Source organism: Pseudoalteromonas sp. '520P1 No. 423', assembly GCF_001269985.1.
In the GTDB taxonomy this organism is placed as follows: Bacteria; Pseudomonadota; Gammaproteobacteria; order Enterobacterales; family Alteromonadaceae; genus Pseudoalteromonas.
This window is the reverse complement of the sequence record NZ_BBZB01000001.1, coordinates 115344-230686: the sequence shown is the minus strand read 5'-3', so window position 1 is coordinate 230686 and position 115343 is coordinate 115344. Positions and strand designations below refer to the sequence as shown.

General features: G+C 36.8%; 115 protein-coding genes, 3 rRNA genes, 1 other RNA gene and 2 pseudogenes (2 of these 121 cut by a window edge). 79 read left to right on the top strand and 42 right to left on the bottom strand.

Going from position 1 to position 115343, the window contains the following annotated elements; all coding sequences use genetic code 11:
• On the bottom strand, positions 1-98 hold the 5' end (the start) of the coding sequence (locus tag PSA_RS01070; protein WP_231665203.1) for a penicillin-binding protein activator. Its footprint begins 1744 nt before the window's first position; the window shows 98 of its 1842 coding nt (coding positions 1-98); its start codon is at positions 96-98; its stop codon lies off the left edge, out of view.
• A gap of 83 nt (positions 99-181) precedes the next feature.
• On the opposite strand from PSA_RS01070, the gene rsmI reads away from it, so the two are divergent.
• From rsmI to PSA_RS26990, 3 genes are all read left to right on the top strand, one after another.
• Positions 182-1033: a 16S rRNA (cytidine(1402)-2'-O)-methyltransferase gene (gene rsmI / locus PSA_RS01065; protein ID WP_042153241.1), complete on the top strand. Its 852-nt coding sequence runs from the start codon at positions 182-184 to the stop codon at positions 1031-1033.
• A gap of 101 nt (positions 1034-1134) precedes the next feature.
• Positions 1135-1550: RNase P RNA component class A (gene rnpB / locus PSA_RS01060), an RNA gene on the top strand.
• A 152-nt stretch (positions 1551-1702) separates the two neighbouring features.
• Complete coding sequence (locus tag PSA_RS26990; RefSeq protein WP_371257843.1) at positions 1703-1879, top strand: DUF6538 domain-containing protein; 177 nt, start codon at positions 1703-1705, stop codon at positions 1877-1879.
• Between the two features lie 107 nt (positions 1880-1986).
• Here PSA_RS26990 and PSA_RS01055 read toward each other — a convergent pair.
• Together PSA_RS01055 and PSA_RS01045 are read right to left on the bottom strand one after the other, a co-directional pair.
• A protein-coding gene (locus PSA_RS01055) for an IS3 family transposase (protein ID WP_157575711.1) occupies positions 1987-3149 on the bottom strand; the annotation gives its coding sequence in 2 pieces (ribosomal slippage) (positions 1987-2894 and positions 2894-3149; 1164 coding nt in all).
• Between the two features lie 75 nt (positions 3150-3224).
• The gene (locus PSA_RS01045) at positions 3225-4250 is read right to left on the bottom strand and encodes a Fic family protein (RefSeq protein WP_042153438.1); all 1026 of its coding nucleotides are present in this window, start codon (positions 4248-4250) and stop codon (positions 3225-3227) included.
• Between the two features lie 469 nt (positions 4251-4719).
• Here PSA_RS01045 and PSA_RS01040 point away from each other — a divergent pair, with 469 nt between their 5' ends.
• A complete protein-coding gene (locus PSA_RS01040) occupies positions 4720-5514 on the top strand; it encodes a hypothetical protein (protein ID WP_052380289.1) in 795 nt (264 codons plus the stop codon).
• Between the two features lie 52 nt (positions 5515-5566).
• Here PSA_RS01040 and PSA_RS01035 read toward each other — a convergent pair whose 3' ends face one another.
• Both PSA_RS01035 and PSA_RS01030 read right to left on the bottom strand, forming a co-directional pair.
• Positions 5567-6226, bottom strand: coding sequence for a TorF family putative porin (locus tag PSA_RS01035; protein WP_042153442.1), 660 nt, complete (start codon positions 6224-6226; stop codon positions 5567-5569).
• A gap of 235 nt (positions 6227-6461) precedes the next feature.
• Positions 6462-7628 carry a hypothetical protein gene (locus tag PSA_RS01030; protein ID WP_042153445.1) on the bottom strand — a complete coding sequence of 389 codons (1167 nt, stop codon included), beginning with the start codon at positions 7626-7628 and terminating at the stop codon, positions 6462-6464.
• A gap of 345 nt (positions 7629-7973) precedes the next feature.
• On the opposite strand from PSA_RS01030, the gene PSA_RS01025 reads away from it, so the two are divergent.
• The 31 genes and pseudogenes from PSA_RS01025 to tldD all read left to right on the top strand — a co-directional run bounded on the left by PSA_RS01025 (position 7974) and on the right by tldD (position 38651).
• On the top strand, positions 7974-8186 hold the full coding sequence (locus tag PSA_RS01025; RefSeq protein WP_052380290.1) for a GntR family transcriptional regulator: 213 nt from the start codon (positions 7974-7976) through the stop codon (positions 8184-8186).
• 671 nt (positions 8187-8857) lie between these two features.
• Positions 8858-9178 carry a hypothetical protein gene (locus PSA_RS01020; RefSeq protein ID WP_042153447.1) on the top strand — a complete coding sequence of 107 codons (321 nt, stop codon included), beginning with the start codon at positions 8858-8860 and terminating at the stop codon, positions 9176-9178.
• A gap of 53 nt (positions 9179-9231) precedes the next feature.
• Complete coding sequence (locus PSA_RS01015) at positions 9232-11163, top strand: AsmA family protein (RefSeq protein WP_042153450.1); 1932 nt, start codon at positions 9232-9234, stop codon at positions 11161-11163.
• Positions 11164-11420: 257 nt separating this feature from the next.
• Positions 11421-11789, top strand: a complete 369-nt coding sequence (gene rplN / locus PSA_RS01010; protein WP_042153454.1) for a 50S ribosomal protein L14 — start codon at positions 11421-11423, stop codon at positions 11787-11789.
• 9 nt (positions 11790-11798) lie between these two features.
• Positions 11799-12113 (top strand): 50S ribosomal protein L24, encoded by a 315-nt coding sequence (gene rplX, locus PSA_RS01005; protein WP_042153457.1) that lies wholly within the window; start codon positions 11799-11801, stop codon positions 12111-12113.
• A gap of 20 nt (positions 12114-12133) precedes the next feature.
• Positions 12134-12673 (top strand): 50S ribosomal protein L5, encoded by a 540-nt coding sequence (gene rplE, locus PSA_RS01000; protein ID WP_042153461.1) that lies wholly within the window; start codon positions 12134-12136, stop codon positions 12671-12673.
• 10 nt (positions 12674-12683) lie between these two features.
• Positions 12684-12989 (top strand): 30S ribosomal protein S14, encoded by a 306-nt coding sequence (gene rpsN / locus PSA_RS00995; protein WP_042153464.1) that lies wholly within the window; start codon positions 12684-12686, stop codon positions 12987-12989.
• Between the two features lie 21 nt (positions 12990-13010).
• On the top strand, positions 13011-13403 hold the full coding sequence (rpsH, locus tag PSA_RS00990) for a 30S ribosomal protein S8 (protein WP_042153466.1): 393 nt from the start codon (positions 13011-13013) through the stop codon (positions 13401-13403).
• 12 nt (positions 13404-13415) lie between these two features.
• Positions 13416-13949 carry a 50S ribosomal protein L6 gene (gene rplF / locus PSA_RS00985; protein WP_042153470.1) on the top strand — a complete coding sequence of 178 codons (534 nt, stop codon included), beginning with the start codon at positions 13416-13418 and terminating at the stop codon, positions 13947-13949.
• A 9-nt stretch (positions 13950-13958) separates the two neighbouring features.
• Positions 13959-14309 carry a 50S ribosomal protein L18 gene (gene rplR / locus PSA_RS00980; RefSeq protein ID WP_042153473.1) on the top strand — a complete coding sequence of 117 codons (351 nt, stop codon included), beginning with the start codon at positions 13959-13961 and terminating at the stop codon, positions 14307-14309.
• Positions 14310-14318: 9 nt separating this feature from the next.
• A complete protein-coding gene (gene rpsE / locus PSA_RS00975) occupies positions 14319-14819 on the top strand; it encodes a 30S ribosomal protein S5 (RefSeq protein ID WP_042153477.1) in 501 nt (166 codons plus the stop codon).
• A 4-nt stretch (positions 14820-14823) separates the two neighbouring features.
• Positions 14824-15006 carry a 50S ribosomal protein L30 gene (gene rpmD / locus PSA_RS00970; protein ID WP_016710201.1) on the top strand — a complete coding sequence of 61 codons (183 nt, stop codon included), beginning with the start codon at positions 14824-14826 and terminating at the stop codon, positions 15004-15006.
• A 3-nt stretch (positions 15007-15009) separates the two neighbouring features.
• Positions 15010-15444, top strand: coding sequence for a 50S ribosomal protein L15 (gene rplO, locus PSA_RS00965; RefSeq protein WP_042153483.1), 435 nt, complete (start codon positions 15010-15012; stop codon positions 15442-15444).
• Between the two features lie 15 nt (positions 15445-15459).
• A complete protein-coding gene (secY, locus tag PSA_RS00960) occupies positions 15460-16788 on the top strand; it encodes a preprotein translocase subunit SecY (protein WP_042153486.1) in 1329 nt (442 codons plus the stop codon).
• A 29-nt stretch (positions 16789-16817) separates the two neighbouring features.
• Positions 16818-16931 carry a 50S ribosomal protein L36 gene (gene rpmJ / locus PSA_RS00955; RefSeq protein ID WP_059364690.1) on the top strand — a complete coding sequence of 38 codons (114 nt, stop codon included), beginning with the start codon at positions 16818-16820 and terminating at the stop codon, positions 16929-16931.
• Between the two features lie 128 nt (positions 16932-17059).
• Positions 17060-17416 carry a 30S ribosomal protein S13 gene (gene rpsM, locus PSA_RS00950; protein WP_059364687.1) on the top strand — a complete coding sequence of 119 codons (357 nt, stop codon included), beginning with the start codon at positions 17060-17062 and terminating at the stop codon, positions 17414-17416.
• 13 nt (positions 17417-17429) lie between these two features.
• Entirely contained in the window at positions 17430-17816 is a 387-nt protein-coding gene (gene rpsK / locus PSA_RS00945) for a 30S ribosomal protein S11 (protein ID WP_059364684.1), read from the top strand.
• Between the two features lie 21 nt (positions 17817-17837).
• Positions 17838-18458 (top strand): 30S ribosomal protein S4, encoded by a 621-nt coding sequence (gene rpsD, locus PSA_RS00940; RefSeq protein ID WP_059364677.1) that lies wholly within the window; start codon positions 17838-17840, stop codon positions 18456-18458.
• A 25-nt stretch (positions 18459-18483) separates the two neighbouring features.
• Entirely contained in the window at positions 18484-19470 is a 987-nt protein-coding gene (gene rpoA, locus PSA_RS00935) for a DNA-directed RNA polymerase subunit alpha (protein WP_059364674.1), read from the top strand.
• Between the two features lie 39 nt (positions 19471-19509).
• Positions 19510-19908, top strand: a complete 399-nt coding sequence (gene rplQ / locus PSA_RS00930; protein WP_059364670.1) for a 50S ribosomal protein L17 — start codon at positions 19510-19512, stop codon at positions 19906-19908.
• An 850-nt stretch (positions 19909-20758) separates the two neighbouring features.
• Positions 20759-22301: ribosomal RNA gene (locus PSA_RS00925) — 16S ribosomal RNA — on the top strand.
• Positions 22302-22641: 340 nt separating this feature from the next.
• Positions 22642-25530, top strand: a 23S ribosomal RNA gene (locus tag PSA_RS00920).
• A gap of 214 nt (positions 25531-25744) precedes the next feature.
• A 5S ribosomal RNA gene (rrf, locus tag PSA_RS00915) occupies positions 25745-25859 on the top strand.
• Together the 16S, 23S and 5S rRNA genes form the textbook arrangement of a ribosomal RNA operon.
• An 832-nt stretch (positions 25860-26691) precedes the next feature.
• Positions 26692-28667: pseudogene (locus PSA_RS26125) on the top strand (SUMF1/EgtB/PvdO family nonheme iron enzyme).
• Between the two features lie 186 nt (positions 28668-28853).
• On the top strand, positions 28854-29897 hold the full coding sequence (locus tag PSA_RS00905; RefSeq protein WP_042146848.1) for a rod shape-determining protein: 1044 nt from the start codon (positions 28854-28856) through the stop codon (positions 29895-29897).
• A complete protein-coding gene (gene mreC / locus PSA_RS00900; protein WP_042146846.1) occupies positions 29897-30742 on the top strand; it encodes a rod shape-determining protein MreC in 846 nt (281 codons plus the stop codon). The genes PSA_RS00905 and mreC overlap by 1 nt, the downstream gene beginning before the upstream one ends.
• Positions 30732-31211, top strand: a complete 480-nt coding sequence (gene mreD, locus PSA_RS00895) for a rod shape-determining protein MreD (protein WP_082305593.1) — start codon at positions 30732-30734, stop codon at positions 31209-31211. The genes mreC and mreD overlap by 11 nt, the downstream gene beginning before the upstream one ends.
• Positions 31211-31783 carry a nucleoside triphosphate pyrophosphatase gene (locus PSA_RS00890; protein WP_042146844.1) on the top strand — a complete coding sequence of 191 codons (573 nt, stop codon included), beginning with the start codon at positions 31211-31213 and terminating at the stop codon, positions 31781-31783. The genes mreD and PSA_RS00890 overlap by 1 nt, the downstream gene beginning before the upstream one ends.
• The gene (rng, locus tag PSA_RS00885; protein WP_042146842.1) at positions 31780-33252 is read left to right on the top strand and encodes a ribonuclease G; all 1473 of its coding nucleotides are present in this window, start codon (positions 31780-31782) and stop codon (positions 33250-33252) included. The genes PSA_RS00890 and rng overlap by 4 nt, the downstream gene beginning before the upstream one ends.
• On the top strand, positions 33252-37130 hold the full coding sequence (locus PSA_RS00880; RefSeq protein WP_052380051.1) for a YhdP family protein: 3879 nt from the start codon (positions 33252-33254) through the stop codon (positions 37128-37130). Before rng ends, PSA_RS00880 begins: the two co-directional genes overlap by 1 nt.
• A 78-nt stretch (positions 37131-37208) precedes the next feature.
• Positions 37209-38651, top strand: a complete 1443-nt coding sequence (gene tldD, locus PSA_RS00875; RefSeq protein WP_042146840.1) for a metalloprotease TldD — start codon at positions 37209-37211, stop codon at positions 38649-38651.
• 66 nt (positions 38652-38717) lie between these two features.
• On the opposite strand, the gene PSA_RS00870 is transcribed toward tldD, so the two are convergent.
• Positions 38718-41579 carry an Ig-like domain-containing protein gene (locus PSA_RS00870; RefSeq protein ID WP_052380050.1) on the bottom strand — a complete coding sequence of 954 codons (2862 nt, stop codon included), beginning with the start codon at positions 41577-41579 and terminating at the stop codon, positions 38718-38720.
• Between the two features lie 22 nt (positions 41580-41601).
• Entirely contained in the window at positions 41602-42129 is a 528-nt protein-coding gene (gene yjgA / locus PSA_RS00865) for a ribosome biogenesis factor YjgA (RefSeq protein WP_042146839.1), read from the bottom strand.
• A gap of 172 nt (positions 42130-42301) precedes the next feature.
• On the opposite strand from yjgA, the gene pmbA reads away from it, so the two are divergent.
• Entirely contained in the window at positions 42302-43654 is a 1353-nt protein-coding gene (gene pmbA, locus PSA_RS00860) for a metalloprotease PmbA (protein WP_042146837.1), read from the top strand.
• 114 nt (positions 43655-43768) lie between these two features.
• Here pmbA and mgtE read toward each other — a convergent pair whose 3' ends face one another.
• The 12 genes from mgtE to PSA_RS00800 all read right to left on the bottom strand — a co-directional run bounded on the left by mgtE (position 43769) and on the right by PSA_RS00800 (position 53069).
• Entirely contained in the window at positions 43769-45127 is a 1359-nt protein-coding gene (gene mgtE / locus PSA_RS00855; RefSeq protein WP_042146835.1) for a magnesium transporter, read from the bottom strand.
• A 12-nt stretch (positions 45128-45139) separates the two neighbouring features.
• Positions 45140-45412 (bottom strand): HPr family phosphocarrier protein, encoded by a 273-nt coding sequence (locus PSA_RS00850; RefSeq protein WP_042146834.1) that lies wholly within the window; start codon positions 45410-45412, stop codon positions 45140-45142.
• Positions 45412-46266 carry an RNase adapter RapZ gene (rapZ, locus tag PSA_RS00845; protein WP_042146832.1) on the bottom strand — a complete coding sequence of 285 codons (855 nt, stop codon included), beginning with the start codon at positions 46264-46266 and terminating at the stop codon, positions 45412-45414. The genes PSA_RS00850 and rapZ overlap by 1 nt, the downstream gene beginning before the upstream one ends.
• A 70-nt stretch (positions 46267-46336) precedes the next feature.
• On the bottom strand, positions 46337-46780 hold the full coding sequence (ptsN, locus tag PSA_RS00840; protein ID WP_042146830.1) for a PTS IIA-like nitrogen regulatory protein PtsN: 444 nt from the start codon (positions 46778-46780) through the stop codon (positions 46337-46339).
• A 2-nt stretch (positions 46781-46782) separates the two neighbouring features.
• Positions 46783-47070, bottom strand: coding sequence for a ribosome hibernation promoting factor (gene hpf / locus PSA_RS00835; RefSeq protein WP_042146828.1), 288 nt, complete (start codon positions 47068-47070; stop codon positions 46783-46785).
• A 26-nt stretch (positions 47071-47096) separates the two neighbouring features.
• Complete coding sequence (locus PSA_RS00830; RefSeq protein WP_042146826.1) at positions 47097-48578, bottom strand: RNA polymerase factor sigma-54; 1482 nt, start codon at positions 48576-48578, stop codon at positions 47097-47099.
• Between the two features lie 89 nt (positions 48579-48667).
• The gene (gene lptB, locus PSA_RS00825; protein ID WP_042146824.1) at positions 48668-49393 is read right to left on the bottom strand and encodes an LPS export ABC transporter ATP-binding protein; all 726 of its coding nucleotides are present in this window, start codon (positions 49391-49393) and stop codon (positions 48668-48670) included.
• Complete coding sequence (lptA, locus tag PSA_RS00820; RefSeq protein ID WP_042146822.1) at positions 49393-49929, bottom strand: lipopolysaccharide transport periplasmic protein LptA; 537 nt, start codon at positions 49927-49929, stop codon at positions 49393-49395. Before lptA ends, lptB begins: the two co-directional genes overlap by 1 nt.
• Entirely contained in the window at positions 49919-50497 is a 579-nt protein-coding gene (gene lptC, locus PSA_RS00815; RefSeq protein WP_042146820.1) for an LPS export ABC transporter periplasmic protein LptC, read from the bottom strand. The genes lptA and lptC overlap by 11 nt, the downstream gene beginning before the upstream one ends.
• The gene (gene kdsC, locus PSA_RS00810) at positions 50494-51072 is read right to left on the bottom strand and encodes a 3-deoxy-manno-octulosonate-8-phosphatase KdsC (protein ID WP_042146818.1); all 579 of its coding nucleotides are present in this window, start codon (positions 51070-51072) and stop codon (positions 50494-50496) included. Before kdsC ends, lptC begins: the two co-directional genes overlap by 4 nt.
• Positions 51072-52043, bottom strand: a complete 972-nt coding sequence (locus PSA_RS00805; protein WP_052380049.1) for a KpsF/GutQ family sugar-phosphate isomerase — start codon at positions 52041-52043, stop codon at positions 51072-51074. The genes kdsC and PSA_RS00805 overlap by 1 nt, the downstream gene beginning before the upstream one ends.
• A gap of 42 nt (positions 52044-52085) precedes the next feature.
• Positions 52086-53069 (bottom strand): calcium/sodium antiporter, encoded by a 984-nt coding sequence (locus PSA_RS00800; RefSeq protein WP_371257758.1) that lies wholly within the window; start codon positions 53067-53069, stop codon positions 52086-52088.
• A 228-nt stretch (positions 53070-53297) separates the two neighbouring features.
• Between PSA_RS00800 and PSA_RS00795 the strand changes: the two genes are divergently transcribed.
• From PSA_RS00795 to murA, 7 genes are read left to right on the top strand one after another with little or no spacing between them, the layout of a single operon-like run.
• Complete coding sequence (locus PSA_RS00795; protein ID WP_082305592.1) at positions 53298-54116, top strand: ATP-binding cassette domain-containing protein; 819 nt, start codon at positions 53298-53300, stop codon at positions 54114-54116.
• Positions 54113-54892 (top strand): lipid asymmetry maintenance ABC transporter permease subunit MlaE, encoded by a 780-nt coding sequence (mlaE, locus tag PSA_RS00790; protein WP_042146814.1) that lies wholly within the window; start codon positions 54113-54115, stop codon positions 54890-54892. The genes PSA_RS00795 and mlaE overlap by 4 nt, the downstream gene beginning before the upstream one ends.
• Positions 54893-54929: 37 nt before the next feature.
• Complete coding sequence (gene mlaD, locus PSA_RS00785) at positions 54930-55442, top strand: outer membrane lipid asymmetry maintenance protein MlaD (RefSeq protein WP_042146813.1); 513 nt, start codon at positions 54930-54932, stop codon at positions 55440-55442.
• Between the two features lie 2 nt (positions 55443-55444).
• A complete protein-coding gene (locus tag PSA_RS00780) occupies positions 55445-56116 on the top strand; it encodes a phospholipid-binding protein MlaC (RefSeq protein ID WP_042146811.1) in 672 nt (223 codons plus the stop codon).
• A 5-nt stretch (positions 56117-56121) separates the two neighbouring features.
• Positions 56122-56415: a lipid asymmetry maintenance protein MlaB gene (locus PSA_RS00775; RefSeq protein WP_042146809.1), complete on the top strand. Its 294-nt coding sequence runs from the start codon at positions 56122-56124 to the stop codon at positions 56413-56415.
• A gap of 7 nt (positions 56416-56422) precedes the next feature.
• Positions 56423-56680: a BolA family protein gene (locus tag PSA_RS00770; RefSeq protein ID WP_042146867.1), complete on the top strand. Its 258-nt coding sequence runs from the start codon at positions 56423-56425 to the stop codon at positions 56678-56680.
• Between the two features lie 10 nt (positions 56681-56690).
• On the top strand, positions 56691-57947 hold the full coding sequence (murA, locus tag PSA_RS00765) for a UDP-N-acetylglucosamine 1-carboxyvinyltransferase (RefSeq protein WP_042146808.1): 1257 nt from the start codon (positions 56691-56693) through the stop codon (positions 57945-57947).
• A gap of 85 nt (positions 57948-58032) precedes the next feature.
• On the opposite strand, the gene PSA_RS00760 is transcribed toward murA, so the two are convergent.
• The 3 genes from PSA_RS00760 to PSA_RS00750 form a co-directional block, all read right to left on the bottom strand.
• The gene (locus PSA_RS00760; protein WP_042146805.1) at positions 58033-59127 is read right to left on the bottom strand and encodes a trypsin-like peptidase domain-containing protein; all 1095 of its coding nucleotides are present in this window, start codon (positions 59125-59127) and stop codon (positions 58033-58035) included.
• A 117-nt stretch (positions 59128-59244) separates the two neighbouring features.
• Positions 59245-60603 carry a DegQ family serine endoprotease gene (locus PSA_RS00755; protein WP_042146804.1) on the bottom strand — a complete coding sequence of 453 codons (1359 nt, stop codon included), beginning with the start codon at positions 60601-60603 and terminating at the stop codon, positions 59245-59247.
• A 146-nt stretch (positions 60604-60749) separates the two neighbouring features.
• Positions 60750-61202, bottom strand: coding sequence for a YhcB family protein (locus tag PSA_RS00750; protein ID WP_042146802.1), 453 nt, complete (start codon positions 61200-61202; stop codon positions 60750-60752).
• A 128-nt stretch (positions 61203-61330) separates the two neighbouring features.
• On the opposite strand from PSA_RS00750, the gene zapE reads away from it, so the two are divergent.
• The 13 genes from zapE to PSA_RS00685 all read left to right on the top strand — a co-directional run bounded on the left by zapE (position 61331) and on the right by PSA_RS00685 (position 68593).
• On the top strand, positions 61331-62422 hold the full coding sequence (zapE, locus tag PSA_RS00745) for a cell division protein ZapE (protein WP_042146800.1): 1092 nt from the start codon (positions 61331-61333) through the stop codon (positions 62420-62422).
• Positions 62423-62725: 303 nt separating this feature from the next.
• Positions 62726-63037: a 30S ribosomal protein S10 gene (gene rpsJ / locus PSA_RS00740; RefSeq protein ID WP_042146798.1), complete on the top strand. Its 312-nt coding sequence runs from the start codon at positions 62726-62728 to the stop codon at positions 63035-63037.
• A gap of 27 nt (positions 63038-63064) precedes the next feature.
• Positions 63065-63700 carry a 50S ribosomal protein L3 gene (rplC, locus tag PSA_RS00735; protein ID WP_042146796.1) on the top strand — a complete coding sequence of 212 codons (636 nt, stop codon included), beginning with the start codon at positions 63065-63067 and terminating at the stop codon, positions 63698-63700.
• Positions 63701-63717: 17 nt separating this feature from the next.
• Positions 63718-64323: a 50S ribosomal protein L4 gene (gene rplD / locus PSA_RS00730; RefSeq protein WP_042146794.1), complete on the top strand. Its 606-nt coding sequence runs from the start codon at positions 63718-63720 to the stop codon at positions 64321-64323.
• Entirely contained in the window at positions 64320-64622 is a 303-nt protein-coding gene (gene rplW, locus PSA_RS00725; protein WP_042146792.1) for a 50S ribosomal protein L23, read from the top strand. Before rplD ends, rplW begins: the two co-directional genes overlap by 4 nt.
• A 16-nt stretch (positions 64623-64638) precedes the next feature.
• Entirely contained in the window at positions 64639-65463 is an 825-nt protein-coding gene (rplB, locus tag PSA_RS00720) for a 50S ribosomal protein L2 (protein WP_042146790.1), read from the top strand.
• A 15-nt stretch (positions 65464-65478) separates the two neighbouring features.
• Entirely contained in the window at positions 65479-65757 is a 279-nt protein-coding gene (gene rpsS / locus PSA_RS00715) for a 30S ribosomal protein S19 (protein ID WP_010367084.1), read from the top strand.
• Positions 65758-65768: 11 nt separating this feature from the next.
• Positions 65769-66101: a 50S ribosomal protein L22 gene (gene rplV, locus PSA_RS00710; protein WP_042146786.1), complete on the top strand. Its 333-nt coding sequence runs from the start codon at positions 65769-65771 to the stop codon at positions 66099-66101.
• An 11-nt stretch (positions 66102-66112) separates the two neighbouring features.
• Entirely contained in the window at positions 66113-66814 is a 702-nt protein-coding gene (gene rpsC, locus PSA_RS00705; RefSeq protein WP_042146785.1) for a 30S ribosomal protein S3, read from the top strand.
• Positions 66815-66826: 12 nt separating this feature from the next.
• A complete protein-coding gene (gene rplP / locus PSA_RS00700; RefSeq protein ID WP_042146783.1) occupies positions 66827-67240 on the top strand; it encodes a 50S ribosomal protein L16 in 414 nt (137 codons plus the stop codon).
• Complete coding sequence (gene rpmC / locus PSA_RS00695) at positions 67240-67431, top strand: 50S ribosomal protein L29 (RefSeq protein ID WP_042146781.1); 192 nt, start codon at positions 67240-67242, stop codon at positions 67429-67431. Before rplP ends, rpmC begins: the two co-directional genes overlap by 1 nt.
• Positions 67431-67679 (top strand): 30S ribosomal protein S17, encoded by a 249-nt coding sequence (rpsQ, locus tag PSA_RS00690; protein ID WP_042146779.1) that lies wholly within the window; start codon positions 67431-67433, stop codon positions 67677-67679. The genes rpmC and rpsQ overlap by 1 nt, the downstream gene beginning before the upstream one ends.
• 233 nt (positions 67680-67912) lie before the next feature.
• Positions 67913-68593, top strand: coding sequence for a hypothetical protein (locus PSA_RS00685; RefSeq protein WP_042146777.1), 681 nt, complete (start codon positions 67913-67915; stop codon positions 68591-68593).
• Here PSA_RS00685 and PSA_RS00680 read toward each other — a convergent pair.
• Positions 68590-69063 (bottom strand): RNA-binding S4 domain-containing protein, encoded by a 474-nt coding sequence (locus PSA_RS00680; protein WP_042146775.1) that lies wholly within the window; start codon positions 69061-69063, stop codon positions 68590-68592. The two genes, PSA_RS00685 and PSA_RS00680, sit on opposite strands and share 4 nt — an antisense overlap.
• 135 nt (positions 69064-69198) lie before the next feature.
• Between PSA_RS00680 and PSA_RS00675 the strand changes: the two genes are divergently transcribed.
• On the top strand, positions 69199-69885 hold the full coding sequence (locus PSA_RS00675) for a hypothetical protein (RefSeq protein WP_042146773.1): 687 nt from the start codon (positions 69199-69201) through the stop codon (positions 69883-69885).
• A gap of 47 nt (positions 69886-69932) precedes the next feature.
• Here PSA_RS00675 and cysQ read toward each other — a convergent pair whose 3' ends face one another.
• The 8 genes and pseudogenes from cysQ to PSA_RS00635 form a co-directional block, all read right to left on the bottom strand.
• Positions 69933-70703 (bottom strand): 3'(2'),5'-bisphosphate nucleotidase CysQ, encoded by a 771-nt coding sequence (cysQ, locus tag PSA_RS00670; protein WP_042146772.1) that lies wholly within the window; start codon positions 70701-70703, stop codon positions 69933-69935.
• The gene (gene cysC / locus PSA_RS00665; protein ID WP_042146770.1) at positions 70700-71302 is read right to left on the bottom strand and encodes an adenylyl-sulfate kinase; all 603 of its coding nucleotides are present in this window, start codon (positions 71300-71302) and stop codon (positions 70700-70702) included. The genes cysQ and cysC overlap by 4 nt, the downstream gene beginning before the upstream one ends.
• A gap of 34 nt (positions 71303-71336) precedes the next feature.
• Positions 71337-73064 (bottom strand): SLC13 family permease, encoded by a 1728-nt coding sequence (locus PSA_RS00660; RefSeq protein ID WP_042146767.1) that lies wholly within the window; start codon positions 73062-73064, stop codon positions 71337-71339.
• Between the two features lie 287 nt (positions 73065-73351).
• Positions 73352-74782 (bottom strand): sulfate adenylyltransferase subunit CysN, encoded by a 1431-nt coding sequence (gene cysN / locus PSA_RS00655; protein WP_042146766.1) that lies wholly within the window; start codon positions 74780-74782, stop codon positions 73352-73354.
• Entirely contained in the window at positions 74783-75682 is a 900-nt protein-coding gene (gene cysD, locus PSA_RS00650; protein ID WP_042146764.1) for a sulfate adenylyltransferase subunit CysD, read from the bottom strand.
• A 45-nt stretch (positions 75683-75727) separates the two neighbouring features.
• Positions 75728-76528: pseudogene (gene cobA / locus PSA_RS00645) on the bottom strand (uroporphyrinogen-III C-methyltransferase); the annotation flags it as partial.
• A 253-nt stretch (positions 76529-76781) separates the two neighbouring features.
• The gene (locus PSA_RS00640) at positions 76782-76982 is read right to left on the bottom strand and encodes a hypothetical protein (protein ID WP_042146760.1); all 201 of its coding nucleotides are present in this window, start codon (positions 76980-76982) and stop codon (positions 76782-76784) included.
• A gap of 11 nt (positions 76983-76993) precedes the next feature.
• A complete protein-coding gene (locus tag PSA_RS00635; RefSeq protein ID WP_042146758.1) occupies positions 76994-77350 on the bottom strand; it encodes a hypothetical protein in 357 nt (118 codons plus the stop codon).
• A gap of 137 nt (positions 77351-77487) precedes the next feature.
• On the opposite strand from PSA_RS00635, the gene ccoG reads away from it, so the two are divergent.
• The 14 genes from ccoG (at position 77488) to PSA_RS00570 (ending at position 95102) form a co-directional block, all read left to right on the top strand.
• Positions 77488-78912, top strand: coding sequence for a cytochrome c oxidase accessory protein CcoG (ccoG, locus tag PSA_RS00630; protein WP_042146756.1), 1425 nt, complete (start codon positions 77488-77490; stop codon positions 78910-78912).
• A gap of 138 nt (positions 78913-79050) precedes the next feature.
• Entirely contained in the window at positions 79051-80031 is a 981-nt protein-coding gene (locus tag PSA_RS00625; protein ID WP_042146865.1) for a serine/threonine protein kinase, read from the top strand.
• A gap of 14 nt (positions 80032-80045) precedes the next feature.
• Complete coding sequence (locus PSA_RS00620) at positions 80046-80669, top strand: thiol:disulfide interchange protein DsbA/DsbL (protein ID WP_042146755.1); 624 nt, start codon at positions 80046-80048, stop codon at positions 80667-80669.
• Between the two features lie 30 nt (positions 80670-80699).
• Positions 80700-81341: a thiol:disulfide interchange protein DsbA/DsbL gene (locus PSA_RS00615; protein WP_042146753.1), complete on the top strand. Its 642-nt coding sequence runs from the start codon at positions 80700-80702 to the stop codon at positions 81339-81341.
• A gap of 73 nt (positions 81342-81414) precedes the next feature.
• Positions 81415-81876 (top strand): DUF523 domain-containing protein, encoded by a 462-nt coding sequence (locus PSA_RS00610; protein ID WP_042146751.1) that lies wholly within the window; start codon positions 81415-81417, stop codon positions 81874-81876.
• Positions 81877-82006: 130 nt separating this feature from the next.
• Positions 82007-82156 carry a hypothetical protein gene (locus PSA_RS25015; RefSeq protein ID WP_157575709.1) on the top strand — a complete coding sequence of 50 codons (150 nt, stop codon included), beginning with the start codon at positions 82007-82009 and terminating at the stop codon, positions 82154-82156.
• A gap of 27 nt (positions 82157-82183) precedes the next feature.
• A complete protein-coding gene (locus tag PSA_RS00605) occupies positions 82184-82483 on the top strand; it encodes a hypothetical protein (protein ID WP_042146749.1) in 300 nt (99 codons plus the stop codon).
• Between the two features lie 117 nt (positions 82484-82600).
• Positions 82601-83983, top strand: coding sequence for a sigma-54 dependent transcriptional regulator (locus PSA_RS00600; protein WP_042146747.1), 1383 nt, complete (start codon positions 82601-82603; stop codon positions 83981-83983).
• Positions 83964-85241, top strand: coding sequence for a PAS domain-containing sensor histidine kinase (locus tag PSA_RS00595; protein WP_042146745.1), 1278 nt, complete (start codon positions 83964-83966; stop codon positions 85239-85241). Before PSA_RS00600 ends, PSA_RS00595 begins: the two co-directional genes overlap by 20 nt.
• A 166-nt stretch (positions 85242-85407) precedes the next feature.
• Positions 85408-86667 (top strand): efflux RND transporter periplasmic adaptor subunit, encoded by a 1260-nt coding sequence (locus tag PSA_RS00590; RefSeq protein WP_042146743.1) that lies wholly within the window; start codon positions 85408-85410, stop codon positions 86665-86667.
• A gap of 67 nt (positions 86668-86734) precedes the next feature.
• Entirely contained in the window at positions 86735-87457 is a 723-nt protein-coding gene (locus PSA_RS00585; protein WP_042146741.1) for an ABC transporter ATP-binding protein, read from the top strand.
• Entirely contained in the window at positions 87454-89886 is a 2433-nt protein-coding gene (locus PSA_RS00580) for an ABC transporter permease (RefSeq protein ID WP_042146739.1), read from the top strand. The genes PSA_RS00585 and PSA_RS00580 overlap by 4 nt, the downstream gene beginning before the upstream one ends.
• 292 nt (positions 89887-90178) lie before the next feature.
• A complete protein-coding gene (locus tag PSA_RS00575; RefSeq protein WP_042146737.1) occupies positions 90179-92605 on the top strand; it encodes an ABC transporter permease in 2427 nt (808 codons plus the stop codon).
• A 70-nt stretch (positions 92606-92675) separates the two neighbouring features.
• Entirely contained in the window at positions 92676-95102 is a 2427-nt protein-coding gene (locus PSA_RS00570) for an ABC transporter permease (protein WP_042146735.1), read from the top strand.
• A 71-nt stretch (positions 95103-95173) separates the two neighbouring features.
• Here PSA_RS00570 and PSA_RS00565 read toward each other — a convergent pair whose 3' ends face one another.
• From PSA_RS00565 to PSA_RS00550, 4 genes are all read right to left on the bottom strand, one after another.
• On the bottom strand, positions 95174-95353 hold the full coding sequence (locus PSA_RS00565; RefSeq protein ID WP_042146733.1) for a hypothetical protein: 180 nt from the start codon (positions 95351-95353) through the stop codon (positions 95174-95176).
• A gap of 211 nt (positions 95354-95564) precedes the next feature.
• Complete coding sequence (locus PSA_RS00560; protein WP_042146863.1) at positions 95565-96134, bottom strand: prepilin-type N-terminal cleavage/methylation domain-containing protein; 570 nt, start codon at positions 96132-96134, stop codon at positions 95565-95567.
• Positions 96135-96269: 135 nt separating this feature from the next.
• A complete protein-coding gene (locus PSA_RS00555; RefSeq protein WP_042146731.1) occupies positions 96270-96887 on the bottom strand; it encodes an FMN-binding negative transcriptional regulator in 618 nt (205 codons plus the stop codon).
• A 27-nt stretch (positions 96888-96914) separates the two neighbouring features.
• Positions 96915-97517, bottom strand: coding sequence for a GNAT family N-acetyltransferase (locus PSA_RS00550; protein WP_042146729.1), 603 nt, complete (start codon positions 97515-97517; stop codon positions 96915-96917).
• 167 nt (positions 97518-97684) lie between these two features.
• On the opposite strand from PSA_RS00550, the gene PSA_RS00545 reads away from it, so the two are divergent.
• The 5 genes from PSA_RS00545 to PSA_RS00525 all read left to right on the top strand — a co-directional run bounded on the left by PSA_RS00545 (position 97685) and on the right by PSA_RS00525 (position 101788).
• Positions 97685-99169 carry a PLP-dependent aminotransferase family protein gene (locus tag PSA_RS00545; protein ID WP_042146728.1) on the top strand — a complete coding sequence of 495 codons (1485 nt, stop codon included), beginning with the start codon at positions 97685-97687 and terminating at the stop codon, positions 99167-99169.
• A gap of 96 nt (positions 99170-99265) precedes the next feature.
• Positions 99266-99568: a hemerythrin domain-containing protein gene (locus tag PSA_RS00540; RefSeq protein WP_231665202.1), complete on the top strand. Its 303-nt coding sequence runs from the start codon at positions 99266-99268 to the stop codon at positions 99566-99568.
• A gap of 429 nt (positions 99569-99997) precedes the next feature.
• Positions 99998-100261: a hypothetical protein gene (locus PSA_RS00535; protein ID WP_042146726.1), complete on the top strand. Its 264-nt coding sequence runs from the start codon at positions 99998-100000 to the stop codon at positions 100259-100261.
• A 77-nt stretch (positions 100262-100338) separates the two neighbouring features.
• Entirely contained in the window at positions 100339-101352 is a 1014-nt protein-coding gene (locus PSA_RS00530; RefSeq protein WP_082305779.1) for a site-2 protease family protein, read from the top strand.
• A 208-nt stretch (positions 101353-101560) separates the two neighbouring features.
• On the top strand, positions 101561-101788 hold the full coding sequence (locus PSA_RS00525) for a hypothetical protein (RefSeq protein ID WP_042146724.1): 228 nt from the start codon (positions 101561-101563) through the stop codon (positions 101786-101788).
• A gap of 15 nt (positions 101789-101803) precedes the next feature.
• Here PSA_RS00525 and PSA_RS00520 read toward each other — a convergent pair whose 3' ends face one another.
• Entirely contained in the window at positions 101804-102733 is a 930-nt protein-coding gene (locus PSA_RS00520; RefSeq protein WP_042146721.1) for an AEC family transporter, read from the bottom strand.
• A 256-nt stretch (positions 102734-102989) separates the two neighbouring features.
• Between PSA_RS00520 and PSA_RS00515 the strand changes: the two genes are divergently transcribed.
• Together PSA_RS00515 and PSA_RS00510 are read left to right on the top strand one after the other, a co-directional pair.
• Positions 102990-105848 (top strand): TonB-dependent receptor domain-containing protein, encoded by a 2859-nt coding sequence (locus PSA_RS00515; protein WP_042146720.1) that lies wholly within the window; start codon positions 102990-102992, stop codon positions 105846-105848.
• Between the two features lie 158 nt (positions 105849-106006).
• The gene (locus PSA_RS00510) at positions 106007-106417 is read left to right on the top strand and encodes a YacL family protein (protein WP_042146718.1); all 411 of its coding nucleotides are present in this window, start codon (positions 106007-106009) and stop codon (positions 106415-106417) included.
• A 53-nt stretch (positions 106418-106470) separates the two neighbouring features.
• Here PSA_RS00510 and PSA_RS00505 read toward each other — a convergent pair whose 3' ends face one another.
• The 6 genes from PSA_RS00505 to glnA form a co-directional block, all read right to left on the bottom strand.
• Positions 106471-106749, bottom strand: coding sequence for a hypothetical protein (locus tag PSA_RS00505; RefSeq protein ID WP_042146715.1), 279 nt, complete (start codon positions 106747-106749; stop codon positions 106471-106473).
• A 28-nt stretch (positions 106750-106777) separates the two neighbouring features.
• The gene (locus PSA_RS00500; protein ID WP_042146713.1) at positions 106778-107785 is read right to left on the bottom strand and encodes a lipopolysaccharide assembly protein LapB; all 1008 of its coding nucleotides are present in this window, start codon (positions 107783-107785) and stop codon (positions 106778-106780) included.
• Positions 107786-108269: 484 nt separating this feature from the next.
• Positions 108270-109655 carry a nitrogen regulation protein NR(I) gene (gene glnG, locus PSA_RS00495; protein WP_042146710.1) on the bottom strand — a complete coding sequence of 462 codons (1386 nt, stop codon included), beginning with the start codon at positions 109653-109655 and terminating at the stop codon, positions 108270-108272.
• 61 nt (positions 109656-109716) lie between these two features.
• A complete protein-coding gene (gene glnL / locus PSA_RS00490; RefSeq protein ID WP_127924147.1) occupies positions 109717-110826 on the bottom strand; it encodes a nitrogen regulation protein NR(II) in 1110 nt (369 codons plus the stop codon).
• Between the two features lie 246 nt (positions 110827-111072).
• Positions 111073-111615 carry a DUF4124 domain-containing protein gene (locus PSA_RS00485; protein ID WP_127924146.1) on the bottom strand — a complete coding sequence of 181 codons (543 nt, stop codon included), beginning with the start codon at positions 111613-111615 and terminating at the stop codon, positions 111073-111075.
• A gap of 198 nt (positions 111616-111813) precedes the next feature.
• Complete coding sequence (gene glnA / locus PSA_RS00480) at positions 111814-113220, bottom strand: glutamate--ammonia ligase (protein ID WP_042146709.1); 1407 nt, start codon at positions 113218-113220, stop codon at positions 111814-111816.
• 468 nt (positions 113221-113688) lie between these two features.
• On the opposite strand from glnA, the gene typA reads away from it, so the two are divergent.
• Positions 113689-115343, top strand: the 5' portion of a protein-coding gene (gene typA / locus PSA_RS00475; protein ID WP_042146707.1) for a translational GTPase TypA. The gene runs 169 nt beyond the window's last position; 1655 of the gene's 1824 nt are visible here — the first part of the coding sequence; its start codon is at positions 113689-113691; the stop codon falls past the right edge of the window.

The following is a 115343-nucleotide window of genomic DNA, read 5'->3' as shown; positions in this document are numbered from 1 at the left end:
ACTTTAGGTTGTACTTTTTTTTGCTGGTTTATCTCAGGCTTTTTAAGGATCTGCGTTTTCTCTGTTGTACTACAGGCTGATAACAGGGAAAATAACAATATTAAACTATAGTGTGTAAGCCGCACGGCAATATCTCAAAAAAGGTAATACACTATATTACTGACAGATGCAGGATACCTCAATGTTAAATGAGCACAATTCGAGTAAAATAGGCACACTTTATGTTGTGGCAACGCCAATTGGCAATTTAGATGATATAAGTCAGCGCGCATTAAAGGTGTTATCAAGCGTTGATTTGATTGCTGCTGAAGATACTAGGCATACAGGAAAGCTACTGAGTCACTTTGCTATTAAATCAAAAACAGTCGCTGTTCATGATCATAATGAAAAACAAAAGTCTCAACAGATAGTAAATTGGCTTAATGAAGGTTTAGATATCGCTTTAGTGTCAGATGCTGGTACACCATTAATCAGTGATCCGGGTTATGCTGTTGTTAATTTATGCCGAGAGCAAGGTGCAAATGTGACGCCAGTACCTGGTGCATGTGCTGCTATTGCTGCTTTAAGCTGTTCGGGTCTAGCAACGGATAAATTTCAATTTTTAGGGTTTACACCTGCTAAAAGCAAAGCGAGACAAGATTTTTATTTAAATGCGGTAGAGTCGGGTATAACCAGTATTTTTTATGAAAGCACCCATAGAATTTTAGCGAGTTTAGATGATGCAGCACAATGCCTCGGTAGTGAACAGAAGATAGTGCTCGCCAAAGAGCTGACAAAAACATATGAAACATTTTTTAGTGGTTCAATCTCAGAGCTAATTGCGTTCCTAAACGAGGATCGTGCTCGTCAAAAGGGCGAGTTTGTTTTAATGCTTCCTGGAAAGGTTGTAGATAAGCAAGAGTTTGGCCCTGAAGTAATGCGTATGTTAGAGCTAATTAAAGCTGAAATGCCATTGAAAAAAGCGTGTGGTGTTGTTGCTGCTTATTTTGACTTAAAGAAAAACGCACTTTATAAGGCTGCTTTAGAGCAATAAGAAAGTGAATAAGTTATTTATTTGCACTTATTGTGCTGTTTTCATCAAAAAATACCGGAATAAATTCCCTCTTGGAATATAAATCAGTATAATCCGGCTCCTGAGTTGGCCAGATGATCGCTGCTTTATCGTTGTATGTTTTGTTTAGGCAAAAGGTATACGGATAAAGGGGAGGAAAGTCCGGGCTCCACAGGGCAGGGTGCCAGCTAACGGCTGGGAGGCGCAAGCCTACGACAAGTGCAGCAGAGAGAAGACCGCCGATGGCTCTTATTTTATTTATAAAGTAAGTAGAACAGGTAAGGCTGAAAGGGTGCGGTAAGAGCGCACCGGACCACTGGTAACAGTTGGTTGCAGGGTAAACTCCACCCGGAGCAAGACCAAATAGGGTTCCTTATGGCGTGGCCCACGTTGGAACCGGGTAGGTTGCTTGAGCCTTAAAGCGATTTAAGGCCTAGACGAATGATTATCCTTTTCTTCGGAAAAGAACAGAACCCGGCTTATACGGCTAGCTCACCTAATTTAGAAACTGCTTGACTTTTGTATAAAGGTCAAGCAGTTAACTAAATTATATCTACAACAATTGATTACGACAATGAAATGGTACAAAAGATGGTACAAAAATTGTCAAAAGGAATGCAGCACTTAACGAGAATTAACTTTCGTTAATATATACGGCAATCAATCAAAGGTTTCAAATATCTCTACAAAAGAAAATCTACTTTTTATTTCCGTTTTAAACTTCCTCAAAATCTAACTTCATCAGAATTACGCTTCTGTTTACGTACTCAAAATCTAACTATAGCCGTTATAATTTGGGATCAGCTCCAACCATTTGTTAAGCAATAAAAACACCTTGTAAGTATCAGTGAAACATTGGAAAATCATCAAATTCAACAGTACTTTGAAAGGATTAAGTCATACTGTTAACGCTTCAGCTGACAAAACTGTAGTGGTCAACTAATTCCGGACATTAAATTAAGGTTTTCTTCTGGTTTAGCAGGAGAAAACCCGTTGTTATAACTATGTGGCCTGCGCCAGTTATAGTATTTCATTAAATAAGAACTGATATCCTGCTCTGCTTCTTTAATTGAATGATAGCCATTGGTTGGTACCCATTCTGATTTTAAACTTCTAAACACACGTTCCATCGGTGCATTGTCCCAACAGTTGCCGCGGCGACTCATACTCTGAGTTATTCTATAACGCCATAATCGTTGACGGAATTTTATGCTTCCATATTGGCTACCTTGATCAGAATGGAACATCAGCCCTGTAGGTTTTCCACGCTGTTGATAGGCTCTGTCTAATGCTGATACTACAAGGTCAGCATCAGGCTTGTTCGATAATGACCAACCAACAACTCGTCTTGAATATAAGTCGAGTACTACCGCAAGATATACCCAACAATTACCGGCCCAAATATAAGTGATATCACCGCACCAAACATGATTTGGCTGCGAAACATTAAATTCTCGATCCAATAGATTTGGAATGTCAGGTCGTTCAACGGTTGCCTTTTTATAAGCATGCGAACCCGGCTGTTTACTGATTAAGTGCATATCCTTCATGATACGCCTTACTTTGAAGCGACCTATGTTGAAGCCATCTTCACCAAGCATCATAACCAGGCTTCGGCTTCCAGCAGAGCTTCTACTAAGTTTGAATAGCTCATTTACCTTTGCTCGTAACTCTATCTCTTGCTTGTTAATAACTTTTTTAGATTGCTTAAAGTCATAAAAACTAGAACGTGGTACTTCAAATACGTCACAAATCAACTCTGTAGACTCATGCTCACTTAACTTGTTGATTAACGTATATTGTTCATTTCGTCTGACATTAAGAGAGCTGTAGCCTTTTTTAAAATAGATTTTTCCCGCTCTAGGCGATTAACTCTAGCTTCTAATTCTTGAATCTTTTGCTGCTCAGGTGTTAGCGCTTTGGACTTTGGCGTAGTACCACTAGGTTCATCACTCAATTGCTGTACCCAGCGCCTTAATGCTGTTTCACCGACACCAAGTGAACGAGCAGCTTCAGGAATACTATAACTTTGTTCAAGCACCAAACTTGCTGCTTCTAATTTAAATTCTTTTGTAAAAGTTCGACGTTTACTAGTCATATGACACCTCATGTAAGTGGTAATAATACCACCTTAAATGGTGTCCGAGTTCATTAAACCACTACAGTATGCTGTTTATACATTAATGATATTTTTACCTAATTGCGTTAAATAATATTTTTGTTTAGGACTTTTTGGTGAATCTGGCTCTGTCATTTCGATGTAATCAGCGTCTAATGCAGGAGATAAGTAATTCTTTTTAAAGGTTGGGCGATGTTTTAATGTTAAACCTTCCATAATTACGGATTGTTTTTGTGGCTCTTTATTATTTAACCAGTGTAGCAGTCGTTTTACTTGATCGCTTACATGGACGTTTACTTGATCGCTTGCTTGTTCACTTGAGCTACTTTGTACTTCTTTGATTGATGATAATAAAGCTTTGAGCATAAATAAGACAAAAGGTGTAGAGTCGCAAGCTTTATCAGATAAAGATAATGCCTGATAATATTCATTTTGCTGATCTTTGATTACAGTTTCAACTGGAAGATAGGCAAACATTGGTTGCCACTGGCTGAGATATAAGGTTTGCCATAAACGTCCCATTCTGCCATTTCCATCTGAAAATGGATGTATAAATTCAAACTCATAATGAAAAATACAGCTGGCAATTAAAGGGTGATAATCGGTAGTACTTAACCAATTATGTAAATCTCCCATTAAGATAGGTACTCTGTTTGCTGGTGGGGCCATGTGAATGAGTTGTTTTTCTCTATATATACCAACCCCTTGGTTTCTATATTGCCCAGCATCATCGACTAAGCCATACATCAAAAGTTTATGAGCAGATAATAAATGTTCAGGGTTTGATGCTTGCCAAGATGGTAAATTATCGTAAGCATTAAAAGCATTTCTAACCTCTTGAATCTCATGAGGGAGTCCTAATACTTTTTTACCCGCTAATACGGCGGTAACTTGTTCTATTGATAAAGTGTTATTTTCTATTGCTAAAGAAGCTTGAATGGTTCGTAGTCTATTACTACGCCTAAGTTTTGGTGAAAGCTGACTGGTATTTGTTGCAGTCCAATTACCTATTAACATACTAATATTTGCAACAATATTTAAGATTTCATTGGTAAGCTGAAAAGGTGGATTGTAGGACATTTTAAGTTACTTCGATTAGTGAATAGAGTTTATAAACTTTGTTATTTTAATTTATCATATCGAACAATCATACGAGTAGCATTATTTTGAATCTCTTCGATATTCTTGAACAGTATGAAGCTTAGAATTAAGAAATTAATGGTACAAAATGATACAAAATCTGAATCATTAATTGCTATACTTAAATGACACAATAGCTAAGTTGTTAATTTCCTTAAAATCAATAAGATAAAAATGTTTTTAGAGTTAGCTTATACGGCTGACTCACCACATTTATTAAATACTTGGCTTTTTTAAGCCAAGTATTTAAATCACCAGATATCTCAATCAAGCACATGCTTATAACTTTCTTAAATTTAATCACGCTTTTTAAAAATAATCCGATACAATACTTTATAGTTAATATGATTTAATGTTATGTTTGTTTTTTTAACACTCATTAATTGTATTTTAAAAGGTTAGGATAACCATGAAGAAAGTGTTCATAATCACTCTATTGCTCTTAATATTAGGGTGTGGTGGAAGTTCAAAATCTAATGATCAGACACTCCCTGAAACGCCACCAACTTCTTCTGAAAAATTGAGTGAAAGACTGCCTATTTCTGATAATAGGGAATCTGAACAGCTTGATATTTTAATGATAGGTAATAGCCACACTGGTTCAGTAGGTCGATTATTAAGTGTTATTTTTGATAATGTAGAAGAGCGGCAATCCAAAGTGTTAACTTTATTTGGTGCTCACCTGGATGATACTGTTACAAAAATTGACAATATAAATACTTTCAATGATAACGCTTGGAGTCATGTTATTCTGCAAGGTCAAAAGTATTCCCAAAGCCAAGCTAAACTTTATCCAACCGATGCCGCAAAAATATGGATTCAAAGAATAAAAGCTAAAACAGCAACACCTGTATTATTTCCTGAACATCCGCAGAAGGGTAGTTCAACTGAAGCTGAATATGTGCATGGTATTCATCGTCGCATTGCGAATCAAGAACCAAGTTGTGTTGCTCCTGTGGGCTTAGCATGGGAATTGGTGCTAGAAATTAAACCGCAAATAGAGCTTCATAGCGTTGATGGTAACCACGCTTCAGAATTAGGGAGTTTTTTAAGTGCTTTAGTTATGTTTGAGGTGATCACTGGGAAATCAGCTGATTCAATACCTTATATGGAAGTTTTTCCAGGTGATGAAATGACTCAAGACTTATTTGGTTTAATGGCTTCAACGGCGGTATTAGAAAATTTATCTTGTTATGAATCATAAAAACAAGTGAAAAAGTAAGGACGTTCATCGATCTTACTTTTTCATTGAAATATTATAATGTTAAATCAATAGAGTAAGAGACGAATGCCTTTAAATCACTATCGTCTAAACTCGTTTTTGTAAGACCTAAAGTAAAACCATTTTTAGATAATGATACGCTATAGTCTAAATAGTCATCTTCACTATACCATTCAGTAACAGTATCACCACTTGATCGCCCTAAATGAAAAGCCAATTCAGTTTCAGTTAAAATGGTAAAGCTTGCATTGAGCTCAACATAAAGCATATCTTCTTCACTGCTTGCCTCACTTTGTGCATGAGTGAGGTAACTTACTTTTGTTTCTAGCCACTGCCAGCTTAAAGCGCCATATAGCTCACCAAAGTCTGTTGAACCATCAGCATCAGGGTAGCTGTAATAAATATAACCAACATCATAACTAAAGCTTTCAAGCTCTTTACTAAATCCAGCATAAAAGTCTAGCTCGTAGCTTGCTTCACTACCAAAGTCGATATTCGAAGTCCAAGTACCTACGTAAAAACCGGATTCATTACTATAGTCAATGCCACCTGATACTGCAGCAGCATCATTTGTTTGCGTTATTCCACGCCAATAATAATTTGAACTGGCAGATACATTTGCTGTTATATCAGCAAAGCTTGATGTGGAGGTTAAAGCTGTTAATAAAGTAATTGAGAGGAATGACTTTTTCATTTCTGACACCTTAATATTGGGTTTGTTAGAATGCGCTGTTTGAAAAGAAAAAGGCAATCTTTGTACCAAAATGAAGTGATATAATTAAGTTTAATAAATTCAGTTAGTTATAATTTGATTGGGCGGTGTTAATTGTGAAAAGTTTATAGGTGGCACATATTTAGTGCATTTTTATATTTATTGCACTAAATATAAGCAGTATTTAAACTTAAATACTATTTATGAAAATGAGTGGCTAGCCAAAAATCATGCGCATTAACGAAATTGTTTCGGCAACAGTGCGGCCTTTAACTACTTCAGCGATAATAGAGTCACGCTTGCTTTTGATATGTTCTGGAATATCATCAGCTTCTAAAGCGCGGTCTACCAATATTTCAGCAGACTCTTTACCACGCTTAGTACGTGTTGTGCCTGTTTTAGTCGCGCGTTTAGGTTTGTTTAATAACTTAAGGTAGTTTGAGTTACTTGCTGTATTTTCATCAACATAATAAAAAAGTGTCGGTAATAAAGCGCGAACAGACCAAAGTTGTTGTTCTAATTCTGTTTCAGGGCATTTAGCGCGATACCAAGGCATAACATGCATGGCTTGAATAATATCTTTATAATAACGATCAAAGTCTTTGTTATTTAATTTTGGAACTTCAAATGCAGCACAAAGTGAATCTAATTTAGAGTTTGTAAGTGGTAAAAATACATCAGGGCGGTGCATTGCTAATAAGCGAGTTGCAGGTGCTAAAGTTGGCTTTACATCATCTAAAACATTATGTGCAGCTAAATAGTCAATTACAAAATTTTGGTAATCCTGCTCAGATACATCACCTTCAGTTGGAATGTTAGCAAGTGCTTTATCTAATAGTTCAGGGTTGTTTTGTAGTAATTGGTGAAAGCTTTTCGCGCTTTTTGTTGAGCCAAACCATTCAACATCAAATTTATAGATAGAAGGATCATGTGAAGCCGTATGCTTTCCAGCAAAAGCAAGTCTATCTTCCTGAATCATTTCTGATAATGTTTGTTGCTTTGTTATTTTTAAATAAGATAGTAAAGCAAGCTTTTCATCTAACGCTTGTAATTTTGCATTCTTTTCAATGAAAGAAGCCATAATTGGCCAAGGGGTGATTTTCAGCATTTTAAGCTGACTTACACTCACGCCTAAAACTAATAAATCATTTAACTTTTTAACAAATGGTAATTGGTGTTGTTCTAACAGTTCAAAGTTAATGCGATTAGTGCAAATATCAATTAACTCATGACACCAGCCGCTAAAATCTTCAGGATGGTTTTCAACTTTAACAGCCATCAAATTTAGGCTAATTTCAGTTGCTTGTTTTAATGCGTTTTCATAAGTAAGATTTTCAGCATCTGAGAGCGACATTTGAGTGGGTAAAGTTAATAATTTTCTCATCGTTTAGATTGACTCCAGTAGAATTAGAACAAAGCCCGTTTAATTTCGAAAAAACGTTAAAACTAAGCGGGCCGTGCATGATACAGGGATCTCATTTTTGTTCAATCTTGACTTTTTGATTTCTGGTTGTTTTTATCTAAATAATATTTGTATGTTATTTAATCTATTTGAATTTGTTTAATGATTTACTTTATATTAAAAAACGTAATAAATTTTTCAATCTCAAATATTCTAGATAAAAGTATAAAAGAAGGTTAATTGTTCAAGGTAATTTGATTATTAGGTTGTGGTTTTTGTTTAAGTAAATAAAAATTACCTACTAGTTTAAACTTCATAGAATAAAGCATGAGTGATTTTATATATCGTAAGATAAGTGATGAAATAATACAGGCCATTAATTGTGGTATTTTAGATCAAGATGAGAAACTAGATTCAGTAAGGAACTTGGCGAAGAAAAGGGAAATTGGTGTTTCTACTGCATCTCAAGTTTATGCTGAACTAGAGAAATCAGGCTGGATCTATGCAATAGAAAAAAAGGATATTTTGTTACTAATATAACATCGCAACATGTCACCACAGATATTCAAAGTTATGGTGATTCATTTTTAAGCTACAAAGAGCTTGCTAAGTTACCTTTAGCCAATGCGCTGCAATACTCTTTTAATGATCCTAATATTCTACCATTATCCTGTACAGCACCAAACACAGTAATTGATGCTGAAACGATTTTGAGCCAACTACACCGTACAAAGACATTTTAATAACAAACGGGCGAAAAGATGGTTTGATCACTGCGATTCAAGCTGAAAAATTTTCTGCGTATTTATTTAATCCAAATTTTAATGATCCAACAGGTAGAGTATTAACGACTAAAGAGAAAAACAGTTAATTGCTTGGGCTGAAAAAAATGAAGTCGCATTAATAGAATATGACAGAAGCGAGCTACACTTTAGTAGTCACCGACCAAAGTCTGTATCAAGTTTACTTACATCTAACTCAGCATGTAATGTAATTAGTATTGTCGATTTTTACGATACGGTTTCGGCTGCAATTAGTCTAGGTTATATAATCTGTAAAAATACCTACGAGCAGAGTCTGTTTGCAAAGCAGATTAACTCAGAAGAGCCAAGTATAAGCCTGCAGTATATGATCTTAGAGATGCTACAAAGTGGTCGTTATCAAAAATTTGTAGATAAAGTAGGAGGCAATTATCAATTCAGTGTACTCAAATGCTTTATGCGTTAAAAGCACAAGTTGGAGACTTAGTTATTTTAAACGATCCTGTAGGCGGTCCTTGTTTATGGATAGGATTGCCTGACGGTTATTCAAGTAAAGATTTGTGGCATTATTTGATCAGGTATAATTTAGCGATTTCACCTGGTTGTATGTTTATAAACGCTATAGAATTTGATAATTACTTTAGAGTGACCTATGGGTTACCTTGGGACGATAAAATAAAAGCGGGTATTGTAGATTTAGCATTACATATTAAAGCTTTTTTAAGCGTTAACTTAGCTGTAGATAAACAGTTTTTAAATGATATTGAATAAAGCGCGTTTATAATAACTAAATAAATCGGAATTAAAAATTTAAAGGGAATAACATGAAAATATTATTAAAGGTTTTAGCTGTATTGGTAGGGCTTATGATTGCGATAATAATCATAGTCCCTTTGATACTACCTGTAGATACTGTATTTTCGCAAGTATCAGATAAAGTAGAGCAAGCTACAAACCGGAAATTATCTATATCAGGTGATAAAACCTTATCACTATTCCCCGCGTTAAAATTAGAGATGAATGACGTCTACTTTTCTAATATGGATTCAGGCTCGCAAAAAAATATGATATCAATGAAACAACTAGCGATTAATATTCCTTGGTTATCTTTATTTTCAGGAGAGCTAAAATTAGAAAAGTTTGTGATCATTGAACCTAATATTTTATTAGAGAAAGATAAAGCAGGGAGAGTTAATTGGGATCTGTTTTCACAATCAGTTTCAGAGACACAAAAAATGAATAATGATGCTGAATTACCAAATCAACAGAATAATATTCCCAGTGACTTTGATATTAAACTAGGTGAGGTTGCAATTTATGGCGGTAAATTAACATATCTAGATGCAACAACTGATGTAAAGCATGTCATTAATGATTTTAAATTGACTGTTAAATTACCTTCATTACACCAGCCTTTAAATATTAAAGGGGCTGTGTCTTATATGGCACAAAGAATAAAGCTTGATACAAGTGTATCAACACCTATTAAAGCTATCACCTCAGAAGACTTCATATTAGAAACTAAGTTAAGCTCAAGTTTATTTGTCTTAAATTTTAAAGGCAATATTGAAGACGCTAAGAGTGTTATAAAGGGTGAACTTGATCTAAAAGGCAAGTCAGTTAAAGAGATCTTAAAGTGGCAAAATATAGAACTAAATGCGGGAGAAACGGTATTTAATGAATTTGCTTTTTCAGGCGGGGTACTATTTAAAGACAATAAGTTTTCGTTATCAAACTTAAATGCCAAACTAGATGAGTTGGATATAAAAGGCCAAAGTGTAATTGATTTAGACAAACGACTTAAGCTATCTGCAAATATTGATTTAGGCATGCTTAATCTGAACCCTTATTTACCAATAGAGACTAAGCAAGAATCTAAAGATGAAGATAAGTCTGAAAAAAAACCTGAGCCAATTATTTGGGATGAAACGCAAATTGATTTATCAGCTTTAAAAACCATGAATGCAGATATTAAGATCAAATCTACTGGCTTACAGCTTAGGGATATAACACTTGGGCATAATGCATTCTCTTTTAAACTTGAAAAAGGAGAGGCTAAGATAGTAATGGATGAGTTCAATGCATATAAAGGTAAAGGAAAAGGCAAGATTTTTATAAATGCTAAAAAAATACCTTATATAGTAGTAACAAACTTTTCCTTAACTGATATACAAGCAGGGCCGCTACTTAAAGATGCAATTAAATTTGATAAGTTAGATGGATCAGGCTCAATTGATTGGCAGTTAAATACCAAGGGCGTTAATCAAAAACAATTTATAGATAGCTTAAATGGTGGGCTAGGATTTGGTTTTGAAAATGGTGCAATACAGGGCGCTAATATTGCAGCAATGGTTCGTTCAGCAAAAGCTATGTTAAAGGGTGACTTTACTAATGCAGGTTTAGATAAGGGTTTTGATAAGTCGCAGCAAACAGATTTTGCTGAACTCAGTGGCACCTTTAAATTTAAAAATGGCGTTGGTAAGAATAATGATTTTAAGCTATTTAGTCCGTTAATTAGAATTAAAGGTAAAGGTGAGCTTGATCTACCAAAAACAAATATTGATTACAAAGTAACGACAGGTTTAGTAAGTAGTATTGAGGGGCAAGGAACAACAAGTGATGCAACAGGGTTTAAAGTACCAGTTAAAGTGAAGGGACCATTGCATGATGTAAAAATAAAACTTGATGTAAGTGGTGCAAGTAAAGATGAACTTAAAAATAAAGTGAAAGATAAATTAAAAAAACTATTTGGATAATATTTCCTGCCTATTATATAGACGGAATGAAAGGTTGAAAATTGTTCAAGACGTCTATATATCTAAACTTCTTATTGTGTGCTTTTTGAGCGTTTATTTTAAATTAATTAAAAAATAACCTATCGCACTACTACATTTGCTGATACAATTGCGCGCCATTCAGAAATGTCTTAATGAATTACTGAATGAGGTTAAAACATTATGTCTTAATTTTTTTGAAATTAAGGCGGATTAATAATTACACAGGAGCATATAAAATGATCCAAATGCAAACTCAGCTGGAAGTTGCTGATAACAGCGGCGCTCGCAAAGTGCAGTGTATTAAAGTATTAGGCGGTTCACACCGTCGCTACGCTATGATTGGCGATATCATCAAAGTTTCTGTTAAAGAAGCAAATCCTCGCGGTAAAGTGAAGAAAGGTGATGTATTAAACGCTGTTGTAGTTCGTACAGCAAAAGGTGTTCGTCGTAACGATGGTTCTACTATCCGTTTCGATAATAACGCTGCTGTTATGCTTAATGCAAACAATCAGCCAATTGGTACTCGTATCTTTGGCCCAGTAACGCGTGAACTACGTAACGAAAAGTTCATGAAAATCGTTTCATTAGCACCAGAAGTACTATAGGAGTTTATCATGGCAGCAAAAATCCGTCGTGATGACGAAGTAGTTGTACTAGCCGGTAAAGACAAAGGTAAGCGCGGAAAAGTGCTTTCAGTTGTAACTGAATCAGGCCGAGTATTTGTCGAAGGTATCAATCTTATCAAGAAGCACCAAAAGCCGGTTCCACAGTTGAACCAAGCTGGCGGTATTGTTGAGAAAGAAGCATCTTTAGACGCATCAAACGTTGCGATCTTCAACCAGGAAACTGGTAAAGCGGATCGTGTTGGTTTCAAGATTGAAGACGGTAAGAAATTACGTATCTTCAAATCTACTGGAAAAACTATTTAATTAGTTAGTTGGAGTAGACGATGGCGAAACTGCATGAGTTATATAAAGACACAGTTGTAACAGAACTTCAAAAGAAGTTTGGTTTCAGCTCTGTTATGCAAGTCCCTCGAATAGAGAAAATTACCCTAAATATGGGTGTGGGCGAAGCCCTTACAGATAAGAAAATTCTAGAGCATGCTATTAAAGATCTAGAAGCCATATCTGGTCAGAAAGTTTTAACAACTAAAGCTCGCAAATCTGTTGCTGGTTTTAAAGTTCGTGAAGGCTATCCGATTGGTTGTAAAGTAACTCTACGCGGCGAGCGTATGTGGGATTTCTTTGAGCGTTTGGTAACAATCGCAATTCCACGTATTCGTGATTTCCGTGGTGTTAGTGCTAAGTCTTTTGATGGACGTGGTAACTACAGCATGGGTGTTCGTGAGCAAATCATATTCCCAGAAATCGATTTTGATAAAGTAGACCGTGTACGCGGTATGGATATCACTATCACGACTTCTGCAGCGAATAATGAAGAAGGTCACGCCTTGTTAGAAGCCTTCGGCTTCCCATTCAAGAAATAAGGGTAGGGTTATGGCAAAGAATTCTATGAAAGCGCGCGAAGATAAACGCGCGAAGTTAGTAGCACAGTTCGCAGAAAAGCGCGCAGCACTAAAAGCAATCATCTCAGGTGTTGAAACATCTGAAGAAGATCGCTGGGATGCAGTATTAAAGCTTCAAGCTTTACCGCGTGATTCTAGCCCTTCACGTCAACGTAATCGTTGTAACATTACGGGCCGCCCACATGGTTACCTTCGCAAATTCGGCATGAGCCGAATCAAAACACGCGAAGCTGCTATGCGCGGTGAAATTCCTGGCCTTAAAAAGGCTAGCTGGTAATAGAATCACGGGAGTAAGACTATGAGCTTGCAAGATCCTATTTCGGATATGTTCACACGTATTCGTAACGGTCAAACTGCGAAGAAAGTATCTGTAACGATGCCTACTTCAAAGCTTAAAGTAGCAGTAGCTAAAGTACTTAAAGATGAAGGTTTCATCACTGAATTTTCTGTAAGCAGCGAATTAAAAGCTGAACTTACAGTTGAACTTAAGTATTTCGAAGGCAAAGCTGTTATCGAAACAATTAAGCGTGTTAGTCGTCCAGGTCTACGCATCTATAAGAAGCGTGGAGATTTACCTCAGGTAATGGGCGGACTAGGCATTGCAATCGTATCAACATCTCAAGGCTTGATGACTGACCGTACTGCACGTAGTGCTGGTATCGGTGGTGAAATCATTGGCTTTGTAGCTTAATCGGAGAATATTATGTCACGTGTTGCTAAAGCACCCATAAATGTTCCAGCCGGTGTAGAAGTTACATTAAATGGCCAGGACATCAAAGTTAAAGGTAAGAACGGCGAGTTATCACGTTCAATCAACGCTGCTGTTGATGTTGCTTTAAACGATAATGTTATTACAACTCAGCCTAATGAAGGCGTAGCTAACGGTTGGGCACAAGCAGGTACTGCTCGTGCTAACATCAACAACATGATTGTTGGTGTAACTACTGGTTACGAAAAGAAACTTCAATTAATTGGTGTTGGTTATCGTGCAGCGGTTAAGGGTAAAGTATTAAACTTAACTCTTGGCTTCTCTCATCCAGTGAATTTCGCAATTCCAGAAGGAATTACGATTGAAGCACCAAGCCAAACTGAATTGCTTGTTAAAGGCGCAGATAAACAGTTAGTAGGTCAAGTATCAGCTAACATTCGTGCATACCGTAAGCCAGAGCCTTATAAAGGTAAAGGTGTACGTTACGCTGACGAAAATGTGCGTCGTAAAGAAGCCAAGAAGAAGTAGGGTAGGACGATGGATAAGAAAACAGCTCGTTTACGTCGTGCTAAACGCACACGTAGAAATTATATTGAACAAGGCGTTACACGTCTTGTTATCCACCGCACGTCAAAGCACATGTACGCTCAAGTAGTTACTGCTGAGGGTATCGTTTTGGCTGCTGCTTCTACTGTTGAAAAAGTGATTGGCGAAGCAGTTAAAGGTACTAGTAATGCTACAGCAGCTGAAGCTGTTGGTACTGCAGTTGCACAACGTGCAGCTGACAAGAACATTACTAAGATTGCCTTTGATCGTAGTGGCTTTAAATATCACGGCCGTGTGAAGGCGTTGGCTGATGCCGCGCGTGAAGCCGGTTTGCAATTCTAGGAGTAGACAATGGCTAACGTAGAAGCAAAACAAACAGAATTCGCTGAAAAGCTAGTTGCTGTAAACCGTGTGTCTAAAGTAGTTAAAGGTGGTCGTATCTTTAGCTTCACAGCACTAACTGTAGTTGGTGATGGCGCAGGTAAAGTAGGTTTTGGTTACGGTAAAGCACGTGAAGTTCCAGCTGCAATTCAAAAAGCAATGGAAAAAGCACGTCGTAACATGATCAACGTTGAACTTAACGGTAACACATTACAACACGCAATAAAGGGCCGTCACTCTGGTTCTCAAGTATTTATGAAGCCTGCTTCAGAAGGTACTGGTATTATCGCTGGTGGTGCAATGCGTGCAGTTTTAGAAGTAGTGGGCGTTCAGAACGTTCTTTCTAAATGTTACGGTTCAACTAACCCAATCAACGTAGTTCGCGCTACTGTAAAAGCTTTAGAGAACATGAATTCTCCAGAGTCTATTGCAGCTAAGCGTGGTCTTACTGTTGCTCAAATTGTAGGGTAGAACCATGGCTAATAAAACTGTTAAAGTTACACAGGTTAAAAGTTCAATTGGTCGTTTACCTAAACATAAAGCGACATTACGCGGACTTGGTTTACGTCGTATCAATCACACTGTAGAGCTAGAAGATACAGCTTGCGTTCGTGGTATGATCAATCAAGTTTCTTATATGGTTAAGGTTGAGGGCTAGTTCATGTTATTGAATACACTTTCACCTGCTGCTGGTGCGAATAAAGACAGAAAACGCCAAGGCCGTGGTATCGGTTCTGGTATTGGTAAGACTGGTGGCCGTGGTCACAAAGGTCAAAAGTCTCGCTCAGGTGGTAAAGTACGCGTTGGTTTTGAAGGCGGTCAAATGCCTATGCAACGTCGTCTTCCTAAGTTCGGTTTCACTTCACGCAAATCACTAGTATCTGCTGAAGTAAACCTTTTCGAAATCACTAAAGTTGAAGGTGATATCGTAGAACTTAGCACGCTACAAGCTGCAGGTCTGGTTAAAAAGAACGTTTTGTTCGTAAAAATAGTTAAATCTGGTGAAGTTTCACGCCCAGTGACTGTAAAAGGTCTAAGAGCATCTAAGGGTGCTCGCGAAGCGATTGAAGCTGCCGGAGGCAAGATAGAAGAATAATAAGGAAAGTACTCCATGGCTAAACCAGGTCAAGATACATCAAGTGCGCAAGGCGGACTATCGGAATTGAAACGTCGTTTATTATTTATACTCGGCGCAATCATTATTTACCGTTTAGGTTCCTTTGTGCCAATCCCTGGGGTTAACGCCGCTGTACTTGCCGAATTCTTCGCGCAACAAAAGGACTCCATTGCTGGCATGATGAACATGTTCAGTGGTGGAGCTCTTGAGCGAGCTTCTGTTCTGGCTTTAGGTATTATGCCTTACATCTCAGCTTCAATTATTATGCAGCTATTAACGCACATACATCCTGCGATGATAGAGCTAAAGAAAGAAGGTGAGCAAGGGCGTAAGAAAATTAGTCAGTACACACGTTATGCTACGCTTGTGCTTGCTACATTCCAAGCAGTAGGAATATCAACTGCGTTACCAAACATGATGGCTGACTTAGTGTTAAATCCTGGTATAGGGTTTTACTTTACTGCTGTTATCAGTTTAGTAACTGGTACTATGTTCCTAATGTGGCTGGGCGAACAAATAACAGAACGCGGAATCGGTAACGGTATCTCAGTTCTTATATTTGTTGGTATTGTAGCTAACTTGCCGTCTGCGATTGGTGAGACAGTCGAAATGGCGCGCCAAGGTGATTTGAATGTTCTAATGTTACTAGGCATTGGGGTTATCGTATTTGCTGTTACTTACATTGTAGTGTTCTTTGAACGTGGTCAACGTCGTATCGTCGTTAATTACGCTAAACGTCAACAAGGCCGTCAGGTTTTTGCAGCGCAAAGTACACATTTACCATTGAAAGTTAATATGGCAGGTGTTATTCCACCAATCTTTGCTAGTAGTATTATTCTGTTCCCTGGTACAATCGCCAGCTGGTTCGGACAAGGCGAAGGTGTACTTGCTGATGTGCTTCAAACTATTTCTTTAGCGTTGTCTCCTGGACAGCCGTTATATGCGATGGTATTAGCAGCAGCGATCATATTCTTTTGTTTTTTCTATACAGCGTTGGTTTTTAACCCTCGTGAAACAGCAGACAACTTGAAGAAGTCAGGGGCTTTTATCCCTGGTATTCGTCCAGGTGAGCAGACATCAAAATACATTGATAAAGTAATGACGCGTTTGACATTAGCAGGCGCTCTATATATTACCTTTATCTGTCTGGTGCCCGAGTTTATGACAATGGCGTGGAAAACTCCATTCTACTTTGGCGGTACATCAATATTGATTATCGTAGTAGTGATCATGGACTTTATGGCACAAGTACAAACACATCTGATGTCTCATCAGTATGATTCTGTACTTAAAAAAGCAAATCTAAAAGGTTATGGCCGATAGGCACTTTTAGATAGCTACGGAGATGACTCATGAAAGTACGTGCATCCGTTAAAAAGATTTGCCGTAATTGTAAAGTTATTAAACGTGCCGGTGTTGTACGTGTAATTTGCATAGAGCCTAAGCATAAGCAAAGGCAAGGTTAATTAAGAAATCGTGCAGACTGAGCTATTTTAGCTTGGTCTGTTTTTTTAGATGATTTGATCATTAGTTGGGTATCCTAACGGGCTTTCCAACAAATTGATAATCAAATCCATAATTAGGAGATGTGTTAGTGGCCCGTATTGCTGGCATTAACGTCCCTGATCATAAGCACGCAGTAGTAGCTATTACTGCCATTTATGGTGTTGGTACAACTCGCGCTAAATCAATTTTAGCTGCGACAGGAATTGCTGAATCTACAAAGATCAGTGAACTAAATGAAGAAACACTTGATCAACTTCGTGAAGAAGTTGGTAAGTACACCGTTGAAGGTGATCTTCGCCGTGAAGTTACTTTAAATATCAAACGTCTTATGGACCTTGGTTGTTATCGTGGTCTTCGTCACCGTCGCTCTTTACCACTACGTGGTCAAAGAACTAAGACTAACGCGCGTACTCGTAAGGGTCCACGTAAGCCTATCAAGCGATAAGGGGATATAGATTATGGCTAAAGCACCAGTTCGTCGTAAGAAGGTAAAAAAACAGGTTGCAGATGGTATGGCTCATGTTCATGCTTCTTTCAACAACACTATTGTAACTATTTCAGATCGTCAAGGTAATGCTTTATCTTGGGCAACTGCAGGTGGTTCAGGTTTCCGTGGTTCACGTAAATCTACGCCATTCGCTGCACAGGTTGCTGCTGAGCGTGCAGGTAATGCCGCTAAAGAATACGGTTTGAAAAACCTTGAAGTATTTATTAAAGGTCCAGGTCCAGGCCGTGAGTCTGCTGTTCGTGCATTAAATGCTGCTGGTTTTAGAATTACAAACATTACTGACGTGACGCCGATACCACATAATGGTTGTCGTCCACCGAAGAAACGTCGCGTATAACAATAGGTTAGGAGAAAGAACATGGCAAGATATTTGGGCCCAACGCTCAAGCTAAGCCGTCGTGAAGGTACTGACCTGTTCCTTAAGAGCGGCGTTAGAGCTATCGACTCTAAGTGTAAATTAGAGACTGCACCTGGTCAGCATGGCGCTCGTAAGGGTCGTCTATCTGATTACGGTTTACAATTACGTGAAAAGCAAAAAGTACGTCGTATGTACGGTGTATTAGAAAAGCAATTCCGTAATTACTACAAAGATGCTGCACGTATCAAGGGTAATACAGGTGAAAACTTGTTACAACTTCTTGAGCAACGTCTTGATAATGTTGTATATCGCATGGGTTTTGCAAGTACACGCGCTGAAGCACGTCAACTTGTATCTCACAAAGCGATTATGGTTAATGGTCGTGTTGTTAACATTCCTTCATTCCGTATCACTGCAGAAGACACTGTTGTGATCCGTGAGAAGTCGAAAAAACAATCTCGTATCATCGCTGCTCTAGAGTTGGCTTCACAACGTGAAAAACCAACTTGGGTTGAAGTAGACAATAAAGCACTTGAAGGCGTATTTAAACGTCTACCTGAGCGTTCTGATCTGTCTGCAGAAATAAATGAACAGCTAATCGTCGAACTTTACTCGAAGTAAAGTTAAGAGTTAAGAGAGGATAAAAATGCAGGGTTCTGTAACCGAATTTCTAAAGCCACAACTGGTTGCTATTGACGCAATCAATCCAACGCGTTCTAAAGTGGTGCTAGAACCACTAGAGCGTGGCTTTGGTCATACGCTAGGAAATGCTTTACGTCGTATATTGCTATCATCCATGCCAGGATGTGCAGTAACTGAAGTTGAAATTGATGGCGTATTGCACGAATACAGTGCAAAAGAAGGCGTTCAAGAAGACATTATTGAAATCTTATTAAATCTAAAAAGCCTAGCGGTTTCTTTAGAAGATAAAGACGATGTATTTTTAACGTTGACTAAATCAGGCAAAGGTCCTGTAACTGCGGCAGATATTCAGCACGATGGTACAGTAGAAATAGCTAATCCAGATCATGTTATTTGTCATTTAACGACTGATAGCAGTGAGATCAATATGAGAATTCATGTTGAACGTGGACGTGGTTATGTACCAGCGGCAAGCCGTTTATCCTCTGAAGACGATGAGCGCCCAATTGGCAGATTGTTGCTTGATGCATCATTTAGCCCAGTTGAGCGTATTGCGTACTCGGTTGAATCAGCGCGTGTAGAACAGCGTACAGATTTAGATAAGTTAATTATCGACATGGAAACTAACGGTACATTGGATCCAGAAGAAGCGATCCGCCGTGCTTCAACTATTATGGCTGAACAACTAGATGCATTCGTAGATTTACGTGATGTAACTGAGCCAGAAGAGAAAGAAGAGAAGCCAGAATTCGATCCGATTCTACTTCGTCCTGTTGATGATCTTGAGCTAACTGTTCGTTCTGCGAACTGTTTGAAAGCCGAGCAAATTCAATATATTGGTGATTTGGTACAACGTACTGAAGTTGAGCTTCTTAAAACGCCTAATTTAGGTAAGAAGTCTCTAACTGAAATCAAAGATGTGTTAGCTTCACGTGGACTTTCTCTAGGCATGCGCTTAGAAAATTGGCCGCCTGCAAGTCTAGCTGAATAATCCAAATCACTAGATAAAGTTTCGTTAGAAGGATAGGTCATGCGCCATCGTAAGAGTGGTCGTCAATTAAACCGTAACAGCAGTCATCGTAAAGCGATGTTCAGCAATATGGCGGGTTCACTGGTGAAGCACCAAATCATCAGAACAACTTTGCCTAAAGCAAAAGAGTTACGTAGTGTAATTGAACCTTTAATCACACTTGCTAAAACTGACAGTGTTGCAAATCGTCGTTTAGCATTTGCTCGTACTCGTGATAAAGAAGTTGTTGGTATTTTATTTAACGAGCTTGGTCCTCGTTATGAAAACCGTCCAGGTGGTTACACTCGTATTCTTAAGTGTGGTTTCCGTACAGGTGATAAAGCACCAATGGCTTACATTGAACTAATCGATCGCCCAGCGACTGAAGAAGTTCAAGAAGAAGTACAGTCAGCAGAATAAATCTTAAATTAGCTTTAGAGCTTAATTAAAGTATAAAAACCGAGTTAATAGAACTCGGTTTTTTTATATCAAAAATTTATGAAATTTCTTCAACTTAGTTTTATATCATCACAAAGTGTGCATGACATATTATTAGTAACTCCTCTACTACAAACAGCTACTTTTAGCCTCTAAGTTAATAGTTCTGGTATTATTTAATAAAATGTAATAATTACACAGGATCTTTTTTGATCTCTTCTTAAAACTAATCTCTATTTATAAAATGCACATATTTAATATCCAGATTACGTATTATTAATTGTTTTTTAATTTTTAACTTTTTGATTGTTATTTATACATATCTAAGGTTTTATTGAATTTATTTTAAAAATGCCTTGCGATCATTTCGGATCTGTCTATACTGCGCCTCCACCGACACAGACGGCAAGCAACAGACTTTAAGGTAAGAGACTAAAGGGATGTAGCGATATCGAATGATGTTGGATTGAGATTTATCTCAAAAAATTTTGAATCAGATTTAAAGTTAAATATTAATTTTAAATTAACCATTGACTCAAAAATTTTAAGGTGTATTATGCACCTCCGCTTCGAAGCATAGCTTCAAAGCAACGTTCTTTAACAATAAGTAATCATCTGTGTGGGCACTCTTGCAGATTGAGTTCTAAAGTCACTTTTTGAAGTGACACAAAATTAGAGTCTCATTAAAATCTGTTCACTTAATCCTTTTAGGAAAGAGCGAGTGACTACACAGTCATATGCGACGTTAAGTTTAACTTTGTTAAATTTAATATCAAAAACAGAATTCATTGAGCTGTCTCATCTATTTTATAGACAAAGACAAAAAACTTTTTAATTGAAGAGTTTGATCATGGCTCAGATTGAACGCTGGCGGCAGGCCTAACACATGCAAGTCGAGCGGTAACAGAGATAGCTTGCTATCTGCTGACGAGCGGCGGACGGGTGAGTAATGCTTGGGAATATGCCTTTAGGTGGGGGACAACAGTTGGAAACGACTGCTAATACCGCATGATGTCTACGGACCAAAGTGGGGGACCTTCGGGCCTCACGCCTAAAGATTAGCCCAAGTGGGATTAGCTAGTTGGTTGAGGTAAAGGCTCACCAAGGCGACGATCCCTAGCTGGTTTGAGAGGATGATCAGCCACACTGGAACTGAGACACGGTCCAGACTCCTACGGGAGGCAGCAGTGGGGAATATTGCACAATGGGCGCAAGCCTGATGCAGCCATGCCGCGTGTGTGAAGAAGGCCCTAGGGTTGTAAAGCACTTTCAGCGAGGAGGAAAGGTTATAGTTTAATAGACTATAGCTGTGACGTTACTCGCAGAAGAAGCACCGGCTAACTTCGTGCCAGCAGCCGCGGTAATACGAGGGGTGCAAGCGTTAATCGGAATTACTGGGCGTAAAGCGTACGCAGGCGGTTTGTTAAGCGAGATGTGAAAGCCCCGGGCTCAACCTGGGAACTGCATTTCGAACTGGCAGACTAGAGTATGATAGAGGGTGGTAGAATTTCAGGTGTAGCGGTGAAATGCGTAGAGATCTGAAGGAATACCGATGGCGAAGGCAGCCACCTGGGTCAATACTGACGCTCATGTACGAAAGCGTGGGGAGCAAACGGGATTAGATACCCCGGTAGTCCACGCCGTAAACGATGTCTACTAGGAGCTGGAATCTTCGGATGACTTTTCCAAAGCTAACGCATTAAGTAGACCGCCTGGGGAGTACGGCCGCAAGGTTAAAACTCAAATGAATTGACGGGGGCCCGCACAAGCGGTGGAGCATGTGGTTTAATTCGATGCAACGCGAAGAACCTTACCTACACTTGACATCCAGAGAAGAGACTAGAGATAGACTTGTGCCTTCGGGAACTCTGAGACAGGTGCTGCATGGCTGTCGTCAGCTCGTGTTGTGAGATGTTGGGTTAAGTCCCGCAACGAGCGCAACCCCTATCCTTAGTTGCTAGCAGGTAATGCTGAGAACTCTAGGGAGACTGCCGGTGATAAACCGGAGGAAGGTGGGGACGACGTCAAGTCATCATGGCCCTTACGTGTAGGGCTACACACGTGCTACAATGGCAGGTACAGAGTGCTGCGAGCTCGCGAGGGTAAGCGAATCACTTAAAGCCTGTCGTAGTCCGGATTGGAGTCTGCAACTCGACTCCATGAAGTCGGAATCGCTAGTAATCGCGGATCAGAATGCCGCGGTGAATACGTTCCCGGGCCTTGTACACACCGCCCGTCACACCATGGGAGTGGGTTGCTCCAGAAGTGGCTAGTCTAACTGCTTGCAGAGGACGGTCACCACGGAGTGATTCATGACTGGGGTGAAGTCGTAACAAGGTAGCCCTAGGGGAACCTGGGGCTGGATCACCTCCTTATACGAAAGAACTGGTTTGCATGCCAGTGTCCACACAGATGATTATTAAATAGTTTGTTCTTTGGAATGAATTATTTATGTGCTCTTTAAAAATTTGGAAAGCTGATATAAAAATTCTAATAAATGTTTATTAAACATTTATTAAGAGTTTTCAAAAAGTAAAAGAAACGAATGATAGCCATGTTATATGGTGATGCATTCATGCCAATTTATTGTTTACTTATTTATAAGTAATTAATGATTGGCATCTACTTTAGTATTCAAAACATTAACTTCTGGCGAAGTTAACTGTCACGAAATAATACAGCACATTGTAGTTGTAAGACTATTTTGGGTTGTATGGTTAAGTGAATAAGCGTACACGGTGGATGCCTTGGCAGTTGGAGGCGATGAAGGACGTATTAACTTGCGATAAGCTAAGTCGAGCTAGTAAAAAGCACTTGAGACTTAGATTTCCGAATGGGGAAACCCACCTATTTATAGGTATCGTTAACTGAATACATAGGTTAACGAGGCGAACGCGGAGAACTGAAACATCTAAGTACCCGTAGGAACAGAAATCAACCGAGATTTCGAAAGTAGCGGCGAGCGAAATCGAAACAGCCCTTAAGCTTTATTGTAGTTAGTAGAATGCTCTGGAAAGTGCAACGATACAAGGTGATAGTCCTGTATACGAAAACTTATATAAAGTGAAATCGAGTAGGTCGGGACACGTGATATCCTGACTGAATATGGGGGGACCATCCTCCAAGGCTAAATACTCCCAACTGACCGATAGTGAACCAGTACCGTGAGGGAAAGGCGAAAAGAACCCCTGTGAGGGGAGTGAAATAGAACCTGAAACCGTGTACGTACAAGCAGTAGGAGCAAAGCTTTGCTTTGTGACTGCGTACCTTTTGTATAATGGGTCAGCGACTTATATTTTGTAGCGAGGTTAACCGAATAGGGGAGCCGTAGGGAAACCGAGTCTTAACTGGGCGACTAGTTGCAGGGTATAGACCCGAAACCCGGTGATCTAGCCATGGGCAGGTTGAAGGTTGAGTAACATCAACTGGAGGACCGAACCCACTTACGTTGAAAAGTGAGGGGATGACTTGTGGCTAGGAGTGAAAGGCTAATCAAACCGGGAGATAGCTGGTTCTCCCCGAAATCTATTTAGGTAGAGCCTCGGATGAATACTGACGGGGGTAGAGCACTGTTTGGGCTAGGGGGTCATCCCGACTTACCAACCCCATGCAAACTCCGAATACCGTTAAGTAATATCCGGGAGACACACGGCGGGTGCTAACGTCCGTCGTGAAGAGGGAAACAACCCAGAGCGCCATCTAAGGTCCCAAAGTGTATGTTAAGTGGGAAACGATGTGGAAAGGCCCAGACAGCCAGGAGGTTGGCTTAGAAGCAGCCACCCTTTAAAGAAAGCGTAATAGCTCACTGGTCGAGTCGGTCTGCGCGGAAGATGTAACGGGGCTAAACATACCACCGAAGATGCGCCTGCGTACTTTGTATGCGGGGTAGGGGAGCGTTCTGTAAGCCGTTGAAGGTGTACCGGGAGGTATGCTGGAGGTATCAGAAGTGCGAATGCTGACATGAGTAACGATAATGGGGGTGAAAAACCCCCACGCCGGAAGACCAAGGGTTCCTATCCCATGTTAATCAGGGTAGGGTGAGTCGACTCCTAAGGCGAGGCCGAAAGGCGTAGTCGATGGGAAACGGGTTAATATTCCCGTACTTATTATAAATGCGAAGGGGGGACGGAGCAGGCTAAACAAGCATGGCGTTGGTTGTCCATGTGAAAGTGCGTAGGCTGATGACTTAGGTAAATCCGGGTTATCATTAAGGCTGAGACACGAGACGAGTCACTACGGTGATGAAGTTGTTGGTGCCATACTTCCAGGAAAAGCCTCTAAGCTTCAGTTTATAATGAATCGTACCCCAAACCGACACAGGTGGTCAGGTAGAGAATACTAAGGCGCTTGAGAGAACTCGGGTGAAGGAACTAGGCAAAATTGTACCGTAACTTCGGGAGAAGGTACGCCAACATTAGGTGAAGCGCTTTACGTGTGGAGCTGAAGTTGGTCTCAGAAACTAGGTGGCTGGGACTGTTTATTAAAAACACAGCACTGTGCAAAATCGAAAGATGACGTATACGGTGTGACACCTGCCCGGTGCCGGAAGGTTAATTGATGGGGTTATCTTCGGAGAAGCTCTTGATCGAAGCCCCGGTAAACGGCGGCCGTAACTATAACGGTCCTAAGGTAGCGAAATTCCTTGTCGGGTAAGTTCCGACCTGCACGAATGGTGTAACCATGGCCACGCTGTCTCCACCCGAGACTCAGTGAAATTGAAATCGCAGTGAAGATGCTGTGTACCCGCGGCTAGACGGAAAGACCCCGTGAACCTTTACTACAGCTTGGCACTGAACATTGAACCTACATGTGTAGGATAGGTGGGAGACTTTGAAGTAGCGTCGCTAGATGTTATGGAGTCAACCTTGAAATACCACCCTTGTAGTTTTGATGTTCTAACGTAGGTCCCTAAGCGGGATTGCGGACAGTGCCTGGTGGGTAGTTTGACTGGGGCGGTCTCCTCCCAAAGAGTAACGGAGGAGCACGAAGGTTTGCTAAGTACGGTCGGACATCGTACGGTTAGTGTAATGGTAGAAGCAAGCTTAACTGCGAGACAGACACGTCGAGCAGGTACGAAAGTAGGTCATAGTGATCCGGTGGTTCTGAATGGAAGGGCCATCGCTCAACGGATAAAAGGTACTCCGGGGATAACAGGCTGATACCGCCCAAGAGTTCATATCGACGGCGGTGTTTGGCACCTCGATGTCGGCTCATCACATCCTGGGGCTGAAGTCGGTCCCAAGGGTATGGCTGTTCGCCATTTAAAGTGGTACGCGAGCTGGGTTTAGAACGTCGTGAGACAGTTCGGTCCCTATCTGCCGTGGGCGTTTGAGAATTGAGAGGGGTTGCTCCTAGTACGAGAGGACCGGAGTGAACGAACCGCTGGTGTTCGGGTTGTCATGCCAATGGCATTGCCCGGTAGCTACGTTCGGAACTGATAAGCGCTGAAAGCATCTAAGCGCGAAGCAGGCCTCGAGATGATTTCTCACTAGTGCTATAAGCACTCTGAAGGGCCGTTGGAGACTACAACGTTGATAGGCAAGGTGTGTAAGGGTTGTGAGGCCTTGAGCTAACTTGTACTAATTACCCGTGAGGCTTAACCATACAACGCCAAAGTGGTTTTGTGTGTGATAGAAACAAGCAAGAAGTTAGTGTTAACTAAAGTAGAATACTTTTATGATATCTGTATCAGCAGACCGAATTTATTAAAGAAAACAAGAACAAAGCGAATTGGGAATGATTTTATAAATTACATCCATGTAATTTACCCTAGCGGGGCGCACTAAAGTGCGTTAAAAATTGTTCCAGACAAATTTTGCTTGGTGACAATAGCGTTTTGGACCCACCTGATCCCATGCCGAACTCAGAAGTGAAACGAAACAGCGCCGATGATAGTGTGGGGTTTCCCATGTGAAAGTAGGACATCGCCAGGCTCCTAATTAAAGAAAGCCGATACAGAAATGTATCGGCTTTTTTGCTTTTTATAATTTAAAAATATTGTGTTAGCTGGCATCGCCAGGCTTACCCTCATAATTTCAGTAAAAAGCCTAACTCATTGAGTTGGGATTTTTGCGTTTTAGAGTCTAATATTATTCAGACTAAAGATGCCAATACATCAGGCTCCACTCTCATAATCACAAGAAAGCCGATACCGAAATGTATCGGCTTTTTTGCTTTTTATAATTTATAAATATTGTGTTAGCTGGCATCGCCAGGCTTACCCTCATAATTTCAGTAAAAAGCCTAACTCATTGAGTTGGGCTTTTTCATTTTTGAATTTAATATGAAGTGCCAGAACATCTGGCTCCACTCTCATAATAATAAGAAGAACCCGATACAGAAATCTATTGGTTTTTTGTTTTGTGGGATTTAGAAAGCATCTAAATGCACTAAGAGGCTAAAGCCATTTACGATCTCTTTTGTTAAATCCAAATACCTTAACCTATAAATTACTACATTATATTGAAATATATTTATAAAATTAGCATCAGTGCTTTTATGATAGTAAAGAGTCAACCTCTAATATTGCTTTAATTTACCAATGAAATGATATTTTTAGTCGATATTAATTTTATTTAATACTTGTATTTCATTTTATTCAGCATAATTTTCGATTAAAGACCGAGCAAATGGTTTTTATTGTAGAAACTTCAACTATTAGTACATCAATGCTTGTATTTTGTCTTGCAAATAAATAGCATTGTAGGTTAATAAAATAAAAAGATAATAATTAGCGTGATTAGGCCGTTTTTGGGAATTAAATATATGCGATTTGCACCTTTGTCTCTTTTGATATCATTAAGCTTGCTCTCATTTACTACTGTTGCGCAAGATACAAATACAGTTACGGCAATTGAGAATGACATAACACTGAAACAAGCTGACTTTGATAGTTTTACTGATGTATTGAACAAGCATTTAAAGGATGAAAGTCAACAACAGCATCAATTAGATCTTTTACGTGCGAGATCAACAAAGTTAGAAAAAGAAAAAAACCAAGCTTTAGATGCAATGAATGCGTTATATCGTAGATTAATTGAGGATCCCTCTTTAGATATTTCAGATACAAAATTGAGATATCAAAATGCTGTTGACTCACATAAAACAAATAAAGAAGACATTGCTATGCAATTGGCTTCAATTGCTGCACACAGAAAAGATATCGAAAAAATTCGCATCGACAGGCATTCTTTATTAAATACACTTGAAGGTTTGAAAGAACAAAAAAATACAGCAAGAGTTGAGCGATTAAGAAATGAGTTTAATCGTGATGGCACGCTTGAAATACAAAATACAATTAACTGTAAGCGTACTGAGACACTTGCTGCTTGTGAGCAAAGAGGCCAGCATTTAGGTATGCAAAAGGCAACAAAACGCTTTTTAGACCAAGTCTTTGCAAATTTAACAGAGATCCGTTTAGTTGAACCAAAAAGAAACTCTGCTGGTGCAAGAGTTCAGGTACTAAATAGTCATGTTGTAAGTAATGGCTTTAGTGGTCATGGCAATTATGACGTTAATCTAAGTGTGACCATGAGAGGTGAAGCTAATAACAGTCGGTTATGTCATTTATTAAATTTAGATAATCGTTTTTGTAGTGAGTACTCAAGTTCTTTCCAAAGTGTATATAGCTCACAAGAATCGTCAAATTTTACAGGGAATGTACGCTTTTCGGATCCTGTTACAGCATCAAAAACTTATCCAAAAACAGAAAAAAAAATCAAACTTATAGTAAGCCTGTTGTAGATGTTATTCAAGAACCTGAAATTGCATATACACATGAATTAACATTACGCTCTAATGTGCACGATGATGAAGTGTTTATTGATGGCGTAAGTTATGGTTCAACGCGTTTGTCGGTTGAGTTACCTGTCGGTATTCATGATATTGAAATTCGTAAACTAGGTTATTCTTCTTATAAGAAAACACTAAACCTCCGTAAAGCACAAACTCTAAAAGCACGCTTAGTCAAGAACAAGGCTCCTGTTGTGTCTACACCTGCTTTAGAAACTCTTATAAGTAATGTATCGGTTCCTGGCATGGTCGTTATTCCTGCAGGTAGCTTTGAGATGGGTGATATAACAGGTAATGGATTGGCAAATGAGCAGCCAGTAACAAAAAAAATCTTGAGTGATTCTTTTGCAATGAACTCAAAAGAAGTATCTGTAGCACAATATAATTCTTTTGTTATTGAAACTAATTATGTAACAGAAGCTGAATCTGGAAAAGGGTGTGCTTATTACCTTAACGGCGAGCCTGTTTGGGAACCTTCGTTAAATTGGAAAAACCCTGGCTATGAACAAGCTGATGACTTTCCTGTAGTGTGTTTAACTTATAATGATGCAAAAGCTTATGCTGACTGGTTATCTAGTACAACTAATAATGAATTTCGTTTACCAAATGAAGTAGAGTGGGAATATGCTGCACGAGCAGGCACATCTACGGATTATTCTTGGAGTAACGATATAGGCTCAAATCAAGCAAATTGTGGTTGGTGTGGTAGTGAATGGTCAAATAAGAGCCCTTCTCCAGTGGGGTCATTCTCAGCTAATCAGTTTGGCTTACACGATATGGTTGGCAATGTATGGGAATGGACACAAAAAACAGCTGGCCAGTCTGATGTCGCTGTAAGAGGCGGAGCATGGAATTTTGCACCAAGCTTAGCGCGTGCTTCAACTCGACTTATTCTATCTACTGAATTTAGAGCAAACTACATTGGTTTTAGATTAGTAAAAGAAAGATAAATTTAGGGCTGAAATAAGTGCCTATATATAAGATTGATAATTTCATTTAACTCATTTTTTTTATAAAATATGACTTAATTACTTTTAATGATTAACAATAAATAGCATGTTATTAAAATAATACCATTGGCATTAAAATAGTTAGTCTATAAACAAAATAACAATATACAAGGATCAACCTGCTTTATGTTTAAAAAGCTTCGTGGAATTTTTTCAAATGATTTATCCATAGATTTAGGGACTGCTAATACTCTAATTTATGTGAAAGAGCAGGGCATAGTATTAAATGAACCTTCAGTTGTCGCTATCAGACATGATAAGCCTGGTGGCCCTAAAAGCATTGCTTCAGTAGGAACAGAAGCAAAACAAATGCTTGGTAGAACACCTGGTAATATTAAAGCAATCCGTCCTATGAAAGATGGTGTAATTGCTGATTTTTATGTAACTGAAAAAATGTTACAGCACTTTATCAAGCAAGTTCATGACAATAATTTTTTACGCCCTAGCCCAAGAGTATTAATTTGTGTTCCTTGTGGCGCTACTCAAGTTGAAAAACGTGCAATCCGTGAATCAGCTATGGGAGCAGGAGCAAGAGAAGTATATTTAATTGAAGAACCTATGGCTGCAGCAATTGGTGCTGGTTTACCTGTATCTGAAGCAACAGGCTCTATGGTTGTGGATATTGGTGGTGGTACTACCGAAGTAGCTATCATTTCATTGAACGGTATTGTTTATTCATCTTCTGTGCGTATCGGCGGTGATAAATTTGATGAAGCTATCATCAACTACGTACGTCGTAATTTTGGTAGCTTGATTGGTGAGGCAACTGCTGAGCGAATTAAGCATGAAATCGGTTCTGCATTTAAAACAGAAGAAGCGAAAGAAATTGAAGTGCGTGGTCGTAACTTAGCTGAAGGTGTTCCAAGGTCTTTTACCCTTAACTCACACGAAATCTTAGATGCATTACAAGAACCTCTTCAAGGGATTGTAAGTGCTGTAATGGTTGCATTAGAGCAATCTCCACCTGAACTAGCTTCTGATATATCTGCACACGGTATGGTATTAACTGGCGGTGGCGCTTTATTGAAAGATTTAGACCGTTTATTGATGGAAGAAACAGGTATTCCAGTTGTAGTTGCTGATGACCCTTTGACATGTGTAGCAAGAGGCGGCGGTAAAGCTCTTGAGATGATCGACATGCATGGCGGTGATGTATTTAGTTACGATTAATGAATTTATTATTTGGTCGAAATGCTTCTTTACAACTGCGATTAATCATCGCAGTTGTTTTAAGTGGCTTAATAATGCTGGGAGATAGGTATACGTCAGGTGCATCTACAATTCGTACCAGTTTAAATACTTTTGTAAGCCCCTTATTTTATTTTGCAAATATGCCTTCTGAGTTTTTAAATTGGAGCTCTCAAAATTTAGATTCTAGAGAGTTACTGTTAGCACAAAACACATCATTAAAAGCAAAGCAGCTAGAGCAAAATGCCAAACTGCTTGAGTTTCAGTTTTTACAAAATGAAAACTTGAAATTAAGAGCACTTCTAAATTCATCTGCCAAATTAGAAAGTAAAAAGCTGGTCACTAAAATCTTATCCATACACTCTAATACTTATAATCAACAAGTTGTTATTAATAAGGGTTTTTTAGATAATGTTGTAGAGGGATTAGCTGTTGTCGATGATTTAGGTGTTGTAGGCAAAGTAATACAAGTTGGCTCGTCTACAAGTCGTGTATTATTAATGACTGACAATACTCATGCAATCCCAGTTCGCGTATTAAGGAATAATATACAAACAGTTGTAGAAGGGAATGGCAAGCTCAATCAGGTTGAATTACCACATGTGCCCCATAGCATGGATATCAGAGTGGGGGATATTTTAGTTAGCTCAGGTTTAGGTGATATTTTCCCTGAAGGTTTACCTGTGGCAACTGTGACAAACATAGAAAGAGATGAAAGTAAGCCATTCTCAAAAGTATATGCGCAGCCTATTGCTCAATTAGATCGTATTAGACTACTTGTTTTATTATGGTCGCAGCAAACTAAGGTAAATGAAAATGATGAATAGGCATTATTGGTTGATCCTATTATCAATTTTTGTTGCATTAGTTGTAGCATTAATTCCTTTGCCAAGAGAGTTACAGCCTTTTCAGCCAGACTGGGTATTGTTAATCCTTATGTATTGGTCACTGGCATTGCCTCATAGAGTTAATATTGGTACAGCTTGGATTGTAGGTTTATTAATGGATTTAGCAATAGGCTCACCTTTAGGTGTGCACTCACTTACCTACTCTGTATCAATTTATATTACAGCAAGTAATTATCAAAAAATTAGAAATTACTCCGTACCACAGCAATCATTATTAATAGCGCTATTTCTTGCCTTATATCACTTATTACAATTTTGGGTGAGCCATTTTTTAATTGATATCTACTTTTTACCTCAATATTTATGGCCAGTCTTGACTGGATCTTTATCTTGGGTTTGGATCTTTTTATTGCTTAGAAAATATCGACGCCATTTTAGGATCCGATAATGACAAATTTAATATACTTAGCTTCAGCTTCCCCTAGACGTAAAGAGCTATTAAATCAGCTAGATTTTGAGTTCAAACAATTTTCTTTAGATGTGGATGAGTCTCATATTGATGATGAGACACCAGAGCAGCATGTTCTTAGGTTAGCTTGCCTTAAAGCGAAAACAGGTGTTGATTCAGGTTATAAAGATCGACCTGTATTGGGTTCTGATACTATAGTTGTATTAGATGATAGGATATTAGGTAAACCAAAAGATAATCTTGATGCTAAAAGCATGCTAGAAAGTTTATCTGGTCGTACGCATCAAGTTATGACCGCGATTGCTTTTGCAAATGAGCATAAAGTCAGAAGTAAACTCGTGATCACAGATGTGACATTTAAAAGCTTATCAGAACAAGAAATAAATGAATACATAGCAACAAAAGAGCCGAATGATAAAGCTGGTAGCTATGGTATTCAAGGATTAGCAGGGCGATTTGTAAGCCATATTAGTGGTAGTTACTTTTCTGTAGTCGGTTTGCCATTATTTGAAACCGAACAATTATTATCACATTTCTGGAATGAATCATGAGCTCTGAACTATTAATTAATATTACACCAAGTGAAAGTCGAGTAGCACTTATTGAAAATGGTGTATTGCAAGAGATTCAATTAGAACGCCAAAGTCATCTTGGTATAGTTGGTAATATATATTTAGGAAAAATAAGCCGTGTATTACCTGGTATGCAGGCTGCATTTGTTGATATCGGTTTAGATAAAGCGGCATTCCTGCATGCTTCTGATATCGTTAATAGTACAATCATAACAGAGGGAGTTGCGGCTTCTAATGTTAAGAAAACCCAAGATATAAGAGCCTTAGTACGCCAAGGTCAGCTTATTATGGTGCAAGTGGTTAAAGATCCGCTTGGCACTAAAGGGGCACGACTTACTACTGATATTACTATACCTTCTCGATATTTGGTTTTCATGCCAGATGCTAAGCATGTAGGTGTAAGCCAAAGAATCGAAACAGATGAAGAAAGACTTCGCTTAAAAAATATTGTTAAACAATATAATGATGATGATGGTGGCTTTATAATTCGTACTGCCGCAGAAGGCGCTTCAGAGTTAGAGCTTGCTCATGATGCTAAGTTTCTGAAAAAGCTTTGGCTAAAAATCAAAGAAAAACGAAAAAAGTTATCAAAAGAAGGTATTTTACACGAAGATCTAATTTTAGCTTTTCGCACATTAAGAGATTTTGTTGGCGAAGATATGGAGAGAATTAGAGTTGACTCTAAATTGACATATCAGCAACTTAAAGCCTTTACTGAGGAATTTGTACCGCAGCTTACAGCACCATTAGAGTATTATCCTGGTGAAAGACCTATTTTTGATTTGTTTAATGTTGAAAATGAAATTCAACGGGCTTTACAGCGTAAAGTAGAGCTTAAGTCTGGTGGTTATTTGATTTTTGACCAAACAGAAGCAATGACAACCGTAGACGTTAATACCGGAGCTTTTGTTGGCCACAGAAACCTTGAAGAAACCATATTTAATACTAATATTGAAGCAGCGCATGCGATTGCACGACAGCTAAGATTGCGGAATCTTGGCGGTATTATTATCATTGATTTTATTGATATGTCATGTGATGAACATCAAAAGCGTGTATTGCACGCCTTAGACTTAGGATTATCTAAAGAAAGAACAAAAGCGAATATTCATGGATTTTCAGCTTTAGGTTTAGTTGAAATGACGCGCAAACGTACAAGAGAAAGTTTAGAGCATATTTTATGTGACTTCTGTCCAGCATGTCAGGGGCGTGGTGCTTTAAAAACTGTAGAAACTGTATGTTATGAAATATTAAGAGAAATAGTGAGAGTGAATCGCGCCTATAATGCGGATAAATTTGTTGTGTATACATCACAAGCTGTAAGCGAAGCTTTGAAAAATGATGAATATCACAACTTAGCCGAACTTGAGTTGTTTATAGGTAAGCCTGTCAGCATACAGACCGAAGTCTTATATACTCAAGAACAATTTGATGTGGTGATGATGTAGTGCAAAACCCTGTTGTACAAAAAAATACGACTGAAAAAGTAAAGCGCTTAACAATTGGGCGCTTTTGCTTTTCTTGTATTAGAAAAATTTGGCAGTTTTTTGCCATTACCCTTGTTCTTTTAGCTGTGCTAATTTCAGTTCTAAAATATAGTTTACCTCATGCAAATGAATATAAATCACACTTTGAAAGTTTGATTTTAGATAAATTTAATGTTGAATTATCAATCGGAAATATCTCTGCGGGCTGGCAAGGAAAAGGTCCCGCACTAGAGTTGAATAATATATATTTTCAATCAAATTCACTTTCACCAATTAAGCTCGAAATCAAACAAACGCGTTTGCACATTAATTTATGGCAAACAGTAATTGATAGGCAGTTTCGTTCTAGCTATTTTGTATTAGATGGTCTTAAAGCGAATATAAATTTACCAGAATTACTTAAGCAGTCGCAGCAAACTGAAACCGATAAGGCGAATGATCAGCTTGATTTATTTGAGGGATTGTTTTTAGGTGAAATTGGTCACTTTGCTTTAGAAAATAGCTTGGTAGAAGTTGTAATGCGAGATGGAAATCATAGAACCGTAGAACTGCAAAAATTAAGCTGGCAAAACAAAAATGAAAAGCATCAAGGTCAAGGGACAATAAGTTTACCTGGTATTTCAGATAATTATTTAAATATTATTTTAGATTTATATGGTACAGAGTTTAATGATTCTTTTGGTGAATTATACTTAGTTGCTAAGAGCTTAAATATCACGCCTTGGCTTTCATCTACAATTTCCAAAGATATTAAATCAGTTCAATCAGATATTAATTTTGAGCTATGGTCACGGATAGATAAAGGTTTGTTTAAAAGCATTCAGCTAGAATGGCAACCAAGCACTTTGAGTTGGGACTTAAATAATATAGAACAAAATTTTGCTATTACTTCAGGTACTTTACGTTTTAAACCTACAGAAATGGGCTGGCTGTTAAATTCATCTGATTTAATGATGAGTAGTAATCATGCTGCTTGGCCAAACATGAATTTAGAAGTAGAGAGAAATAAATACCAATTCAAAGGGGAAATTAAAAATCTAGATATAGAAATGCTTAGTCAGCTTTCACAGCTAGTAAATAATAAGGCTTTTGAACCTTTATTGATAAGAAAGCCTAAAGGGCAAATAACCGATTTATTTGTTAACTTTAACCATGAAAGTGACTGGCAGGTGTCAGCTAAAGCAAATAGTGTTGGTTGGATTAATCATCAAGGCATACCTGGAGTAGAAGATTTTGAACTTGATGTTAATTTTAATCAATCTTCCGGGACTATTTCACTTCATTCTGAACAAAACCAGTTGCTAACGGGTGATTTGTTTCCAAAAAACATTAACTATGAACAGATTGATTTAACACTTTCTATGTTAAAGCAGGATTCTGGTTGGCAAATTAAAAGTGATAATATTTGGCTTCATAATACAGATTTAAGTCTAGCTGCAGAGCTAACACTGAATCTATATGATGAGGCTTCAATGAGCTTGTATGCTGAATTAAAAGGCCCTAAAGCCATACTGGCAAAAGAGTATTACCCTAAAGGCTATATGCCGCAAGGTACCATCGATTACTTAAATGACTCATTATTAGGTGGGCAAGTAGAGCAAGCTCAAGTGCTTTGGCATGGCAAGTTTTCAAGTTTCCCTTATGAAGATAATGATGGCCATTTCGCCGTTGCAGCAAAAGTGGTTGATGCAGAGTTTCAATTTCAACCTGATTGGCCAAGTATTAAAAATTTAGACGTTGATTTAGTTTTTGATCGCCAAAGAATGGATATATTTAGTGATACTGGTCAGCTAGTTAATCTTTCTTTAAAGGATGGTGTAACAGTCAGTATTGATGATTTACGTATATCTGATTGGCTAGATGTCAAAATAAATAATGAAGTTGATGCGAAAATTTTACAGCCTTTTTTTGCAAAAACGCCTTTATCAAAATCTGTTGGTGAGGTATTAAAAATTGTAGATGCTAAAGGTCATGTGTCAGGTTTTACCCATTTAAAAGTTAATTTATCTAAACCTGAAGTTATTACAAAAGGTACAGTTAGCTTTTCAGATATTGATGTTAATATCACTAAGCCAGGAATTGAATTAGATAAAGTATCTGGAGTGCTTAGTTTTATTGATAATCAAATCAATTTACCAAATATCTCTGCAAACTGGTTAGGGCTACCAATTAACTTAGCTATATCTGGTGAGCAAACACCTAAAGAGTATGCTTTGACAGTTAAAGGCGATGTGAACTGGCCTGTGGAACAATTGTTAAGCAAAGGTACAGGGTTAATGTCTGGATATGTTTCAGGTGAGATGCCTTTATCAATAGACTTTAAATTGGGATTGCCTGACTCAGGCTTTCATTACCAAGCTGAAATTAACTCTACACTAGAAGGTTTTGCAACCTCTTTACCTAAGCCATTTAATAAAGATATAGCGCAAATTAAAACATTTAAAGGGGTTGTGAGAGGGGATGAAATATCAAATTTAATTACACTTAATTTAAATGAACAGCTTTTCTTTAATAGTATTTTTGAAAATAAAACAACCAGCATGAGTCATGCCCACTTGATTGTTGGAACCAGTGATTTAGGGTTAAATGCTTCTGACTTTGATGTGAGCATTAATTTGAAGCATGCTAACATGAAAAGTTGGATCCCATTTATAGATCACTTACTTGAAAATATAAATCAAGGTGAGTCCTCTGGTATTTTCCCGCCTTTAAAGCAAATTAAAGGTGAGATTGAAAAAGTTGATTTATCGGGCATTATATTTAATGAATTAGATTTTAAGTTAGATAATTTCGCCCAAAGTACACAACTAAAATTAATGGCTAAAGAGTTAAGGGCCCAGGTAAGTATTCCAAAAGTACTTGCTCAACGACCTATTTATATTGAAGCTGATTATTTACGTTTCAATTTGCCTGAAACAGACAAAACGAATGCAATTGAAAAAGAAAAAACAGATACCAGCTGGTTTTATTCGTTGCCAGCGATCCGCTTTAACTGTGCGGATTGTCGAATTGATGATTATCAGCTAGATAAATTAATTGTTAACTTAGATCCAGCGGAAAATGGTATTCAGATATCAGATTTTATTTTAGATAAAAATAAACATAAATTAACAGCAAGTGGTTTATGGAAAAATGAAATGACTTATCTAAAAGGCCAGTTTACAAGCAAAGATATAGGTGAACTGTTTGATGAATATGATCTGACATCTACTATCAAAGATTCTAAAGCAGATGCAAATTTTGATCTAAACTGGCAAGGTTTACCTTATGAATTTGACGTCGCATCTTTATCTGGAGACTTTAAATGGAATTTAGCAGATGGCCATTTAACAGAGGTGAGCGATGGTGGCGCAAGAGTTTTTTCTTTACTGAGCCTGGATTCATTAGTTAGAAAGTTAAAATTAGATTTTAGAGATGTATTTGCTAAAGGTTTTTTTTATAACAGTATTAAAGGGTCTATGTATTTAAAAAACGGATTAGCGACAACGACTAATACAAAAGTTGACGGTGTTCCTGCAGATGTATCAATAAAAGGCTATGCTAATTTAAATACCCATGAATTAAATTATGATTTAGCCGTTTTACCTGAAGTAACATCCAGTATTCCTGTGATTGTTGCTTGGATGGTGAACCCAGTTACAGGTTTGGCTGCATTGGCTATCGATAAAGTAATACATTCAGCTAAGGTCATTTCAGAAATTAAGTTTCAGATCAGCGGTACAATGGATAAACCTGTTGTAACTGAGTTAGGCAGAAAAAGCCGAGACGTGGAAATTCCGCAAACAGCAAAACCAAAGCTGGAAGTACCAAAATCTCAACCAGAATTACAATTGCAATAAAAATTCATGAAAGTGATATTTAAGGGTATTTTTTAATAGATATAAATACACTGATTAATAGAATATAAGAGTTAACACATGACAACTGAAGTAGAAAATAACTTACTACGAGAAAGTAACTTATCTCGTGATGATTTAACTAAAGCATTAGCACTTATACACCAAAATAACGTAGATTATGCTGATTTGTATTTTCAATCTAGTTATCACGAAACTTGGATGTTGGAAGATGGTCTTGTAAAAGAGGGATCTTACAATATTGAGCGTGGTGTCGGTGTTAGAGCTGTTAGCGGAGATAAAACAGGTTTTTCATATTCGGATGCAATTAATCTAGAGGCACTAACACAAGCATCTTCAGCGGCAAAAAGCATCGCTAAAGCTGGTGAAAATAAACAAGTAGAAATATTTACTGAAAAAAAACATGCTATTCAATTTGAAACTGTCAATCCTATTTCGAGCCTTCCTGATAGCAAAAAAATTGAACTATTGCATCAAATAGAAGATTACATACGTCAGCTTGCACCTGAGGCTAGTCAGGTTATCAGTTCTATTTCTGCAGTATATGAAGAAGTTTTAGTTGCTGCTAGTGATGGTACTTTTGCAACTGATAGCCGCCCATTGATCAGAATGAATTGTTCTGTTTTATTAGAAAAAAATGGTAAACGAGAACGAGGTGGCGCTGGTGGTGGTGCAAGGTTAGATTATGGTTATTTTATTGAATTAGAAGATAATAAACCACGCTGGATGGGTTATGCTGAAGAAGCCGTTAGGCAAGCAAGAGTAAACCTTGATGCCATAGAGGCACCTGCTGGCTCTATGCCTGTTGTATTGGGTTCTGGTTGGCCGGGAGTTTTATTACATGAAGCTGTTGGTCATGGATTAGAAGGGGACTTCAACCGAAAAGAAGCATCCGCTTTTAGTGGTAAGGTTGGTCAAAAGGTTGCCTCAGAATTATGTACAGTTGTTGACGATGGTACACTGCAAGGCCGCAGAGGGTCATTGAATATAGATGATGAAGGTACACCTGCACAATGTAACGTACTTATCGAAAAAGGTATTTTAAAAGGCTACATGCACGATAAACTAAATGCTCGATTAATGGGGGTATCTCCTACGGGAAATGGTCGCCGAGAATCATATGCACATTTACCTATGCCAAGAATGACCAATACTTATATGTTAGCGGGTGAAAGCACTCAGCAAGATATTATCTCAAGTGTTAAAAAAGGCATATTTGCACCTAATTTTGGTGGTGGTCAAGTTGATATTACTTCAGGGAAATTTGTTTTTTCAGCCTCTGAAGCTTATTTAATTGAAGACGGAAAAATTACTCAGCCAATTAAAGGTGCTACTTTAATTGGAAATGGCCCTGAGGTCATGCAGCAGATATCTATGGTAGGGAATGACTTATCTTTAGATAAAGGAGTGGGTGTATGTGGTAAAGATGGCCAGAGTGTGCCTGTTGGCGTTGGTCAGCCTAGTTTGAAAATAGATATGCTTACAGTAGGTGGTACAGCATAATTAATACTGATAAGTTTGAAACCCCATTAAATTTAATTACTTAATGGGGTTTTTTATACTCTATACCTATAACACTAAATTGACATTAAAAATACCGCCAGAAGTTACACTTCTAGGGCTGGTAATTGTAAACTCGAGTGTTGCTGTATTTGGTAAATCCTCATCATCTAAATCATTTCTTAAAGTAAAAGAAATAGAGTGGCCGCCATAAGTGTTGTTACTTCTTGCATCCTTGATACTAATATTATTATCTAAATCACTTTGAGCGACTGGAGTATTGGTCCCTATAGTATCTGGTACCGTAAAGCTTGTTTGTCCTGCTAAATCTCCTTGGCTTGACGTGACGATGACGGTTGTACCTGATGGCATAGTTTGCAATGCTGTATCTGAAAAGTATAGAGTGTAAACTCGATTGGTATTTTGATTGATACTAGGAGAGCTTCCTGATAAAGATTCCCCTGCGTAGTTTGATGTTAGTGAACTTGCAACGGTTGATTCGTATAAAGACCACAAACTAGTTGAAGAAGCCATTATCATTTTTAAAGCTTTTCTGACATTGAGTGAAGTTTGGTTTTGTGTCCCACAGATCGCTGGTGGTTGGCATTGAGGGCCATTAAATTTGCCGTTTTCAGTATTAAAACTTTTATCATTATTAAAATCGATAAAAACTTCACCAACGTTATGTTGATTATTTTCATTATCATCTCGCCAAGCTTCACTCATATCAATAAACCCTGAAGGTTGGTATTGTGTTCTATTGAAACCGCTTGATATAGTATGAGTAGATTCAGGTATAGCAGTGCCATCATTCTCATCGAATACATTATTACCATTGGTATCAAAAAAAGTTTCATGTCCAATTGCTGTGGCAAGAATAGAAATCCGGTGATTAAAAACCTTAGGTTCAGCGCTTTCCCACTTTACAAAACAAGAACCGTTAACTGTTTGGCATGACGGCTCAATTTGGCCACCCTCTGTAGTAAAGTTAACAGTTGTACCATCAGGAACTGGGTTATTGAAGCTGTCAGCTAACCAAGCAGTAATATTTACTTCATTACCATTAAAGTTATGAGCTTCAGGGTTAGAATTTTCAGTTGCTAATGTAATACTGTTTTGATCTGCCAAGCCAGTATTAACAGACAACAAATCAGATTGTGTTGAAATGACCTCCCCACCTTCTGATGTTGCAGAAGCTGAAACCCGAACAACTGTAGGTACATTGCCTGAAGTTACTTTAGTACTTACTTGACCCAGAGAGTTAGTAAAAGCCGTTACTGGATTAATGCTTAAGCCCCCTACTTGCGTATCGAGCTCAAAAGTCACTTGTTGCTGTGCTAAAGGATTACCTAATTTACCTTTTACTAAAAAAGATAAAGTTGAAATTTCTTGCTTGCCTTGCCCACCAGTGCCTTTTAGTACAATGGAGTCTGGCTCTGCTGAAACAAATTCAATTGCACCTAAGCTTTCAGGAAGAAGGCTTATAGTTTGAGTTAATATAATATTTTCAGCACTACCCGCAATAGTGGCAATAACTTGATCTGTATTACCTGTTGAACCTGCACAACTTAGATCTTCATAAGTTGCGTTAGCCTTACCATTAATCGTTAACACTTGTTCATCAATTTGGGCTTGCTGATTAGCAACACAGCTAGACGTAAAGCTAATAGCAGTAGGTGTTGAGATAGGTGTATTGTTTTCGTCAACAATCGCAATTTTAAAACCTAAAGTGCCACCTGCACTTAAATGAGCTTCCCCATCTTGAATTGTGCCATCTAAAGTGAAGCCTACTTTACCTTCGATAAATAGGTTGTTTTCATTAAAATATCCCGCTTTAATTTCAGGTTGTTCAATAATATCGGCATCTAAAACTTGGTAATTAAATTGCTGACTAATGGTTTGGTTATTATCTTCCAGAGTATAGCTTGCAGTTAGGACTGCAGCACCAATATCATTATCTATTGATGCTGATAGTGTTGCTTTTGCAATGCCTTCAGCATTTGTTAGCACTGCAGGAGCATCTAATGTTCCTGATTCTACTGTTAAATTAATTATTTGATTCTCTAGTGGCAGTAGTGCAGGGTCTGTGAGTTGAACTTGCACTAAAATAGTTTCACCTTGCTTAAACTGGTTACTTGCAACACCGTTTTTTAGCATTTGAACATTTAGTGTAGGTAAGTCTGAAATACCATTGTCGTTGTTAATAAACTCATATGATTGCGTTGTCGATGATTCTGCTTGTGTTGCTGTTAAAGTCGCAGCACCAACAGAAGCACTATCACTGTCTAGATAAATAATCGCATTACCATTGGTATCTGTAAGTTTGGAGCTTTGGCGTAAAGTACCTAATGGTGCGTCAAACACAACAGTTAAGCCAGATACCGGGGACTCATTCTTTGTTAAATTTGCTTTTACACATATCGTATCTCCCGCTGTAAAACTAGGTAAACCAATTGGGTTACATTGTGCATTTAGCATCTCAAGAGAGAGTTGAACCGGTGCATTTGGATCTGGCTCATCACTTTCTAAAAACTCATAATCAGTAGATGCAGATACATCGCCAACACTTGCTGTAATGGTACTTGAACCTACATCTGTGATTGCACTATTTAGCATGACTAGAGCGATACCTTCTGCATTGCTTAATGTAGAAGAAGGTGAAAGAGAACCTAAAGGCGCACTAAAGCTAACAGAGGTATTGGTTACAGCTAGATTATTTTTAATCAATTTAGCTTGAATACAAAATGAGTTACCAGCAATGACTTTTGGTGTGGTCAGTACCTGACAATTTTCATCTAATACAGAAAGTGAGATTTCAATTGGAGCATTTGGATCTGGAATATCAGGTTCTTCATTTTCTCCAGACGAGCCGTTACACGCAGTTAAAAATAAACATGCTAAAAAACTAAAAAAAAGTTTAGTGGTTCTCATTTGTGATCCTTTGCTATTTATTTCAAGATACTAAGATAGATTCTTTTAAATATTGAAATAAGTCTCGGTAGCCTTTAGCTGGTTTTTCTTGCTCGACTTCTTTTTTTGCTTGGCGAATAAGTTGACGCAGCTTTTGTCTGTCCAAATTATCATATTCTTCAATTAATTCATTCACTTTTTTGTCACCATCTGCAATTATTTGGTCACGTAAATGTTCTAATTTGTTTAAAGCAACTGATGCTTGTTGATTTTTATTACCAATTAGATCCATAGCATGTTTTATTTCATCTAGGTTATCAGCTAATCGCAACTGTTTTGCAATATAGTTCAAATGTCTGCGATAGGATTCTTTCTTTTTACTGAGCTTATCAGCAAGTACCATAGCTTCTTCTAGTATTGCATCTAATGGTACCTTTTCTCGCGCTTTAGGTGATAGTGCTGCTAGTTGAGTGCCTAATTTATGCATCTCTTGTACTTCACGTTTAATTTCACTCTTTGAAATGTAAATAATTTCTTCTTCTAGCTCTGGATTACGCTTTTTTCTAGCCATGATGCTCTACACTGTTTTAATAATTTAATTTATATCAGCATAGTATAACTCAATGTCATATACCCAAGCCACTTGAATGTATCTATAAGCGTTTAGGTATAATCGTTAAAATCAAGCTTGGCGTATGTTATGCTTAGTTTATTAGTCTTATTTACATTATTTGGTTGGTTTCATGAGCGAACAACACAAGTCAGACCCTATTTACAAACAAATATCAGAAGTTGAAGCGGCAGTTGCACAAGCATTAGATAAAGCAAAAAAATTAGGAGCGACATCAGCTGAGGCTGCTATGAGTAGCACGTCTGGCTTGTCTGTAACAACGCGTTTAGGTGAAGTTGAAAGAATAGAGTTTAATCAAGATGGTGCTTTAGGGATCAGCGTATATGTTGGTAATAAAAAAGGCTCAGCCTCAACTGCTGACTTAAGTTCTAAAGCATTAGATTTAGTTGTGAAAAAAGCAATTGAAATTGCAAAATATACATCAGAAGACCCTTTTAACGGTTTAGCTGACAAAGAATTATTAGAGTTTTCTCCAGTTGATTTAGATTTATATCACCCTTGGCAAGTATCACCTGAACAAGGCATTGAGTTTTGTAAGCAAGCTGAAGAAGCCGCATTAAATTCAGATCCGCGCATTGTTAATTCAGACGGAGCTAGTTTTGCGAGTCATCAGGGATTGAGAGTTTATGGTAATAGCCATGGTTTGATTGCTGGTTTTCCGCGTACACGCCATAGCTTAAGCTGTATGGTGATAGGTGAAGAAGCTCAGCAAATGGAACGCGATAGCGCCTATACTACTGCTCGCATAGGCAATCAGCTAAAAGCAGCAAATGAAATTGGTTTAGAGGCTGCTACTGAAACACTTGCCAAGTTAAATAGTCGAAAATTAAAAACAGGAAAAATGCCTGTTGTTTTTAGAGCTGATATAGCGAGCTCTTTATTTGGTCATTTAGTTTCAGCCATTGGTGGCGGTGCTTTATATCGCAAATCAAGCTTTTTACTCGACAGTTTAGGTAAGCCAATATTTAGCGAACTTGTTAATGTAGAAGAGAAACCACATATTTTCCAAGGCATGGCTTCCTCACCTTTCGATAGTGAAGGTGTTAAAACCCGAGATCGTATTATATTAAACAATGGCGAGTTACAAACATACCTGTTAGCAACTTATGCCGCGCGTAAACTAGATATGACCGCAACAGGCCATGCTGGTGGCATACACAACTGGTTAGTTCAAAGCACTGATGGTGATTTAGAACAATTACTTAAAATGATGGGCACAGGTTTGTTTGTTACTGAATTAATGGGCCAAGGTGTTAATGTGATCACCGGTGATTATTCTCGTGGTGCAGCAGGGTTTTGGGTTGAAAATGGCATTATTCAATATCCTGTAAGTGAAATAACCATAGCTGGTAATTTAAAAGATATATTTAAAGGCATAGCTGCAATCGGCTCTGATATTGATTATCGAGGTAGTGTGCAAACGGGCTCTATATTAGTTGAAGAGATGCAAGTTTCAGGTGAATAAGTTTTAGTACGTTTACTGATATGTTTAACTTGAGATTGAAAAGGCAAGAGATTAACTTGCCTTTTTTGTTTTTGAAAAAACTTGGTTACTAAGTGGTTATTCAAGCATTTATTTTTAGATTAAAAACCAAGTTGCGGTACCTAGGAAAGCAAAAATACCGACAATATCTGTCACTGTTGTTAAAATAACACCGCCAGCTAAAGCTGGGTCAATATTCATTCTCTTAAGCATTAAAGGTATAAAAGCCCCAGCTAAACCTGCAGAAAGTAAGTTCATAAACATTGCAAAGGCGATGACTAATCCTAAGTTAAAATCCCATTGCCAGAGCGCAACAACAGAGGCGATTAACATAGCCCAAATTATGCCATTGAGTGCGCCAATCGCTAATTCTTTATGAATAAGGGATTTTTGATTGGCGTTATTAATATGTCCTACTGCCATGCCGCGAATAACAAGCGTTAGAGTCTGACTGCCAGCGACACCACCCATTGATGGCACTATGCCATTTAGTACGGCTAAAATCGGTAATATACTGAGCGTTGATTCAAAAAAACTTGCTACAAACGCAGCGCTAAGTGCTGTGATTAAGTTAACACCTAGCCATATTGAGCGCCGTTGGGTACTTTGAACTACAGGTGCAAAGGTATCTGCTTCATCATCAAGGCCTGCCATACTTAACATGCTGTGTTCAGCATCTTCACGAATAACATCAACAATGTCATCGATAGTGATACGGCCTAATAAATGTTTGTTGTCATCTAAAACAGGCGCTGAAATCCAGTCATGTCGTTCAAACAACTGCGCCACTTCAGACTCATCCATAGTAACGGGAATTGATTCATATTCGTCGTCCATAATGGAGCGAACAGTTAAACCAGGATTACTTGTTAGTAAAGAGGCTAGTGATACGCCACCTAAAAATTGATTGTTTTTATCAACGACATACAATTCATCTGTGGCGTCAGGTAATTCACCTTTTAAACGTAAATACCTCAACACAACATCAATCGTTACATCTGGACGGATTGTAACAGTATCAGTATTCATTAAAGCGCCAGCTGATTCTTCAGGATAAGAAAGTGCTAATGTCGCTCTCTCTTGATCTTGACTATCCATAGAGCCTATTACTTCTTGATAGACTGCGTCTGGAAGACTACGTAATACTTCTGCTAAATCATCAACATCCATATCAGCTGTTGCAGCAGCAATCAGCGTAGGCTCCATTTGAGCGATAATACCGCTACGAACGTCTTCTGATAATTCTTCTAGGATTTCACCTTGTACATCAGGATCTACTAGTTGCCAAAGAACTGCACGGCCTTTATAGGGAGAGGACTCTATTAATAGTGCTATATCACAGTCAGCCATATGAGCAAGCATACGTCTAACATGCACAAACATACCGCTACTAAGGGCTTTATTAACCTCTAGAAGTTGTTTTTGTGTGTAATCTTGCTCTAACGCTTCAGGCATCTGGTCTTATTGTTATTCTTGTTCGTGGAATTTATCAGCAATTAATTCACCAATTGTTTTTAGTGCTATTTTTGCATCAGGCCCGCTACACGTCACGGTTACTTTTTTTCCTTTAGCACCTTCTAACAGCATCAAAGCTAAAACACTATCAGCTTGCGCTTCTTTATTCCCTTGTTGCAATATTACCTTAGCATCAAAAGAAGTCGCAAGTTGCGCTAATACTGATGCGGCTCTTGCATGAAGCCCTAAGCGGTTTTCTATTAAGAAAATGTCTTGATATTGCATTATTTACCGTGAGTATCTTGTTCGCGATGGCGAACTTTTACATTTTTATGGCTTTTAGAAAAGCTATCACATAGTGATTGCGCTAAATAGACTGATCTATGTTTTCCACCCGTACAACCAATTGCAATTGTAAGGTAGCTGCGGTTATTTCTTTCTAAATGCGGCAACCAAGTTTGTAAAAAGGTTTGAATTTGCCAATTAAACTTTTGCACTATGCTATGGCTGGCTAAATAATCTTTGACAGGTTGATCTAACCCCGTTAAAGGCTTTAATTCAGGTTCCCAGTGTGGGTTAGGTAAAAATCTCGCATCAAAAACATAATCTGCATTTTTTGGCATACCATATTTAAAGCCAAAAGATTCAAAAGTAATGATTAATTGCTTGTCTTTTTTGCCTAATACTTTTTCTCGAATGGATTCCGCTAGCTGGTGAACGCTTAAATCCGTTGTATCAATAATAAAATCAGCATTGGTTACTAAAATATCTAATAGTTCTTTTTCTTGTTTAATTGCCAGATCTAACGGCTGATTATTCATAGATAATGGGTGTAAACGACGGGTTTCTGAAAATCGCTTTATTAAAGTTGTATCATCACTATCTAAGTAGAATAGGCTAGGTTTAACAAATTCAGGTAAATAACCAAGAATTTCATTAAACTCCTTTTGCTCAGCGGGTAAATTTCTAACATCAATACTGACAGCTATTTTATCGTAATTATCAGATACACTTCTTACAAGCGAAGGCAGTAGGTTAACTGGAATATTATCTACGGCATAATAACCTAAATCTTCTAATACGCGTAAAGCGACTGATTTTCCGGATCCTGAACGACCGCTTATAATGATAAGTTGCACTGAATTTTCCTTATGCGTCTTCAACTTTGACTAAAACTAATCATAAAAACTCATAATTAGTTTATTTTTATTAAAGTGTCATTATCTCATATAAAGATTGATCTGATTGAGCATGACGTAATTTTTTACAAAACTGTTTATCTTTGAGTTTATCAGCAATTGCAGCTAACGTCTTTAAGTGAGCCTGACATTGTGCATCAGGAACTAATAAAGTAATAAATATATCAACAGGGCGATCGTCTATTGCATCAAATGCAATGGGTTCTGCATTTACGACTAAAATAGCCACGGTTTTATCTATATTGGATAATCGGCCGTGTGGAATAGCGATACCTTTTCCGATACCTGTGCTTCCAAGCTTTTCTCGCTTTAATAAAGAATTAAGGATCTCTTGTTCAGTTAGCTCGGGTAGCTTTTGCTGTGCTATCTGGCTTATATATTCCAGCATTCGTTTTTTGCTATGAAAAAGGACTGCAGCTTTAGTGCAGTCCTTTGATAAAAATGAATTAATCATATTTAACGTCTAGATAATTTTTCTTTATGTTTAATAACTTGTCGATCTAATTTATCAATCAAGCCATCAATAGCAGCATACATATCAGCATGCTCAGAAGTTGCAAAAAGTTCGCCTCCATTAACATGAAGTGTTGCTTCTGCTTTTTGAGATAGCTTTTCGATATCTAAGATAACATGCACATTGTTAATATGATCAAAATGCCTTTCAAGCTTAGCGAATTTGTTTGTTACATAGTCTCTTAGTGGATCTGTGATATTTACATGACGACCTGTTAAATTTAATTGCATAAGCGTACTTCCTTCTATTATACATCTCAGATTAAACATTTTCTCTGATTTGACGATGGAATGGACAGTGATTCTCGATATTTTGCTATCGTTCTTCTGGCCACCTTGATGCCTTGATCTGCTAAAATATCCGCTATTTTACTATCACTTAATGGTTTGGCTTGATTTTCTGCGGCAATTAGCTTTTTGATAAGTGCTCGAATAGCTGTAGATGAACACTCACCTCCATTTTCTGTACTTACGTGGCTAGAGAAAAAATATTTCAGTTCATATATACCACGTGGTGTATGCATATATTTCTGTGTGGTTACACGTGAAATAGTTGATTCATGCATTTCTACCATTTCAGCAACGTCGTTAAGCACCATAGGCTTCATTGCTTCATCACCATGTTCAAAGAATGCCTGTTGTTGCATTACAATGCAATTGGCAACTTTTAATAGTGTTTCGTTTCTACTTTCTATACTTTTAATAAACCATTTAGCCTCTTGTAAATGAGAGCGAATAAACTGACTGTCCGCATTACAAGAGCCTGCCATAGAGGCATAGTGATTATTGACTCTTATTTTTGGCATGGTATCTGAATTTAAATCAACTACCCAACGACCCTTTATTTTTTTTACTGTCACATCGGGGATCACATATTCAGTTTGTTCTTTTACGATACTTGATGCAGGTTTCGGGTTTAGGCTATGGATCAAATCCATCACTTGTTTTAATTCAGGTTCTTTGAGCTTAGTTTTTTTCATTAAGCTGCGATAATCTCTCGCACCTAATAATTCAACGTATTCTCTTAAAATATGTTTGGTTTCATCAAGCCAAGGAGTTGTTTTATCGTATTGATTAAGCTGAATTAATAAACACTCTGATAGGCTTCGAGCTGCAATGCCAATAGGATCAAAGACCTGAATGCGTTTAAGTACTGCTTCAACTTCATCTAATTCAACTTCATCTTCTTCAGAACCTAAACTATCTAAAATGTCTTGTGAAGAAACGGTTAAGTAACCTGATTCATCTACAGCTTCTACGATTGCAGTGGCAATAGCTTCATCTGTAGGGCTAAATGGGGTGAGGCGTAATTGCCACATTAAATAATCTTGCAATGATTCGGATGTACTGCCTTGATATGCTAAATCATCATCTGGGGCAGGTCCTGCCGATGCTACGGGGGCGGCACTGACATATTCATCCCAACTTACATCCATTGCAAGTTCGTCTGTTAGGGTTTCTTTAGTTAAGGCTTCAGAGCTTTCCATTTCTACTTGAGCCGTAGGGATTATCTCTTCTGCATCAGAAGCTTTTTCTGCTGTTTCATTTTCAGAAGCTGGCGTTTTTTCTTCAGCATTAAAATCTTGCTCATCAAGTTCTAAGAGCGGGTTGCTTTCGAGTGCTTCTTGTATCTCTAACTGCAGATCTAACGTGCTAAGTTGCAATAGGCGGATAGCCTGTTGCAACTGTGGAGTCATTGTTAGTTGTTGTCCAAGACGAAGCTGTAGTGATTGCCTCATTAAGTTTTAACAATCCTTATAATGTCTAAATTAAATACACTCTTTTTTACTTAATTTTGAGTATAGCCCATATTTCTTTTTATATTTTTTTATAATCTAAATTGTTCACCAAGATAAACGTCTCTTACAGTCTGATCAGCTAAAACGGCTTCAGGTGTACCAGATGCGATAAGTTCGCCATGGGAAACAATGTAAGCTTTTTCACACACATCTAAGGTTTCACGCACATTATGGTCTGTAATTAACACGCCTATACCTCTATTTTTAAGATGTTGTATAATTTTTTTAATATCCAATACTGAAATTGGATCAACACCTGCAAATGGCTCATCTAATAGAATAAATTTAGGTTCAGCTGCTAAAGCTCGGGCAATTTCAACTCGACGTCTTTCGCCCCCTGATAATGCCATACCTTGGCTATCACGAATATGGCAAATATTAAATTCATCCAATAAATTATTAAGCGCATCTTCTCTTTGTTGCTTATTCAGGTGTTTGCGAGTTTCTAATATGGCCATGATATTTTGATAAACAGTCAGCTTTCTGAAAATAGATGACTCTTGCGGTAGGTAGCCAATGCCCATACGAGCACGATTATGCATAGGCTGTAAAGTGATATCTTCATCATCAATTTTAATAGTGCCTTTATCACTTGGCACTAGGCCAACTATCATATAGAAGGAAGTGGTTTTACCTGCACCATTAGGCCCTAATAATCCAACGATTGTGCCAGCTTTGACTTCTAAACTCACATTTTTTACGACTTGCCTGCCGTTGTAACTTTTTGCCAGTTGCGCTGCTTGTAATAAGCTCATTAATTATTACCCGATTGTTTAGTTTCTTCTTTTTTAACTGGCGTTAAAACAGTGTGTACTCTTTGGTCTGAGTCTTTATCTTTGTATGCGGTAATAAGTTCTTGAAGGTGATCGTAGATAATTGTTTTAGCACTCATTGATTGACCGCTTTGGTTTATTTTTGCATCACCTTTAAAAGTGAGGGTACCAGATTCAACGTCATAACGAATATTTTTTGCACTTGCTGTTACAGGGCTGCCGTCTTTAAGTTTACCGATAAAAGTAGCTGGGTTACCTGTTGCTATCAATATTTGTTTTTCTTTTCCTAATTCGCTTCTTCTATGTACTTCTAATAAGTCAGCTTTGATGTTTTTATCTGTATGTTTGATATCCACATTATTTTTAAATATTACAATATTTCTTTTTAAATCAGCCTGCTGTGTATCGGCAGAGATAGATACCTTGCCGATAAGCTCTTTTGCTTGCACATTAAAGTGAGTAACTAAAGCCAATGTAGCAATGATAAATCTTTTTTTATAAATTGTTTTATTGGTCATAATTTTCTTTATCGTAGTAAATAGTTTGAGTATGGTTGATTAATTCAAGCGTTTCTTTATTTAGATCTGCATTGAGACCTTTACCTGTAATTAACAAGTTTGGACCTGTCATCGTGGTTAACTGATCTGAATGCATGGTTGAGTCTTGAATATAAATCTCTATTTGTTCGGTAGTAATTTTTTGTACCATCGCGATTGGGTTCAGATTTTTAGCCACAACGCTTTGCTCTAAAATTAATTTTTTATTATTATTATTCTCATATAATGTCGCTTCAGCGGCACTGATTGCCCATACATCATTTTCAGAAAATAAAGTAAAAGTGGGCTCAGTAAAGTGTGTAAAACCAAGCTCTTGATAGAGTTCCATTTTTTTAGCTGTTACTTTATGGCTAACATGCCCTTGTTTGTCAAAAACTGTTTGTTTTAAAGTGTCAGCGGTGTAATCGGGAAGTACTTCTATTTCAGGTGTGGAAACAGCGGTTTCTTTGCTGGTGGTCAGGTAGGGATACCATAACCACAGCATGATGCTGAAAAATATAGCACTGAGGAGCAGCCTAGCTAGGTTCATGCACTTGTGCCTTCACATAATAAAACTTTATTTTGTGACAACATTAATAAGTCAGTTAGCTCTCTTACAGCGCCAAAGCCACCCGGTAACATGGTTTTATAATGTGAGATATGGCTTATAAGTGGATGTGCATCATTAACCGCAACTGCAAATCCAACTTCCTGCATGACAGGTAAGTCAGGTGCGTCATCGCCGATATAGGCTATTTCACTGTCAGTTAGCGATAAATCATCTTTGAGTTGTTGATATGATATTAGCTTATTTTCTTGACCTTGATAAATATGTTTTACATTTAGGTTAGACATTCTATTTTGTACAATATTTGATTGTCTACCGGTGATCACGGCAACTTCAATTCCGGCATTAATTAACGCCTTAATACCAAAGCCATCTTTAGTATTAAATGCCTTTAATTCTTCACCTTGATTACCTAAGTAAATACGGCCATCAGAAAATACGCCATCAATATCACAAATAAGTAATTTTATTTTACTGGCTAGTTGCACTGTTTCTTCAGAAACTTCTTGGTATAGCTCTGCAAATGTTAGCGCTTCAATTGGTTTTTTTTCAGACATTAAAATACACCTGCTTTCAATAAATCTTGCATGTTTAGTGCGCCAATAGGTTGTTGTGATTCATTTACCACTAATAGACCATTTATACGTTTGTTTTCCATTATATTTAAAGCTTGAGCTGCTAGCATGTCTGGGTTAACAGTCGTGCATTGTGTTGTCATAACGTCACTGATTTTAGTATTATGGATATCAATCTTTTGCTCTAGAATACGCCGTAAGTCACCATCAGTAAAAATACCTTGAAGTTGGTTTTTGCTATTGACGATTGCAGTCATGCCAAGTCCTTTTTCAGACATCTCTATCAGCGCATCTTTTATAATATCATCACATTTTACAATCGGAATGTGAATGCCACTGTGCATAATATCTTTTAAAGTTAGTAATAAGCGTTTACCTAAACTACCGCCCGGATGAGATAATGCAAAATCATCTGCTGTAAAACCTCTGGCTTCAAGTAAGGCGACAGCAAAGGCATCACCCATCACTAAGGTTGCTGTCGTACTTGCTGTTGGCGCAAGACCTAGAGGGCATGCTTCTTGTTCAACTTTAATGCAAACATGCACATCGGATAGTTTAGCTAATGAAGAGTCAATATTGCCGGACATACTTACCATTTTAGCGCCAATGCGTTTTAGTACAGGAATAATATTAATAACTTCACTGGTTTCACCAGAGTTAGAAATTAATATAACTACATCTTGTGAAGTGATCATGCCTAAATCACCGTGGCTTGCTTCTCCTGGGTGAACAAAAAATGAAGGCGTGCCTGTGCTTGCAAGTGTAGCTGCAATTTTATTACCTATATGGCCTGACTTTCCCATGCCAATAACGATAATACGGCCTGTACAGTCAAACATAAGCTGACAAGCGTTCTGAAAGTTTTGATCAATATATTGATCTAGTTGCTTAATAGCTTGTTTTTCTATCACTAAAACTTGCTTTCCACGAGTTATAAAATCTTGCAACGACATGTAATTCCTCTGATTTTACTTTAAATGATATTTTTAAAGCAATTAAGCTACTTGTGAAAAAATATAATATTGATAAGCGAAAAATCCGCATAATAAAGTAGCACCTTCTATTCTATTAATGCGGCGGGTTCCCTTTAAATTCAAGCTCATTGCAATTAAAACAACCGTAGCACCTAGCATCACCATCATATCTCTAGAAGCCGCGCCTGGGTCTATATCAGATGGATTAATCATACCCGCAAGTGGCAATACTGCTAACAAATTGAAAATATTAGAGCCTATGATATTACCTAGCGCTAAGTCATCTTCTCCTTTTAAAACCCCAGCAATACAGGCTGCCAATTCAGGTAAGCTAGTGCCAATAGCGATAATGGTTAAACCTATCACTAAATCACTCATGCCAAAGTGTTGCGCAATTTCAACTGCTGAACCAATTAAAAAATGCGAGCTTACAGGTAATAATATTAATCCAAAGACTAACCAAAAGATTGCAGATTTATTGCTCACGTTACTTGGCACATCACCACATGCTTCAGCAACAAAAGGGTCTGCTTCTTCGCTTTTTTGATTTTTTGCTATGTAAATAAGGCCAAGAATAAAAATGATAAAACCGACTAATAAAGCTGTGCCTTCAGGAGCTGAAAAATAATTATCACTAATCACATACCATGCACCGAGTGAAATAAGCATTAATATTGGCATTTCACGCTTTAATGTGGAGGAAGTTACTAATAATGGCTTAATTAATGCGGTTACACCTAAAACCAGTAAAATGTTAGTAATATTTGAGCCTATGGCATTACCAACTGCTGTATTTGTTTTGTCGGCTAAAGCAGCTGAAGCCGATACCATCATCTCAGGTGCAGAAGATCCCATTGCGACTATGGTTAAACCAACAATAAGAGTTGGTACGCCAAGGTTTCTTGCAATAGCTGCTGCGCCATACACAAATCTGTCTGCGCTCCAAACTAAGGCTGCGAATGCAATAAGTAAAATGATACTTGGTAAAATGATAGGAGTTAACATGGTAAGTTAATTTTAAGCCAATATTTGAAGGATAATAACCCTAAATTCTAGCAAGAACTGCACTAAATGTATAATGGCAATATTGTTCGCATGTAAAGTTATTTTGGCTAATAATCATACTTCCACACAACTCAATTGCTTTTTCTTACAAAATTTTACTTTTATTTTGTCCCAAAATGTTAAAAAAAGCTTAAAATACCCTCCAGCAAAAATGTATTGGAGAGCGACTTGTCGCAAAACATAGTTGAAATCAAGGATGTGACCTTTACAAGGGGTGAGCGTGTTATCTATAAAAACATGTCCTTTAGTGTGCCTAAAGGTAAGATCACAGCCATAATGGGGCCAAGCGGTATAGGTAAAACAACTATGCTTAGGCTTATTGGTGGCCAGCTTAAACCTGAGTCAGGTGATATTTTATTTGAGCAAAATAGTATTCCTAAAATGTCGCGTAAGACTTTATATCAAGCTCGAAAAAAAATGAGTATGTTATTTCAAAGCGGTGCATTATTTACGGATATGTCTGTTTTTGACAATGTTGCATTTCCTATAAGAGAGCATACAACATTAAATGAAGAGCTGATCCGCATAATTGTATTACTGAAGTTAGAACTGGTTGGTTTACGTGGCGCAAAAGATTTAATGCCTTCAGAGTTATCTGGTGGTATGGCAAGACGTGCTGCTTTAGCGCGTTCGATTGCATTAGACCCAGATCTTATTATGTACGATGAACCTTTTGCCGGACAAGATCCTATTTCGATGGGTGTATTGGTAAAATTAATAAAGTCTTTAAACAATGTACTCAATATAAGTTCATTAATTGTCACCCATGATGTAACAGAGGTAATGAGCATTGCAGATCATGTCATTATTATTGCTGATAAGGGCGTAATAGGAGAAGGTTCGCCAGAAGATATGCTAAAACATGAATCACCTTTGGTACAACAATTTCTACAAGGGTTATCTGATGGCCCTGTACCATTTCATTTTGAAGCAAAAGATTATGCAAAAGATTTGTTGTTAGAACAAAGCGAAGGAGAGCTACAATGATTGCTTTTTGGCAAAGGTGGGGGAAATCAACTATTGAGCGTTTTTCTTCTATAGGTAGAGCCACAAGTTTATTGTTAGGCGCCTTATTTAGTCTCCCTAACTTTAAAAAAGGCACGCCATTATTAATTAAGCAACTTTACTCTGTTGGTTTTTTATCTCTTATTATAATTATCGTATCTGGTTTATTTATCGGTATGGTATTGGCTTTACAGGGCTATACTGTTTTACAAGGGTATGGTGCGGAAGGCAGTTTAGGGCCATTAGTTGCGCTTAGTTTATTAAGAGAATTAGGCCCAGTAGTGACCGCTTTATTGTTCGCAGGCCGCGCAGGTAGTGCGCTAACGGCTGAAATAGGTTTAATGAAAGCGACTGAGCAACTGAGTAGTTTAGAAATGATGGCGGTAGATCCTTTAAAAAGAATCATAGCGCCACGCTTTTGGGCGGGTATGATCAGTATGCCGTTATTAGCGTTAATCTTTTCTGCTGTAGGCATATTAGGTGCTCATTTGGTTGGCGTAAATTGGCTTGGAGTTGATACCGGAAGCTTTTGGTCAATCATGCAAGCGGAAGTGTCTTTTGAGAAAGATATTTTAAACGGAATTATTAAAACAGTTGTTTTTGCTTTTCTAATTACATGGATTGCTTTGTACCGAGGGTATGACTGTATCCCAACGTCAGAAGGTATTAGTAATGCAACAACAAAAACGGTTGTGCAGTCTTCATTAGCGGTTTTAGGGTTTGATTTTGTATTAACAGCAGTAATGTTCAGCAGTTAATAATTGATAAAAATTTAGTTTTACAAGGTAAAAAGTAATGGTTTCAAGGAAAATAGAAATTTTAGTAGGTTTTTTTGTTTCATTAGGTGTTTTAGCGTTGGTTATGTTGGCATTAAATGTTGCTAATGCTGGTATAGGTTCAACTGGCGAAACTTACACATTAAATGCGAAGTTTGAAAATATCGGTTCTTTAAAAGTGCGTTCACCAATTAAAGTTGGTGGTGTTGTAATCGGAAGAGTTACAAGTATCACACTGGATAAAAGTGACTACTTACCAGTTGTTGCTATGGAAATATCTACAGATTACAGCAATTTTTCTGAGACAACAGCGGTCAATATATTAACTTCTGGTATTTTAGGTGAGCAATATTTAGGCTTGAATCCAGGTGTATTAATCAGTGAATCAGATGCAGATGATGAATTAAATGATTTATTTGGGCAAGAAGAATTAAAGATATTGGTTGATGGTGATTTTATTACAGATACTAAATCAGCATTAGTTTTAGAAGAATTAATTGGTCAGTTTTTATTTAATCAGGGTAGCGAATAACCATGCTAAACAAAATTACAGTTTTAATTTTATCAATAATCATAATTTTATTTTCTAATATCGCAGCGGCGGAGCAAGTATCACTTGAAAATCCATATGTAGCGATTAAAGAGATTGCGGGTAATACATTTGATCGCTTAGCTAAAGATCAGAGTGTTATAAATGATGATCCAAACCATTTAAAGGTCGTCGTTGAAGAAGAGTTATTACCTTATATTGACTATAAATACGCAGCACTAAAAGTACTTGGTAGCTACATCAGTAAAGTTAAAAATATTGAAGATAAAGTAGAAAGGAAAAAAGAATATGCAAAAATTAAACGTTTTATTGGTGTATTTAAAGGTTATTTAGTAACAACTTATGCAGGTGTTTTTACACAATACACTGATCAAGTTGTTAAATTTGACCCTGCTCAAAAGTTAGATAAAAAAACTAAAGTAAAAGTCGGCACACGCATTGTTGAGGAAGGTAAACCTGATATTCGTATTTCATTTAAAATGAAAAAGAGTAAAAAAGGTCAATGGCGTGCATACGATATGGTTGCTGAAGGTATTAGTTTATTAGATGCTAAACAAAGTGAATTGCACGGTATCATACGTAAAGAAGGCATAGATCATGTGATCACTTTACTTGAAAACAAAAGTAAGCTTCCGGTTCAAGCTAAAGGTAAATAATTTCAATGACCAAACTTAATTTAATACATGAATCAAACGGTCATTTTAATTTATCTGGTGAAATGAGCCGTGAAACAGTGATGGCGCATTCTAATATAAAAAAAATAGCCTCAAAAGGTGATGATTGTATTAATTTTGACCTTTCAGAAGTATTAAGGGTTGACACTGCTGGCTTAGCTTGGTTAATTCACATATTATCTGAATTACGGCAGCAAGGCATTCGCCTTGAATTAAACAATATACCTGAGCAGCTGCAAAAATTAATGCAATTAGGTCAGGTAAGTCACTTATTTGAGTAAAGAGCTAATGGAACCGAATCAAGTAGAAACAATATTAAAAGAAAGCTTATCACTTACAGATATACGTGTGACAGCAAATGGTAACCATTTTGAAGTGATTGCAGTAGGTGATTGTTTTGATGGCGTGAGCAGAGTTAAAAAACAGCAACTTGTATATGCGCCATTAAAAGACTCTATTGCGGATGGCACTATCCATGCTGTGTCAATTCGTGCTTTTACCCCTGTAGAATGGGAAAGAGAGCGCAAATTCATTCTTCCTCAATAAGGAGAGTGAAATGGAACAATTTATAATACAAGGTGGTAGCACGCTTGCTGGCGAAGTTACCATTTCAGGCGCAAAAAACGCGGCGCTGCCAATATTGTTTGCATCATTACTTGCTAATAGCACAAGTACTTTCTTAAATGTGCCTAGATTACGTGATATTGAAACAACCGAAGCTTTATTAAGTTGTTTAGGTGCAAAAATAGAATGGCAAGATGATAGCTTGCTTATTAATGGCGGCACGGTTGATCAAACTTTAGCACCTTACGATTTAGTTAAAAAAATGCGTGCTTCAGTTTTGGCATTAGGACCATTATTAGCGCGTTTTAGTGAGGCGCAAGTCTCACTTCCTGGTGGCTGTGCTATTGGAGCACGACCTGTTGACTTACATATCAATGGCCTAGTTAAAATGGGTGCAGATATTGAAGTTGAAAACGGCTACATAAACGCAAAAGTATCAGGGCGTTTAAAAGGTGCCAATATCTTTATGGATATGGTGAGTGTTGGCGCAACAGAAAACCTGATGATGGCAGCATCATTAGCTGATGGTATTACTGTACTTGAAAATGCAGCCAGAGAACCTGAAATTATTGACTTAGCTAAATACTTAATTGGTATGGGTGCAAAAATTATAGGAGCTGGTACGGATCGCATTGAAATTGAAGGTGTAGAACAACTTCAAGGCTGTGAACATAAAATATTACCTGATCGCATTGAGACTGGTACATTTTTAGTTGCCGCAGCAATGAGTGGTGGTGAAGTTTTATGTAAAAATACCGACCAGAGCTTAGACCCTGTTATTGAAAAGTTACGTGCAGCAAATGCACTGGTTGAAGTAACAGATGACACTATTTACTTAGATATGCGTAATCGTGAATTAAAAGCCGTCAATATAAAAACCATGCCACATCCTGGTTTTCCAACTGATATGCAGGCACAGTTTACAGCGCTTAATGTTGTAGCTAATGGTAGTGCGACGATTACAGAAACGATTTTCGAAAATCGTTTTATGCATGTACCTGAACTACAGCGTATGGGTGCAAATATTCGTCTCGAAGGTAATACAGCCATTTGTGGTGAAACTCAGCAATTAACTGGCGCACAGGTTATGGCAACTGATTTGCGTGCTTCGGCAAGCTTAATTCTTACGGGTATAATAGCTAAAGGCGAAACAATTGTAGATCGCATTTATCATGTAGATCGTGGCTATCAAAAGATTGAAGATAAACTCAGTGCTTTAGGTGCAAATATTAAAAGACGAAATGCTTAAACTTCTTTAAGACTCGAACTCCACCTAAAATAAAAAAACGCGTTATAAGACGCGTTTTTTATGTCAACAGTATTAATGAACTGCGCTATAACACAGGTTCTAATTCCATTACGGTCACTGCTATTGTATGCTTTTTCGAATTACGTATTAACTCAAAGTCCATTACAGTACCTGGTTTGGTATTACCTATTAGTTCTAATGTTTGTTGTATGTTTATAACGGACTGGTCATCAATTTTAATGATGATATCTTGATTTTGCAAACCAGCTTGCCAAGCGGGTCCTAGTGGGTCTAAGTTATTAATTCGCATACCTGAAACCTTACTAAACTGATCTCTAATAGCTTCCCCTGAGCTATCGACAGCAGTTGCTGCAAATCCTAAGTAGCCTCTTACCACTTGGCCATACTTAATGAGTTTCTTCATGACATCTTTTGCAATTGAATAAGGTACTGCAAAGAAAATCCCCTGAATATCGATATTACGTTTTGCTCTAAATTGGGCTGAATTAATACCAACTAAAATACCATTGGAATTAACGAGTGCACCGCCTGAGTTACCTACATTTATAGCTGCATCCATTTGTAATAAATTGGTATGTGAGCTTTGAGATATATTTTGCTTTCCTGTCGCACTAATAATGCCTTGAGTAATGGTTTGGCCTAAATTTAGCGGATTACCAATTGCTAAAACGACATCACCTACTTGTGGTAAAAAACTATCTTCAGTTGGTACAACAGGTAATTGTTTAGCATCTATTTTTAACAATGCTAAATCCGTAACAGTATCAAAGCCAACTAATTGCGCTTCATTAAATTGACGTCCATCAGCTAAAATAACAATAACTTGGTCAGCATTATTAATAACATGATAGTTAGTTAATATATACCCATCTTCAGACATGATAACACCAGATCCCAACTCTTGAGCAGCTCTTTGGCTTGCGTAGCGAGGTTGGCTGCTAAAGCTCTCAGAATAGATAGTCACAACTGCCGGTGCTGATTTTTGTACTGCATCTGCGAATGTTAAATGGGATTGTGTAATCGTGTTTGATTGTTCTGAGAATAAAATGTTAGCGGGCCAAAACGCAGGCCTTAGTGATGGCTTCATTAATAAAACTAAGAAAGCGATTCCTAGTCCAATTAAGATAGGTGAGAGTAAAAATTTTAAGGATTTAAGCACAAGGAAATAAACTACTAAATACGAATATCACTATGATGGCATAAATGACTGAAAATGACACAAAAAAAGAAACAATACAGAATATTGTTTCTTTTTAAATTTTATTTGTATTAAATATTATTGAATTAATAAGAAAATAGATTCATGGCCACGTTTTATACCTAATACAATATTGCCATTCACATCTTTAAGTGAATCGGTTAATTCTCGTAAATTAGATACGCGTTTTCTGTTTACTTGCATAATGACATCACCCGCTTCAAAACCAACACGTGCTGCAGGCGATCTTTCGTCAACTTCTGTTACGACGATACCTTTAGTGTCATCTTTCGTTTTACCAACTTCAAGCGCGCTACCACGTAACATAGGGTGAAGTTTGTCAGATTCAACTTTTGCTAATTGCGCACCACGTAAAGTGACTTTAACAGTTTTATTTTTACCATCCCGAATAAGTTGTAGCTTTACTTTTTTACCTTCGCCTAAGGTAGATATTTTACTGCGGAGTTCTTGAAACCCTTGAATATCATTACCATTTACACCAACAATAACATCGCCTGTTTTAATGCCTGCTTCTGATGCTGCTGAATCCTCACTCACACTCATTACAATCGCACCTTGCTTAACATCAAGTTGTTGTGCTTTTGCAATGCCAGCATTAAGCGTTCTGCCTGAAATGCCTAAAGTGCCACGTTTAACTTCACCATGCTCTACTATTTGATCTACTAGGTTTTTCATCATATTTGATGGGATAGCAAAGCCTATGCCGACATTGCCACCAGAGGCGCCTAAGATTGCCGTATTAATACCGATTAGTTCACCACGTAAATTAACTAAAGCACCACCAGAGTTACCTTGGTTAATAGCTGCATCAGTTTGAATAAAGTCTTCATAGCCTTCAATATTTAGACCGCTTCGGCCCATAGCACTTACAATGCCTGACGTAACCGTATGGCTTAAACCAAATGGATTACCAATGGCAACGGTAAAGTCACCTACACGAAGTTTATCTGAGTTAGCTAATTTCACTTCAACTAAGTTATCGGAATCAATTTTTAATAGTGCTATATCTGATTCTTTATCTGTGCCAACAAGTTCTGCTTGGTATTCACGACCATCATGCATTTTTATAATGATTTTTTCGGCATCTTGGATCACATGGTTGTTTGTGACAACAAAACCTTCATCAGCATCTATGATAACGCCAGAACCCAAACCACTAAAAGGTTGTTTTTGACTGCGTTGTTGGCGTGGATTACCAAAGAAAAATTCTCTAGGGTCGACTTTGCGGCGCACTTCTTTGGCACCAGTCACATTAATACTTACAACACCTGGGGTTATTTTTTCTAGCATAGGTGCAAGTGTCGGAAGTTGCTCCCCATTAACAGCTACGGGTAATTTTGCTTGGCTAATACTAGGGTTAAGTAAAAGGCTTGAAGAAAGAATAATAGCACTTAATAAAGTTAATTTTGTTTTCATAGTCTAAATGTACTCCTGTTTAATACTTCATCAGAGATATTAAATTGTTGGTTTAATATCCCTAAACTTACCTATTAAAGACTATGGGGTTAAAAAAAAGTTCATCAAGTTAAAATTATTAAACTTATCTAAATGTAAGAAAATATTTAAGAAACCGCTTCTTTGGTTGGTTTTGTCTCTTTCTTACCAGAAAAAATGCCTGAGTGCTCTTGTGCATAATCAGCAGGCTGCGCATCCGTAATATTAGCATGTGCTTTAGGCTCTGCAAGTTGATCAAGTGAAGCTTGTAATTGCTCTGTCGTTTCTTTTGAAAAGAAAGGCATCGTTTCTTTAGTATTATCGACTAATAATAGTTTGTTGGTCTGTTGGACATGTGTTGCAAGCTGCTCGTAGTTATCTTTCATTTTATCAACTAATTTATCTGTACTTGCTAAATGATCAGCGACATCTTGCTTATATTGTTCTAATTCATTTTTTGCTTTTTCTACTTCTTTCTCAAGCTCGTCGTTTTCATATTGACGTTTAGTAAAAACAGTACCAACAAAAAAACTAGCGATAGCGGTGATTACCATAAAAGAAAGCCAAGTGATTGTTGTCATAAAATACCCCTGTAATTGAACGAAAATAAAAATAAGTCATTAACTATAAATATACGCTTACTTGGTCATCGTGTTAATATAAAAAACACATTTAGTGTTATTTATTAATCCAGTTTAAGTATATTTATATGACTCCTTGGCAAAAATATCAATTAGACCTTGAAAGTGACGATTTTCATTACGATGCAGCGCAAGAAAATGCAGTAAAACATTTACAGCGTTTATATGATGATTTACAAAATGTGCAGGAAGTTAAAAGTGGTTTTTTGTCACGTATATTTAAGGCTAAACCTGCAAAAAATAATATTAAAGGTATATATTTTTGGGGGGGCGTTGGTCGAGGTAAAACTTATTTAGTTGATACCTTTTTTGATGCACTGCCAGGTGAGCGCAAAATGCGTATTCACTTTCATAGGTTTATGCATCGTGTTCATGATGAATTAAAAAAATTAAATGATGTTGCTAACCCGCTTGAAAAAGTAGCGGATAGTTTTAAGGCGCAAGTCGATATTATTTGTTTTGATGAGTTTTTTGTTTCTGATATTACCGATGCGATGCTGCTTGGTGGTTTGATGCAGGAATTATTTAAACGCGATATTATTCTAGTGGCTACTTCAAATATCGTTCCGGATGACTTGTATAAATACGGGTTACAAAGAGCGCGGTTTGTGCCTGCGATTAAGTTAGTAAATGAAAATACAATTGTTGTAAATGTAGATTCAGGCATTGATTATAGATTACGTACCCTTGAGCAAGCTGAGATTTTTCATAGCCCCTTAGATGAACAAGCTGATAAAAACTTGTATGAATATTTCGAAAAGTTATCTCCTGAGCTTGGGCATAAAGATCAGCAAATTGAGATTGAAGGGCGCTTGCTTAATACGCGGATGGAAGCTGACAGTATCGTAATGTTCGATTTTACACAGTTATGTGAAACTGCACGAAGCCAATTAGATTACATGGAAATAAGCCGAATTTATCACACTGTACTATTATCAAATGTAAAAGTGATGGGTAGACAAAATGATGATGCTGCAAGAAGATTTATTGCTTTAGTAGACGAATTTTATGAACGTAACGTGACTTTAATTATCTCTGCTGAAGCCGAACTAACGCAATTATACGATACGGGCACATTAGATTTTGAATTTAAGCGCTGCATTAGTCGCTTACAAGAAATGCAATCCTTAGAATACTTATCAAGAGAGCATTTAGTTTAATTATAAGTTAATTACCATTTCTCAATACATGCAGCAGTTAGAATAATTAGTTTAATAAAACTGTTGCATTTATCATCAATTTCACTATAATACGCAAACTTTCAGAATCATTAATACTAACTTGGTTAGTATTGAACTGGAAGCAATAGGTACTGATTTGGATATCAAGTCGTACTAAACAAGAACTCCGATTTGGAGTTCATCGGTAAGAGCATAAACGCAACTGACACTAGTTTTTTAGGTGTATCAGTGCGTACTATTGTGTTCTTTTTAAATGCTCTTTTTAATATTTGAGGTTTAAGAATGTCAAGTCAACGCATTCGTATTCGCCTGAAAGCTTTTGACCATAGATTGATTGACCAATCAACTTTGGAAATCGTGGAAACAGCGAAGCGCACTGGCGCTCAGGTTCGTGGTCCTATTCCACTACCAACACGCTTTGAGCGTTTTACAGTACTAACTTCACCGCACGTTAATAAAGACGCGCGTGATCAGTACGAAATCCGCACCCATAAACGTCTGATAGACATCGTTGAACCAACTGATAAGACTGTAGATGCATTAATGCGTCTTGATCTTGCAGCTGGTGTAGATGTTCAAATCAGCCTGGGTTAATCGGAAGATTAGAGAGGTTTTAGGAAAATGGCATTAGGTCTAGTCGGTCGTAAAGTGGGCATGACACGTATCTTCACTGAAGATGGTGCATCTGTTCCAGTAACGGTTATCGAAGCAACACCTAACCGCATCACTCAGATTCGTTCTGAAGAAGTTGATGGTTATAGTGCGCTTCAAGTAACTGCAGGCACTAAGAAAGCAAGTCGCGTAAATAAAGCTGAAGCAGGTCACTTTGCTAAAGCTGGCGTAGAAGCTGGTCTTGGTCTGTGGGAATTTCGCCTTAACGGTGATGAGGGTGAGTTCGCTCTTGCTCAAGAAATCACTGTAGAATTATTCAATGACGTAAACAAAGTTGACGTTACTGGTAAGTCTAAAGGTAAAGGCAATGCTGGCGTAATTAAACGCTGGAACTTTGCAATGCAAGACGCAACTCACGGTAACTCTCTTGCTCACCGTGCACATGGTTCAATCGGTCAAAACCAGTCTCCGGGCAAGGTTTTTAAAGGCAAGAAAATGTCTGGCCACATGGGTAATGAGCGTGTAACGACTCAAAACCTTGAACTTGTACGTGTTGACGTTGAGCGTAACTTACTGTTAGTTAAAGGCGCAGTGCCTGGCGCTATCGGTGGCGATGTTATCGTTAAACCTGCTGTTAAAGCATAAGTCCTGGAGATTTAGTAATGGAATTAGTATTGAAAGACGCTAAAGGCGCTCTTGAAGTATCCGATGCTACTTTTGGACGTGAGTTTAACGAAGCATTAGTACACCAAGTAGTAGTTGCATTTGCAGCTGGTGCTCGTCAAGGTACTAAAGCTCAGAAGACTCGTTCTGAAGTAAGTGGCGGTGGTAAAAAGCCGTGGAATCAAAAAGGTACTGGCCGTGCGCGTGCTGGTACAATCCGTAGCCCAATCTGGCGTTCGGGTGGTGTGACGTTTGCAGCTAAGCCGCAAGATCACAGCCAAAAAGTTAACCGTAAAATGTACCGCGGCGCAATCCGTAGTATCTTGAGCGAATTAGTTCGTCAAGAGCGTTTAATTGTTGTTGAAAGCTTTGGCATAGAAGCGCCAAAAACTAAACAACTTGCAGCTAAGCTTAAAGAGCTTGAGCTGAAAGACGTGCTTATCGTTACTGAAGAAGTTGATGAGAACTTATTCTTATCATCTCGTAACCTTTATAAGGTTGACGTACGTGACGTTGCTGGTATTGACCCAGTAAGCTTAATCGCTTTCGATAAGGTTCTTATTACTGCTGCTGCAGTTAAGCAACTTGAGGAGTCATTAGCATGATCCGTGAAGAGCGTTTATTAAAGGTTGTTTTAGGCCCGCACATCTCTGAAAAAAGTACTATTAACGCTGAAACAAACAACGCTGTTGTTTTTAAAGTAGTTAAAGACGCAACTAAAGCTGAAGTTAAAGCTGCTGTTGAAAAACTTTTTGAAGTAGAAGTAACGGGTGTTCGCACATTACTTGTTAAGGGTAAAACAAAACGTACAGGTGCTCGTTTCGGTCGTCGTTCTGACTGGAAAAAAGCGTACGTTACTCTTAAAGAAGGTAGTGAACTAGACTTTGTCGGCGGCGCCGAGTAATTTAGGAGTTAGAATTATGGCACTTCAGAAGTGTAAACCAACTTCTCCGGGTCGTCGTCACCTAGTTAAAGTGGTAAACTCTGAGCTACATAAGGGTAAACCATACGCACCACTTTTAGAGAAGAAATCAAAATCAGGTGGTCGTAATAACAATGGTCGTATTACGGTTCGTCACATTGGTGGTGGTCACAAGCATCATTACCGTGTAGTTGATTTTAAACGTAACAAAGATGGCATCCCAGCTAAAGTTGAGCGTTTAGAATACGATCCAAACCGTAGCGCAAACATCGCACTTGTATTATATGCAGACGGTGAGCGTTCATACATCATTGCACCTAAAGGCGTTTCTGCCGGTGATGCTATCCAGTCTGGTGTTGATGCACCAATCAAGCCTGGTAACACATTACCAATGCGTAACATGCCTGTAGGTTCTACAGTACATTGTGTTGAGTTAAAACCAGGTAAAGGTGCACAACTTGCACGTTCTGCTGGTTCTTACGTACAAATCCTAGCTCGTGATGGTCAGTATGTAACATTACGTCTTCGTTCAGGCGAAGTTCGTAAAGTTGAATCTGATTGTCGTGCGACATTAGGTGAAGTAGGTAACGCTGAACATATGCTTCGTTCTTTAGGTAAAGCTGGTGCTAGTCGCTGGCGCGGTGTTCGCCCAACTGTTCGTGGTGTTGCCATGAACCCAGTTGATCACCCACACGGTGGTGGTGAAGGTCGTACATCTGGTGGTCGTCATCCTGTGTCTCCATGGGGTAAGCCTACTAAAGGTGCTAAAACGCGTAAGAACAAGCGTACGGATAAATTTATAGTACGTCGTCGTACTAAGTAATATTGAGGAATAGCCATGCCACGCTCTCTCAAGAAGGGTCCTTTTATTGACCTACACTTGCTGAAGAAGGTAGAGAAAGCTTTGGAAAGCGGTGATAAGAAGCCAATTAAAACTTGGAGCCGTCGTTCAATGATCATACCTAACATGATCGGATTGACCATTGCTGTCCATAATGGTCGCCAGCACGTACCTGTATTTGTTACAGACGAAATGATCGGTCACAAACTGGGTGAATTTGCGCCAACTCGTACTTATCGCGGCCATGCTGCAGATAAGAAAGCGAAAAAGAGATAAGGGGTTAAAAAATGCAAGCATTAGCTAAACATAAATTTGCCTCTGGCTCAGCGCAAAAAGCTCGTCTAGTAGCAGATCAAATCCGTGGTTTAGCGGTAGATCAAGCTCTAGAAATCCTAGCGTACAGCAACAAATCAGCTGCTGTATTAGTTAAAAAAGTACTTGAGTCTGCTATTGCTAACGCAGAGCATAACGAAGGTGCTGACATTGATGAGCTACGTGTAGCTACGATCTTTGTGGACGATGGTCCTACAATGAAGCGTATTATGCCACGTGCTAAAGGACGCGCAGACCGTATCCTTAAGCGTTCAAGCCACATCACTGTTGTGGTTTCAGATAACTAGGAGTAATAGTAATGGGACAAAAAGTTCATCCTACTGGTATTCGCCTAGGTATATCGAAACCTTGGGTTTCTACTTGGTTCGCGAATTCTAAAGAATTTCCAGAAATGCTTTTCGGCGATCATCAAGTACGTGAGTACCTTACAAAGGCACTAAAAAGCGCGTCACTTGCTAAGATCGTAATCGAACGTCCAGCTAAATCTATCCGCGTTACAATTCACACGGCTCGTCCGGGTGTTGTAATCGGTAAGAAAGGCGAAGATGTAGAAAAGCTACGTAAAGCAGTAACAAAAATTGCTGGTGTTCCGGCTCAGATTAATATTTCTGAAGTTCGTAAACCAGAGCTTGAAGCACAATTAGTTGCTGATAGCATTGCATCTCAACTTGAGCGTCGTGTTATGTTCCGTCGTGCTATGAAGCGCGCAGTACAAAATGCAATTCGCATTGGTGCCAAGGGTATCAAAGTACAAGTTGGTGGTCGATTAGGCGGAGCAGAAATTGCTCGTTCTGAATGGTACCGTGAAGGTCGTGTTCCACTACACACTTTACGTGCTGATATCGACTATGCAACAGCTGAAGCTGCAACCACTTACGGTATTATCGGTATCAAAGTTTGGATCTTTAAAGGTGAAGTTATAGGTGGTTTACCACTTAAAACTGAAGTTGAAAAGCCATCTAAACGCGGTCCGAAAAAGCCACGTAAAAGTGCTAAGTAGAGGAAGCGAATAATGTTACAGCCAAAACGTACAAAATTCCGTAAAGTGCATAAAGGTCGCAACCGCGGTCTTGCACAAAACGGTAACAAAGTAAGCTTCGGTACTTTCGGTTTGAAAGCAGTTGGCCGTGGTCGTATGACTGCACGTCAAATTGAAGCCGCTCGTCGAGCGATGACTCGTCACGTTAAGCGTCAAGGTAAAATCTGGATACGTGTGTTCCCTGATAAGCCTATCACAAACAAGCCGCTTGAAGTTCGAATGGGTAAAGGTAAAGGTAGTGTGGAATATTGGGTTTGTGAAATCCAACCAGGCCGCGTACTTTACGAGATGGAAGGGGTTCCTGAAGAGCTTGCACGTGAAGCTTTCGAACTTGCTGCTTGTAAACTACCATTCAAGACAACATTTGTAACTCGGACGGTGATGTAATGAGCGCTAACGAACTTAAAGACAAAAATGTAGAAGAGCTAAATACTGAACTTCTAGAACTTCTTCGTGAGCAATTCAACATGCGCATGCAAGCTAGTACTGGTCAGTTAGCACAAACACATTTGCTAAGAAAAGTACGTCGCGATATTGCGCGTGTTAAAACGGTTATCAACCAGAAGGCAAACGCATAATGAGCGAAAATATCCGTACTCTTCAAGGCCGTGTAGTAAGTAACAAAATGGACAAGTCTATTGTTGTTGCTATTGAACGTCAGGTGAAGCACCCAATTTATGGTAAATTCATCAAGCGTACAACTAAGTTACACGCACATGACGAAAACAACACTTGTGTAGAAGGTAACATCGTGACTATTCGCGAATGTGCACCTATCTCTAAAACTAAGTCTTGGACTTTAGTTGCTGTTGTTTCTGAAGCTTAATTAGTATTTTAATACTAGTCTAAGTTTTTAGTCTAAAAACCCACTCTTCGGAGTGGGTTTTTTTATGGATAAAATAAAGTTAACTCGTATTTTTTTATTCACTGTAAAAGTACTTTCTAATGGATGATACAAATTTAGAAGTTAGGAGTTGCAGAGAAGCTAACAAAAATGAACCTTTTCCTTTTGTACCTATCTATATAGGTTCCAAAATCAAACAAAAATAAAAAGTAATAATGGAAATTAAAAAATGGGGAGGTGCAGCTGTAATTTCTCTTGGATTACATGGTGTAATTGTCTTTTGTTTGTTAAAAGTGAATCCAAAAATAGAAGTCAAAATACAAAAAGAGAATGTATTAAAAACCTATATTGTTTCTGACAAGGAACAGGAAGCGCTATTACAAAAAGAACAAACCTTAAAAGAAAAAAAACAACTCAAAACTAAAAAAGAGATAGTGCAAAAGAAGGACTTAAAATCTAATAAAACTCTTAAAAATAAATCGCCACAGGTAATGAATAAAGAAAAACGCAATCAAAAAATGGCTCAAAAGGCAGAAGAAAGTAAAAGCATTAAAGTTAAAACCTTTAAGAAACTTAATCCATACTCTGGCTTAAGTAACATCATAAGCCAAGAGCATACTAGGTTTGTTGAGTCAAAAGCTAGAGTGTCTGGTAAACCTCAAATTGGTAGAGTTACAGTGCCTAAGGAACATAAACAACAATTAACATCTGAAGTGTTAGTTCAAAGCGCAACAGGCAATATCTTCAAACAAGATGGAAAGTGCTATGTAGAAGTTTTTGGTTCTCAAATGTCGAAACTAGGAATGCCGTCAGGAACTGTTCCTTGCCCAGGAGAAAAGTCAGCTAATGAAGCTGCCTATGCGGCAGCTATGAATAAGTGGCTAAATAAGCATTAGCCGAACGAGATTGGCTTACGACCAGTCGTCTCTGACTTACCTTGATTTGGGTTTAGTTTAGATCTGTGTCCACTTGCATTTGAACTATTTTTAGCTTTATTTTTCTTTTTACGTAATTTGGATTTTGCATTTTTTGATAGCTTAGGTTCTTCAGTTGTATCTGCACTTGGGTATTCAGTTGGAGCTTCATTATCATAATCGACTTCTGGTAATGAATCTAAACTTACACCATCTTCAGCAAGTGAAATTTGGTATAAATTGCCACCAAAATTAAGTACATCGCCACCAAATACTTTACGGCGTTTTTGTGTACATACTTCATCATTTAAGCCTACATAACCTTCACTGATCATTGTCTTTGCTTGGCCGCCGCTCTCAACTAGGTCAAGTATTTGCAATAGATTACAAAGTTCAATTGGTTCTTCCTGAAGTTCAACTTCAGCTACGATTTCAAGAGGGTTATCTGACATTTGGTTTATCTCATTCTAGAATTTATCAACATACAGGTTAATTATAACGTGAACTAGATTATTTAGCTTATAAAATAACTTGTTTTAATTTGATTACGCGTGTAATTTATAGTTTTAAATTATATAGGCACAATCATGAAAGGACTCCTAATTATTCTCTTAGTTTTATTATTTGGGTGCCAATCTCCTAAAATATATATTATCAATCAGGGGTATACGCATAATCAGGTATCAAATTTTAAAAATGCATTTAAGTTACAGGGTTTATCTGTGCATGAATCCCAAGTTAATATTCCACAAAAATTTTCTGATGTGTCTCTTGCAACAAATATTGGTTTTTCAGATCAAAAGTTAATTAATCAAGTTCAATCCATATTAAATGAATTTGGTCTATCAAATGCAGAACATTATCGCTTTAAGCAAGGTAATCATTATTATTCTGACAATAATATAGGGGTGTATTTGAAGAACCCCAATCGTTTAGATAAAGAAGATTTACCGCCTTATTTGACAACACAAGACTGTATGAGTGCAGATGCAACTTTACAGTTGAACAAATCAGGAGAGTTTGTTTTGGAGTATGAGAATCGACCTTATACAGATGATAAACTACATAAAATATCAGGGTTTTGGCTTTATGTAGCTAGAAAATTAACACTAACGGGGAAATCTATTGAACCTCAATCTTATCAACAGTCCCACGAAACCATGAAAACTCATTTAGGACTAAGGCCAGGGGAAGTATTTAAACCTCAAATAAATACAAATAGTTTACCTGCTTTAAACTGTGAATTTTCGATTGTTTATATGGATAAAAAGTAGGGGGATTGAATAGCGCAAATTAATACGCTATTTGTAAATATAGGTGATTAATCTTTTAAAGATGAAACAATAAAGAAAGGGTTTAAATAAGATTCTTTTGTATTGTAAAGTAGCGGACTGCCATCTAGTTGAGTAATTGTAGCGCCAGCTATTTCAGCGATAGCATGGCCAGCGCCAGTGTCCCACTCACTTGTCAGGCCCAATCTAGGATAGATATCAGCTGTTCCTTCAGCCACTAAACAAAGCTTTAAAGAGCTACCTTTTGATACCATTTCTACGCTATCAAATTGTTTAACATATTCTGCAAGTTCTGGCGATGGGTGAGAGCGGCTACCAACTACGCGAATTGTTCCTGTCGCTTGCTTTCGTTCTACCTTGAGCTGTGTTCTTGATTTACCATCATCTTTAAATGAGCCAATATTTTCTTCAGCTAAATAAGAAAAACCCAATGCAGGTGCGTCGACTACGGCTAATACTGGTTTACCATCACGGATCAGAGCGATATTGACAGTAAACTCACCATTTTTTTTAATAAACTCTTTAGTGCCATCTATTGGATCTACTAGCCAGTACTCATTCCACTTCTGACGTTCTTCCCAGCTTATGTCAGCACTTTCTTCACTCAATATTGGTGTGTTAGGGCTTAAAGACTTTAAACCCGCTACAATGACCTTATGCGCTGCTAAATCTGCATCGGTTACTGGGCTTTTGTCATCTTTGTATTCAATATTGAAGTCTTTATCATAAATAACCATAGCTGCTTTGCCTGCATCTCTGGCTATCGTTAATAGCGATTCTAAAGTATTTGATTGCATCATGATGAAATCACTCCATTGGCTTTTAAGTAACTAATTAGCTGCTCAACAGATTCTGAAATTGAGTTCTCACCCGTATTTAAAGTTATTTCAGCCGATGTTGGTTTTTCATAATCAGAATCGATACCCGTAAAGTTTTTAATCTCGCCTGCTCGGGCTTTTAGATATAAACCTTTAGGATCTCTCGTTTCACATATATCAATTGGTGTATCTAAAAATACTTCTATAAATTCACCTTCACCTACCAATTCACGTACAAGTTTTCTTTCGGCTGAAAAAGGTGAGATAAATGCGCTTAATACCACTAAGCCTGCATCAACCATTAATTTAGCGACTTCACCCACACGGCGAATATTTTCTTGACGGTCTTCATCAGTAAAGCTTAAGTCTTTACATAAACCATGACGTACATTGTCACCATCAAGTAAATAGGTATGTACATTTAATTCATTTAGTGCGTGTTCTAATGCACCTGCTACAGTGCTTTTACCTGAACCAGATAATCCGGTAAACCAAAGTATGCAAGGTTTATGTTTTTTTTGTTCAGCTCTGTCTTGTTTTGAAATGGCGTGTTGGTGCCAAATTACATTTTCATCTTTCATATATGTTACCTAGAATACAGTGTCTAAAAATGGTTTAAAAAGGAAAAACCAGAGGAATAAGGATCAGCGCTGTCGCAGAGTAAACAACAGAAAGCGGTAGACCCATGGTGATATAATCTTTTAATTTATAATTTCCAGCGCTGTATACCATTAGGTTTGTTTGATAACCATAAGGTGATATAAAACTTGCAGAGGCGCCAAAAGCAACAGCCATGACATATGGTAATGGACTCACACCAAAATTTAATGCTAATGAATAAGCGATCGGGAAAGCAAGCGCTGCAGCGGCATTATTAGTAATTAACTCTGTACATATTAAAGTGAGGATAAAAATAGCGATAAACGCACCATATGGTCCCCAATCACCAAGTACGATAGATAATATACTTGATATTTCATGGGCTAAACCTGTACTTATCATCAATTTTGCAAGGCCGATTGCACTGCCTACAATTACTAACAGCTCGATAGGGAATCGTCGCTTAATTTCGCTCGGTTTAATTATTCCAGTTAGTAAATAAGCTATCAGTAAAACCATTAAACCTTTAACTAAAGGCACTACACCGGAAATACCTAAAGCGAGTACAGTTAAAAAGCTAGCAAATACAGCATGAGATTTTTTATCGTTTAAATATGTTTTTAAATCAAGACCTGAAATATAAACAAATTCTCTTTTAAGATTATTGCTTTCATAAAATGCAGGACTTGGCGCAAGGATCAGAGCATCACCCGCTTGCAGCTCTACTTTACCTAAGCCGCCTTGCAATCTATCGTGACCACGACGAACAGCGATTACAGCAGCATTGAATTGCTCTCTAAACTTTGCTTCTTTTAATGTTTTCCCAATAAAAGAGGCGCCATGACTCACAACCACTTCAACTAAGTGCTCTATGTTCATTTCATTTTTATCGTGAACAACTTTTAGACCATCAAACTGAGATAATAATGGCACTGATTTTATATCGCCTACAAAAAGTAAAACGTCATTTTCTTTTATAACTTGTTGTGGCGTAATAGCACATAAGCGTTTTTTATCTCTTAATATCTCAGCTAAAAACAGGTCTTTTAATTCTCTTAATCCGTTTTCTTCAATGCTTTTACCTATTAATTTAGAGCCAGGCATCACTTTGCCTTCTAAATAAAAGGGCACAACTTCTTCTTGCTCTTTGCCGTTATCAGGCAGCAGCTTTAATAAAAGTAAAATAGCAATCAAACCAGATGATAAAACACCGATACCGACTAAGGTAAAGTCAAAAAAACCTAAAGGTTTCATGCCTGCATCAACAGCAAAACCATTGATAATTAAATTTGTAGATGTGCCGATTAAAGTTAAAGTCCCCCCTAAAATAGCGGTATAAGATAAAGGCAATAATAACTTTGAGGGGGCATGTGTCGGGTTTTCTTTTACTGCGGTAATTAGGGTTGCAACAACGGCAGTGTTATTTGTAAATGATGATAAAAAAGCTGTTGATAATCCTAATTTAGTGACCGATTGCGATAAGCTACCTTTGGCTAATGAATTTGATAATTTACGTACTAATGATGTTTTTTCGATGCCTATGCTAATGAGCACAAGTAATACTAAGGTAATAAGAGACGGGTTGGCAAAGTTAATGAGCATATTTTCTAAGCCGATAATACCAGCCAAATAGCTAGTGCCTACTGCAGACGCAAATAACCAAGCTGGCTTGATTTTAGTACCAAATAAACAAAGTACTAATATAAGCATAATGCCGGTTAATGTTAACTGCGAGTAGTCCATCTTTTACCTTATAGAACAGCGGGTCATTGTTATTTTTTGCCACTAAGTGACGTTTAACTAATAAGCCTTATCTGAGTTTTCAGATAAGGCTAGGTTTTTAGCTTTGCGTTTGCTAAAACATACCGTGGGTTCGACTTTAGTCATACTTTATATTTGTAAGGCTTGCTACAATTGCTTATAACTGCGTAAGGCTAAAGCCTCACCTACAAGGTTTTCTTAGCTAGGCTTAAAAAGCGCGAATAAATTCGAGCCTACAAAACACGGTTTAAACTGTGTCTACAAATCGATTACAGTTTAGTTATATCAAGTGCTTGCCAATGTGGGAAGTGCTTGCGAACTAAAGAGTTAAACTCAAGCTCAAATTCACTGAAATTAGTTTCATTTTTTTCAGTTGTTAAGACTTGTTCAATCATACCTGCTGCAATTGTTAAATTTGATAATCTATCAATTAAAATAAATGAACCAGTTTCTTTATTTTTGCTATAGATATCAGCTAAAACTTCTTCTGATAAATCTAAAGTAACGATGGCTATTTCATTTAATTTCAAGCTGTCAGCTTGACCATGCTCTAGTGTATTAACATCGATTGTATGATCGATTTTAGTCACTTTAACAGTCGTCTTTTTGCTCGCAAGCTTAATATTATATTCTTTACCTAATACTAAAGGTTCATCGTGCATCCAAACAATTTTAGCTTGCAGCTTATTACTCACTGTCGCTGTTGAGTTGGCTGATACAATCACATCACCACGGCTGATATCAATCTCATCATTTAGCGTAAGCGTGACTGCTTGACCGGCTTCTGCTTGGTCTAAGTTACCTGTAAAAGTAACAATTTCTTTAATACTAGATACTTTACCTGAAGGTAATGCTTTTACTGCATCGCCTACTTTAATTTCACCTGACGTTAAAGTGCCTTGAAAACCTCTGAAGTTTAAATTAGGGCGAATAACATATTGCACAGGGAAACGCGCTTCAAAATCAATATTTGCACCTGCCGCTGGAGAGTCTTCTAACAACTCTAATAGCGGTTTATCAGTGTAATAAGGTGTTTGAGTTGATACATTTACAACGTTATCACCTTTAAGTGCTGAGATAGGAATAAACTTAATATCAGCTTCAGTGATATTTAACTGCTCTGCAAACTTAATATAATCAGCTTTTATTTTGTTATAAACGGTTTCATCAAAATCAACAATATCCATTTTATTGATAGCAACAACAAATTGTTTAATACCTAAAGAATCACAAATAAAGCTATGACGTTTAGTTTGTACTTGCACACCGTAACGTGCATCAACCAAAATAATGGCAACATCACTCGTAGAAGCACCTGTTACCATGTTGCGTGTATATTGTTCATGGCCTGGTGTATCAGCAATGATAAATTTACGTTTTTTAGTTGAAAAGTAACGATAAGCTACATCTATGGTGATGCCTTGCTCACGTTCAGCTTGTAAACCATCAACTAATAAAGCTAAATCAAGCTCTTCGCCGGCATTACCTACTTTTTCATTATCAGAATGAAGTGCAGCTAACTGGTCTTCATAAATTTGGTGGCTATCATGTAATAAGCGACCGATTAAAGTTGATTTACCATCATCTACGCTACCACATGTAAGCATACGTAATAGGCTTTTATTTTGATGAGTCTCAAGGTAGGTATCAATACCTAATTCTTTTACTTCATTCACTGTTGCTGACATTAAATCAGTCATTTAAAAATACCCCTCACGTTTTTTCTTTTCCATTGAACCAGCTGAATCTTTATCAATTGCACGTCCTTCACGCTCAGATGAAGTACATAGCAACATTTCTTCTATAATGCCTGGTAAAGTGTCTGCATCAGATTCAACAGCACCCGTTAATGGGTAACAGCCTAACGTTCTGAAACGAATAGACTTCATTTGTGGTACTTCACCTTCTTCAAGTGGCATACGCTCATCATCAACCATGACTAACATGCCATCCCTTTCAACAACAGGGCGTTCTTGTGATAAGTATAAAGACACAATATCGATATTTTCTTGATGAATATATTGCCAAATATCAAGTTCAGTCCAGTTTGATAAAGGGAATACACGGATGCTTTCGCCTTGATTTATTTGACCGTTGTAGTTATCCCATAACTCAGGACGTTGATTTTTAGGGTCCCAACGATGGTTTTTATCACGGAATGAATAAACACGTTCTTTAGCGCGAGATTTTTCTTCATCACGACGTGCGCCGCCAAAAGCAGCATCAAAACCATATTTATTTAGCGCTTGTTTTAAGCCTTGGGTTTTCATGATATCAGTATGTTTACTTGAACCATGTGTAAAAGGGCTTATTTCCATATCTAAACCATCAGGGTTTTTATGTACTAATAAGTCAAAGTCGTATTCTTTTGCGATTCTGTCACGAAATTCAATCATTTCTTTAAACTTCCAGTTGGTATCAACATGAAGCAAAGGGAATGGAATTTTACCCGGATAAAATGCTTTACGTGCTAAATGCAATAAAACAGATGAATCTTTACCGATAGAGTAAAGCATTACTGGGTTTTCAAACTCAGCAGCGACCTCTCGGAATATTTGAATACTTTCAGCTTCTAGTTGCTGAAGATGTGTTAAAGCCATGATTTTGAGCCTTTTACAAAAAATTATAAAATTTTAAACTTCAGTCTAAGCGACTAAAAGTGAGTTATTCAGTTGTTCTAAATTAGGTGTGTTAAACCAGTCTAATTGCTCATGCAATTGTGCGACTTCACCAATAATTAATAATGCAGGTGATTGAACAGCTTCTTTTTCTATTAGAGCCGCAAGTTCAGATAAAGTGCCCGTGATCACCCGTTGGTTGTGTCTTGTGCCATTTTCAACAATGGCAATAGGTGTTGTTTCTTCACGACCATGCTCTATAAGTTTAGCTTGAATATGAGGCGATTTTATCACACCCATATAAACAGCTAAAGTTTGATTCTTTTTAGCTAAAGAAGACCAATTTAAATCTTTACCGTCTTTTTGACAGTGCCCAGTAACAAATACTATCGCTTGCGAATGATCTCTATGTGTTAAAGGTATGCCTGCATAAGCAGCACAGCCCGCAGCGGCTGTAATGCCTGGTACTATTTGAAACTTAATATTGTTTTGTGCAAGTAGCTGAGCTTCTTCACCACCACGACCATAAATAAATGGGTCGCCGCCTTTTAATCGACAAACTGTTTTACCAGAAAGCGCCAAATCAACTAAAATTTGGTTTGTTTGTTCTTGAGGAACACTGTGATTGCCTAAGCGTTTACCAACACAAATCAGCTCAACTGTATTTGGGATTAATGCCATAATGTCTTGTGAAACTAAATAGTCATAAACAACAACATCGGATTGCTGCATGGACTTTAAAGCTTTTAGAGTGAGAAGTTCAGGATCTCCTGGACCTGCACCGACCATGAATACTTCACCTGATATGCTTGATGTACTATTCAACATTATTTAATCCCAAACCAACTTTACTTAATTGCTAAATAGCATAAGTGGGCTTTAACGAATAAAAAAATAATAAAAACAGGTTTAATATATCAAAATGTTATAAAGAGAGTGTTTTTTAGCTTAAATTGAGTATTTTCAAGGACAGACGCTAAAGTTAACGTCTGTATAGCATTTAGTTATGAGGTATATCTTAGCAGTGATTTAGAGAACAATTTATCTAAAGTGACTTAACTGATTTAAGTTGGCTTAAATGTTATGCAAATTCTAAGTCTATATCTGTACAGCCTTTAGCGCAGCGAGCCCCAGGTTTAACTTTATCTTCAGGTAAATATAATTTGATAGCTTGTTTACAGTGAGGGCAGTTTACCAATTGCCCTTTCATTAATTGTTTAAGTAGGTTTTTTTGTTTATGAAAAGATTGTGATGATTGCTTATTTAAATTTGAAAAATCCATACTTAACCTTGCTAATTAGCGATTATTTTAACTTGTTGTTCTATTATTTGACAGACTTGACGTAAATCATTGCCTTGAAAATATAAATTTAAATCATTATTTACGCAAAATCGTGTATTAAATGCCCTAAGCTTTGTATTTGTTTTTGTATGCGTATCTACATAAGTACTTTGTGCGGATGTCAGCTGGAGTTTATGTTTGATACGGTCATTTGCTGTTTGTGCTGCTGAGTCTTTTGTCGTTTTCATTGAAACGCTTAAAAAATCAGTAATGAAACCAAAAAACTCTTCTCTAGGTTCTTTTATTATTTTGTGGTCAATAGAAAAGAAAGCGAGTACTAAAATGACTAATAAGAAGAAATTTTTCATAAGTTTATATAATTCTTTTAAAAATAATCAGATATTTGATTTATTTCACAACATTAAGGTCATTAGTGTAATAAAATGCAGGGTTAAATAGCAAGTAGTATACTGTAGAGTAATCCAGCTGGTGTTGAGGAACTTCAATGGAAAAGCAAATCAAAGTCAAAAATATTCCGGTTGATGTAAAAATACATAAACCGGATCCTGATAAATTTGATCGATTTAATCCAAGAAATAGAATTTATGTGCGTGCAGTTAAAGGGCTGTATCAAGTTTTAAGGCATCGGCTTAATATTATTGCTATGTTGGCATTTTTACTTTTGCCTTGGCTAAACTTTAATGGCCAGCAAGCCGTACTTTTTGACTTGATGGAACAAAAATATAATATTTTTGGTGTGACGCTTTGGCCACAAGATTTAACTATTTTGGCTTGGATCTTAATGGTTTCAGCTTTTGCATTGTTTCTGGTAACGACATTTTATGGTCGGGTTTGGTGTGGCTTTATGTGCCCGCAAACTGTTTGGACTTTTATCTTTATTTGGTTTGAAGAAAAGTTTGAAGGCACAGCAAATCAGCGTAAAAAATTAGATCAAAGGGAGATGGATTTTGAAAAGTTTTGGCGAAAATCTGGCAAACACTTAGGTTGGATTTTAGTTTCACTGCTTACAGCTATGACATTTGTCGGTTACTTTACACCTATTCGAACGCTATTTATTGATTTCTTTGTATTTGATGCAGGCTATTATGCTTATTGGAGCATTTTAGTATTTACCGTGTGTACATACGGTAATGCAGGCTGGATGCGTGAAATTATGTGTTTGCATATATGCCCATATTCTCGTTTCCAATCAGCGATGTTTGATCAAGATACCTTTACGGTAAGTTATGACGCTAAGCGCGGTGAAGGGCGAGGCCCAAGAGGGCGTAAACAAGATCACAAAGCGCTCGGTTTAGGAGATTGTATTGATTGTAATTTGTGTGTTCAGGTGTGTCCGACAGGCATAGATATCCGTAATGGCCTGCAATACGAATGTATTAACTGTGGTGCCTGTGTTGATGCGTGTGATGGCGTTATGGAGAAGATGAATTATCCTAAAAAGTTAATTTCTTACACCACAGAGCGTAATTTAAAATCAGACAAAAAAACAAAAGTTATTCGCCCTAAACTAATTGGCTACTCTGTTGTTTTCGTGGTGATGACAGCAATTTTAGCTGTAGATATTTTTACTCGTATTCCTATGGATTTAGATATTATTCGTGATCGAAATAAACTGTTTAGAATGAGTAATGAAGGATTAGTTGAAAATACTTATACACTTAAAATTCTTAATAAATCTCAAATTGATAAGCATTATAAGATAGATGTAGCAGGTCTATCTCATTTTAACTATATTGGTAAAAATGAGATAAATATAAAAGCGGGTGAGTCTTATAGTTTACCGCTTTCAATTGCGATAGACCCATATGATTTGAAAAAGCCAGTGACTGAATTTAGCTTTGTCGTTACTGATAGTGCGGAGCCGGATGTGACGTTATCGCAAAAGAGTAATTTCTTTAAAGGTCGATAGTATGGTTGGAGTTAATCTATCAAAGGTTCTGAGATATTAAAGTCATTTTATGGCATTATCTTAAAATCATATTTATTACTTATTAAAAAGGCATTAATTATTAATGCCTTTTGTTTATATTAAATGAAAAGTGAAACAATGAATCAATTTAGCTTTGCCGATTTAACACCTGATATTATTTTGGATGCGATTGAAAGTATCGGAATATATCCAGAATCAGGGTTATTACCGCTTAACAGTTTTGAAAATCGTGTCTATCAGTTTAAGGGGGATGATGGTGTAAGGTATGTTGTAAAGTTTTATCGCCCGCAAAGATGGAATAGTGCTGAAATTAAAGAGGAGCATGATTTTACTTTTGAGTTAGCCGTTGCTGAAGTACCTGCCGTGGCGCCAATAAAGCGTGATGGTAAAAGTTTATTTGAATATCAAGGTTATCTATTTACGCTATTTCCGAGTGTAGGTGGTCGTATATTTGAAGTTGATAATTTAGATCAACTGGAAGTTTTAGGTCGGTTTATCGGTCGACTACATCAAACGGCAAAAGCAAAACCTTTTGAGCACAGGCGTGAAATAAATACACAAGAATATCTACTAGATGCAAAACAGCATTTGTTAGATAGCGGGTTAATATCGCGTTCATTAGAAACTGCTTTTATCACGATATTAGATCAGGTTATTGAGCTTGCTAACAATAGATATCATACAACTGACGCAATTCGCTTGCATGGTGATTGCCATGCAGGCAATATTCTGATGACACAGCAAGGTTTAATGTTTGTCGATTTAGATGACAGTCGTATGGGGCCTGCAATTCAAGATTTATGGATGATGTTAAGTGGTGATAGGCAAGAGCAAGTATTGCAGTTAGATACAATGATTGGCGCTTATGAAGAATTTTGTGAATTTGATCATAGTCAATTGGCCTTAATTGAACCTTTAAGAGCCATGCGTATGATACATTATATGGGCTGGTTGGCGAAACGATGGCAAGATCCTGCATTTCCAAGGAACTTTTCATGGTTTGCAGAGGACAAATACTGGGAGCAGCAAATATTAGCACTAAAAGAGCAATTTTCAGCGCTACAAGAGCCACCGCTTGCTTTATTACCTAATTTTTAGAAAAAGAGAACATGATGATAAAAAAACTAAAACTTGGTTTATTAATTTTATGCATGCCAGTAATGGCTTTTGCATCACAGTTTCAAAATGGTGTTCAATATACCGAATTACAAACAGAAAAAACGGCGAAACCACAAGTAACTGAATTCTTTTCATACTTTTGTGGGCACTGTTATAAAATGGAGCCAGTTGCGAAAGGTATTGAAAAAAACTTGCCTGCGGGTGTGCCCTTTATAAAAAGCCATGTGAACTTTTTAAGAGGTAAATCTGCTGCTGATCAAAGCAACTTATCTTATGCGTATTTGATTGCTAAACAACAAGCAAAAGAACATCAAGTATCAGATGCCATTTTTAATTATATTCACCGTCAGAGTGCTAGTTTTTCAAATATGAAAGATGTGAGCAACTTGCTGGCTTTAAATGGTATCTCTAAAGAAGATTTTGATTCTCTATTATCTAGCATGCCGGTTATTCTAGGCGAAAAGAAAATGGTTGAAGCGCAAAATAAATATTCAAAAATGGGGGCATTAACCGGTGTGCCAACATTTATCGTAAATGGTAAATATAAAATCAATGTGAATAAGCTTAAAAGCCAAGCTGAATTAGATTCTTTAATCACATTCTTATTAAATAAATAGAAATAAAATTTTTAGATTTTGGAGTAATAAATGAAAACAATAATTAAAGCTGCATTAATTTCGTTATTTTTACCTTTGATGGCAAATGCTGCTGGTCCTGTAAAATATGAAGAGGGAGTGCATTATGAAGTTGTGTCGGATCGCGCTTCTACAAAACCTGAAGTAAAAGAGTTTTTCTCGTTTTACTGTCCTGCATGTAATAACTTTGAAGCTTTATTGGCTGATTTAAAGCCTATGCTAGGTAAAGACATTAAATTTAAAAAAAGCCATGTAGATTTTATGGGTGGTCGTACTAAAGAAAATCAGCAAATGTTATCGCAAGCATTGGCCACAGCGGCTACTTTACCGCAAAAAGATAAAATTGTTGGTGCTTTGTTTAGTCATTACCACACAAAGCGTAATAAGTTTAATAGCGTAGCAGACATAAAAGATATTTTTGTAGCGCAAGGTGTTAATGGTGCTAAATTTGATAAGTTATATAAAAGTTTTTCTGTTCGTACTATGACTTCAAAAATGAAAAAAGACCAAGCGTATTTTCAAAATAAAGGCGGCTTAAGCAGCGTACCTACTTTTATTGTTAATGGTAAATATAAATTAATTTTAGGTAAAAAATCAGGTGTTAGCTCAGCTGAAACGATGAATGACTTAATTACTTACTTAACTAAAAAGTAAATTAGTTAAGAATTTTCAGATTAAGCCCCGCATTAGTGGGGCTTTTTATTTGGATAATTTGGTGGAATCGATAATGTTCAAAGTTTTAGTTTCTAGTTGTTTATTAGGTGAACCAGTACGTTACGATGGTAAAAGTAAAGGGGTTTCACATCAAATACTTGATAAATGGCAATCTCAAGGTCGCATAGTTTCATTTTGTCCTGAAGTGGCTGGTGGTTTGCCTACGCCTAGACCTGCTGCTGAAATAAGCCATTCGGGAAGAGTATTAACAGCTAACTCAATAGATGTAACAGATGCTTTTTTGTTAGGTGCTCAAAAAGCATTAAATTTATGCATTAGAAATAATATAAAATTTGCACTATTAAAAGAAGGTAGCCCTTCTTGCGGTCGCAATGAAGTCTATGATGGTTTACACCAAGGAAATAAAATATCAGGTATGGGTCTAACGGCTGAACTACTGGAAAGAAATGGCATTAAAGTTTTTTCTGAGTTTCAAATAGAGGTTATGGATTTAATCGTAAATAAAAGCTCATAAACTGGAAAACAATTTAATTTATGCTGTCCATATAAGAGGTGTATCTAAAAGTTATAGATTAAAGTTATATGGAATTAACTTCGCAAATCCAAAGTGTCATATTATTAGATAAGGTATTCGTTTAGATACATTGACTGTGATTAAAGCAATTGAAAAATACGACTTGTTTTATTTATTAACCGAATTTGTCAGTAAAGGCAATTTAAAGCCCAATAATTTTACTTTAGAATTCTCAAATGAAGCATATTTCTCTTCATCAGTAGAGGCGATTGAGTTGTGATGTAAATTTAAATCTTATGGATTTCAGTTGGCAATAGATGGCTATCAGGGAGATTTAAAATCATTAAAAGGTCTGCCTTTATTAATAGATGAAGTGAAGTTTAGTGTAATAGGTCGCACGGATGATAAAATTAATTTAAGTCCTAATAATCAAATATTAATTAACCCGCTGTCTAAAAACTTGAATACCCGAATTGTATTTTCTGGTGTAGGGTCTTATCATCAAGTAATACAGGCACAAAAAATAGCACCAAATAGTGTGATACAAGGTTATTATTTAGCGCCACCAGTCAGTATAAATAATGCTATTTCGTTACAAAAAAAATAAAAAAACACAAGTTACTAACTCTTTTCCATTTCTATATTTCATCAATAATTATTCTGATTAATAACTTAACTAATGATAAAGTAAGCCTTATAAGCTGTTTATCTAGTTAGGGTAATAATGAGTCAAACATATATTTTAGTTGTTGATGATCGTCCAGAGATACGACTCAGTGCAAGTTTTGTTTTAGAAGATAATGGGTATCAAGTATTAGAAGCAGATAGCCCCTATCAAGCAAAAGAGTTAATTCAAAACAATAAAATAGATTTGATCCTACTTGATATGAATTACTCACTAGACACCACATCAGGTGAAGAAGGTTTAGAATTATTAGCTTGGATCCAAAAATCAGAATTAAATATTCCGGCTGTTGCTATGACTGCTTGGTCAAATGTGGCTTTAGCCGTTAAGGCAATGCAACTAGGTGCCGGTGACTTTATTGAAAAACCTTGGAAAAACCAACGATTATTGCAAATCATAGAGCATCAGCTTTCTATGGCGGGTTTAAAAGTACAAAATCAAAAGTTACAGCAAAGGTTGGAGCCAATAAAACAAGATGAGTATGTTTGGCGTTCCGCTTGTATGCAGCAATTAATGATGCAAATTCAAAGTGTCGCAACAACAGATGTCGCTATTTTACTGACTGGTGATAATGGCACAGGTAAAAGCCTATTAGCCAGACAAGTCCATGATTTATCTTCCCGTCAATCTGGGCCCTTTATTGGTGTTAATATGGGCGCAATTTCAGAATCATTATTTGAAAGTGAAATGTTTGGCCATAAAAAGGGCGCGTTTACCGACGCTAAATCTAGTCGGATAGGGCGTTTTGAACTTGCTAAACAAGGCACGTTATTTTTAGATGAGATTGCCAATATTCCAATGTCTCAACAAGCTAAACTATTAAGAGTTGTAGAATCTGGTGAATACGAGGTATTAGGTTCAAGTCAAACAGAGCAAACCAATATTCGCATTATCAGTGCCTCAAACGGTAATTTCGAAAAGTTAATATCAGAAGAACGTTTTCGAGAAGATCTGTTTTATCGTTTAAATACTTTAGAATTTAGAGTGCCTTCATTAAATGAAAGGCTTGATGATATTGTGCCTTTAGCTGAGTATTTTATTGAACATTATGCAATTAAATATAATAAAGCTCAGCCCGTGCTAAGCGATTGCGCACAACAAGCATTATTAGAATATAGATGGCCAGGAAATATTCGTGAACTAAGTCATCTAATGGAGCGTGCGGTATTATTGTTTATTGCAGACCCTCAAGTAGCGACAAGTGATTTAAAACTTACAGCAAATGAACTACCTCTATCAGCGAGTAAAGGAGAGCAAACTTTACCGCTTATGACACTAGAAAAAGCAGAAATAAAACTCATTAAACAAGCGCTTGGTATTACCAATTCAAGTGTGCCACAAGCTGCAAAATTATTAGGTTTAACAAAATCATCTTTATATCGCCGCTTGGAAAAGTATGAGCATGAATTTCCTAAAAAGTAAGTCATTAGAAAGCTATATTATTCGTAGATTAGCCGCTTTTTTGATATTGGTTGTTGGCTTGTTTAGTTATATTTTAACTGAACATCATTGGGCTACGTGGGATATCGTCATAGTATCAGGTTTGCTGTTACTTGTTTTAGGTTTCAGTGCTTATAGATTTATGTATCGAATAATGGCGGCATTTGAAAGAGGTTTATTGCAAATAGAAGCCGTGCGAATGGAAGACTATAATCAATATGCAAAACCTGAATTTAGTAAAGGCCAAGTGGGTGGTTTTCATCAGGAGCTTAAAGTTTTAAGTGAGCAGTTACTCACTCAGAAATCACGGTATGATCAACATGCCTTTTTGGTTTATCAACTAATAGATCAGTTAAATACGCCGATTTTGGTCTTTAATCAAAAAAATCAATTAACTTATGCTAATGGTGCATTTACCTTATTATTTGATCAACCTTGGCAAATGTACCGTCATGGTTCACCTAAGTTATTAGGTTTAGTTAAGCAAGATGACAGTTGGCAATTTGAAACCAGTGCCGCTGCTACAAATCAGCAATGGCAAATAAGTCAAAGTGAGTTTATTGATAACTCTGAAGCTAATTTATTGTTGGTATTTACGAATATTGAATCAGCGCTACGTTCAAGTCAGCAAAATGCGTGGCAGCAGATTATAAGGGTGATGGGTCATGAAATTCGCAATTCACTGACACCGGTATCCTCTTTAGCTGAGAGTTTATCTACTCGCACAGAGTCAGAAAGAGATCAAAAAGCACTAGCTGTCATCGCAGAGCGATGCCATCATTTACAAGATTTTATCAGTCGCTATTCATCACTTTCGCAAAAACTTAATTTAAACGCTCAAAAGATTAGTGTAAATCAGCTTATAGAAAGGTTAAGGGGCTTATTTACAGGTTTTGAATTAACTATCTCTGTGTCGGTAGAGTGGCTCTGGGCAGATCAAGCGTTTTTAGAGCAAGTACTTATTAACTTAATTAAAAATGCCAATGAAGCCGGTGCCGATAAAATAACGCTCTCAATAAATGAAGTTAAAGGACAACATCTTATCCAGGTAATTGATAATGGCCATGGTTTTGCTAATTTAGAAAATTTATTTGTGCCCTTGTTTACCACTAAACAAGCAGGTCAAGGCATAGGGTTAAGTTTCTGTAGGAATATTATAGAGCAGCATGAAGGCAGTATTGAGCTTACTAACAATACAGATGCAGGCGTTACTGTTTCAATCAACCTCCCAATAAAATAACTCCCTCAAAAACTTTTCGATACTGGACTTAGTGAGTCCGGTATCGGACTGGTTATAGTCCATAATATACAGGGTGAACTCTAACTCATTGTAATTAAAGTTAAAATAAATTTGGCACAATCCTTGTTATAACTAGGTATGAAAATATTACCGAGAGCGAAAATAAATGGATGTCGTAAAAACAAAAAAGAAAAGTAACCCGCTACTAAATTCTAAGTATCAAATTGCATTAGCTATTTTTACTAGCCTTGTTTTTTTAGCGCTTTGGGCAAACCAATCAGTTGGTTCAATCTCTGTCGAACGTAATGATATTTTGGTAGAAAAAGTACATAAAGGCGATTTAGAGGTGAGCATTGAAGGTTATGGTAGCTTAAAGTCAGATAAGCAGCAGTTGATCACTACATTAACCCGCGCAACGGTAAAGGAAATTATTTTAAAGCCTGGCGCAAGCGTAAAAGCTGATAGTGTGATTGTGAGACTTGAAAATCCAGAGCTTCAGCAGTTAGTCGATAATGCGCAGCAGGAATTAGCACAAACAACTGCAAATTTACGTCAACTTAAACTAAATAATCAACGCGAAACTTTAAATGAAAGTGCTACGTTAGCGCAAATTACAGCAAGTTTTGAAACCGCTACTTTAAAACGCATTGCTGAAGAACAGTTAGTGAAAAAAGGTATCGTGACCAAACTGACTTTTCAACAAACAGTATTAAATGAAAAGCAGCTTGAGAAACGCATTGAAATATTAAAGCAGCGTATGGCGCAACTCACTTTAGTACACGCCGAAGCCGTTAACATCCAGCAAGAACGTATTAAACAGCAGCAAGGTCAGCTAAATATAGCGCAAGCACGATTAGATAGACTAACAGTAACAGCTGGTTTTGATGGTGTTTTACAGCGTTTATCAGTGGAGTTAGGACAAAGCTTAGCCGCAGGTCAAGAAATCGCGCTAATTGGAAGCGTTACAGATTTAATTGCATTAATTCGTGTACCGCAAAGTCAAGCGCAACAGATTGAAATTGGTCAGCGTGTGATTATAGATACGCGTCGTGACAAAATTGATGGCAAAGTAGCACGCATCGACCCTATTGTTGAAAATAATACGGTTAATATTGAAGTCTCCTTACCACAAAACCTGCCAGCTAGCGCAAGACCACAACTTAATGTTGATGGGGTTGTGATCGCTGAAACATTAAAGCAAGTGACTTATATAAAGCGCCCTGCAAATGCAAAATCAAGCACACAAGTTAGTTTATATCGTCTAGATGAAAATGGAAAAGACGCACAGTTACACAAAGTGAAACTAGGCCGCCAAGCAGGTCGATTTATTGAAGTGACATCGGGTGCTAAACCGAATGATGAATTTATTATTTCAGACTTATCTAATTTAAAAACAAGTTCTAATACATTAACTATTAATTACTAAATTTTCAGACTGACTTAGTGATATCAAGTTCACTAGATCAGCTACAAAACATAAAAGGAATAGACACATGAGCCAAGCAACAACAAATATCAATACAAAAATAAAAATGACGAATATTTCTAAAATTTTTGAAACCCAAGAACTAGAAACTCATGCACTAAGAAGTATCGACTTAGAAATCAATGCAGGAGATTACGTTTCTATCTCTGGTCCATCTGGTTGTGGTAAATCAACATTATTATCAATTTTAGGTCTGTTAGATATGCCTTCAGGTGGTGAGTTTTATATCGAAGGCATTAATGTAACTGATTTATCTTTAGATGAAGCAGCAGAAATTAGAAATAGCAAGATTGGTTTTATATTTCAATCATTTAACTTAATTGACGAGCTTTCTGTATTTGATAATGTGGCATTGCCTTTGCGTTATAGCAAAGACAAGTTATCTGATGAAGCAATCAAAAAACGTGTCAATGAATGTTTAGAGCTTGTTGCTATGTCACACCGTGTAAGTCATAAGCCTAATCAGTTATCAGGTGGTCAGCAGCAACGTATTGCAATTGCACGTGCATTAGTGGCAAACCCTGCAATCTTGCTAGTGGATGAGCCGACAGGTAACTTAGATTCTAAAAGTGGTGACCAAGTAATGGATGTACTTGAAAAGCTAAATGAAAATGGCACAACGATTTGTATGGTAACCCATGATCCGCGTTATGCAGATATGGCACGCACGCAACTTAAATTACTTGATGGTTCAATTTTAACCACTCCAGAGTTAAAGGCGGCTGTATGAGTCAATTTATCTATCAGCAAAAACAAGCTTGGGTGAGCTTGAAAAAGAATCTCGGTTTTGTAGCTACGGTACTTGCCACTATGGGCACTACTTTAGGTGCTTTACTCTGTATTTTAACTTTAGCGTATGTGCTAATTGCTAAGCCATTACCTTACCCAGATCAAGATAACTTGCATCTTGTTGTGCATCATATTGGTGATAGTAAAGGTGAGACTAATGCTTCTTCATTTACTTACCCTGGTTTAATTCATTTATATAAAAACCAGACCGTTTATGACAAAAGTGCATTGATTTACTACGACCAAGATGTATTAACGTCTGTTGATTCTCAGCCAACATTAAATACCTTGTATGTGACGCCTCAATGGTTTTCTTTATTAGATGCACAAGTGCATTTAGGTCGCACATTTGAGGCGACAGAAGCACTGGATACTAATAACCCAGTTGCCATATTAAGTTTTAATACTTGGGTTGATGAGTTTGGCTCTGACACAAATATCTTGAATGAAAAAGTCACATTTAAAGGTGTGAGCTTCAATGTTGTTGGTGTATTAAAGCAATCATTTATTGAACCCGCTTTATCTACCATAGGCTTAAAATCACAAGTGATTTTACCTTGGGATTATAATGGTATGAGCGAAAGAGGACGAGGCTCTTGGGGTAATATCAATTCAAACCAAAAATTTATAGGTAAAGTAAAGTCAGCTTTAACACTTGAGCAAATCTCTCAAACTTTAACACCTTTAGTTAATGATACGTGGAAAGAGAAAGTCGCTGGTATGGCGTTTTTTAATGGTTGGAACATTGAAATGAAAGCCGTGCCATTTAAAAAGCAAATTTTAGGTGATAGTACAAATACGGTTTATTTACTATTAGCAGGAGTCATTGGCTTAGTTTTAATTGCTTGCGCCAATATCTCAAACCTATTTATGTCTCGCACCGCAGAGCAACAGCGTCAATTGTCAATTCATGCTGCTGTTGGCGCCACTAAAGGTAAGCTATTTAAAACCATATTGGCAGAAACAGGTTTGTTAATGTTTTTCTCTGTGGTGATTGCGTTAATTATTGCCACAGTTGGCTTTTTGGTGATGCAGGAATTTTTATCACAACGTTTGCCAAGAGTTGATGAGCTGATGATTAACTGGGTGACATTAGCTTCGGCTATTGCCATTAGTTTATTATTTGCGTTATTTTTCGCTGGTTTAAGCAGCAGGATGATTAATTATCGCGCACTTAATTTAACCTTACAATCAAGTGGTAAAGGGACGGGAATTCAAGTATCTAAAAATATACGTAAGTTTTTAATCGTGAGTCAAGTCGCTGTTGTGACAAGTTTAGTTTTTGTAAATATCAGTTTATTAAAAGACTCAGTTAAAACCATCAACCAAGACATCGGTTTTCACACAGATAACTTAATGTATACCACTTTCTCAAGTGCAGGGGCTACACGACCAGAGCGTGATTTGCGTAAGCAATTAATGAATGAAGTGCGTGAAAAGCTAACAGCTCTACCTCAAGTTGAGCAAGTTGTGCAAGCGAGTTCACCATTAAATGGTTTTAACCTTTGGGCAACAACTGTCGTAGCGACCAATGAGCGTTTGACTCCTGAAGTGAAACATATAGATCAAAATTATTTTAAAATGATAGGCCAAAATTTAATTGAAGGTGACTTATTTACTACCGCAGATATTAAAGATGAAAACAGAGTTGCGATAGTTAATGAGGCGTTTGCAAACAGAATATCACCATCTGAAAGCGTGATAGGTAAGCAGGTTAGTTTTGGTGATGAAGAACATACAACAATAATTGGCATTGTAAAAGCGGTTCATATTCCTGGAGATACTAATGAGCCAATATTAAGAGCTTATGTGCCTACTTCTTTAGCTGAAAACGCGATGATAATAAAATTAAAACCTGAGTCTGTTGTCTCTAGAGAGCAAGTGGTTTCAGTATTACAAAGTGTGACAAGTCAATACAATATTTTTGAAATGGAATCATTAGATACTCAAAAAGCACAACTGCTTTTTACCCAATACACAACAGCTATTACCAGTGCTGTATTAGCTGTTATAACTTTCTTTTTAGCTGCTATAGGTCTGTACGGTATTTTAAGTTACAGCACACAAATGCGCCGTTTTGAAATTGGCACGAGACTGGCAATTGGCGCAAAAAGATTTGATTTAATTAGTTTGATCATTAATGACAATTTATCTTCGATTATTTTAGGGATGATTTTGAGCCTATTCGTATTAGTTGGTTTGTATTTGGGGTTCTCTGAAGCATTCACAGCTTATATAAATCTGTCATTACTTACCTTGTTTGTAATAACGGTTGTATTGATTAGCTTAATTTCACTGTTTGCTTGTTATTGGCCATTGCGTCCTTTCATCAATCGCCCTGCAATTCATTCATTACGAGGAAGTGACTAAGCAGCCATATGATAAAAGCCTATATGTCGAATGCATATAGGCTATTTTGATTAGAGAACTATCGCTATGAGTCAATTTTTTATCAGTAAAAGCAATACTCTGTTTTTGTGGTCTGTGCACACAATAATGCGCAATAGATCAAAAGCTAGCACTCAATTGTAAGCTATAGCACCCAGATAGACGCTACTAGTCGTTTAGAACTTAAATCAATCATTCGCTTTTCATGTGTTTAAGGCTATGAGTAAGTATTTTCAATATTTGATTTTATTGATTTCAAGGAAAAGAGTTTTTTATGAATCATCTTAAGTATTTAATTAAGCAAACTTGGCAAAGCCTAAAAAAAACACCGGGTTTTATTGTCAGCGTTACCACAACTATGGGTTTAACTTTAGGTGCACTTTTATGTGTTTTAACGCTTGCATATGTGATGTTAATGAAGCCGCTACCTTATCCTGAACAAGAAAAACTATATAGGGTAGTACAAAGTCAAATAATGCAAAATGGTCAAGTAGATAATGATTTATTTACTTATCCTGGGCTTATTCATTTTTATAAAAAACAAACGCATTTTAGTGAAGCAGCATTAATCCATTATGATGATAATATTTTAACTAGCTCTGCTAAACAGCCTAGTTTAAAAATGGGATATGTCACGCCGCAGTGGTTTACTATGCTAGATATATCTATGGCTCAAGGCCGTCAATTTGAGAAAACAGAGCAACTTGATAGCCATAATCCAGTGGCGATTATTAGTTTTGATACTTGGCAAAATGAATTTAAAAGTGATGCGGATATTCTATCGAAAAAAATAGAATTTAGTGGTGTGAGTTTTTCTATTGTCGGAGTAACAGCTGCCGAATTTGTTGAACCTGAAATTGAACAAAGGGGCCGTAAAACACAAATATGGTTGCCGTGGGATTATAATTTAGATACAGATGCCAAAGACAGTTGGGGGCGTATTATTCCACTTGCAGCTTTTGTAGGTAAATTAAATTCAGAACAATCAATTAAACAAATAGAACAGGAAATAACGCCCGCAGAAAATCAAATTTGGCGAGATAATGTTGGTGGCGTGACATTTTTAAATGATTGGACTTTGCAAATGAAGCTGCATAGTTTTAATAGTTTAGTGCTAGGTGATAGTCATAAAATAATCTACTTCTTGATTGCAGGTGTATTTGGTTTAGTAATAATCGCCAGTGCGAATATTGCTAACTTATTTATATCTCGTATCGCACAACAACAGCATAGTATGGCTATTCGAGCTGCAATGGGCGCTAATAAAAAGCAATTATTCAATGGGTTATTAGTTGAGTCGGCGATTTTGATGTTGTTATCAATAGGTGTGGCTTTAGTCATTGCTGTTTCAGGGTTTTATATTCTGCAACATTACTTAAGCGATGTTTTACCTCGAGTGGCAGAACTAACATTAAATGGTTTTTCTTTTATATCTGCAATCGTGATTGTGATGATCTTGGCTTATTTTTTTTCCAAAGTAAGTGCTAAAACAATTCGTTATAAAGCTTTAAATCAGAGTTTACAATCCAGTGGCAAAGGCAATAGTGCACAGATCTCTAAAAAAACACGACAAGTATTAGTGATCACACAAGTGGCTATTGCAGCAGCTTTAATATTTGTTAATACTAATATATTTAAGCATGCATTGGACTCTTTAAATGAAGATGCCGGTTTTAAAACACATAATTTATCTTATTTGAATTTAGTTTATTCTGCAGTGGAATGGCCTGAGTATGAAGCCTTTGGGCCAATAATGACAGATATTAAAGCAAAAATATCAGAGCGTCCAGAAGTTGAGGCGTTGAGTCACTCAAGCTCGCCTTTAAGTCGTTTTTGGCAGTGGCCAATTAATGACTTAGTACGTAAAGAACGTTACACCATATTTATCAAAAGCATTGCAGATGATTATTTTAGTTTATTAGAGCAACCATTAATTGATGGTGAAAACTTATCTGCTGCAGACATGAAAGATGGTAATAACGTATGGATTATTAATGAGGCATTAGCGAATCATTTAGCACCAAATGGCAGTGCGATTGGCATAAATGTCAATCCAGGTAACGATCAGGTTTATACCATAAAAGGCGTGGTTAAAAATATCAAACAGCCTAATCAAGTTGATCAACCATTTCGAGTTTATGGGCCTAGTAGTGCACCACAACGCAGTATGTTAATTAAATTTAAGCCAAAGCAAAGTCTATCGCGAGAACAGTTAGTTGAAGTCATTCAGCAAAGCCATAAGTCTATGGTAATTGAAAAATATGAATCATTAGAACAAACCCAAAGCGCGGGGCTATTCACTCAAAAGGCTACTGCAATTACTACCGCTATTTTAGCAAGTTTAACTTTCTTTTTAGCAAGCTTAGGGCTTTATGGTGTAATGAGTTACAGCACGCAAATTCGTCGTTTTGAAATAGGTACTCGTATGGCGATAGGGGCTAAACGAAAAGATTTAATTATCATGATTTTAAAAGATAACAGCTTTTCAGTGATTATCGGTTTAATTGTGGGTATTTTACTTTTACTTGGAATGACTATTAGTTTCAGTTCTGCTTTAGCAAGCTACATTAACTGGCAGTTATTACCTCAAGCGCTAGTGACATTAAGTTTAATTTCTTTGATAACTTTTTTAGCCTGTTACATGCCTTTAAGATCTTTAATTAATCGACCTGCGGTTTATGCTTTAAAAAGCAGTGAATAGTGACTAATGAACTGATGCTTATGTATCAGTTTATTTTTATATAACTAAAAAAATAATAAAAGGCTTTTTTATGAATGGTTTTATTTACCAGCTAAAACAAATGTTTTGTAGTTTAAAGCACAAACCAAACTTTGTGATGACAGTTGTTATCTCTATGGGCATAACTTTAGGCTCTTTGTTGTGTGTGATTATATTAAGTAATTTAATTTTAAATAAAACTTTCCCTTATCCAGAGCAAGATAAGGTTTTGGTATTACAGCATGGTTTATATGATCAAAAACAAAGTTTAATTGGTCATATGTTTCCTTTTCCAAGCTTAATGCATATATATAAAAATGAAGCCGCTTTTAAGGAAAAGGCGCTGATTTCCTATTATGAAGCGCAATTGAGATTCAATGACAATTCTCGCACTGTCAATTTAAGTTTTACCACACCAGATCTGTCATCAATGTTATCAATCCCTATGATAAAAGGTCGATTTTTTGATGCCAATGAAGCGCTTGGTCTACATAAATCAGGTGCAGTGATCAGTTATCAAGTTTGGAAAAACCAATTTTCTTTAACTGAAGATATTTTAGATCAAACAGTAAATTTTTCGGGTGTTAGTCATAAAATTATTGGTGTGACAGCTAAAGACTTTATAGAACCAGAGTTATTGACTGTTGGGCGTAAAACACAAGTTTGGCTGCCTTGGGATTTTGAAAGTTCATCTGCAATGTTAAAGTCGGCTTGGGGTATGATCCATGAGCCATTATTTTTCATTGGTAAATTGACCGATGAATATACAACTGAAAACGCAGTTGATTATTTAACAATTAACTTAAATGAAAAATGGCAATCAGAAGTCGCAGGGCAAGATTGGGCTACAGGTTGGTTTGTTGAAATGCGCCTTACTGCTATTGGTAAATATATCCTAGGTGACAATAAGCAGATGCTTTATATGTTACTTGCTGCAAGTTTAGGTTTATTGTTAATTGCAGTTGTGAATATTGCCAATTTATTTAGCTCTAGAGCAGCTGAAACTAAACACAACCTAGCTATTCATAGTGCTTTAGGTGCTTCAAAAAAAGCGATTGTAAAACTGCTATTTTTAGAAATTGTGAGTTTGATGATGCTTTCGGTCATATTGGCACTTGTTGTTTGTACTATAGAGTTTCATATATTAAAAAGCTATTTGGTCACTCTTTTGCCCAGAATAAATGAATTATCAATTGATGTTATATCTGTATTTAGCCTTATCTGTATCGCTGTTATTTTAGCTTTAATATTTTCGTTATTTGCCAGTAAACATATTAATTTTAAATTAATTCAACGTGCACTAAGTAGCAGTGGAAAAGGTGTTAAAGCGCAAGTTTCAAAACCTTTAAGAAATTTTTTAATTATTAGTCAAATTACACTGGTAACAGTTATGGTATTTGTGAGTTCCATAATTTTAATGGATGCAACAAATACAATTTTTAAGCCTGTTGGATTTAATGCAAATAATACGATGAGTATCAATATGACTCGGGTATCAGCTAGTAAACCACAAAGAGAAGAATACAGTGCTTTTATGAAAGAATTAAAAGCACAGACTAACAGTTTGCCTCAAGTTAAGTCAGTTACTCATGCTATTTCCCCCTTTAGTGCTTATGCCATAAGAGCAACTGAAGTAGATAAAACAGGACAAAAATTTAGCCCTTATATGAAATGGGTGGATAACAAATATTTTAATGTAATAGAGCAGACTCTATTACAGGGTCGCAACTTTAGTGATAGTGATATTAAAAACTTACATGATGTTGTGATTATAAATGAGCAGTTTGCCAATGAAATTCAATCAGACGGTGATGTTTTAGGTTTACAGCTAGTTAATAACAACAAACGATATAAAATAATTGGTATTGTTAAAAGTATTCAAATCCCAAATCAGCCATATGATAGTATGCGCGCTTACTTTCCTGGAGCTGATCATTGGTTGAATATGTTAGTGCGTTTTAATGAGGGTCAATCAATATCAGAGAGTAATTTTCGTGAACTGGTGACTAATATTGATGCTAGATTTGACTTACGAGATTATGAAACTGTGAAATCTGTGCATTATAAAATGATGTTTTCACAAATAACGACTGCAATTACAACAATCGTTTTAACCTTACTTATCTTATTTCTAGCATCTATCGGTTTATATTCAATAGCAAATTATAATGTGCATTTAAGACAAAGTGAGCTCGCTACACGCCTTGCTATTGGTGCAAAAAAGCGTGATATAGTTAAACTATTTTTGTTGGAAAACGCTATTAACTTAATAATTGCTATTGGCATATCTTTAGTATTTTTAATCGGAGTCTATGGGTTTTATACGCAGGAGTTATCGGGATTTATTGATATAAACATAATACCGTTAAGTTTATTTACACTAGGTTTGGTTATTAGTTTGCTTACAGCGTCTATTTACTTGCCGTTAAGGGGATTAATTCATAAACCTGTGGCTCATACGCTAAAAGGTAGTGAATAAGAGGTGAAGAAATAAAAATGCTTATTGGGGGATATATCAATAAGCATTTTGTGTTACTGGGGATGTGTGTATTAACACCTTTTAGCTAATCGAGAACCAGTTCTTTCACCTGCAATGCAAGTTTTCTTCTTTTTAGGTTTGGCTTCTTGCTCGGCTGTTAAATTATTTGATTCTGTTGTTGATGAGCAAGCTGCTAGTGCAAAACAAGTTAAGAGTGTGATCAGTGAAAGTGCTTTTTTTGATGTTTTCATTTATCCATTTCCTTCGGTGATTATATTTTTAAGTACGTTTTTTATCGTACATAAGTACGGATGATATCGTAGTTAACAAGTTAAATGAAATAAATATGTAAATAAGTGTAAATATAATGTTTTTAAATTTGGGCTTGCTGATTAATAGTGAGCTTTAAATCGTTGATAAGTTGCAAGGATTAAGAGTTTTACAGCACAACGCACATTTTAATTAAGTTAATGTTGCTCTAACCACTTGGGTAACTCCAGTCGCTGGAAAGTATTTTAGTTGCCAGTTTTCTGCGCCTTTCTGCCGATTATCTGATATATAGTTAAAATAGCAGTGTGCTGTATCAGAGAGTGATATTTCAGTGTACCAATAAATAATATCTGTATTATTACCAAAACTAGATGCGCCTGAATGATTTTCTAGAACAAAATCATCGCCTGCTAATAATCCACTCCATACATCTTTGCAATATGAGCCTTTTAAGTCTTTTCCTTGTTTAGCTGATTCTGTCGTTATACCTAAAGGAAAACCTGTATAGCTAGAATCTAAATCGCCATCACCGTAACAGTTAAGATCTTGCATATAACCTGAGCCGCCTTTGACTTGCCAGCAACCATGATACATGCTCACCGCAGAGCTAAAGCTTGCGAATATCGCTTTTGCCTTGGCATCGTGTGCATCTTGACCCATATTTAAAAACTTTGGCAGGGCTGTGACGGATAAAATGCCTAAAATAACAATGACAATAATCAGCTCAATTATTGTGAAACCTAGGTTATTTTTAATTTTCATGTAATTACTTCTTAAACTACTATTACAGCTTTTATTATATGCAATATACACTTTTATTTTAAAGATTTCATAGCTCATTAATATCATTTTTCAATAAATTATTAGCCTCTAGGCAGATCTTGAAACTAATGCTATTTAATCAAGCATTTGCTCTGCTAGCTTTTGATTACCCTTTAATTTCAGTTGATTTGAAATTTGTTGTTTAACAGCTGTAGATTTGTTTTGGCTCAGCTTAAATTGCCCGTTTATTTCATCGATTGATACTTTAAAAATGGTAATTGCTTTCAGCATTTGTTCAATCGCTTTGCTAGGTGCAGAGTCTAATAACCATGGCTGAGTTTGTTCTTTCTCAAAGTACTGTGTGGTGATATCCATTTGTTTATATTTTTCATTGCTATCGGTTATTATTTTAGCCTTGCCTATTATTTGTACTTTGCTGTAATTCCAAGTTGGCACAGGTTGCCCTTCACTATAATTAGGTGAAATATAACCTTGCTCTCCATGAAATATCAAAATGATATCTTCAACTAGGTTTTGTTTTAATCTTTTAGTTAAAGGGTGTTGATTACTTGTATGACCAACTAATGATGTTTGGTTGTCATCAAAGTGAAAAGGGATATGACTTACATGTGGTAATTCCCTCTCTCTATTGATAATTAAAGTAGCTAATGGATTATTGGTTACTAATTCAATTAACTTCCCTTGCTCTATTTTGTCTTCTGAGTTTGTTTGATAATACTTAGGCGGATACATAATTAGCTCCTTTAGGAATGTCTAACATTAATATTCAAATTCTTGTTTTTGTTTTGCTGTTTTTAATAACTTTTCTTTTACTTTTGGCCATTCATCATCTGTGATGCTAAACATGGCGGTATTACGGTAATCGCCATTGGGTGATTTTCGGTGTTTTCTTAATATGCCTTCAAAATGACCGCCAATTCGGCTAATTGCGTTACGAGATTGTTGGTTTTTTTCGTTAGTACATATCTCGACTCTTACCATATTTAACGTCTCAAATGCATATTGCAACATCAAGTATTTAGCATGTGAATTGACGTAGCTTCGTTGGAATTCAGGCGTAATAAACGTATGACCAATTTCAAGGGATTTATCTTTATCGTTTAATCTAAATAGTCTAGTTGAGCCAATCACTTGATTATTTTTTTTATTAACAGTAACGAATGCTATTTGTTCACCGTGTGCCATTTCATTTATGGCTTCTTTCATCCAAGCCGTAGCAATTTCTATTGTTTCACAACGATTCATTGGCATGTGCTGCCATACCTCTGGGAAATTACCTGCTGCGCGGTAAGCGTCTAAATGGCCCATATTCATAGGCACTAACTTAATTAATTGGCTTTGTAGTATTTGTGGTTTAAACATTATCTTCTCCTAAAGATCCCCGATAAAACAATTCAGGAATGACTGTTTCTTATTGAGTTCATTTATGTGTTGCTAGACATTGAGCCATCTAAGTAAGCATCTATTTCTATTATGAGTTTTTCTGGTATAAACTCTATAACCAGAATTAAACTATTAGGTATACCAGTTTGAAGGCGCTTTCACTTAATTTAGAGTCCAGCTCAAAAGCTAAATATGTTGTGATAGCTGATGCGATCCGACAGGCTATTAAGCAAGGACAGGTTGCACCCGCTGAGGCTTTACCTTCAGCACGTAAACTCGCAGAGCAGTTAAATACCAATAGGCACACAATCATGGCGGCTTTTGCTGAATTAGTTGCAGAAGGTTGGGTGGAGGCAAAACAAAGATCTGGTTATACGGTGGTGGCTTCTTTGCCAATTCAATCGAGTCAAAATATCAATAAAGTTGATACTAAACAAACACAATTTAAATGGCAGTTTGTTCGTAAAGGCCTAATGCAAAATCCGATTAAAGCCACTGAGTTTAAATATAACTTTGCTGGTGGTCAGCCTGATTTAAGACTATTTCCGTTCGATGAATTTAGAGGATATTTCTCTCAATCTTGTCAAAGGCCACAATTTGATGATTTGAGCTATGGTGATAGCAGAGGTTTGCCTGAATTAATTAATCAGGTATCTACTTATTTGCGTAGAATGCGTTCTATCACTGATAAAGAAATCATGATTTGTAATGGTTCTCAAGAAGCTTTGTATATGGTGTCGCAGTTATTGTTGCAAGCCGGTGAGAAAGTGGCGGTAGAACAATTAGGTTACCCGCCAGCTTGGGCGGCATTTAAAAGTTCAGGTGCTCAGTTAATTCCAATCAACCAAGATGAAAAAGGTATTATTCCTGAGCATCTAGAGATGCAACTAAAAACAAATTCAATTAAATTACTTTATTTAACGCCGCTACATCAGTACCCAACAACTGTGACTTTAGATGCTGAGCGACGTATGAAAATATATCAGTTAGCGGCTAAATATAGCGTGGCGATTGTTGAAGATGATTACGATCATGAGTTTCATTATAAATGCCAACCTATCGCGCCTATGGCTGCTGATGACCCTTTAGGTTTAGTGATATATATATCTACATTTTCAAAATTAATGTTTGGCAGTGCACGAATTGGTTATGTGGCAGCAAATCAGGATTTAATACAGGCCTTAGCTGAATACAAAACTTTGATGAACCATAAAAATAATGTGCTGATCCAGCAAACTGTTTCAAGGTGGATGAAAGAGGGCGGTTTTGAATGTCATTTACGTCGTATGACACGTATTTATCAAAAACGCAGAGATATCACGGTCAATATTTTAAATCATTATCAAAGCTTAGGTTTACCTATTAAGTTTAAAAATCCAGATGGTGGTATGGCTATTTGGCTTGATATGGGAAAATCTATTTTTGGATTAAAAGAAAAACTCTATGCTAAGCAGGTTTATCTACAAACGCAGTTAGAGTTTGATTTAAATCATAAAAATAACAAGCAGGAAAATAGTGCTTTTAATTTTATTAGAATTGGTTTTGCATCAATGGAAGAGCATGAATTAAAACAAGGGCTAAAGTTGATTTTTTCTGAGGTTTATGGAGCTCAATTGCAGGAAAGATTATAGAATTTAAAATTATTTTTTTGATTTTATTATTTCAGGTCAAAGTTATAGAAATTCAAAGGTCTATTATTTGTTTATTGAAATAATGGAGTTAATAACATGAGTTCTATTCCTGACTATATGACAGTAAAACATAGAGAATGTGATGATGCTTTTGCAGAAGCGGAATCTGCTGTAGCTAAATCTGATTGGCCGTTAGCTGATGTACAATGGCAGTTATTTACAACAGAACTAGATTTACATTTAGAAGCTGAAGAAACAATGTTATTTCCACAATTTGAGCAAGCAACAGTGATAATTGCAGGGCCAACTCAGGTGATGCGAAGTGAGCATGAGCAAATGCGTGCATTAGTACAAGATATAAATAAAGCATTAAGTACTCAGATAAAGATGCATTTTTAGGTTTATCTGAAACATTAATGGTTTTAATGCAGCAGCATAATATGAAAGAAGAAATGATGCTTTACCCTATGAGTCAGCAATATATTCCAATAGAGCTGGGTGTATTGGAGGCGATAAATTTTTTACTAATTTTCATGCTTTATGGGGGGGATTAGGTTGGGGCGGATTATTAATTATTGCAGTGGGCTTTCAAATTATTCCGATGTTTCATGTTGCTCCACAATTCAACAAAATGATTTCAAAATACATTCCTATCGTTATTCTTAGTTTGATTTTACTGAGAGAGTACACAGCAACATTGATTGTTTCTTTATTAATAATTAATAGTCTTTATTCAATCAGCGTTTTATATGTGATATCTATTATTCAAGGAATGTTGCTTAAATTATTCCTTTTTTAAGTTACACCCATTTACAGCAAAAATGTTTAATGAACTTTGATGCCATGAGTTTATTACCTAATATGCATGGTTTTTTAAATAAAAAACATGCAAATTCATTATTCATACTTCATATTTTTTCTGGATTATCATTAGTATTTACCATACTTTATCCTGCGTTTTATTGGTTGTTTGGTATTTTATTGTTATTAGAATTCACTGGGTTATTATTTTTAATGGTAATGGCGATATGTTTATATCAAGTCAGTAATCATAAAATTAATCACTTATTACAGTTAAGTCAGGTAAAATAGCAACTTTATATAAATGATTTAGCGAGTAACTAAAGTTGTTAAACATCACGCTTTTTGATCAAGAACTGAAACTTGAAATGGATGAATCCGGCTTGCAAAGCCTATATTGGGCAGATCAACTGGTAAGCCAAGTTAATTTGGCTGGTAATCGTGTCACTGAGGTTGTGCATAGATTTCAGCTGCAACAAAATAAAGAAAAAGTAGAAATCAGCCTTAACCTACAAGCACAAGATCAAACCGTTGATTATCAATTATGGATAGATCAAAAACAGCAAGTCTCAGGTGATTTTCAATTACCCGATAGTGGTCACTTAGCTAAATCAGAACGCAAAACAGGTTGGTTAGGCTTAGCTGCATTAGGTTTTAAATTACTTAAAAGTGCAAAAGTAATCAAAGCGGTATTAGCGGGCGCTTCAGTTGCGGGTTATGCTTGGTTATTTTCAATTGAATTTGCTTTAGTGTTAGTGGCTTGTTTAGTGGCACATGAATATGGTCATGTGAGAGCCATGAAATATTTTGGCATCAAAACTAAGGGCATATATTTAATTCCTTTTGTAGGCGGTTTAGCGGTTTCAGACGATAAAATAAATACCCGCTGGCAAGACGTAGTAATTTCAATCATGGGGCCCTGTTTTGGTTTATTGATGTCGTTTGCGTGTTTAATTTTGTATTACGCTACAGACTTGGAGTTATTTGCAGGTGCGGCAGTGATCAGCGCCTTACTCAACTTATTTAACCTTTTACCTATATTACCATTAGACGGTGGTCATGTTCTTAAGAGCATTAGCTTTTCGATGCGCTCTTGGATTGGATTATCTGTGTGTATGTCAGGCATCGCTCTAGGCGCTTGGGTTGCTTATACATTTGGTTTAGTACTATTGGTATTCTTCTTATTTATCGGCTCAATAGAGGTGATTTTTGAATGGCGACAACGCCATTACTCACACTTAGTGCCTTTAGATAAATATGGGCAAATATTTTCAACTGTGTGGTTTTTATTAGTCGCAGTTGGGCATATATGGGTAATCGTTAACTTCGCAGATTCAGATAATCCGATATTAAGTTTACCAATGAAAATTTTGAGTAGTTAAGTGTTATTTAAGCTAAAAGTTAGTTATTTTAACGATTAAATTTTAATAGCTAACTTTTGATTTTTGTAATTTGTTGATATTTAAGTTTATTTTTATTGGCATGACCCTTGTATTATTCATTATACAAGTAACTATTTGATATCAAAGTATTATCAATTTATGATTTAAACTATTGATATCTGAGTTTAGAAGTAAAAGAGGACTATTTATGTCAGAGCAAGGTTCAGGCGGTAACGTAATTGCTGCAATTTGTAATGTTTTTTTCCCAGGTTTAGGCCAGTTAGTACAAGGTCGTATTATGTCGGCTTTAATTTTTGCAATAGTTGTATTTGGTGGATACGCATTATGGTTTTTAGTTGTGCCAGCAATCATAGGTGGTATCGCACATTTATGGGCAATCATAGATGCGGCTAAATTTGATAATCGTAGACATTAACTGATTTTACCTCACCTAAAGTAATACACTTAACCAAAAACTAAAGCTGATCAGTGACAGTACCGTTGACAATACAACGGTGCTGGCTAAAGTGGATTGATACTGCTTTAGCTGCACTGAAATCAAGTAGGCGTTAACACCGAGAGGGGACGCACTTAACAATACTGTCACAGCGAGTAATTCTTCATCTAATACTACAACGTATTTTCCTAACCCATAAACCAGAGCCGGCAATAATATTAGCTTTAAAGCACTCGCTAGCGCGCTCATTTGCCAGTCTTTACTTACCTTATAAAAACTTAAATTTGCACCTAACACAAATAATGCCCCTGTTAATGCAGGTTGTGATAATAATTCAAGTGCGCTATTTAATTGTGTCGGAATTTCAATTTTTAAGGCGTTAAAAATTAAACCTAAAGAAATACTTGAAACAACAGGGTTAAATAGTACGTTTTTAAAGAAACCTCGCCAATTAAAGCGACTGTCTTGATTGTTAATTTGGCTCAATAAAAAAGTAAGGGTAAACAATAAAGCACTGTGAAAGGTAATAATGAAAAACACACTGCCCATAACGTGTGCGCCAATGGCTGACATGATGATAGGCAAACCAACCAATACAGTATTGGAATAGCTGCTACATAAAGCGTAGGTTGCAGATGCGCTAAAATTTGAATTATTTTTATGTGCTATGTATTTATTTAAAATAAAACCCAATGCAAAAATGGTTAAAACAGGAATATAAAAAACAATTAAAGCATCGGTATTTAAGCTTGTTTCTAAAGGGGCTTTATACATATTTAAAAATAAGAAAACAGGAATGCATAAATTAAAGATAAATTTACTGATCCCACCTATTTGATCTTTATTAAAAATTTTAAAGTGTGTGGCTAAAAAACCTGTAGACACTAAAAATAATAATGGGAATATGATGGTGAAAGCGCTCATTCATTATGCTTATCGTATTTTTTCAATCATTTATTATGCCTCTTGTTACTTATTATTTTCAGTTTATTTTTTAAATTTAAGGTTTTTTTTGTCTCCTATGTATTTATAAGTTTACATATTTAAATTTATAAACATGTCTATAGATTATCAATTGTGTCAATTATTGTTAATAGATGATAAAAATGTTGCAAGATGTTACAAAATGTTGCAAATATTACTTAAATACCAATTAAATTGGTCCAGGGAGAATAAAATCATGAAGCAGGTAAGTTTTTTATCATGCAGTATTAAATCGGCATTATTTTTAGGTGCAATAGGCAGTATTAATGTTTCAGCGAATGACGAAGTTAGTGCTGAAGAACAAGTTGAAAGAATTGAAGTAACAGGTTCTCGTATTATGCGAGAAGGTGCAATTTCACCTTCTCCAGTAACTGTAATATCAGGTGCTGATTTATTAAATACTGGTGCTATCAATATAGGTGAAGCGCTAAATAAATTACCAGCCTTAGGAAATACTTACTCTTTAGCTAACTCGGGTCGTTATATTGGTACTGCGGGATTAAATATTCTTGATTTACGAAACATGGGAACCGATAGAACTTTAGTTCTGGTCAATGGTAAACGTCATGTTTCAAGTAGTGCCGGTTCTGCATCTGTAGATACAAATACAATTCCTAGTACTTGGGTCGAGCGTGTTGAAATTATAACTGGTGGTGCTTCTGCTGTTTATGGTGCGGATGCCGTAACAGGTGTTGTTAACTTTATTTTGAAAAAAAATGTTGAAGGCTTAGAAGTTAGCGCTACGAGAGGATTTGCTGATGGAAATAGCTACAACAATGAAAAAGCAACTTTCTCATATGGTACGAACTTTGATGACGGTCGAGGTAATGCTGCTTTTGCTGTTGAATATTCTTCTCAAGAATCATTAAATGCGCTTGATAATCCTTGGACTTCTTTATCACATATTTCATTAAGAAATGCAGATCAAACTGAAGAAAACAAAGATAGCTTGCAATACCCTGATAAAATTTATACTCCAAATGCAGGTTATTATGGTATTAACAATGCGGGTGTTTATAGTTTAAATGGCCCTGCTTGGTGGACTGCATTAACAAATACCTTTAATCCTGATGGTTCACAAAGAACTCTTGATATTGGTGATAATGTGGATGGTATTAAGTGTGCCGATTGTGATTTATTTAATTTAGCTCAATTTACTGAAATTCAACCTGCATTTGAGCGTTATAATGTTAACTTTAAAGCAAATTATGATGTAAGTGATGACATGAGTGCATATGTCGAAGCTAAATATGTAAATAGCCAAGGTCAAAGCATAGGTCAACCAGCTTTCTTTTTCTATGATACGCAAAATAATATTAAAAGAGATAATGCTTATTTAAATCCAGAGCTTGCTAACTTAATGGATGAGAATGAGGTTGAAGCATTAGTTGTTAATAGAATGATGACTGATCTTGGTCGCCGGATTGAAGACAATACGCGTGAAACTACTCGCTTTGTTACTGGTATTGAAGGCATGCTTACAGATGAGTGGTCTTTAGATGCATCATTTGTATATGGTAAAACTGATATTGAGCGTGTAAATGGCGCTAATATGGTAATGGCTAATTATTTTAATGCATTAGATGCTGTTAAGAATGATGCTGGAGACATAGTTTGTCGTAGCGAAGAAGCACAAGCTGAAGGCTGTGTTCCAGTCAATATAATGGGCTTTGGTGCACCTTCACAAGAAGCAATTGATTATATAAATGTTGTTTCAGTAGGTACTAGTGAAATAACACAAATGGTTGCAGCTGCAACTGTAGCTAACTCAGCAATTTATGAGTTACCTGCTGGTATGGTTGGATTTGCCGCTGGTGTAGAATACCGTAAAGAAAAAAGTGAAACGATTGAACCAGATAATGCAGAAGGTACTTTCTTCAATGCATTAGGTGAAGATAAAGGTGAGTTTGATGTAACCGAAGTCTACACTGAAATTTCAGTTCCATTGATTTCTGATGTTGTAGGTATTGACGATTTAGTATTGGATGCTGCAGTACGTTATGCTGATTATAGTACGGTTGGTGATGCTACTAGCTGGAAACTTGGTTTAGACTGGACAGTAAATGAAGAGTTACGAGTTCGTGCTACTCAATCTGCTGCAATTCGTGCTCCAAACATTGGTGAAATTTTTGGTGCTCCAAGTCAAACTTTTTACAATGTTGATGATCCTTGTAAATCAGATAACTTAAATGATTTAGAGAATAGTACTACACGTCGTGCTAACTGTGCAGCTTTAGGTGTTGCTACTGATTTTAATTCTACTTACGATTCTGCATCAATTGAAGGTTTAGTTAGTGGTAATGAAAATTTAGATCCTGAAGAGTCAGAAAGTACTACAATTGGTGCTGTTTATCAGCCAAGTTTTGTTGATGGTTTAGTGATAACATTAGATTATTGGGCTATTGATCTTGAAAATGCAATCTCAACGATTGACTCTCAAGATATTTTAGATCGCTGTGTTGATGCTGAAGGCGGTGTTGATAACCAATATTGTAATCTGATTACTCGCCAGAGTAATAGTGAAATATCATTAATTCAAAACTCAGTACTCAATGTTGCAGGTCAAGAAGTAACAGGTATTGATTTTGAAATTGGTTACGACTTTGAAGCTTTAGATGGCAAGTTTAATACAACCCTTTTAGGTACTTATTTAAAAGAGCGTAAGGAGTTTCCATTCCAAGATGATTTAACTGATTTTTACGATTATGCCGGTACGACTGGTGAAGCTCAGTGGCAAGCAAATTTATCAATAAACTATAGTACGGATAACTATTACGGTAGCTTCAGTACTCGCTTTATTGATGAAGTGAACTTATATACAGCTCATGAACTTGATGATAATCCAAACCCTAGTAATTTAATGACTTTTGAAAGCTACTTAATTTCAGATATCACTGTTGGATATACAATGGATAATGGCTTAGATCTTAAACTAGGTGTTGATAACGTATTTGACCGTGAACTTCCTTTTGGTACTCGAGGTACTGGTGGTGGTTCTGCAAGTTATGACAATATCGGTAGATTTGCATACCTAACAGTATCTTATAAACTGTAATTATTTGAGTTTTAACAAGGATAACCTTTAGTAGGTTATCCTTAATTATCTAAATATTACCTCCTTTTAAAAACTCTCCTCTAAAAATATACTAAAAAAATAAAATCAATTATACTTCAGCCCCTTTTCAATAAGCGATTTAGTAGCCAGGTAATAATATGGAATATGAGTTTATTAGAGATCCTGATTTAGATGTTGTGGGGAAAGGGTTTCAAGTTGAATTTTCCCATGAGCATCGCATTGTTGGCCGTTGGCTCATGGAAGAGTTTGGCACTGATTTAGATGCGTTACAAAAAATCTTTGATTTTATGTCTGAAATTGAAGCTGCAAAGATTACTGAGCAGTTTGTTTTAGGAAAAGAAATCAGTTTAAAACTAAACCGTTATGAAGCCTTAATTGAAGCGAATGCACTGCATCAGCAAGAGCATGATTTATCTATTTATGAAGATGATGCATTAGAGCTTGATGAAAATGGTTTATCCGCTGGTTGTGGTTTTGAAGATTTTTTAGATATGCTTGAAGCGTGGCGTGATTTTGTAATTGATAATACGCGTAAACGTCGTCGCTAATTTATTGCTCGATTCGTATATAAAGTCATTTAGAAAACTAATTTAAATGACTCTTAGAGCTCACTTAATGCCATAACTAATACCTCAATAGCCAGTTCAGTTAATGCATTTTCTTTAGTATCTAACTCTATCGCTTTATCAACCTCATTTAATGCGAGGCAATTTTTAATATCTGAATTGTCTGGTGGAATAGCGCTATCTTCTAGTGCACTCACATGCATTAAACAGTTATTAATTTCGGTATTTCGAATATGAGATGGCGATGTGCTAAGGCAACCTGAAATCATAAAGGCGATTATTAAAATCACTGGTTTTATTAAGTGCAAATTCATTTTGTTGCCTCCTACTCATTATTCTAAATTATAGTTGTTTTTTAGCTTTCTTTTTTAATTTCTTATCTGTGGCATTGTTATATGCCCATTTAAATAAAGTTTCAGCTTCATCTTGTTGTTGGTTAAATTTATATAGCTGAGCTAAACGAAAATGTGCCCATTGATAACGCTCATCCTTAGGGTTGTTGACTTGTTCAATGTAATCATTAAGTGCCTTTATACCTATATCTAAGTGCTCTTTTGTCTCATTGGCTATTCGACCTGTGTAATAGAGTGACTCTAAATGATTGTCTATTTCATATTGTTCTATTTTATTGGTTTTAGCATTTTTTTGGAGCGGTAATTTGCTGGCTTTAATAAAAAACTCTTGAGCTTTAGTCAGTTTTTCATCATCCCAATAGGCATGACCGATCGTTGTATGAACAGCGATATCTTTTGGAAACTGCTTTTGACCTTCGGCTATTATTTTCTTCAGGGCTGTATCGTTATCGTCTTGCATATAGTAGGAAAATTTGGCGTAAAAACCTTCTTTTTTATCAAGGGCATTAATTTTATCTACTAGTAATAGTCCTTGTTCCATATCACCTCCTGCGATTGAAGGGGCATTGATATAAAATTGCATTAACGCAGATAGATAATTTAGATTGTTTGGTTCAATATCTACTGCTTTTTTAAATCCATCTAGTGCTTTTCCTGCATAGTTTAATGCGCTAAAAATAGATGATTGTGCTTGCGCTGCCATAACGCTAGCGTAGACATAATTCGTTTTTGCGTGTTCAGCATTATTTTTTAATAAATATGAAATGATTTCTTCGGCATCGTCAAATTCTCTGATGCGATATAAACTCTGAGTTAAGAATAATGATTCTTCAAATGAAGGCGATTTTTTAGCTTCGATTTGGCTAATGATTTCATGATATTGTTTTTTTTCAAAAGCTTGCTCTAGAGATTTTAACTGTATAGTACTATTTGGCTCATTAGCTAATAAACAAGTTGAAAATAGCAGTATTGTTAAACTTAAAATTTTATTATTCATCAAGATAATCCATTATTTTTGTATAGCATATCATCAACTGGTGGAAGTGTTGTTAAAAAGTGTACAAGTAAAATCATTTTTTCTCGGATCACTGCAGGTAATCGAGTAAGTGATTGTGGTGTGATGGCTAATAAGGTGGCGTCTTCTAAAGCGCGCGCATTTATACTGCGACTACTTTGGTTTATAAGCCGTCTTTGCCTACAAACTCACCTGGTAATAAAGTTGCAAGCTCTACCATGTCGTTCGGCTAAATTTAAACTGTTAAAAAAGCCCAGCCTGTTAGTGATTTCCATTTGTTTTATCAACGGGATATGTTCAATAAGCTTCATGTATTTATATTCTTTTTAAGGGAGGTTGTTCAAACAAGGAAAATTGAACAGTTTTAACATTATGGCAGTTTTCTTTGGCTGTTAAACGAAATATTCCCGATATAAAGTATCAGGAATATAGAAGTAGATTTTAAAGAGCTGGATTAATCTCTTGTTTAAGAAATATTTTGCTCTTTTAATTTTCGCGTTAAGGTATTGCGTCCCCAACCAATTTTAATGGCTGCATCTTGTTTATGACCGTTACAATTAGCTAATGCGCTTTTAATTAAACGCTCTTCTAATTGTGTTTGAATTTGTGGCCAAATATTTTCTTTACCCTGCTTTAACTCACTTTCAAGCCAAGTTTGAAATTCGTCTAACCAACTTGCTTTTGCTATGATGGCTTGTTCATCGGTTATTTCTTCTGGAAGGTCATCTATAGCGATAAGCTGCCCAGGCGCCATAACTGTAAGCCAGCGACACGAGTTTTCTAATTGCCTTACATTGCCAGGCCAATTAAATGATTGCAGCTTTTTACTTGCTTCTGGGCTAAGCACTTTGCATTCAACTTTTAAGTCTTTAGCACTTTTTCTTAAAAAGGTTTGCGCTAATATTTCAATATCTTCAGGACGTTCACGCAATGGCGGTAGCTTTAATCTAACAACATTTAAACGGTGAAATAAATCATCTCTAAATTGCCCTTTTAGTACTAGATCTTCTAAATTTTGATGAGTCGCGGCAATAATACGCACATCTACTTTAATGCTTTGATGACCACCTACGCGATAAAATTCACCATCTGAAAGCACTCTTAATAAACGGGTTTGCACATCAAGTGGCATATCACCTATTTCATCTAAAAATAGTGTGCCACCATTAGCTTGTTCAAAACGGCCTTTACGTACGCTATCGGCACCTGTAAATGCGCCTTTTTCATGACCAAAAAGCTCTGACTCAACCAGTTCTTTAGGAATAGCGGCCATATTTAAAGCGATAAACTCTTTTTCTCGACGCGGGCTGTGATTATGTAATGCACCAGCGACGAGCTCTTTACCTGTACCTGACTCACCATTAATAAGTACACTCATACTGGATGCTGATAGTTTTCCGATAGCACGAAAAACTTCTTGCATAGCAGGTGCTTCACCTATGATGTCGGGGGTTTTTTTAGGCTCTTTTTTGACTTTTACTTTAATACGGCTATTTGCTCTATAGGCACTTTCTACTAATGCGATTGCTTCATTTAAGTCAAAAGGTTTTGCTAAGTACTCAAAAGCGCCTTTTTGAAATGCTTGCACTGCTGAATCTAGGTCAGAGTGCGCAGTCATGATGATCACAGGTAGTCCCGGATTATCTTGCACTATACCCTCTAATAATGTCATACCATCCATGCCAGGCATGCGCACATCAGAAACCAATACGGTAGGCTGACTATATTCTAAGGCTTGTAAAACATCTTCTGCATTAGAAAAACTCTCAGCATGAAATCCTGCACGGGTTAATGCTTTTTCTAATACAAACCGAATAGATGCGTCGTCGTCAACGAGCCAAACTGTTTTCATCTTTATTTCCTTTTTGTAGCTAGGAATTTATTTGTTTATTATTTTTATAATATGTATGTGCTTACAAGCTTAAAGGCAAATATATATTAAACTCTGTATGTCCAGGCCAACTTTCACAATCTATGTAACCATTGTGTTGGTCAATTAATGTTTGTGCAATCGATAACCCTAAACCTGAACCGCCTTCTTTATTGGTCACCATAGGAAAAAATATTGTTTCTATTAGATCTTGATCTATCCCAGGACCATTATCTAATATTTGTATCTGTAATGCGTTTTTCATTGATTTGTTATGAACACGCATTTGATGGCGGATACGTGTTTTAATCAGAATTCTACCTGGTTCACTATTAAGGGTTTCATTGCTAATTATGGCCTGCTGGGCATTACGAACAATATTTAAAACCACTTGTTGCATTTTTCCTTCATCAATATTGATATCAGGAATACTCGGATCATAATCTTTGATTAATTTAATATGATTATGATTTTCTAACATGGCTAACTTAATAACAGATTCTAACGTTTGATGAATATTACAATCTGTTTTTTTCAGTAATTGATTTGGTCCTAATAATCGATCGACCAATTCTGTTAACCTATCAGTTTGCTCTATGATGAGATTGGTGCATTCATCACGTTCACTCTGATAAGTTTCATACTGCAATAACTGCGCCGCTCCACGAATACCACCTAAAGGGTTTTTGATTTCATGGGCTAATCCTCTAATTAAGGTACGCGCTGCAATATGTTGATGCATCTGATGCGACGCTTGATCGTGTTTTATTTCTTCATCTAATCGACGACACTCTAATAAAATGAGACTTTGATCATCATCGGTAATTAATCGAGAACTTAACGCAATTTTGGCATGTCGAGAATCTATAAAAACCACGTCAGCTCTATGCTGATGGCAATCTATACCTTGCTCTAATGTGTGGCTGCATATTCTTGATACATCAATTGTATGGTGACTAAATAAGGCGTTAAATTCTTGTCTTATAAATCGCTTTTCGCCTAAAGCAAATAGCTCTTTTGCACTTTCATTGGCGTAAATGACGATCAAATCTTGGTTGAGCAAAATGACAGAGGTTGTTAGATTTTTCCAAGCAGAATGTAATAATTCAGAAGAATGTATATTTTTATTATTAATTGCATCATTAGAGAACATATTTGCACCAATTTAGTGCGTAAGTATTTTGATGAATAAAAACACGATACTTAAGCGGGTTTAGTTTTATACCAGTTCTATTAAGTTAGTGAGCAAATATAAATTTAGGTTATTTAGATTGGTCATATATTTATTGGAATTGGTATCAATATAATACTGTTTAATTTACCTTAAGTAGCGCTGAATACGTAGTCATTTTAGAGCTGAATGTGAGAAGATTTTTACAGTGGTTGGTATTTAGAAAATTCAAGAACCTGATATAACAGAACGACGATGTAAGAATAGGGTAATGCTTTTGCTTTTCGCGAGCGACTTACCTTTGTTATTAATAAGTCCAAGTTGAAGTTGATGCTCGCCACGGTCAATATTTCGAATTACAAATAAGATAGAAGCTTGTGGGTGTCCGTATTTCGCGCCATCTAAATAGAGCTGGACTTTATGTCCAGGAATAAATCGAGGTTCTATTCGTCCGCTTATATGGATAGAGCCAGTATTATCTCTTATTGTTTCTTCATGAATAGGGCTTGTAATGTCGATGGTGTACTTAATCGCTTTATTTTTTTTATCGCCATATAAAATACTAGTATCAACCGATTTCATTTCAATGGCTTTACTATTGAGTTTTATTTCTTCTGCATCAACTTCGGGTTGTGGCGTATCAGAGAAAACAAGTACGCCTTTCGCGTCACGCCAAACATAGATTTTCTTAGGCGCAGCAAAGCTTTGATGTGTAAAGACACACAAAAAAATACTCAGCAGCATCGCTGTAAAACCCATTTTTAAACCCACTTTGGCATCCTTGTTATTTTTATTTTTATTTTGGTTATGCAATAAAGCCTTAGCTTAAAACTATAGCAAAAAATTAACATAACTGCGCTAACTCTAACCGATAACAGGAATTTTTTCCATAAAAAAAGCCTGCATAAGCAGGCTTTTGGAACACACATTAAAATATTTTTTTAAGCTAGGCTTAAAATAAGCTGCAAATTAACAGCTGTAGTACATTTCAAACTCAACTGGATGAGTTGTACTGTTTAATTTTTCAATCTCTTGATTCTTAAGATCAATATAAGCATCAATTAAATCGTCAGTGAACACGCCACCTTGTGTTAAGAATTCACGGTCAGCATCTAGTGCTGCTAACGCTTCTTCTAAAGAACCTGCAACTGTTGGGATTTCAGCCGCTTCTTCAGCAGGTAGGTCGTATAAATCTTTGTCCATAGCATCGCCAGGGTGGATCTTGTTTTTAATTCCGTCAAGACCAGCCATTAACATAGATGAGAATGCTAAGTAAGGGTTACCTGTTGGATCTGGGAAGCGAACTTCAATACGACGTGCTTTAGCTGAAGGTACCACTGGAATACGGATTGAAGCTGAACGGTTACGTGCTGAGTAAGCAAGCATAACTGGTGCTTCGAAACCTGGTACTAGGCGTTTGTATGAGTTAGTTGAAGCATTTGCAAATGCATTAATTGCACGAGCATGCTTGATGATACCACCAATGTAGTAAAGTGCATCTTCAGAAAGACCACCGTATTTATCACCTGCAAATAAGTTAACACCGTCTTTAGCTAGTGACTGGTGACAATGCATACCAGAACCGTTATCACCTACAACTGGCTTAGGCATAAATGTTGCTGTTTTACCGTATAAATGCGCCATGTTATGGATAACATATTTCATTTCTTGGATTTCATCAGCTTTAATTACCATAGTATTAAAGCGAGTAGCGATTTCGTTTTGACCTGCAGTTGCTACTTCGTGGTGATGTGCTTCAACTACTTGACCCATTTCTTCAAGTACTAAACACGTAGCTGAACGCCAATCTTGAAATGCATCAACTGGAGCAACTGGAAAGTAACCACCTTTAACACCAGGACGATGACCTGTATTGCCGCCTTCGTAATCTTTATCTGAATTCCAAGCAGCTTGCTCAGAATCAATTTTGTACATAGAACCTGACATATCAGTTTTGTATTTAACGTCATCAAATACGAAAAACTCAGGCTCAGGACCAAATAAAACTGTGTCTGCAATACCTGTAGAACGCATGTAATCTTCAGCACGTTTAGCAACAGAACGAGGATCACGTTCGTAACCTTGTAGGTCAGAAGGTTCTACAACGTCACAACGAACGATTAAAGTTGTTTCTTCTGTGAAAGGGTCTAACTTTGCTGAGTCTGCGTCAGGTAGTAATACCATGTCTGATTCGTTGATACCTTTCCAACCAGCAATTGAAGAACCATCAAACATTTTACCGTCTTCAAAAAACTCTTCATCAACTTGGTGATGTGGGATAGATACGTGCTGTTCTTTACCTTTAGTATCAGTGAAACGTAAGTCAATAAATTTAACGTCGTTTTCCTTGATAAGTTCTAAAACCGAATGTGACATGTGTGTCCTCCAACGTGATTTGGGTTACTTTTATATTTGATTTTTTTTACTTGAACTCATTAAGCTTGTTTTGTGCCAGTTTTGTAACTTAATGATATCTAGAAGTATTGTTTGTTTTTTATATTTTCAAATCATACTGTTGCACTAATATGATCTCCTGTTGCACGTTTTTGGTGCAATGAAATATAAACTTTAGAGTATAGCCAGTTATTTTGACTATTGTTTGATTTGCATATTTTTTTATAAATAGATGCTTAAAAATCAACCAGTAATAATTTAATTTAAATTATTTTTAATTTTTATATTGGATAAACTTTCATCCGTGCCATTATTAGGGGATAATATGCGACCAATTTTTATCTCTATGCTGAGAAGCGTCATCTTATTTTAATATTGTTAAAGTAAGGTAACGGCAAATAGCGTAGGTCTTTTTAGGATCAGCGAGATTAAATTCTCTGAGACAATTTTATGAGCATCGAACAGTTACGTAATATAGCCATCATCGCGCACGTTGACCACGGTAAAACAACTTTGGTTGATAAACTACTTGAGCAATCAGGTACTTTAGAAACTCGTGGCGGTAATGAAGAACGTGTAATGGATTCTAACGATATTGAAAAAGAACGTGGTATCACAATTCTTGCAAAAAATACTGCAATTGAATGGAAAGATTACCACATCAACATCATAGATACTCCTGGACACGCCGATTTTGGTGGTGAGGTTGAACGTGTACTTTCAATGGCAGATTCTGTATTGCTATTAGTAGATGCTCAAGAAGGTCCAATGCCACAAACGCGTTTTGTAACGCAAAAAGCATTCGCACAGGGTCTTAAGCCGATCGTTGTAATCAACAAAATCGATAAGCCTGGCGCACGTCCTGATTGGGTTATGGATCAAATCTTTGATTTATTCGATAACTTAGGTGCAACTGATGATCAGTTAGACTTCCAAGTAGTTTACGCTTCAGCTATTAACGGTTGGGCAACTATGGACTTAGATGATAAGTCTGACAACATGGAACCTTTATTCCAAGCTGTTGTTGATAACGTAGCACCACCAGTAGTTGACGTAGATGGTGCATTCCAAATGCAGATCTCTCAGCTAGACTACAACTCATATGTTGGCGTAATCGGTGTAGGTCGTATCAAACGTGGTAATGTTAAACCTAATCAACAAGTAACTATCATTTCTGAAGATGGTTCTACTCGTAATGCTAAAATTGGTACAGTTCAAAGCTACTTAGGTCTTGAGCGTATTGAAACTGATCAAGCATTCGCTGGTAACATCGTAACTATCACAGGTTGTGGTGAGCTTAAGATTTCAGATACTGTATGTTGTCCAAACAATGTTGAAGCTTTACCAGCACTAAGTGTTGATGAGCCAACAGTAACAATGACTTTCTCTGTAAATAACTCTCCTTTCTGTGGTAAAGAAGGTAAGTTTGTTACTTCACGTAACATCCTTGAGCGTTTAGAAAAAGAATTAGTTCATAACGTTGCACTACGTGTTGAAGAAACTGATAACCCAGATAGCTTCCGTGTTTCTGGTCGTGGTGAACTACACTTAGGTATCTTAATTGAAAACATGCGTCGTGAAGGCTTTGAAATTGCTGTATCACGTCCACAAGTAATCATTAAAGATATCGATGGTGTTAAATCTGAACCTTTCGAAACAGTTACAATTGACTGTGAAGAAGAGCATCAAGGTTCTATCATGGAGCAATTAGGTTTACGTAAAGGTGAGCTAACAGATATGGCTCCAGATGGTAAAGGTCGTATGCGTATGGACTTTATGATCCCAAGCCGTGGTTTAATTGGTTTCCAAACTGATTTCATGACACTTACTTCAGGTTCAGGTCTTATGTACCATACATTCGATCATTACGGTCCTCACAAAGGCGGTGAAATCGGTCTTCGTAAGAATGGTGTTATGATTGCAAATGCAACAGGTAAAGCACTTACTAATGCATTATTTAACTTACAAGAACGTGGTAAATTATTCATCGGTCACGGTGTTGAAGTTTACGAAGGTATGGTTATCGGTATTCATAGCCGTGATAACGACCTTACAGTTAACGCACTTAAAGGTAAGCAGTTAACTAACGTACGTGCATCAGGTAC

Bases quoted from the DNA above. Each gene is read 5' to 3' on its own strand.
- PSA_RS00755 (WP_042146804.1), bottom strand. From the start codon at position 60,603: ATGAAAACAAAATTAACTTTATTAAGTGCTATTATTCTTTCTTCAAGC.
- rplR (WP_042153473.1), top strand. From the start codon at position 13,959: ATGGATAAGAAAACAGCTCGTTTACGTCGTGCTAAACGCACACGTAGA.
- PSA_RS00750 (WP_042146802.1), bottom strand. From the start codon at position 61,202: ATGACAACAATCACTTGGCTTTCTTTTATGGTAATCACCGCTATCGCT.
- pmbA (WP_042146837.1), top strand. From the start codon at position 42,302: ATGAGCGAACAACACAAGTCAGACCCTATTTACAAACAAATATCAGAA.
- PSA_RS01045 (WP_042153438.1), bottom strand. From the start codon at position 4,250: ATGTCCTACAATCCACCTTTTCAGCTTACCAATGAAATCTTAAATATT.
- mlaD (WP_042146813.1), top strand. From the start codon at position 54,930: ATGGTTTCAAGGAAAATAGAAATTTTAGTAGGTTTTTTTGTTTCATTA.
- rplB (WP_042146790.1), top strand. From the start codon at position 64,639: ATGGCACTTCAGAAGTGTAAACCAACTTCTCCGGGTCGTCGTCACCTA.
- PSA_RS00890 (WP_042146844.1), top strand. From the start codon at position 31,211: ATGACAAATTTAATATACTTAGCTTCAGCTTCCCCTAGACGTAAAGAG.
- PSA_RS00510 (WP_042146718.1), top strand. From the start codon at position 106,007: ATGGAATATGAGTTTATTAGAGATCCTGATTTAGATGTTGTGGGGAAA.
- rplE (WP_042153461.1), top strand. From the start codon at position 12,134: ATGGCGAAACTGCATGAGTTATATAAAGACACAGTTGTAACAGAACTT.
- PSA_RS01015 (WP_042153450.1), top strand. From the start codon at position 9,232: ATGAAAATATTATTAAAGGTTTTAGCTGTATTGGTAGGGCTTATGATT.
- PSA_RS00625 (WP_042146865.1), top strand. From the start codon at position 79,051: ATGAATCAATTTAGCTTTGCCGATTTAACACCTGATATTATTTTGGAT.
- PSA_RS00560 (WP_042146863.1), bottom strand. From the start codon at position 96,134: ATGAAAATTAAAAATAACCTAGGTTTCACAATAATTGAGCTGATTATT.
- cysN (WP_042146766.1), bottom strand. From the start codon at position 74,782: ATGACTGATTTAATGTCAGCAACAGTGAATGAAGTAAAAGAATTAGGT.
- rpsS (WP_010367084.1), top strand. From the start codon at position 65,479: ATGCCACGCTCTCTCAAGAAGGGTCCTTTTATTGACCTACACTTGCTG.
- PSA_RS01025 (WP_052380290.1), top strand. From the start codon at position 7,974: ATGAGTGATTTTATATATCGTAAGATAAGTGATGAAATAATACAGGCC.
- rpsE (WP_042153477.1), top strand. From the start codon at position 14,319: ATGGCTAACGTAGAAGCAAAACAAACAGAATTCGCTGAAAAGCTAGTT.
- PSA_RS01030 (WP_042153445.1), bottom strand. From the start codon at position 7,628: ATGAGAAAATTATTAACTTTACCCACTCAAATGTCGCTCTCAGATGCT.
- rplC (WP_042146796.1), top strand. From the start codon at position 63,065: ATGGCATTAGGTCTAGTCGGTCGTAAAGTGGGCATGACACGTATCTTC.
- PSA_RS00540 (WP_231665202.1), top strand. From the start codon at position 99,266: ATGAGTTCTATTCCTGACTATATGACAGTAAAACATAGAGAATGTGAT.
- PSA_RS00640 (WP_042146760.1), bottom strand. From the start codon at position 76,982: ATGGATTTTTCAAATTTAAATAAGCAATCATCACAATCTTTTCATAAA.
- rsmI (WP_042153241.1), top strand. From the start codon at position 182: ATGTTAAATGAGCACAATTCGAGTAAAATAGGCACACTTTATGTTGTG.
- lptC (WP_042146820.1), bottom strand. From the start codon at position 50,497: ATGAACCTAGCTAGGCTGCTCCTCAGTGCTATATTTTTCAGCATCATG.
- PSA_RS00525 (WP_042146724.1), top strand. From the start codon at position 101,561: ATGTCAGAGCAAGGTTCAGGCGGTAACGTAATTGCTGCAATTTGTAAT.
- rpsJ (WP_042146798.1), top strand. From the start codon at position 62,726: ATGTCAAGTCAACGCATTCGTATTCGCCTGAAAGCTTTTGACCATAGA.
- ptsN (WP_042146830.1), bottom strand. From the start codon at position 46,780: ATGATTAATTCATTTTTATCAAAGGACTGCACTAAAGCTGCAGTCCTT.
- PSA_RS00775 (WP_042146809.1), top strand. From the start codon at position 56,122: ATGACCAAACTTAATTTAATACATGAATCAAACGGTCATTTTAATTTA.
- lptB (WP_042146824.1), bottom strand. From the start codon at position 49,393: ATGAGCTTATTACAAGCAGCGCAACTGGCAAAAAGTTACAACGGCAGG.
- PSA_RS00635 (WP_042146758.1), bottom strand. From the start codon at position 77,350: ATGAAAAATTTCTTCTTATTAGTCATTTTAGTACTCGCTTTCTTTTCT.
- zapE (WP_042146800.1), top strand. From the start codon at position 61,331: ATGACTCCTTGGCAAAAATATCAATTAGACCTTGAAAGTGACGATTTT.
- PSA_RS00515 (WP_042146720.1), top strand. From the start codon at position 102,990: ATGAAGCAGGTAAGTTTTTTATCATGCAGTATTAAATCGGCATTATTT.
- rpmD (WP_016710201.1), top strand. From the start codon at position 14,824: ATGGCTAATAAAACTGTTAAAGTTACACAGGTTAAAAGTTCAATTGGT.
- rng (WP_042146842.1), top strand. From the start codon at position 31,780: ATGAGCTCTGAACTATTAATTAATATTACACCAAGTGAAAGTCGAGTA.
- rplD (WP_042146794.1), top strand. From the start codon at position 63,718: ATGGAATTAGTATTGAAAGACGCTAAAGGCGCTCTTGAAGTATCCGAT.
- rpsD (WP_059364677.1), top strand. From the start codon at position 17,838: ATGGCAAGATATTTGGGCCCAACGCTCAAGCTAAGCCGTCGTGAAGGT.
- rplQ (WP_059364670.1), top strand. From the start codon at position 19,510: ATGCGCCATCGTAAGAGTGGTCGTCAATTAAACCGTAACAGCAGTCAT.
- rplW (WP_042146792.1), top strand. From the start codon at position 64,320: ATGATCCGTGAAGAGCGTTTATTAAAGGTTGTTTTAGGCCCGCACATC.
- PSA_RS00805 (WP_052380049.1), bottom strand. From the start codon at position 52,043: ATGTCGTTGCAAGATTTTATAACTCGTGGAAAGCAAGTTTTAGTGATA.
- mlaE (WP_042146814.1), top strand. From the start codon at position 54,113: ATGATTGCTTTTTGGCAAAGGTGGGGGAAATCAACTATTGAGCGTTTT.
- rpsK (WP_059364684.1), top strand. From the start codon at position 17,430: ATGGCTAAAGCACCAGTTCGTCGTAAGAAGGTAAAAAAACAGGTTGCA.
- lptA (WP_042146822.1), bottom strand. From the start codon at position 49,929: ATGACCAATAAAACAATTTATAAAAAAAGATTTATCATTGCTACATTG.
- PSA_RS01035 (WP_042153442.1), bottom strand. From the start codon at position 6,226: ATGAAAAAGTCATTCCTCTCAATTACTTTATTAACAGCTTTAACCTCC.
- glnA (WP_042146709.1), bottom strand. From the start codon at position 113,220: ATGTCACATTCGGTTTTAGAACTTATCAAGGAAAACGACGTTAAATTT.
- PSA_RS00570 (WP_042146735.1), top strand. From the start codon at position 92,676: ATGAATGGTTTTATTTACCAGCTAAAACAAATGTTTTGTAGTTTAAAG.
- PSA_RS00830 (WP_042146826.1), bottom strand. From the start codon at position 48,578: ATGAGGCAATCACTACAGCTTCGTCTTGGACAACAACTAACAATGACT.
- PSA_RS00610 (WP_042146751.1), top strand. From the start codon at position 81,415: ATGTTCAAAGTTTTAGTTTCTAGTTGTTTATTAGGTGAACCAGTACGT.
- PSA_RS00770 (WP_042146867.1), top strand. From the start codon at position 56,423: ATGGAACCGAATCAAGTAGAAACAATATTAAAAGAAAGCTTATCACTT.
- PSA_RS00595 (WP_042146745.1), top strand. From the start codon at position 83,964: ATGAATTTCCTAAAAAGTAAGTCATTAGAAAGCTATATTATTCGTAGA.
- rpsC (WP_042146785.1), top strand. From the start codon at position 66,113: ATGGGACAAAAAGTTCATCCTACTGGTATTCGCCTAGGTATATCGAAA.
- PSA_RS00675 (WP_042146773.1), top strand. From the start codon at position 69,199: ATGAAAGGACTCCTAATTATTCTCTTAGTTTTATTATTTGGGTGCCAA.
- PSA_RS00580 (WP_042146739.1), top strand. From the start codon at position 87,454: ATGAGTCAATTTATCTATCAGCAAAAACAAGCTTGGGTGAGCTTGAAA.
- murA (WP_042146808.1), top strand. From the start codon at position 56,691: ATGGAACAATTTATAATACAAGGTGGTAGCACGCTTGCTGGCGAAGTT.
- rpmJ (WP_059364690.1), top strand. From the start codon at position 16,818: ATGAAAGTACGTGCATCCGTTAAAAAGATTTGCCGTAATTGTAAAGTT.
- rplV (WP_042146786.1), top strand. From the start codon at position 65,769: ATGCAAGCATTAGCTAAACATAAATTTGCCTCTGGCTCAGCGCAAAAA.
- PSA_RS00555 (WP_042146731.1), bottom strand. From the start codon at position 96,887: ATGTATCCGCCTAAGTATTATCAAACAAACTCAGAAGACAAAATAGAG.
- kdsC (WP_042146818.1), bottom strand. From the start codon at position 51,072: ATGTCTGAAAAAAAACCAATTGAAGCGCTAACATTTGCAGAGCTATAC.
- PSA_RS00615 (WP_042146753.1), top strand. From the start codon at position 80,700: ATGAAAACAATAATTAAAGCTGCATTAATTTCGTTATTTTTACCTTTG.
- PSA_RS00685 (WP_042146777.1), top strand. From the start codon at position 67,913: ATGGAAATTAAAAAATGGGGAGGTGCAGCTGTAATTTCTCTTGGATTA.
- rplO (WP_042153483.1), top strand. From the start codon at position 15,010: ATGTTATTGAATACACTTTCACCTGCTGCTGGTGCGAATAAAGACAGA.
- rplX (WP_042153457.1), top strand. From the start codon at position 11,799: ATGGCAGCAAAAATCCGTCGTGATGACGAAGTAGTTGTACTAGCCGGT.
- mgtE (WP_042146835.1), bottom strand. From the start codon at position 45,127: ATGCCTGAAGCGTTAGAGCAAGATTACACACAAAAACAACTTCTAGAG.
- PSA_RS00800 (WP_371257758.1), bottom strand. From the start codon at position 53,069: ATGTTAACTCCTATCATTTTACCAAGTATCATTTTACTTATTGCATTC.
- glnL (WP_127924147.1), bottom strand. From the start codon at position 110,826: ATGTTCTCTAATGATGCAATTAATAATAAAAATATACATTCTTCTGAA.
- mreC (WP_042146846.1), top strand. From the start codon at position 29,897: ATGAATTTATTATTTGGTCGAAATGCTTCTTTACAACTGCGATTAATC.
- hpf (WP_042146828.1), bottom strand. From the start codon at position 47,070: ATGCAATTAAATTTAACAGGTCGTCATGTAAATATCACAGATCCACTA.
- PSA_RS00600 (WP_042146747.1), top strand. From the start codon at position 82,601: ATGAGTCAAACATATATTTTAGTTGTTGATGATCGTCCAGAGATACGA.
- PSA_RS00590 (WP_042146743.1), top strand. From the start codon at position 85,408: ATGGATGTCGTAAAAACAAAAAAGAAAAGTAACCCGCTACTAAATTCT.
- secY (WP_042153486.1), top strand. From the start codon at position 15,460: ATGGCTAAACCAGGTCAAGATACATCAAGTGCGCAAGGCGGACTATCG.
- PSA_RS00660 (WP_042146767.1), bottom strand. From the start codon at position 73,064: ATGGACTACTCGCAGTTAACATTAACCGGCATTATGCTTATATTAGTA.
- PSA_RS00530 (WP_082305779.1), top strand. From the start codon at position 100,339: ATGGATGAATCCGGCTTGCAAAGCCTATATTGGGCAGATCAACTGGTA.
- PSA_RS00620 (WP_042146755.1), top strand. From the start codon at position 80,046: ATGATAAAAAAACTAAAACTTGGTTTATTAATTTTATGCATGCCAGTA.
- yjgA (WP_042146839.1), bottom strand. From the start codon at position 42,129: ATGGCTAGAAAAAAGCGTAATCCAGAGCTAGAAGAAGAAATTATTTAC.
- PSA_RS00535 (WP_042146726.1), top strand. From the start codon at position 99,998: ATGAACTTTGATGCCATGAGTTTATTACCTAATATGCATGGTTTTTTA.
- PSA_RS00905 (WP_042146848.1), top strand. From the start codon at position 28,854: ATGTTTAAAAAGCTTCGTGGAATTTTTTCAAATGATTTATCCATAGAT.
- cysD (WP_042146764.1), bottom strand. From the start codon at position 75,682: ATGGCTTTAACACATCTTCAGCAACTAGAAGCTGAAAGTATTCAAATA.
- ccoG (WP_042146756.1), top strand. From the start codon at position 77,488: ATGGAAAAGCAAATCAAAGTCAAAAATATTCCGGTTGATGTAAAAATA.
- PSA_RS00565 (WP_042146733.1), bottom strand. From the start codon at position 95,353: ATGAAAACATCAAAAAAAGCACTTTCACTGATCACACTCTTAACTTGT.
- PSA_RS00680 (WP_042146775.1), bottom strand. From the start codon at position 69,063: ATGTCAGATAACCCTCTTGAAATCGTAGCTGAAGTTGAACTTCAGGAA.
- rpsQ (WP_042146779.1), top strand. From the start codon at position 67,431: ATGAGCGAAAATATCCGTACTCTTCAAGGCCGTGTAGTAAGTAACAAA.
- PSA_RS00870 (WP_052380050.1), bottom strand. From the start codon at position 41,579: ATGAGAACCACTAAACTTTTTTTTAGTTTTTTAGCATGTTTATTTTTA.
- PSA_RS01040 (WP_052380289.1), top strand. From the start codon at position 4,720: ATGAAGAAAGTGTTCATAATCACTCTATTGCTCTTAATATTAGGGTGT.
- rplN (WP_042153454.1), top strand. From the start codon at position 11,421: ATGATCCAAATGCAAACTCAGCTGGAAGTTGCTGATAACAGCGGCGCT.
- PSA_RS01020 (WP_042153447.1), top strand. From the start codon at position 8,858: ATGCTTTATGCGTTAAAAGCACAAGTTGGAGACTTAGTTATTTTAAAC.
- rplF (WP_042153470.1), top strand. From the start codon at position 13,416: ATGTCACGTGTTGCTAAAGCACCCATAAATGTTCCAGCCGGTGTAGAA.
- mreD (WP_082305593.1), top strand. From the start codon at position 30,732: ATGATGAATAGGCATTATTGGTTGATCCTATTATCAATTTTTGTTGCA.
- PSA_RS00505 (WP_042146715.1), bottom strand. From the start codon at position 106,749: ATGAATTTGCACTTAATAAAACCAGTGATTTTAATAATCGCCTTTATG.
- rpmC (WP_042146781.1), top strand. From the start codon at position 67,240: ATGAGCGCTAACGAACTTAAAGACAAAAATGTAGAAGAGCTAAATACT.
- glnG (WP_042146710.1), bottom strand. From the start codon at position 109,655: ATGAAAACAGTTTGGCTCGTTGACGACGACGCATCTATTCGGTTTGTA.
- PSA_RS00520 (WP_042146721.1), bottom strand. From the start codon at position 102,733: ATGAGCGCTTTCACCATCATATTCCCATTATTATTTTTAGTGTCTACA.
- rplP (WP_042146783.1), top strand. From the start codon at position 66,827: ATGTTACAGCCAAAACGTACAAAATTCCGTAAAGTGCATAAAGGTCGC.
- rpoA (WP_059364674.1), top strand. From the start codon at position 18,484: ATGCAGGGTTCTGTAACCGAATTTCTAAAGCCACAACTGGTTGCTATT.
- cysC (WP_042146770.1), bottom strand. From the start codon at position 71,302: ATGAAAGATGAAAATGTAATTTGGCACCAACACGCCATTTCAAAACAA.
- cysQ (WP_042146772.1), bottom strand. From the start codon at position 70,703: ATGATGCAATCAAATACTTTAGAATCGCTATTAACGATAGCCAGAGAT.
- PSA_RS00585 (WP_042146741.1), top strand. From the start codon at position 86,735: ATGAGCCAAGCAACAACAAATATCAATACAAAAATAAAAATGACGAAT.
- PSA_RS00575 (WP_042146737.1), top strand. From the start codon at position 90,179: ATGAATCATCTTAAGTATTTAATTAAGCAAACTTGGCAAAGCCTAAAA.
- rpsN (WP_042153464.1), top strand. From the start codon at position 12,684: ATGGCAAAGAATTCTATGAAAGCGCGCGAAGATAAACGCGCGAAGTTA.
- rpsH (WP_042153466.1), top strand. From the start codon at position 13,011: ATGAGCTTGCAAGATCCTATTTCGGATATGTTCACACGTATTCGTAAC.
- tldD (WP_042146840.1), top strand. From the start codon at position 37,209: ATGACAACTGAAGTAGAAAATAACTTACTACGAGAAAGTAACTTATCT.
- PSA_RS00550 (WP_042146729.1), bottom strand. From the start codon at position 97,517: ATGTTTAAACCACAAATACTACAAAGCCAATTAATTAAGTTAGTGCCT.
- PSA_RS00850 (WP_042146834.1), bottom strand. From the start codon at position 45,412: ATGCAATATCAAGACATTTTCTTAATAGAAAACCGCTTAGGGCTTCAT.
- PSA_RS00780 (WP_042146811.1), top strand. From the start codon at position 55,445: ATGCTAAACAAAATTACAGTTTTAATTTTATCAATAATCATAATTTTA.
- PSA_RS00500 (WP_042146713.1), bottom strand. From the start codon at position 107,785: ATGAATAATAAAATTTTAAGTTTAACAATACTGCTATTTTCAACTTGT.